Origin of the sequence: Methylobacterium sp. SyP6R (assembly GCF_019216885.1) — a bacterium.
Taxonomy (GTDB): Bacteria; Pseudomonadota; Alphaproteobacteria; order Rhizobiales; family Beijerinckiaceae; genus Methylobacterium.
In genome coordinates, this window is the sequence record NZ_JAAQRC020000001.1 from 5,927,423 (window position 1) to 6,040,777 (window position 113,355).

Annotated in this window: 106 protein-coding genes, 1 tRNA gene and 1 pseudogene (1 of these 108 running past the window's edge); 66 read left to right on the plus strand and 42 right to left on the minus strand. The window is 69.2% G+C overall.

Annotated elements, in window-relative coordinates; genetic code table 11:
* The first annotated feature begins 1,135 nt into the window (after positions 1 to 1,135).
* A complete protein-coding gene (locus tag HBB12_RS27230) occupies positions 1,136 to 1,336 on the plus strand; it encodes a hypothetical protein (RefSeq protein WP_236992223.1) in 201 nt (66 codons plus the stop codon).
* A gap of 113 nt (positions 1,337 to 1,449) precedes the next feature.
* Positions 1,450 to 1,716: a hypothetical protein gene (locus HBB12_RS27235; protein WP_236992224.1), complete on the plus strand. Its 267-nt coding sequence runs from the start codon at positions 1,450 to 1,452 to the stop codon at positions 1,714 to 1,716.
* A gap of 436 nt (positions 1,717 to 2,152) precedes the next feature.
* On the opposite strand, the gene HBB12_RS27240 is transcribed toward HBB12_RS27235, so the two are convergent.
* The 5 genes and pseudogenes from HBB12_RS27240 to HBB12_RS27260 all read right to left on the minus strand — a co-directional run bounded on the left by HBB12_RS27240 (position 2,153) and on the right by HBB12_RS27260 (position 8,915).
* Positions 2,153 to 3,865 (minus strand): AIPR family protein, encoded by a 1,713-nt coding sequence (locus tag HBB12_RS27240; protein WP_236992225.1) that lies wholly within the window; start codon positions 3,863 to 3,865, stop codon positions 2,153 to 2,155.
* A 210-nt stretch (positions 3,866 to 4,075) separates the two neighbouring features.
* Entirely contained in the window at positions 4,076 to 5,818 is a 1,743-nt protein-coding gene (locus HBB12_RS27245; RefSeq protein WP_236992226.1) for a recombinase family protein, read from the minus strand.
* Between the two features lie 60 nt (positions 5,819 to 5,878).
* Positions 5,879 to 6,169, minus strand: a pseudogene (locus HBB12_RS27250) (YjbQ family protein); the annotation flags it as partial.
* A complete protein-coding gene (locus tag HBB12_RS27255) occupies positions 6,166 to 7,860 on the minus strand; it encodes a cisplatin damage response ATP-dependent DNA ligase (RefSeq protein ID WP_236992227.1) in 1,695 nt (564 codons plus the stop codon). The gene HBB12_RS27255 and the pseudogene HBB12_RS27250, both read right to left, overlap by 4 nt.
* A complete protein-coding gene (locus HBB12_RS27260) occupies positions 7,857 to 8,915 on the minus strand; it encodes a ligase-associated DNA damage response exonuclease (protein WP_236992228.1) in 1,059 nt (352 codons plus the stop codon). The genes HBB12_RS27255 and HBB12_RS27260 overlap by 4 nt, the downstream gene beginning before the upstream one ends.
* Positions 8,916 to 9,022: 107 nt before the next feature.
* Here HBB12_RS27260 and HBB12_RS27265 point away from each other — a divergent pair, with 107 nt between their 5' ends.
* Both HBB12_RS27265 and HBB12_RS27270 read left to right on the plus strand, forming a co-directional pair.
* Positions 9,023 to 9,940, plus strand: a complete 918-nt coding sequence (locus HBB12_RS27265) for a class I SAM-dependent DNA methyltransferase (protein ID WP_236992229.1) — start codon at positions 9,023 to 9,025, stop codon at positions 9,938 to 9,940.
* 274 nt (positions 9,941 to 10,214) lie between these two features.
* Complete coding sequence (locus HBB12_RS27270) at positions 10,215 to 11,123, plus strand: LysR family transcriptional regulator (RefSeq protein WP_236992915.1); 909 nt, start codon at positions 10,215 to 10,217, stop codon at positions 11,121 to 11,123.
* Positions 11,124 to 11,176: 53 nt separating this feature from the next.
* Here HBB12_RS27270 and HBB12_RS27275 read toward each other — a convergent pair whose 3' ends face one another.
* Entirely contained in the window at positions 11,177 to 11,716 is a 540-nt protein-coding gene (locus HBB12_RS27275; RefSeq protein WP_236992230.1) for a carboxymuconolactone decarboxylase family protein, read from the minus strand.
* Positions 11,717 to 12,044: 328 nt separating this feature from the next.
* Here HBB12_RS27275 and HBB12_RS27280 point away from each other — a divergent pair, with 328 nt between their 5' ends.
* The 5 genes from HBB12_RS27280 (at position 12,045) to HBB12_RS27300 (ending at position 16,740) form a co-directional block, all read left to right on the plus strand.
* Positions 12,045 to 12,902, plus strand: coding sequence for a shikimate dehydrogenase (locus HBB12_RS27280; RefSeq protein ID WP_236992231.1), 858 nt, complete (start codon positions 12,045 to 12,047; stop codon positions 12,900 to 12,902).
* Positions 12,903 to 13,104: 202 nt separating this feature from the next.
* On the plus strand, positions 13,105 to 14,487 hold the full coding sequence (locus HBB12_RS27285; RefSeq protein WP_236992232.1) for an MFS transporter: 1,383 nt from the start codon (positions 13,105 to 13,107) through the stop codon (positions 14,485 to 14,487).
* Positions 14,488 to 14,676: 189 nt separating this feature from the next.
* Positions 14,677 to 15,315, plus strand: coding sequence for a Maf-like protein (locus HBB12_RS27290; protein ID WP_236992233.1), 639 nt, complete (start codon positions 14,677 to 14,679; stop codon positions 15,313 to 15,315).
* 262 nt (positions 15,316 to 15,577) lie between these two features.
* Positions 15,578 to 15,769: a DNA gyrase inhibitor YacG gene (locus HBB12_RS27295; protein WP_236992234.1), complete on the plus strand. Its 192-nt coding sequence runs from the start codon at positions 15,578 to 15,580 to the stop codon at positions 15,767 to 15,769.
* A gap of 86 nt (positions 15,770 to 15,855) precedes the next feature.
* Positions 15,856 to 16,740, plus strand: a complete 885-nt coding sequence (locus tag HBB12_RS27300; RefSeq protein ID WP_236992235.1) for an SDR family oxidoreductase — start codon at positions 15,856 to 15,858, stop codon at positions 16,738 to 16,740.
* A 228-nt stretch (positions 16,741 to 16,968) separates the two neighbouring features.
* Here the strand turns inward: HBB12_RS27300 and HBB12_RS27305 are convergent, their stop codons facing one another.
* Complete coding sequence (locus tag HBB12_RS27305) at positions 16,969 to 17,184, minus strand: hypothetical protein (protein WP_236992236.1); 216 nt, start codon at positions 17,182 to 17,184, stop codon at positions 16,969 to 16,971.
* 202 nt (positions 17,185 to 17,386) lie between these two features.
* On the opposite strand from HBB12_RS27305, the gene HBB12_RS27310 reads away from it, so the two are divergent.
* The gene (locus tag HBB12_RS27310; protein WP_236992237.1) at positions 17,387 to 18,361 is read left to right on the plus strand and encodes a glycine--tRNA ligase subunit alpha; all 975 of its coding nucleotides are present in this window, start codon (positions 17,387 to 17,389) and stop codon (positions 18,359 to 18,361) included.
* Positions 18,362 to 18,446: 85 nt separating this feature from the next.
* Positions 18,447 to 20,561 carry a glycine--tRNA ligase subunit beta gene (gene glyS, locus HBB12_RS27315; RefSeq protein WP_236992238.1) on the plus strand — a complete coding sequence of 705 codons (2,115 nt, stop codon included), beginning with the start codon at positions 18,447 to 18,449 and terminating at the stop codon, positions 20,559 to 20,561.
* A 427-nt stretch (positions 20,562 to 20,988) separates the two neighbouring features.
* On the opposite strand, the gene HBB12_RS27320 is transcribed toward glyS, so the two are convergent.
* Positions 20,989 to 21,207 carry a DUF6894 family protein gene (locus HBB12_RS27320; protein ID WP_236992239.1) on the minus strand — a complete coding sequence of 73 codons (219 nt, stop codon included), beginning with the start codon at positions 21,205 to 21,207 and terminating at the stop codon, positions 20,989 to 20,991.
* A gap of 263 nt (positions 21,208 to 21,470) precedes the next feature.
* Between HBB12_RS27320 and HBB12_RS27325 the strand changes: the two genes are divergently transcribed.
* On the plus strand, positions 21,471 to 21,707 hold the full coding sequence (locus HBB12_RS27325; RefSeq protein ID WP_236992240.1) for a hypothetical protein: 237 nt from the start codon (positions 21,471 to 21,473) through the stop codon (positions 21,705 to 21,707).
* A gap of 107 nt (positions 21,708 to 21,814) precedes the next feature.
* Positions 21,815 to 21,949: a hypothetical protein gene (locus tag HBB12_RS34325; protein ID WP_272913302.1), complete on the plus strand. Its 135-nt coding sequence runs from the start codon at positions 21,815 to 21,817 to the stop codon at positions 21,947 to 21,949.
* A 224-nt stretch (positions 21,950 to 22,173) separates the two neighbouring features.
* Here the strand turns inward: HBB12_RS34325 and HBB12_RS27330 are convergent, their stop codons facing one another.
* The gene (locus HBB12_RS27330) at positions 22,174 to 22,845 is read right to left on the minus strand and encodes a DUF2155 domain-containing protein (RefSeq protein ID WP_442919327.1); all 672 of its coding nucleotides are present in this window, start codon (positions 22,843 to 22,845) and stop codon (positions 22,174 to 22,176) included.
* Between the two features lie 221 nt (positions 22,846 to 23,066).
* On the minus strand, positions 23,067 to 23,483 hold the full coding sequence (locus tag HBB12_RS27335) for an NADH:ubiquinone oxidoreductase subunit NDUFA12 (protein ID WP_236992242.1): 417 nt from the start codon (positions 23,481 to 23,483) through the stop codon (positions 23,067 to 23,069).
* Positions 23,484 to 23,988: 505 nt separating this feature from the next.
* Between HBB12_RS27335 and HBB12_RS27340 the strand changes: the two genes are divergently transcribed.
* The 5 genes from HBB12_RS27340 (at position 23,989) to gbd (ending at position 31,816) form a co-directional block, all read left to right on the plus strand.
* The gene (locus HBB12_RS27340) at positions 23,989 to 27,711 is read left to right on the plus strand and encodes a vitamin B12-dependent ribonucleotide reductase (protein WP_236992243.1); all 3,723 of its coding nucleotides are present in this window, start codon (positions 23,989 to 23,991) and stop codon (positions 27,709 to 27,711) included.
* A 79-nt stretch (positions 27,712 to 27,790) separates the two neighbouring features.
* Positions 27,791 to 28,441 carry an ImmA/IrrE family metallo-endopeptidase gene (locus tag HBB12_RS27345; RefSeq protein WP_236992244.1) on the plus strand — a complete coding sequence of 217 codons (651 nt, stop codon included), beginning with the start codon at positions 27,791 to 27,793 and terminating at the stop codon, positions 28,439 to 28,441.
* Between the two features lie 582 nt (positions 28,442 to 29,023).
* Entirely contained in the window at positions 29,024 to 29,731 is a 708-nt protein-coding gene (locus HBB12_RS27350; RefSeq protein WP_236992245.1) for a GntR family transcriptional regulator, read from the plus strand.
* On the plus strand, positions 29,728 to 30,405 hold the full coding sequence (locus HBB12_RS27355; protein WP_236992246.1) for an Asp/Glu/hydantoin racemase: 678 nt from the start codon (positions 29,728 to 29,730) through the stop codon (positions 30,403 to 30,405). Before HBB12_RS27350 ends, HBB12_RS27355 begins: the two co-directional genes overlap by 4 nt.
* Before the next feature lie 265 nt (positions 30,406 to 30,670).
* Positions 30,671 to 31,816: a 4-hydroxybutyrate dehydrogenase gene (gbd, locus tag HBB12_RS27360; protein WP_236992247.1), complete on the plus strand. Its 1,146-nt coding sequence runs from the start codon at positions 30,671 to 30,673 to the stop codon at positions 31,814 to 31,816.
* 247 nt (positions 31,817 to 32,063) lie between these two features.
* On the opposite strand, the gene HBB12_RS27365 is transcribed toward gbd, so the two are convergent.
* Positions 32,064 to 32,972 carry a LysR family transcriptional regulator gene (locus tag HBB12_RS27365; protein ID WP_236992248.1) on the minus strand — a complete coding sequence of 303 codons (909 nt, stop codon included), beginning with the start codon at positions 32,970 to 32,972 and terminating at the stop codon, positions 32,064 to 32,066.
* A gap of 116 nt (positions 32,973 to 33,088) precedes the next feature.
* Here HBB12_RS27365 and HBB12_RS27370 point away from each other — a divergent pair, with 116 nt between their 5' ends.
* The 4 genes from HBB12_RS27370 (at position 33,089) to HBB12_RS27385 (ending at position 37,324) form a co-directional block, all read left to right on the plus strand.
* Complete coding sequence (locus tag HBB12_RS27370) at positions 33,089 to 34,399, plus strand: CitMHS family transporter (RefSeq protein ID WP_236992249.1); 1,311 nt, start codon at positions 33,089 to 33,091, stop codon at positions 34,397 to 34,399.
* A 224-nt stretch (positions 34,400 to 34,623) separates the two neighbouring features.
* On the plus strand, positions 34,624 to 35,961 hold the full coding sequence (locus tag HBB12_RS27375; protein ID WP_236992250.1) for an acyclic terpene utilization AtuA family protein: 1,338 nt from the start codon (positions 34,624 to 34,626) through the stop codon (positions 35,959 to 35,961).
* Between the two features lie 11 nt (positions 35,962 to 35,972).
* On the plus strand, positions 35,973 to 36,314 hold the full coding sequence (locus HBB12_RS27380; RefSeq protein ID WP_236992251.1) for an AtuA-related protein: 342 nt from the start codon (positions 35,973 to 35,975) through the stop codon (positions 36,312 to 36,314).
* Between the two features lie 182 nt (positions 36,315 to 36,496).
* Entirely contained in the window at positions 36,497 to 37,324 is an 828-nt protein-coding gene (locus HBB12_RS27385) for an SGNH/GDSL hydrolase family protein (protein ID WP_236992252.1), read from the plus strand.
* A 493-nt stretch (positions 37,325 to 37,817) separates the two neighbouring features.
* Here HBB12_RS27385 and HBB12_RS27390 read toward each other — a convergent pair whose 3' ends face one another.
* The 5 genes from HBB12_RS27390 to HBB12_RS27410 form a co-directional block, all read right to left on the minus strand.
* Complete coding sequence (locus HBB12_RS27390) at positions 37,818 to 39,203, minus strand: amidase (protein ID WP_236992253.1); 1,386 nt, start codon at positions 39,201 to 39,203, stop codon at positions 37,818 to 37,820.
* A 12-nt stretch (positions 39,204 to 39,215) separates the two neighbouring features.
* The gene (locus HBB12_RS27395) at positions 39,216 to 40,832 is read right to left on the minus strand and encodes an ABC transporter substrate-binding protein (protein WP_236992254.1); all 1,617 of its coding nucleotides are present in this window, start codon (positions 40,830 to 40,832) and stop codon (positions 39,216 to 39,218) included.
* A 73-nt stretch (positions 40,833 to 40,905) separates the two neighbouring features.
* Entirely contained in the window at positions 40,906 to 41,667 is a 762-nt protein-coding gene (locus HBB12_RS27400) for an ABC transporter permease (protein ID WP_236992255.1), read from the minus strand.
* Positions 41,664 to 42,590 (minus strand): ABC transporter ATP-binding protein, encoded by a 927-nt coding sequence (locus tag HBB12_RS27405; RefSeq protein WP_236992256.1) that lies wholly within the window; start codon positions 42,588 to 42,590, stop codon positions 41,664 to 41,666. Before HBB12_RS27405 ends, HBB12_RS27400 begins: the two co-directional genes overlap by 4 nt.
* 190 nt (positions 42,591 to 42,780) lie before the next feature.
* Positions 42,781 to 43,350: a hypothetical protein gene (locus HBB12_RS27410; protein ID WP_236992257.1), complete on the minus strand. Its 570-nt coding sequence runs from the start codon at positions 43,348 to 43,350 to the stop codon at positions 42,781 to 42,783.
* Positions 43,351 to 44,409: 1,059 nt separating this feature from the next.
* On the opposite strand from HBB12_RS27410, the gene HBB12_RS27415 reads away from it, so the two are divergent.
* Positions 44,410 to 44,805, plus strand: coding sequence for a hypothetical protein (locus HBB12_RS27415; RefSeq protein WP_236992258.1), 396 nt, complete (start codon positions 44,410 to 44,412; stop codon positions 44,803 to 44,805).
* A 62-nt stretch (positions 44,806 to 44,867) separates the two neighbouring features.
* Positions 44,868 to 45,248, plus strand: coding sequence for an LbetaH domain-containing protein (locus tag HBB12_RS27420; protein ID WP_236992259.1), 381 nt, complete (start codon positions 44,868 to 44,870; stop codon positions 45,246 to 45,248).
* Positions 45,249 to 45,951: 703 nt separating this feature from the next.
* Here the strand turns inward: HBB12_RS27420 and HBB12_RS27425 are convergent.
* A tRNA-Lys gene (locus HBB12_RS27425) sits at positions 45,952 to 46,027 on the minus strand.
* Between the two features lie 127 nt (positions 46,028 to 46,154).
* Between HBB12_RS27425 and HBB12_RS27430 the strand changes: the two genes are divergently transcribed.
* Positions 46,155 to 47,231, plus strand: a complete 1,077-nt coding sequence (locus HBB12_RS27430) for a hypothetical protein (RefSeq protein WP_236992260.1) — start codon at positions 46,155 to 46,157, stop codon at positions 47,229 to 47,231.
* Positions 47,232 to 47,307: 76 nt separating this feature from the next.
* Here the strand turns inward: HBB12_RS27430 and HBB12_RS27435 are convergent, their stop codons facing one another.
* On the minus strand, positions 47,308 to 48,336 hold the full coding sequence (locus HBB12_RS27435) for a polyprenyl synthetase family protein (RefSeq protein WP_236992261.1): 1,029 nt from the start codon (positions 48,334 to 48,336) through the stop codon (positions 47,308 to 47,310).
* A gap of 201 nt (positions 48,337 to 48,537) precedes the next feature.
* On the opposite strand from HBB12_RS27435, the gene HBB12_RS27440 reads away from it, so the two are divergent.
* Both HBB12_RS27440 and HBB12_RS27445 read left to right on the plus strand, forming a co-directional pair.
* Entirely contained in the window at positions 48,538 to 48,762 is a 225-nt protein-coding gene (locus HBB12_RS27440) for a putative signal transducing protein (protein WP_109975457.1), read from the plus strand.
* Positions 48,759 to 49,517: a tRNA1(Val) (adenine(37)-N6)-methyltransferase gene (locus tag HBB12_RS27445; RefSeq protein ID WP_236992262.1), complete on the plus strand. Its 759-nt coding sequence runs from the start codon at positions 48,759 to 48,761 to the stop codon at positions 49,515 to 49,517. The genes HBB12_RS27440 and HBB12_RS27445 overlap by 4 nt, the downstream gene beginning before the upstream one ends.
* A gap of 215 nt (positions 49,518 to 49,732) precedes the next feature.
* Here the strand turns inward: HBB12_RS27445 and dprA are convergent, their stop codons facing one another.
* From dprA to HBB12_RS27475, 6 genes are read right to left on the minus strand one after another with little or no spacing between them, the layout of a single operon-like run.
* Complete coding sequence (gene dprA, locus HBB12_RS27450; RefSeq protein WP_236992263.1) at positions 49,733 to 50,920, minus strand: DNA-processing protein DprA; 1,188 nt, start codon at positions 50,918 to 50,920, stop codon at positions 49,733 to 49,735.
* Positions 50,921 to 50,975: 55 nt separating this feature from the next.
* A complete protein-coding gene (gene plsY, locus HBB12_RS27455) occupies positions 50,976 to 51,575 on the minus strand; it encodes a glycerol-3-phosphate 1-O-acyltransferase PlsY (RefSeq protein ID WP_236992264.1) in 600 nt (199 codons plus the stop codon).
* The gene (locus HBB12_RS27460; protein WP_236992265.1) at positions 51,575 to 52,876 is read right to left on the minus strand and encodes a dihydroorotase; all 1,302 of its coding nucleotides are present in this window, start codon (positions 52,874 to 52,876) and stop codon (positions 51,575 to 51,577) included. Before HBB12_RS27460 ends, plsY begins: the two co-directional genes overlap by 1 nt.
* Before the next feature lie 44 nt (positions 52,877 to 52,920).
* Positions 52,921 to 53,307 (minus strand): type II toxin-antitoxin system HicB family antitoxin, encoded by a 387-nt coding sequence (locus HBB12_RS27465; RefSeq protein ID WP_236992266.1) that lies wholly within the window; start codon positions 53,305 to 53,307, stop codon positions 52,921 to 52,923.
* Positions 53,304 to 53,522, minus strand: a complete 219-nt coding sequence (locus HBB12_RS27470; protein ID WP_236992267.1) for a type II toxin-antitoxin system HicA family toxin — start codon at positions 53,520 to 53,522, stop codon at positions 53,304 to 53,306. The genes HBB12_RS27465 and HBB12_RS27470 overlap by 4 nt, the downstream gene beginning before the upstream one ends.
* Before the next feature lie 12 nt (positions 53,523 to 53,534).
* The gene (locus HBB12_RS27475; RefSeq protein ID WP_236992268.1) at positions 53,535 to 54,482 is read right to left on the minus strand and encodes an aspartate carbamoyltransferase catalytic subunit; all 948 of its coding nucleotides are present in this window, start codon (positions 54,480 to 54,482) and stop codon (positions 53,535 to 53,537) included.
* Positions 54,483 to 54,683: 201 nt separating this feature from the next.
* Between HBB12_RS27475 and topA the strand changes: the two genes are divergently transcribed.
* A complete protein-coding gene (gene topA / locus HBB12_RS27480; protein WP_236992269.1) occupies positions 54,684 to 57,452 on the plus strand; it encodes a type I DNA topoisomerase in 2,769 nt (922 codons plus the stop codon).
* A gap of 202 nt (positions 57,453 to 57,654) precedes the next feature.
* On the opposite strand, the gene ruvX is transcribed toward topA, so the two are convergent.
* Entirely contained in the window at positions 57,655 to 58,149 is a 495-nt protein-coding gene (gene ruvX, locus HBB12_RS27485) for a Holliday junction resolvase RuvX (RefSeq protein WP_236992270.1), read from the minus strand.
* 104 nt (positions 58,150 to 58,253) lie between these two features.
* On the opposite strand from ruvX, the gene HBB12_RS27490 reads away from it, so the two are divergent.
* The 12 genes from HBB12_RS27490 (at position 58,254) to HBB12_RS27545 (ending at position 66,307) form a co-directional block, all read left to right on the plus strand.
* Positions 58,254 to 58,952 carry a metal-dependent hydrolase gene (locus HBB12_RS27490; RefSeq protein WP_236992271.1) on the plus strand — a complete coding sequence of 233 codons (699 nt, stop codon included), beginning with the start codon at positions 58,254 to 58,256 and terminating at the stop codon, positions 58,950 to 58,952.
* Positions 58,953 to 59,098: 146 nt separating this feature from the next.
* Complete coding sequence (locus tag HBB12_RS27495; protein WP_236992272.1) at positions 59,099 to 59,539, plus strand: hypothetical protein; 441 nt, start codon at positions 59,099 to 59,101, stop codon at positions 59,537 to 59,539.
* Between the two features lie 112 nt (positions 59,540 to 59,651).
* Positions 59,652 to 59,939, plus strand: coding sequence for an Asp-tRNA(Asn)/Glu-tRNA(Gln) amidotransferase subunit GatC (gatC, locus tag HBB12_RS27500; protein ID WP_093568433.1), 288 nt, complete (start codon positions 59,652 to 59,654; stop codon positions 59,937 to 59,939).
* Between the two features lie 73 nt (positions 59,940 to 60,012).
* A complete protein-coding gene (gene gatA / locus HBB12_RS27505) occupies positions 60,013 to 61,506 on the plus strand; it encodes an Asp-tRNA(Asn)/Glu-tRNA(Gln) amidotransferase subunit GatA (protein WP_236992273.1) in 1,494 nt (497 codons plus the stop codon).
* 41 nt (positions 61,507 to 61,547) lie between these two features.
* Positions 61,548 to 61,811, plus strand: coding sequence for a hypothetical protein (locus tag HBB12_RS27510; protein ID WP_236992916.1), 264 nt, complete (start codon positions 61,548 to 61,550; stop codon positions 61,809 to 61,811).
* Between the two features lie 87 nt (positions 61,812 to 61,898).
* Positions 61,899 to 63,371: an Asp-tRNA(Asn)/Glu-tRNA(Gln) amidotransferase subunit GatB gene (gene gatB / locus HBB12_RS27515; RefSeq protein WP_236992274.1), complete on the plus strand. Its 1,473-nt coding sequence runs from the start codon at positions 61,899 to 61,901 to the stop codon at positions 63,369 to 63,371.
* 266 nt (positions 63,372 to 63,637) lie between these two features.
* Positions 63,638 to 64,801 (plus strand): oxidoreductase, encoded by a 1,164-nt coding sequence (locus HBB12_RS27520; protein ID WP_236992275.1) that lies wholly within the window; start codon positions 63,638 to 63,640, stop codon positions 64,799 to 64,801.
* Between the two features lie 67 nt (positions 64,802 to 64,868).
* The gene (locus tag HBB12_RS27525) at positions 64,869 to 65,096 is read left to right on the plus strand and encodes a hypothetical protein (protein ID WP_236992276.1); all 228 of its coding nucleotides are present in this window, start codon (positions 64,869 to 64,871) and stop codon (positions 65,094 to 65,096) included.
* A gap of 67 nt (positions 65,097 to 65,163) precedes the next feature.
* Positions 65,164 to 65,373 (plus strand): cold-shock protein, encoded by a 210-nt coding sequence (locus HBB12_RS27530; protein ID WP_236992277.1) that lies wholly within the window; start codon positions 65,164 to 65,166, stop codon positions 65,371 to 65,373.
* 89 nt (positions 65,374 to 65,462) lie between these two features.
* Positions 65,463 to 65,684: a hypothetical protein gene (locus tag HBB12_RS27535; protein WP_236992278.1), complete on the plus strand. Its 222-nt coding sequence runs from the start codon at positions 65,463 to 65,465 to the stop codon at positions 65,682 to 65,684.
* Between the two features lie 3 nt (positions 65,685 to 65,687).
* Positions 65,688 to 66,071, plus strand: coding sequence for a DUF6481 family protein (locus HBB12_RS27540; protein ID WP_236992279.1), 384 nt, complete (start codon positions 65,688 to 65,690; stop codon positions 66,069 to 66,071).
* Between the two features lie 38 nt (positions 66,072 to 66,109).
* A complete protein-coding gene (locus HBB12_RS27545) occupies positions 66,110 to 66,307 on the plus strand; it encodes a hypothetical protein (protein ID WP_236992280.1) in 198 nt (65 codons plus the stop codon).
* 479 nt (positions 66,308 to 66,786) lie between these two features.
* Here HBB12_RS27545 and HBB12_RS27550 read toward each other — a convergent pair whose 3' ends face one another.
* Entirely contained in the window at positions 66,787 to 67,221 is a 435-nt protein-coding gene (locus HBB12_RS27550; RefSeq protein ID WP_236992281.1) for a tellurite resistance TerB family protein, read from the minus strand.
* Between the two features lie 242 nt (positions 67,222 to 67,463).
* Here HBB12_RS27550 and HBB12_RS27555 point away from each other — a divergent pair, with 242 nt between their 5' ends.
* Entirely contained in the window at positions 67,464 to 68,720 is a 1,257-nt protein-coding gene (locus tag HBB12_RS27555; protein WP_236992282.1) for an alpha-hydroxy acid oxidase, read from the plus strand.
* Positions 68,721 to 69,162: 442 nt separating this feature from the next.
* Here HBB12_RS27555 and HBB12_RS27560 read toward each other — a convergent pair whose 3' ends face one another.
* The 3 genes from HBB12_RS27560 to HBB12_RS27570 form a co-directional block, all read right to left on the minus strand.
* A complete protein-coding gene (locus HBB12_RS27560; protein WP_272913303.1) occupies positions 69,163 to 70,878 on the minus strand; it encodes an AMP-binding protein in 1,716 nt (571 codons plus the stop codon).
* A 67-nt stretch (positions 70,879 to 70,945) separates the two neighbouring features.
* Positions 70,946 to 71,671: a hypothetical protein gene (locus HBB12_RS27565; protein WP_236992283.1), complete on the minus strand. Its 726-nt coding sequence runs from the start codon at positions 71,669 to 71,671 to the stop codon at positions 70,946 to 70,948.
* A complete protein-coding gene (locus HBB12_RS27570; protein WP_236992284.1) occupies positions 71,668 to 73,179 on the minus strand; it encodes a leucyl aminopeptidase in 1,512 nt (503 codons plus the stop codon). The genes HBB12_RS27565 and HBB12_RS27570 overlap by 4 nt, the downstream gene beginning before the upstream one ends.
* Before the next feature lie 246 nt (positions 73,180 to 73,425).
* Between HBB12_RS27570 and lptF the strand changes: the two genes are divergently transcribed.
* From lptF to rsmA, 5 genes are all read left to right on the plus strand, one after another.
* A complete protein-coding gene (lptF, locus tag HBB12_RS27575) occupies positions 73,426 to 74,592 on the plus strand; it encodes an LPS export ABC transporter permease LptF (RefSeq protein WP_236992285.1) in 1,167 nt (388 codons plus the stop codon).
* A 6-nt stretch (positions 74,593 to 74,598) separates the two neighbouring features.
* Complete coding sequence (gene lptG / locus HBB12_RS27580; protein WP_236992286.1) at positions 74,599 to 75,687, plus strand: LPS export ABC transporter permease LptG; 1,089 nt, start codon at positions 74,599 to 74,601, stop codon at positions 75,685 to 75,687.
* Positions 75,687 to 78,350, plus strand: coding sequence for an LPS-assembly protein LptD (gene lptD / locus HBB12_RS27585; RefSeq protein WP_236992287.1), 2,664 nt, complete (start codon positions 75,687 to 75,689; stop codon positions 78,348 to 78,350). Before lptG ends, lptD begins: the two co-directional genes overlap by 1 nt.
* Positions 78,351 to 78,448: 98 nt before the next feature.
* Positions 78,449 to 79,465, plus strand: a complete 1,017-nt coding sequence (pdxA, locus tag HBB12_RS27590; protein WP_236992288.1) for a 4-hydroxythreonine-4-phosphate dehydrogenase PdxA — start codon at positions 78,449 to 78,451, stop codon at positions 79,463 to 79,465.
* Positions 79,462 to 80,298 carry a 16S rRNA (adenine(1518)-N(6)/adenine(1519)-N(6))-dimethyltransferase RsmA gene (rsmA, locus tag HBB12_RS27595; protein WP_236992289.1) on the plus strand — a complete coding sequence of 279 codons (837 nt, stop codon included), beginning with the start codon at positions 79,462 to 79,464 and terminating at the stop codon, positions 80,296 to 80,298. Before pdxA ends, rsmA begins: the two co-directional genes overlap by 4 nt.
* 317 nt (positions 80,299 to 80,615) lie before the next feature.
* Here rsmA and HBB12_RS27600 read toward each other — a convergent pair whose 3' ends face one another.
* The gene (locus tag HBB12_RS27600) at positions 80,616 to 81,068 is read right to left on the minus strand and encodes a DUF4142 domain-containing protein (protein WP_236992290.1); all 453 of its coding nucleotides are present in this window, start codon (positions 81,066 to 81,068) and stop codon (positions 80,616 to 80,618) included.
* 296 nt (positions 81,069 to 81,364) lie between these two features.
* Here HBB12_RS27600 and HBB12_RS27605 point away from each other — a divergent pair, with 296 nt between their 5' ends.
* The 5 genes from HBB12_RS27605 (at position 81,365) to HBB12_RS27625 (ending at position 84,921) form a co-directional block, all read left to right on the plus strand.
* Entirely contained in the window at positions 81,365 to 81,517 is a 153-nt protein-coding gene (locus tag HBB12_RS27605; protein ID WP_236992291.1) for a hypothetical protein, read from the plus strand.
* Between the two features lie 84 nt (positions 81,518 to 81,601).
* A complete protein-coding gene (locus tag HBB12_RS27610; RefSeq protein ID WP_236992292.1) occupies positions 81,602 to 82,138 on the plus strand; it encodes a Spy/CpxP family protein refolding chaperone in 537 nt (178 codons plus the stop codon).
* Positions 82,139 to 82,455: 317 nt separating this feature from the next.
* Positions 82,456 to 82,782, plus strand: a complete 327-nt coding sequence (locus tag HBB12_RS27615; protein ID WP_236992293.1) for a hypothetical protein — start codon at positions 82,456 to 82,458, stop codon at positions 82,780 to 82,782.
* Positions 82,783 to 82,895: 113 nt separating this feature from the next.
* Positions 82,896 to 83,753 (plus strand): branched-chain amino acid aminotransferase, encoded by an 858-nt coding sequence (locus tag HBB12_RS27620; protein WP_236992294.1) that lies wholly within the window; start codon positions 82,896 to 82,898, stop codon positions 83,751 to 83,753.
* Positions 83,754 to 83,823: 70 nt separating this feature from the next.
* Positions 83,824 to 84,921 carry a calcium:cation antiporter gene (locus tag HBB12_RS27625; RefSeq protein ID WP_236992918.1) on the plus strand — a complete coding sequence of 366 codons (1,098 nt, stop codon included), beginning with the start codon at positions 83,824 to 83,826 and terminating at the stop codon, positions 84,919 to 84,921.
* A gap of 33 nt (positions 84,922 to 84,954) precedes the next feature.
* Here the strand turns inward: HBB12_RS27625 and HBB12_RS27630 are convergent, their stop codons facing one another.
* The 9 genes from HBB12_RS27630 to HBB12_RS27670 form a co-directional block, all read right to left on the minus strand.
* Positions 84,955 to 85,542 (minus strand): hypothetical protein, encoded by a 588-nt coding sequence (locus HBB12_RS27630; protein ID WP_236992295.1) that lies wholly within the window; start codon positions 85,540 to 85,542, stop codon positions 84,955 to 84,957.
* 401 nt (positions 85,543 to 85,943) lie between these two features.
* Positions 85,944 to 86,648 (minus strand): ABC transporter ATP-binding protein, encoded by a 705-nt coding sequence (locus HBB12_RS27635; RefSeq protein WP_236992919.1) that lies wholly within the window; start codon positions 86,646 to 86,648, stop codon positions 85,944 to 85,946.
* Complete coding sequence (locus HBB12_RS27640) at positions 86,641 to 87,372, minus strand: ABC transporter ATP-binding protein (RefSeq protein WP_236992296.1); 732 nt, start codon at positions 87,370 to 87,372, stop codon at positions 86,641 to 86,643. The genes HBB12_RS27635 and HBB12_RS27640 overlap by 8 nt, the downstream gene beginning before the upstream one ends.
* Positions 87,369 to 88,409, minus strand: a complete 1,041-nt coding sequence (locus tag HBB12_RS27645; protein WP_236992297.1) for a branched-chain amino acid ABC transporter permease — start codon at positions 88,407 to 88,409, stop codon at positions 87,369 to 87,371. The genes HBB12_RS27640 and HBB12_RS27645 overlap by 4 nt, the downstream gene beginning before the upstream one ends.
* Positions 88,409 to 89,287: a branched-chain amino acid ABC transporter permease gene (locus HBB12_RS27650; protein WP_236992298.1), complete on the minus strand. Its 879-nt coding sequence runs from the start codon at positions 89,285 to 89,287 to the stop codon at positions 88,409 to 88,411. Before HBB12_RS27650 ends, HBB12_RS27645 begins: the two co-directional genes overlap by 1 nt.
* Positions 89,288 to 89,615: 328 nt before the next feature.
* Complete coding sequence (locus tag HBB12_RS27655; RefSeq protein WP_236992299.1) at positions 89,616 to 90,866, minus strand: ABC transporter substrate-binding protein; 1,251 nt, start codon at positions 90,864 to 90,866, stop codon at positions 89,616 to 89,618.
* 140 nt (positions 90,867 to 91,006) lie between these two features.
* Positions 91,007 to 91,807, minus strand: a complete 801-nt coding sequence (locus tag HBB12_RS27660; RefSeq protein ID WP_236992300.1) for a putative hydro-lyase — start codon at positions 91,805 to 91,807, stop codon at positions 91,007 to 91,009.
* A gap of 109 nt (positions 91,808 to 91,916) precedes the next feature.
* Positions 91,917 to 92,810 (minus strand): LysR family transcriptional regulator, encoded by an 894-nt coding sequence (locus HBB12_RS27665; protein ID WP_236992301.1) that lies wholly within the window; start codon positions 92,808 to 92,810, stop codon positions 91,917 to 91,919.
* Between the two features lie 75 nt (positions 92,811 to 92,885).
* Positions 92,886 to 93,572 (minus strand): L,D-transpeptidase, encoded by a 687-nt coding sequence (locus HBB12_RS27670; RefSeq protein WP_236992302.1) that lies wholly within the window; start codon positions 93,570 to 93,572, stop codon positions 92,886 to 92,888.
* 171 nt (positions 93,573 to 93,743) lie between these two features.
* Between HBB12_RS27670 and HBB12_RS27675 the strand changes: the two genes are divergently transcribed.
* From HBB12_RS27675 to HBB12_RS27710, 8 genes are all read left to right on the plus strand, one after another.
* The gene (locus tag HBB12_RS27675; protein WP_236992303.1) at positions 93,744 to 95,255 is read left to right on the plus strand and encodes a sensor histidine kinase; all 1,512 of its coding nucleotides are present in this window, start codon (positions 93,744 to 93,746) and stop codon (positions 95,253 to 95,255) included.
* Complete coding sequence (locus HBB12_RS27680; RefSeq protein ID WP_236992304.1) at positions 95,213 to 96,625, plus strand: sigma-54-dependent transcriptional regulator; 1,413 nt, start codon at positions 95,213 to 95,215, stop codon at positions 96,623 to 96,625. The genes HBB12_RS27675 and HBB12_RS27680 overlap by 43 nt, the downstream gene beginning before the upstream one ends.
* 110 nt (positions 96,626 to 96,735) lie before the next feature.
* Positions 96,736 to 97,497 carry a hypothetical protein gene (locus HBB12_RS27685; protein WP_336886959.1) on the plus strand — a complete coding sequence of 254 codons (762 nt, stop codon included), beginning with the start codon at positions 96,736 to 96,738 and terminating at the stop codon, positions 97,495 to 97,497.
* Positions 97,498 to 97,633: 136 nt separating this feature from the next.
* Entirely contained in the window at positions 97,634 to 98,962 is a 1,329-nt protein-coding gene (locus HBB12_RS27690) for an MFS transporter (RefSeq protein WP_236992305.1), read from the plus strand.
* An 8-nt stretch (positions 98,963 to 98,970) separates the two neighbouring features.
* A complete protein-coding gene (locus HBB12_RS27695; protein WP_236992306.1) occupies positions 98,971 to 100,062 on the plus strand; it encodes a metallophosphoesterase family protein in 1,092 nt (363 codons plus the stop codon).
* 271 nt (positions 100,063 to 100,333) lie between these two features.
* On the plus strand, positions 100,334 to 101,605 hold the full coding sequence (locus tag HBB12_RS27700; RefSeq protein ID WP_236992307.1) for an arsenic transporter: 1,272 nt from the start codon (positions 100,334 to 100,336) through the stop codon (positions 101,603 to 101,605).
* Positions 101,606 to 101,651: 46 nt separating this feature from the next.
* Positions 101,652 to 102,578 carry a DMT family transporter gene (locus tag HBB12_RS27705; RefSeq protein ID WP_236992308.1) on the plus strand — a complete coding sequence of 309 codons (927 nt, stop codon included), beginning with the start codon at positions 101,652 to 101,654 and terminating at the stop codon, positions 102,576 to 102,578.
* A gap of 14 nt (positions 102,579 to 102,592) precedes the next feature.
* Positions 102,593 to 103,978 carry a TAXI family TRAP transporter solute-binding subunit gene (locus tag HBB12_RS27710; RefSeq protein WP_236992309.1) on the plus strand — a complete coding sequence of 462 codons (1,386 nt, stop codon included), beginning with the start codon at positions 102,593 to 102,595 and terminating at the stop codon, positions 103,976 to 103,978.
* Between the two features lie 124 nt (positions 103,979 to 104,102).
* On the opposite strand, the gene glcF is transcribed toward HBB12_RS27710, so the two are convergent.
* Together glcF and mbfA are read right to left on the minus strand one after the other, a co-directional pair.
* Positions 104,103 to 105,446, minus strand: a complete 1,344-nt coding sequence (gene glcF, locus HBB12_RS27715) for a glycolate oxidase subunit GlcF (RefSeq protein WP_236992310.1) — start codon at positions 105,444 to 105,446, stop codon at positions 104,103 to 104,105.
* Positions 105,447 to 105,577: 131 nt separating this feature from the next.
* Entirely contained in the window at positions 105,578 to 106,546 is a 969-nt protein-coding gene (gene mbfA, locus HBB12_RS27720; RefSeq protein WP_236992311.1) for an iron exporter MbfA, read from the minus strand.
* Between the two features lie 195 nt (positions 106,547 to 106,741).
* Between mbfA and HBB12_RS27725 the strand changes: the two genes are divergently transcribed.
* From HBB12_RS27725 to lpxK, 4 genes are all read left to right on the plus strand, one after another.
* On the plus strand, positions 106,742 to 106,966 hold the full coding sequence (locus HBB12_RS27725; protein WP_236992312.1) for a hypothetical protein: 225 nt from the start codon (positions 106,742 to 106,744) through the stop codon (positions 106,964 to 106,966).
* Between the two features lie 360 nt (positions 106,967 to 107,326).
* On the plus strand, positions 107,327 to 108,058 hold the full coding sequence (locus tag HBB12_RS27730; protein ID WP_236992313.1) for a lysophospholipid acyltransferase family protein: 732 nt from the start codon (positions 107,327 to 107,329) through the stop codon (positions 108,056 to 108,058).
* Positions 108,055 to 109,359, plus strand: coding sequence for a 3-deoxy-D-manno-octulosonic acid transferase (locus tag HBB12_RS27735; RefSeq protein ID WP_236992314.1), 1,305 nt, complete (start codon positions 108,055 to 108,057; stop codon positions 109,357 to 109,359). Before HBB12_RS27730 ends, HBB12_RS27735 begins: the two co-directional genes overlap by 4 nt.
* Positions 109,359 to 110,330, plus strand: coding sequence for a tetraacyldisaccharide 4'-kinase (gene lpxK, locus HBB12_RS27740; RefSeq protein ID WP_236992921.1), 972 nt, complete (start codon positions 109,359 to 109,361; stop codon positions 110,328 to 110,330). Before HBB12_RS27735 ends, lpxK begins: the two co-directional genes overlap by 1 nt.
* Here the strand turns inward: lpxK and HBB12_RS27745 are convergent.
* The gene (locus HBB12_RS27745; protein WP_236992315.1) at positions 110,316 to 110,537 is read right to left on the minus strand and encodes a DUF2093 domain-containing protein; all 222 of its coding nucleotides are present in this window, start codon (positions 110,535 to 110,537) and stop codon (positions 110,316 to 110,318) included. The genes lpxK and HBB12_RS27745 overlap by 15 nt on opposite strands.
* 127 nt (positions 110,538 to 110,664) lie before the next feature.
* Here HBB12_RS27745 and HBB12_RS27750 point away from each other — a divergent pair, with 127 nt between their 5' ends.
* The 3 genes from HBB12_RS27750 to deoA form a co-directional block, all read left to right on the plus strand.
* Positions 110,665 to 111,063, plus strand: coding sequence for a cytidine deaminase (locus tag HBB12_RS27750; protein WP_236992316.1), 399 nt, complete (start codon positions 110,665 to 110,667; stop codon positions 111,061 to 111,063).
* Complete coding sequence (locus tag HBB12_RS27755) at positions 111,060 to 111,896, plus strand: purine-nucleoside phosphorylase (RefSeq protein ID WP_236992317.1); 837 nt, start codon at positions 111,060 to 111,062, stop codon at positions 111,894 to 111,896. The genes HBB12_RS27750 and HBB12_RS27755 overlap by 4 nt, the downstream gene beginning before the upstream one ends.
* 231 nt (positions 111,897 to 112,127) lie before the next feature.
* Positions 112,128 to 113,355, plus strand: the 5' portion of a protein-coding gene (gene deoA / locus HBB12_RS27760) for a thymidine phosphorylase (RefSeq protein WP_236992318.1). 86 nt of this gene lie beyond the right edge of the window; 1,228 of the gene's 1,314 nt are visible here — the first part of the coding sequence; it begins with the start codon at positions 112,128 to 112,130; the stop codon falls past the right edge of the window.

Here is a 113,355-nt window from a genome sequence, read left to right on the forward strand (position 1 = left end):
TTGAACTGGCCACTCCAAGTTCAAGGGTATTTATCCCGCCAGAAATCCCGCTCCATTAATAAATAATACCATGTACGGTTATCAAATTATACGAACGTTTGAACGATTGCACGCTCTGGGGCTGACTAACTCCAGAACTTCGTTCTCTGTCTGCTGGTGCGAAAAATCACGCGATCTCCTGAGGGATTACGGTCGTCGGGATGGAGCCACTGCCCGGGTAAGCCCTCGGGTCGTGGCCCGACTCAGACAACGATTGGCAGAGGCCGCCATCCTCGTTCCCGAAGATTTAGCTGCCCAGCTTCGTGAGATCGACGCAGCGATCGTGCGTGACATCCACGTCGCCGATCTTCTCGGCCGGAGGGCAGTCGGATGATTATGTTCCGGGTTACAAAGCTGGTTGCGAACAAATATCTTGGTTCGTTCCTACAGGCGCTGAACGCAAACGGTGATGGGTTCATAGCGCGCGAAACGCGCGTCGATTCAGATCATTTGCTGTTATGTGTCGTCTGCGCTGATCGTGATCTTGTACGATGCGTGAGGTGCTGGGAGCCCCCATCTAGTGATTCGGGGATCGACGCTCAGCGCACCTGCGAGAGATCCTGATTTGGGCATCGCACGAATCCACCTCTCTCCCATCCTAAGCTCGATCCCGTAGTTGTGTTCAGGCCCGCGAATTTGGATGTCTCTCGCGAGAATTCTGCGCGGCCCTACTGGCCCATCTCGGACCCGACCTGCTCACCGGCGGCGAACCCTACGCTGCCGTCACCGCTGATCCTTTGGTCTCGGCTCCCGGATCGATCACCCAGGGCTTGCGCCAGCGACTCCGTGTGTCGCCCGCATCGAATGTCCGGCGTCGTGATGGCGTGTACGGCTGGGGGTATTGACGAGCCGAACGGATCGACCTTGATCGGCGGCGGCGGCGGCGGCGGCGGCGGCGGCGGCGGCGGCGGCGGCACGAGCGCGAGCTTCGTGGCTCTAGCAGTCGCCGGTAGCGGGAAGCGTCTGGCTCTGCCCTTCATTAGTTCGCTCTGGCGTTGGGCCGGACGGTTTCGGCCGGAGCTACCGGATCTTAAGCTGAGACGCTGGCTCAGTACGTAGATTCCACCATGGGGTTTTTGGTGCTGCCAACCTGAACGTGAGGCTCGTCTACCGCCTGACCGGCTACGGGGGCTTCCCGGGGTCGGTCTGGCGGGCGGCTGACCACAAGAGCCGCTTCGCCGTCCTGCTGCATCACCACACCCATGGCAGGATGTGGGAGTACGAGACTGGCCTCGCTACGCCGAAGCGGCCCCTCCCCCGCAGTTCGCCCTCACTCGCCGGGCTGCGCTCAGGGTGATTCTCCGCGAGGTGCATCTGCGAACGACGGGCCTGAACCGGAGCGTCCTGATCAAGCGGGCCATGAGGTGGTCCGCGAACCTCGACGTCCACACCTCAGCGACCATGATCTAGATGGGGCTCAAGCACCCCGAGCTACGCCGACGCTGGCAGGACATGCACCACCCGGTCTGCTTCACCCACTCCGAGAAGCTGGACGAGTTCGAGCTTCAGGAGTGGGCGGACGAGCGTGGCGTGATCGTCCACCGGGAGGTGAGCTACGCGCTCCGCCGAGAGCGTTGGTCCTCGGCGGGTCGCAATGGTCAGCGGGGCTGGTACGCCCTCACCGACGTGCTCGACTGCCCCGACGAGGCGAAGCAGTTCGAAGCGCGACTACGCTAGACGTGACGGGCGGGCGAGGCGGCTGAGGTCCGGGCTGCCACGTCCCCACGATCGGGAGAGATTCTTTCTCCTCGTCGCTGTCGCCAACCCGGCGGTGGAACGCCTTGAATGTCGCGCACTCGATGACGTCGCTCGCTTGATGAGTGATCGCGCGGTGCTCAAGTCGCTGAAGTCCGGCACCTTGCCCCGTTAGATCGAACCGATGCGGGACATCGGCCGGGTGCTGCCGATTCAGATCGCCCCTAGCAAGGAGCGGATGTTCGACACCCTTCAGTACACCGTAGGTAAGATCGGCGACCGGGTGTCCATTGCCCTGCCGTCTGCGGTCTGCGCGGCCATGAGGGCCAGATACGGGCCTCCTAGCGCGATCTTCGGTGCGATCCCTGAGCATCTGCGCGTCCGGACTAGCTTGATGAACAGATTCTTCGCGTCAAGATCATGAGTTTCCGGGGTTACGGGTGTGTTCTGCCGACACAGACGCCTTCTTCCATGCCTGCTCGACTGTTTCGGCTTTTCCTCGTGCGACATCCCTCTCGTAGGTTTCAATCAACTCTTGAGCTAATTCCCTGCTGCTGACCGCGGTTTTCAGTAGCGGTTTATAGTCAAAATTCTCTCCGCGTCTCTTCACTTCGTAGTTCAGATCGACGATCACACCGTTCAATATCCCACGTATGATCTCAAGGAATCTGAAACGTTCGGTAGTATCGCTTAATATTTTGCCAGGGTCTTTTGCGAATTTAGCTCCGATTGCATCTTTGCGAAGTATCTGTGCAACCACATCTAGCAAAAAGAACCGCGTAAGTGTATAATTCGCGAACGGCTGATTATCAATTTGTCCTAGCTGCCCCCTTATGGACTGCATGATCATATGCATGAATATGATGCGCTTTGCGCTTACTTCGGGTCTACCAAATATTCTTGTATAATATTCATCAAATACTTTGTAAATTTGATGGCAGTACCACGATTCGCCCAAATCAAACGCCAGTAATAAACGGCCGGCCTCTTCATTACTGATTACATTTTTTCCTCCGTTGTCCTCTCCTCTTTTCACCTCAAATACATAGTCTTCGAAACTCAGCTTTTCGAACTCACGTTTAAGACGAACTTGTATTTGATGGTTTGATCTTAGGTCTCTTGGCTTGATCGCATTTTGATTGTTGCTAATCAATGTAATTTGCTTAGAGAGATCCTCGTTCCCACTAACTTCAATCACGCGCAGTAGAAATCTAAGATCTGAGGTGATTTCATTCCGACTATGATATAAAGCAGTCAAGCTTTGCGCACCATTAACAACGACAAAATTTTCTACATCGATCTTGCCATCTCGATAATTCGCGCTATCACACAGGAGTGTAATTCCGTTATGGAATAACGGAAATTTCTTGTGTTCATCCTTCGAGCGTATCGTCTTCGAAATAGCCCTATTAACTTCCGTATTTCCAAGGCTGAGCCTAACGTTCTGTGAGAAAAGCTGGCCGTCAGAGATCCCGGGCAACTTCGAAAGTTCTACTGCTTGAGCCGCAAAAAGATAGAGCTTTGCAAGGTCTGTTACGGCCAACTCAAGAGGGGCTTGCTCGCAATCAAATGAGAATTTGCTTTTTACACCACTTGCTAGCGAAAGATCAATGAATTCAGACGAAATCTTCTGTTTATCATGAAGCCTTATATGTGGATGAACAGAAAGATATTGCAGTGCATTCTCGTCGGGGTTTTGGTTGCAGACAAAAACGCCACGTAGAGTGTAGCCCTTCGAAAGCTTATCACTAAGTTGTTTGGACGCAATCAATTTTTTCAGTTCTGAATTTGCATTTCCCGCCAGTATTGCGTCGATTTTTTCAACAGTATCAAACTGCGCTATAGAGCCGCTGAACTCTTTCAGAGCAGTGTCTCCAAGCGTAGCAATTGGATTTTGTTTTATTTTTGTCTGAAAGAATATAATTTCTTCTGAATAATCATCAACGTAAATCCCGTCGATGCCCTTGTCATTTGAAGTATCGCAGATCGAGTCTTGCGCTTCGACATCATCAAGTCGGAAGATGTGCTCAAGAAACCAGTCCAAAAATGCGGCTGACTCCGGCAGACCTTTGGCAACGTAGGGCGCTATGATCTTTGTAAGATTGTTGTATTCCAGATCAGCAGCGTTCATAACTTTTTTCTCCTGCCTGCCCAAGGCCGGTCAGAGCGATACATCATATGGTATAGGTAGCCGAAGGATCGCTGCAAGAGAATAGATGTGTCCGGGGCCAATTCGGCGAATCCAGCATCCACGGTGGCACGGGTGATCCTTATCCTCTCGCGGCTGGAATGGGTTGAATCGTCTGGCCTCGGCCCATGTGACGTTCACCTTTGCGATGACTCACGTAGCCCAAGTTGGAGCCCACGTAAGTTTATACATCACCGCTCCCTGGATACTGTCGATGCGGACTGAGTCTCCCATGCGCTGAACCTTCACCTGCGTTTGTTCGGACCAGTCACGCAGATCGGTCTCGGCGGTATCGTAGTGTGGCATGATCACACCTGCCACATCTCCAGCACCGGAGAAGATGAAGTGGGTGTTGCCGGTTTTCACCCGCACCTCGTGGCGGACCGGGTCACAGACCATCTCGGTGATTGCGTCCGCCAGCACTTGCGAGAGGCGAGCGCGCAGCCGGTAACGCTCTTCCCCGCTCGCCTTATCGAGCTTATCGCGCAGCCGCTGAAGGTCCGCGGCGAGATCCGGCGGAGTGCCATTCAGTCGGTCGAGATCATCCTTGAGCGTGCTCACCTCCGCCCTGAGCGCTACAATCTCAGATGAACGCGCGTTGATCAGGGCCATTAGACTATTGAAAGAATCAGGATTCGCCAAACCCAAGGCCGCCGTAAAGTTTTGGTGTGCTTTCTCGGCCTGCTCGATCTTGTATTCCACGTCACCGATTGCCTTTATCAGATGCATGACCTGCATCGAGTTTGCCTTATCGTGGACGATTCGCCCAAGATCTACATCAACGTGGCGAAGTACGGCGTCCTCAATGAGATCGCTGCGGAAATTTCGTGGGGCATCGCACGCTTTTAAGCGGGCCTTCTTCGAGCATACAAGATAACCGAACTTCTGCTTCCCCTTCTTCTGCGACGAGATTAGAGTCATTGACGAGCCACAAAGATCGCAGCGACAACGCCCGGTAAACAAGTTGGTAAAATGCTTGCCTTTCGGTCCGGGCGCATTCTTCGGCAGGATCTCCCGCTGCACCTTCAAGAAATCGGCCTTGTCGATCACGTTAGGGAAGTGCCCCTCGATTGGATCTCCGGCCGGTACTTCTTTGCCATCCACGAGCCGCATCGGCTGCCACGTGCCGACTACCGCCTCATTGCGCAGAATCTTGCTGACGTAGCTCGACTGCCACGCAGCCGATCCCCCGAAGGTTGCAACGCTCTCCTGATTGAGGTTGAGTGCGATCCGGTACGAGCCCATCCCGGCCAGTGCGAGGGAGAAGATGCGCTCGATGACCCGGCTCCGCTCCGTGTTCTTCTCCCACCCGGTTTCCGTCCACGTGAGCCACGCCGGTCCGGTCCGCGAGTACGGTGCACCGCCCTTCGCCCTCCGTCGCCGCTCTTCGCTCGCCTCCAACGAACGAACGGACTTGGTCGCCGAGTCGTTGTGGCTCCGTTGCATGTAGTTGATCAGATCCGAAATCCGCCCCGGATGCCGGATCAGGGTGTCCTCTGACAGGACCCAGCCGAGATCGAAGAGCACCACGAAGATGCGCAGCCGCAGCAACTCGCGGATCAGATCGTAGGCGAGGAACGGCGGCTCGCGCGATAATCTGTCTACGTTCTCGACGAACAGCACCGAGCAGGGTGGCAACTGACCCGATCGCACCCGTTCGATGTACCCGGCCAGCGCACCCCGTCTGCTGTTGGCCCCGCGATAAGCCGAAACGCCGATGTCCCGGATGGGGTCTTCGAGCCGTCCCCCGTACCGTTCTACCCAGGCTGTGGCTGCGGCTAACTGCCGCCGCAGCGAGCCGCCCTTCAACTGCTTCAGGGTGCTCATTCGAGCGTAATCGGAGACGATCCGATTCGGATCGTAGGGTAGTTCGAGGGCGTCGAGGTTCGGGGTCATGGGGCAGAAAACTCTATCACTGCCGTGGTTTATACCGATTCAGTCTTGTCTTTGCAAACGGTCAGGCCGCTCGATGCCGTGGACGTAAAGCCCATGGCGCGGCGCCAGCCCGTCGAGGGCGGTCATCAGGTCGGTGCGCACGTCCGGGTCGGCATTCTCCTGGATCGTCAGCGACGCCGAGGTGTGGCGGCAGAACACCGTGAGCAGACCGTGGCGCAAGCCCGCCTCGCGCACGAAGCCGGCCGCCGCCTCGGTGATCTCGGTGAAGCCCTGGCCCCTGGTGTCGATCACGAGGCGGCCGGTGGCCTGGCGGGTCACCGGACCCTCGGCGATGATCTCGACGCGTCTCATCCGGCGATCTCCCGTCCGGGGTGAACCTCTTTCTCGCCGCGGGCCAGGATGCGCTCCAGCGCCTCGATCCGGTCGGCCTCGGCCGGCGGCTTGTCCCAGCGGATCCGGCTGACGCGGGGAAACCGCATCGCCACGCCCGACTTGTGCCGGGTCGAGCGCTGCACGCCTTCGAAGGCGATCTCCAGCACCAGCCCCTTCCCCACCCCGTATTCCACCTCCCGCACCGGGCCGAAGCGCTTGGTGGTGTGGTTGCGGACGTAGCGGTCGAGCTTGGCCAGTTCCTCGTCGGTGAAGCCGTGATAGGCCTTGCCCACCGGCACCAGCTCCTCGGCCCCGTCCGGCGCCTCGCGCCAGACCCCGAACGTGTAGTCGGAATAGAACGACGAGCGCTTCCCGTGGCCGCGCTGGGCGTACATCATCACCGCATCGACGAGGTAGGGCTCGCGCTTCCACTTCCACCACGGCCCTTTGGGCCGGCCGGGCTGGTAGGGGCTGGTGAGGCGCTTCAGCATCACGCCCTCGATCGCGTCCGCATCCGGCCCGGCGCCGACGGAGGCCGGATCGGCCCGGGCCGCGGCCAGCGCCTCCCAGTCGGCGAAGGGTACGAGCGGCGAGAGATCGATGCGGGCGTGATCCAGCCCGGCGACGAAGGCCTCCAGCCGCGCCCGGCGCTCGGCGAAGGGCAGCGGCCGCAGGTCCTCCCCGTCCTCGGCCAGGAGGTCGTAGGCGCGGACATGAGCCGGGAAGTCCTGCAGGAGCTTGCCGGTCACCGCCTTCCGGTTGAGGCGCTGCTGGAGCACGTTGAAGCTCTGCACCCGTTCCTCGCGCAGGATCAGCAATTCGCCGTCGACGGCGCCCGAGAAGGTGATCGCCTCGGCGAGGTCCGGGAAGGCGCCGGAAATGTCCTCGCCGGTGCGTGAATAGATTTTCTGGACTTGCCTGCCGTCGCGGTCGCGCCCGCCGGCGAGCTGGACCCGGATGCCGTCCCATTTCCACTCGGCCGAGAACGCCTCCGGCTCGAGCTTTTCGAGATCCGCTTCCTCCTCGATCGGATGCGACAGCATGGCTGGGCGGAACGGCGCCGGGTTGACCGATTCCGGCGGGCCGGCCCGGCCCTCGACCCAGGCGAACAGCTCGGGGTACGGCGCCTCCAGCCCGTGCCAGACCTCCTCGACCGCATCGGCCTCGTGCCCGCCGAGGCTCGCCACCGCGGTCTTGGCGAGCCGGGCCGAGACGCCGACCCGCAATTCGCCGGTGATGAGCTTGAGGAGCGCCCAGCGCCCGGTCTCGTCGAGGGCGTCGAGCCAGGAAGCGAGCCGCGCCGGCAGTTCGCCCTTGCCGATGGTGCCCAACGCCTCCACCACCTCCGACAGGGTCGGCACCGGCGGGTTGTTGTGGCCTGGCCCCGGCGCATCGCCCCTCCCTGGCCAGATCAGCGCCGTCGATTCCGCGAGGTCGCCGACATAATTGTGCGACAGCCGGAACAGCACCGGATCGACCCGTTCCTCGACGAGGCCGCGGATCAAGCCGGGCTTGGCTTCGCGAAAACTCAAGGAGCCGGTCATGGCGGCGAGCGCGTAGCCGCGATCCGGATCGGCGGTATGGCGGAAGAACTCCTGGAGCAGGCGCAGCTTGGCATTGCGGCGCGGCTCGTAGGCCAGGCGGTCGAGGAGACGGGCGAAGTCGTTCACGCGGCCGTCTCCGCAGCTTGCGGCTTGGCGTCGGGTTCCGGCTCCGCCTCGCCCTCGTCGCCGTAGCCCAGCATGTGCAGGGGCTTGGCCCGGATCCCTTGCGTGCCGCACCAGTGCACCAGGGCATCCTCCTGGCCGTGGGTGACCCAGACCTCGCCGGCCCCCGTCTCCTTGATGGTGCGGCAGAGGTCGTCCCAGTCCGAATGGTCGGAGATGACGAGCGGCAGCTCGACGCCCTTCTGGCGGGCGCGCGCCCGCACCCGCATCCAGCCGGAGGCGAAGCCGGTGACCGGATCGGGGAACTTGCGCGACCACAGGTCCTGGATCGCGGAGGGCGGGCAGATCACGATCCTGCCGCCGAGCTTCGGCCGCTCCGCCGCCACGACCTTGACCGTCTCACCGAGCGGGATGCCCTCGCGCCGGTAGAGATCCGTCAGCTTCTCCATCGCACCGTGCAGATAGATCGGATCCGAGAAGCCTTCCTCCCGCAGCAGCGCCATCACCCTTTGCGCCTTGCCGAGCGCGTAGGCGCCGACGATGTGGGTGCGCTCGGGGAAGAGCCGCACCGAATCGAGCAGCTTGCGCACCTCGTCGCGGGCGACCGGATGGCGGAAGACCGGGAGGCCGAAGGTCGCCTCGGTGATGAACACGTCGCAGGGCACGACCTCGAACGCTGAGCAGGTCGGGTCGCGCGCCCGCTTGTAGTCGCCCGAAGCGACGATCCGGCAGCCGCCCTGCTCGATGGCGACCTGCGCCGAGCCCAGCACGTGGCCGGCGGGATGGAAGCGCACCGTGACGCCGCCCATCCGGATCGCCTCGCCGGGCCGCGCTTCCTGGCGGGTCGTGCAAAAATCCTCGCCATAGCGCACCGCCATGATGCGCAGGGTCTCCGGGGTCGCCAGCACCGCACCGTGCCCGGCCCGCGCATGGTCGGCATGGCCGTGGGTGATGAGCGCGCGCGGCACCGGGCGGACCGGATCGACGTGGAAGTCGCCGGGCGGGCAATACAGCCCCTCGCGGGTCAGGGTGAGGAGATCGGTGGGGCGCGGCGCCATTCGTCCTCGTTGCGCGGTGAGGCCTCTTCCCGGGACCGGGGCCGGGTATATAGGCGGCCCGGACGGTTCGTCCCTCCCCCGCCGCTTCGCCCGAAGGCCCCTCAGCGATGCCCGCCCCCGCCCGCTCCTCCGGCGACCTCCTCGCCGACCGCCGCTATGCCTGGGCCGAAGCCGCCCTGGCCGAGGGCGATGCGCAGGCCGCCGCCGACCTCGCGGGCCAGGTGCTGGAACGGGTGCCCGGCTACGGCCCGGCCTGGCTGCTCATCGGCCGCGCCCGCGCCGCCGATCCGGCTCTGCGGGCAGGGGCCGCGGAAGCGTTCCGGGCCGCCCTCGCCCTCGATCCGGAGGATGCGTTGGGCGCCCGCCTGCATCTGGCGGAACTCGGCGAGACGGCCGAGGACGCGATCTCGCCGGCCTATATCCGCGCCCTGTTCGACGGCTATGCCGGCCGCTTCGAGCGCCATCTGGTCGAGGGGCTCGGCTATTGCGGCCCGGCGCTGATCCGCACGGCCCTGGAGCGCCTGCGGGGCCCCGACCTGTTCTTCTCGCGCGTCCTCGATCTCGGCTGCGGCACTGGCCTGATGGCGCGCGCGCTGGAGGGAATCGCCGGGTCGCTCGCCGGCATCGATCTCTCGCCCCGGATGCTGGCCGAGGCCCGGCGCACCGGCCTCTATGCCCGCCTGCACGAGGGCGACCTGCGGGATTTCTTAGGGGCAGAGCCGCCCGCGAGCGCCGACCTCGCGGTGGCGGCCGACGTGTTCATCTACCTGCGCGAGATCGGCCCGGTCCTCACGGAGGCGGCCCGGGTGCTGGCGGCCGGCGGGCTGTTCGCCTTCACGGTGCAGGGGCATCCGGGCGAGCGCGGCGCCGTGCTCGGGGCCGATGGGCGCTACGCCCACGGCGTCGCGACCCTGCGCGAGGCGGCGGAGACGGCCGGGCTCGCCGTCGCGCTGCTGGAGCCGGCGGAGATCCGGCGCCAGAACGGCGCCGGGGTGCCGGGATGGCTCGCGGTGCTGGCGCGCTGAGCCGGAGCCAAGGAGCGGGAGAGCCAAGAGCCCGGCACGGGCGTGGGCCAGCCGATGCCCCGATGCAGCACTGCCTCAGAGCATTTTCCGACGGGGTGGATACCGGCTAGTCGTAGAAAATGCTGCGAAATCAAGAATCCTAGAGAGATTCGCGATGGCAACGCCATCGCGAGGCGCTCTGGCCCCTTGGCGGAACGAATCCCGGCCGCATTTGCCTCGCGCCGGCATTTCCGCCCATCCGGGGCGAGACCGGACCATGCGCGAAGGACCAAGGATGCTGACCCTGCGCCAGATCGAGGTCGCCCGCGCCGTGATGGTGACCGGGACCATCGCGGGTGCGGCGAGGCTCCTCAATGTCTCCGCGCCGGGCATCAGCCGGCTGATGAAGTACACCGAGGCCTCGCTCGGCTTCCGCCTGTTCGACCGGCGGGGCGGACGCCTGGTGCCGTCCGAGCAGGCGCGCCACGTCTTCGCGCAGATCAACGCCGTCTTCGACAAGATCGAGGACCTGCGCTTCGTCCTGGAGCGCACGCAAGGCGGCGCGGGCCAGGAATTGTCGATCGGCTCGGTGCCGTCGATCTCGCACGTGATGGTGCCCCGCGCGATCGAGCGGGTGCGGGCGGCCTATCCGCACCTCGTCATCGACATCAACATCCTCAAGCTCGAGGAGGCGATCGACTACCTGCTGCTGGGCAAGGGCGAGGTGGTGGCGATGAGCTACCGCCTCGATCACCCGGCCCTGACCTTCGAGCCGCTCGCCCGCGGCGGCCTGTTCTGCATCGTGCCGCTCGACCATCCGCTCGCGGGCCGCTCCTCGATCTCGGCCGAGGAGATCGTGCGCCATCCCCTGATCGGCATCGACCCGAACGACCCCTACGGCCGGATCATGTCCGACATTTTTCGCGCCCGCGGCCTGTCATACGGGATCACCATCCGGGCCCGGTTCGGCTCGACGGTGTGCTCGCTGGTGCGGGCGGGCCTCGGCATCGCGGTGATCGACCAGTTCACCATCGCGTACGACGCCGTCCCGGGCATCCGCGTGCTGCCGATCGAGGAGGGGCCGGTCTTCGAGACCTGGATCGCCATGAAGGCCGGCACCGCCCTCAGCATGTTTGCCGGAAGCTTCGTGCGCTTCCTGCGGGAGGAGATGGCGCGACCGGGACAGGTGCGGCCCGGACCGTGACGTGCGGCCCGGAGCATCCGGCTCGCCCCAGGCGACGATGATTGCTGCGGATTTCAGGCGCATCGGCGCCGCGCCTGCTTGCGCAATATCTCCAGATCGCAGGCGACGGCGAACCCCATCGCACGCTTGATCCAGGGCAACAGTGCAGTGCCGTTCATGGCAAACGCGACTTCGACCAGCCCGGTATCGCCGTAGGCTCGCCTGACGGCGTCGCGCACCTCCGGCGCATCGTCGCGCCGCCCGTCGACCGCGTCCGCCAAGGTCGCGACGGCGGCAATGTCCTCGGGAAGATCCTGATAATTTCCGGAAACGATTCGATCGACGATGGCGCCGTCGATTCCTGCGCCGAGGGCAAGGTTGATCTCGGCCGCGACGCACGTGCCGCAATCCGCCGCGATCGCACCGCGGAGACGAGCGGCGTGATACGCCCGAGCCGGCACCTTCGTGTTGGGATCGAGAAATCCAAAAATCTTGTTGTAACGCCTGAGCAGGCCAAGATCGATTTGCGCAATTCTGCGGACGTAATCGAAACCGACACCAACGCGCCGTTCCGCCCGACCGATGAGGCAGATGGCGATCTTGGTAAGCAGCATGGGAGTGCGGCTTCTGCAAGAGATGACCGAGTGCCGCCTGTCGCGGCACTCAATCGTCGAGTGGCACGACTCCCCATGGACTTTTGTGACAAGGACGCCGGAAGGTGGGAGTCGGCATTCTCGGCGATGCGCACACCGCAGTGTCGCGCCCATCGTCCCGGAAAGGCAGCCCCCGCATCGTTGATCCGATCGAGTTCCGAGGCCTCACCGTAACATGATGTTATGATCGGCATGCAACTTGGTACTCAGGATGCGAGCGCCATGGAGATATTGTGCAGCCCAGGGAGAGCTCGCCACGGGCGGGCGCACCATTGAGGGGCCGCACACCATGGCTCACGGACACGCCAGACCCATCCTGCTCGGCCTGATCGGCTCGCCGATCGCCCATTCGGCCTCGCCGGCGATGCACGAGGCCGCCGCCGAGGCGGTCGGCCTGCGGGCCCATTACCAGCTCATCGACGTTGCGAACGCCGACGACGCGCAGTTGCGCACCCTGCTCTCCGCCCTCGCCCCGATCGGATTTTCGGGCGTCAACGTCACCTTCCCCTACAAGGAACGGGTCCTGCCCGTCCTCGACGCCCTGTCGCCGGGGGCGCGTGCCGTCGGTGCCGTCAACACGATCGTGGTCCGGGACGGGCGGCTCATCGGCCACAACACCGACACGACCGGTTTCGCCCGCGCCCTCACCCAGGCCTTCGGGCCTGCACCCGAAGGCCCGGTGGCGCTGATCGGCGCCGGCGGCGTCGGCAAGGCGGTCGCGGTGGCGCTCGCCGGCCTGCCCGGCGTCGAGGTCCGGCTGGTCGATGCCGACCCGGCCAAGGCCGAGGCGGTGGCCGGCGCCCTCGCAGGACAGGCACCGGTGCGGGTCTGCCGCCGGGTCGAGGAGGCGGTCGAGGGCGCAAGCGGCATCGTCAACGGCACGCCGATCGGCATGCTGCCGGATCGCGGCACGCCGGTGCCCCTCGGCCTGCTCCATCCCGGCCTCTGGGTGGCCGATGCGGTCTACTCACCGCTCTGGACGCCCCTCCTGACCGAGGCGGCCCGGATCGGCGCCCGCACCATGACGGGACGCGAACTCGCCATTCATCAGGCCCTCGACGCCTTCGCGCTGTTCACCGGCCGCGAGGCGCCGGCCTCCGCCATGGAGCGGGCCTTCGACCGGGCGGTGGCACCGCTCGCCGCCTGAACCTTCGCCGCCCGATCCCTGGGAGCAAGCCCGGGGGCGCCCTTGCATTTCGGGGCCGGATATGGAAATGCGCAAACAGGCCTTGATTGATCTTTACTTTACGCCATTCGGCTCGCTACCCTCTAAGAAAAACCAAGCTGACCCAATGCCGCCCGGCTTGCGAAGGCGGCACCAATCCTGTCGAACACCGGAGGAACAACCGATGAGTGCGATACCAGGCGACCACGTCCACGACCGAGCACAATCGAAGAAGGCTGCGGCGAGCGGCTGGATCGGCTCGGCGCTCGAGTATTACGACTTCTTCATCTACGCGACGGCGGCCTCGCTGATCTTCCCGCAGCTGTTCTTCCCGTCCAACAACCCGACCGTGGCGATCGTGGCCTCGCTCGCCACCTACGGCGTCGGCTACGTCAGCCGGCCGATCGGCGCCTTCGTGCTCGGCCATTGGGGCGACACCCACGGCCGCAAGCACGTGCTCATCGTATGCATGTTCCTGATGGGCTTCTCGACCATCGCGGTCGGCCTCCTGCCCACCTACAGCCAGGTCGGCATCCTCGCCCCGATCCTGCTCGTCATCCTGCGGCTGATCCAGGGCTTCGCCGTCGCCGGCGAGATCTCGGGCGCGAGCTCGATGACCATGGAGCACGCGCCGTTCGGCCGCCGCGGCTTCTTCGCCAGCTTCACCCTGCAGGGCGTGCAGGCCGGCCAGATCCTGGCCGCCGCGGTCTTTCTGCCGCTCGCCCACTACATGCCGACCGAGGCGTTCAACTCCTGGGGCTGGCGCATCCCGTTCCTCCTGAGCTTCCTCGTCATCATCGCCGGCTACATCATCCGCCGCGAGGTCGACGAGACCCCGGCCTTCGCCGCCGAGGAGACCCAGGGCGCGGTCGCCCGCGCGCCGGTCGTCGAGGCCTTCGCCACCTCCTGGGCCGACATGCTGCGGGTGGTGTGCATGGCGCTGATGAACGTGATCCCGGTGGTCACCACCATCTTCGGCGCGGCCTACGCGGTCCAGGCGGCCTACGGCGTCGGCTTCCACAAGGACGTGTATCTCTGGATCCCGGTGCTCGGGAACATCCTGGCGGTGATCGTGATCCCGTATGTCGGCAACCTGTCGGACAAGATCGGCCGCCGCCTGCCGATCATCGTCGGCGCGCTCGGCTCCGGCCTGCTGTCCTTCGGCTACCTGTATGCCATCAGCATCGCCAACGTGCCGCTGGCGATCGTGATGTCGCTGCTGATGTGGGGCGTGGTCTACCAGGGCTACAACGCGGTCTTCCCGAGCTTCTACCCCGAGCTGTTCCCGACCCGCACCCGCGTCTCCGCGATGGCGATCTCGCAGAATGTCGGCACCGCCATCACGGCGATGCTGCCGGCCCTGTTCGCCACCGTGGCGCCTCCCGGCTCGACCAACATCCCGCTCACCATCGGCGCCATCACGCTGGCGATCACCGCGGTGGCGGCGGCGGCGGCCTTCAGCGCCCGGGAGACCTACCGCATCCCGATGAAGGAGCTCGGCCAGCCCCGCGCAGTGCCGCTGGCGAAGTCGGATTACGAACGGCTGCGCAACGAGGCGATGGCCTGACGAGATCGGCCCGGGCGCGTCCCGGGCCGACCGGCAGGGAGATGGGTGGGCCGGGCGCGGACAGCGTCCGGCCCGCCTCCGTTCCGGCCGGCGGTGCGGGCCCCGCGCGTAAACCTCGACCCGCGATGCTGGATTTCGCCGGCCAGATAGGGCATCGGGCATGGCATCCCCTTCGAGACACGGCGCCTCATGACCGAGACCTCCCCGATCCCGCAGGCCGCGCGCCCGAAGCTCGTCCTCGCCTCGGCCTCGCCCCGACGCCTCGCGCTGCTGCAGCAGGCGGGGCTGGAGCCGGACGCCCTGCTGCCGGCCGACCTCGACGAGGCGCCGCTGAAGGCCGAGAAGCCCCGCGACCTGGTGCGCCGGCTCGCCCGGGCCAAGCTCGACGTGGCGGTGGCGGCGGCGCGCGGCACCGAGGAGCTGCGCCAGGGCTACGTGGTGGCGGCCGACACCGTGGTGGCGGTGGGCCGGCGCATCCTGCCGAAGGCCGAGGTGACCGACGAGGCGGCGGAGTGCATGCGGCTCCTCTCCGGCCGGGCCCACCGGGTCTATACGGCGGTCTGCGTCATCGGCCCGAAGGACAAGCCGCGGGAGCGGTTGGTCGAGACCCGGGTGCGGTTCAAGCGCCTCTCGGCCAAGGAGATCGAGGCCTATCTCGCCAGCGGCGAGTGGCGCGGCAAGGCCGGCGGCTACGCGATCCAGGGCCTCGCCGGCTCCTTCGTGGTCAAGCTCGTCGGCTCCTACAGCGCGGTGGTCGGCCTGCCGCTCTACGAGACGGTCGGGCTGCTCGAAGGCGAGGGCTATCCGGTCCGCGGCGCTTGGGCGTGACGCGGCCTGAGCACCAAGAGGCTCCGGTCGATTGCCGAGGCGCTGAGGCGGTTTTCCCCATCCTCAACCTCATCCTGAGGTGTTGGTCGATCGAAGATCGACTGGCCTCGAAGGAGGGCTCCAGAGATCGCTGAGACTTCTGGGAGCCCTCCTTCGAGGCTCACTTCGTTCGCACCTCAGGATGAGGTCGCGAGGAGGGTGAATTCGATTTTACGATTTCTTCGATTGTTCGTCGGAAAAGCTTCAAGAGGAGTCGCGATCGATGACGCGCGATAACGACAGTGCTTCGCCCGCCTGCCCGATCTGCGGCAAGCCGGCGACCCCGGCCTCCAAGCCGTTCTGTTCCACGCGCTGCGCCGACGTGGACCTGCAGCGCTGGCTCAGCGGGCGCTACGCGATCCCCGGCCGCGACGAGGACGCCCTCGGTCAGGACGACGGCTCCCGAGAAGAGTGAGAGGATACTGAGGGAGAGCAGGGAACGGCCGGAGGCCTGCCCGGTTGACGGCGGCCTCACGCAACCGACAGCCGGAGCCGTCCCTCATGTCGTCCGACTTCCCCAACCCCCTCACAAAGCATCCCCGTCCGCCCTTCGAGGGCCAGCCGCAGAGCTTTCCCGGCCTGACCGGGCGGATGAAGCCGGAGCCCGACCACGGCGAGGCGAGCTACAAGGGATCGGCTAAGCTCGCCGGCCGGGCGGCCCTGATCACCGGAGGCGATTCCGGCATCGGCCGGGCGGTTGCCATCGCGTATGCCCGCGAGGGCGCCGACGTGGCGATCTCCTACCTGCCCTCCGAGCAGGGAGACGCCGAGGCGGTGGCCGGATGGGTCGAGAAGGCCGGGCGCCGGGCGCTGCTGCTGCCGGGCGACCTCAAGGACAGGGCCTATTGCCGCGAGATCGTCGCCCGCACCGCCGAGACCTTCGGCCGTCTCGACGTGGTGGTCAACAACGGCGCCTTCCAGCAGCCGAACCAGGACCTGGCATCGATCGACGACCAGGTCTTCGAGGACCATTTCCGCACCAACGTCTTCGGATCGTTCACCGTCACCAAGGCGGCGATGGCGCATCTCAAGCCCGGCGCCTCGGTGATCTTCACCTCGTCAGTGAATTCCAAGCACCCGATGCCGTCCCTGCTCGCCTACAGCGCCACCAAGGGGGCGCTCAGCAACCTGGTGCTGAGCCTGGCGCAGCTCTTGGCCGAGAAGGGCGTGCGGGTGAACGGCGTGCTGCCGGGCCCGATCTGGACGCCGTTCATCCCGTCCGGGATGGAGGAGGATTCCGTCAAGTCCTTCGGCAGCCAGGTGCCGTTCGGCCGCCCCGGCCAGCCGGCGGAACTGGCCTCGGCCTACGTCATGCTGGCCTCGGACGAAAGCAGCTACACGTCGGGGGCGCTGGTGACGGTGGCGGGGGCGATGCCGGTGCTGTGAGAGGATGAGACGAACGTCGCCGAGTGATTGACACACCGAGCATGTCACGACGTGATCCCCGGGGCCCGTCGAAGACGAGAACCCGGGATCCATCACCGCCAGCGTAGAAGAAAAAAAGCGGAAACGACTCCGCTTCATCCTGTCTTGTCAGCGTTTATTGATCCCGGGTTCCGCTTCGCGGCCCCGGGATGACGACGGATGCCTTCGTCTTGAGTCGAGACGAGCTTTTCACCGCGCGCAGGCCGGCGCCCCATAGCCGGCATAGACCACCCGCACCGTCCGGCAGGCCGGAGCCGGCGCCTCGGGTGCGACCGTGGCTTCGGCGGCAACGGCGACGGCGACGGGCTCGCTCTTCGGCGCATCCGCACCCGCCCGCACCACCAGCGGGGTCGCGATCAGGGAGAGGAGAGCGGCGGTGGCAACCAAGGTCAGGCGGTTCGTCACGGACAGTCTCCCCGAGTTTCGCGCCAAGTCTCCGGACGCATCCGGCGGCGTCATCGTCTGATCTGTACTGTCAACGAGCTTGACCGTGCCACGGTTCCGCCACACCGGCGAACGGGTGCGGCGGCGCACGCCTGCTTGACTCGGGGGCTGCCGGTTCTAAGGCTCCCCGCCACGATAGCGCCCGAGCCGAACCCGCGAGACCATGACCGCCACCGACGCCGACCTCCAGCCGACCCGCTCGTTCCAGGGGCTGATCCTGACGCTCCAGCGGTTCTGGGCCGCGCAGGGCTGCGTGATCCTCCAGCCCTACGACATGGAGGTCGGGGCAGGCACGTTCCATCCGGCCACCACCCTGCGGGCGCTCGGCCCCAAGCCCTGGAAGGCGGCCTACGTGCAGCCCTCGCGCCGGCCGAAGGACGGCCGCTACGGCGAGAACCCGAACCGGCTCCAGCACTATTACCAGTTCCAGGTGATCCTGAAGCCGAACCCGCCGAACCTCCAGGACCTCTACCTCGATTCGCTGAAGGCGATCGGCGTCGATCTCGGGCTGCACGACATCCGCTTCGTCGAGGACGACTGGGAGAGCCCGACGCTCGGCGCCTGGGGGCTCGGCTGGGAATGCTGGTGCGACGGGATGGAGGTGAGCCAGTTCACCTACTTCCAGCAGGTCGCCGGCTTCGAATGCGCGCCGGTCGCCGGCGAGCTGACCTACGGACTCGAGCGCCTGGCGATGTACGTCCAGGGCGTTGAGAACGTCTACGACCTCAACTTCAATGGCCGCGAGGGCGACGAGAAGGTCACGTATGGCGACGTGTTCCTGCAAGCCGAGCAGGAATATTCGCGCCACAACTTCGAGGCCACCGATACCGAGATGCTCTTCCGGCAGTTCCGCGACGCGGAAGCCGCCTGCCGGGCCTACCTCAAGGCCGGCGAGCCCGGGCCCAACGGCAACGATCCGCGCCACCGCATGGCGCAGCCGGCCTACGACCAGTGCATCAAGGCCAGTCACGTCTTCAACCTGCTCGACGCGCGCGGGGTGATCTCGGTGACCGAGCGCCAGAGCTACATCCTGCGGGTGCGCGAGCTGGCCAAGGCCTGCGGCGAAGCCTGGCGGCGCACCGATGCGGGCGGGCTTGCCGGTGCGGGCGTCCTTGCCGGCGAATCACCCGTCGCCTGACAGCCGCGCCGCCCGGCTTTACACCGCCCGTCATACCCTTCTCTCGATTTCGGGCTCTCCTTGGTGAGAGCCTTGAGGCCGCCCGATGCCCGACCTGCTGCTCGAACTCTTCTCCGAGGAAATCCCCGCCCGCATGCAGCGGCGCGCGGCCGAGGACCTGCGCAAGCTCGTCACCGACGCGCTGGTCGAGCGCGGCTTCCTGTACGAGGGCGCCAAGGCCTTCGCGACGCCCCGCCGCCTCGCCCTCCACGTCGCCGGCCTGCCGGCCCGCGGCCAGGACGTGCGTGAGGAGCGCAAAGGCCCCCGCGTCGGCGCCCCCGAGGGCGCGGTGCAGGGCTTCCTGAAGAGCGCCGGCCTCGCCAGCCTCGACGAGGCGAAGATCGTCTCCGATCCGAAGAAGGGCGAGTTCTACGTCGCGGTGATCGAGCGGCCCGGCCGCGAAACGATTGAGGTGCTGGCCGAGATCATCCCGGCCATCATCAAGAGCTTCCCCTGGCCGAAATCGATGCGCTGGGGCACCGCCTCGCGCGAGCCCGGCTCCTTACGCTGGGTGCGGCCGCTGCACTCGATCGTCGCGAGCTTCGGCCCCGAGACCGAGACGCCCGAGGTGGTGCCGTTCACCATCGACGGGGTCGAGGTCGGGCTGACCACGCGGGGGCACCGCTTCCTGGCGCCGCAACCGATCGAGGTGCGCCGCTTCGCCGATTACCTGCCGGCCCTGGAGCGGGCCTTCGTGGTGCTCGATGCGGACCGGCGCAAGGACATCATCCTGCACGATGCCCGCGACCTCGCCTTCGCCCGCGGCCTCGACCTCGTCGAGGACGAGGGCCTGCTGGAAGAGGTGGCGGGCCTCGTCGAGTGGCCGGTGACCCTGATGGGCGCCTTCGACGAGCGCTTCCTGACGATTCCCCCGGAGGTGATCCGCGCCACGATCCGGGCGAACCAGAAGTGCTTCGTGCTGCGCAGGCCTCCCGGCCCGGACGGGCGCGAGCGCCTGGCCAATGCCTTCATCCTGGTCTCGAACCTCGTCGCCTCCGACGGCGGCGCGGCGATCGTCGCCGGCAACGAGCGGGTGGTGCGGGCGCGCCTCTCGGACGCGGCGTTCTTCTGGGAGACCGACCGCAAGGTGCGGCTGGAAGACCGGCTCGTTAAGCTCGACAACATCGTCTTCCACGAGAAGCTCGGCACGCAAGCCGCGCGGGTGGAGCGCATTGCCAGCCTCGCCCGGGCGCTGGCGCCGTCGGTCGGGGCAGATCCCGATCTCGCCGAGCGGGCCGCGCGGCTCGCCAAGGCCGACCTCGTCACCGAGATGGTCGGCGAGTTCCCCGAGTTGCAGGGCCTGATGGGCCGCTACTACGCCGCCGAGCAGGGCGAGGACCCGGCGGTCGCCGCGGCGATCGAGGACCATTACAAGCCCCTCGGCCCCAGCGACCGGGTGCCGTCCGAGCCGGTCTCGGCGGCGGTGGCGCTCGCCGACAAGCTCGACACCCTGGTCGGCTTCTGGGCGATCGACGAGAAGCCGACGGGGAGCAAGGACCCCTATGCGCTACGCCGCGCGGCGCTCGGCGTCATCCGTCTCATCCTGGCGAGCGAGGCCCGGCTGCCCCTGCGGGCGCAGATCGCCACCGCCGCCACCGGACACGGCCAGGCCTCGGAGGCTTTCGCGGGTGATCTCCTCGCCTTCTTCGCCGACCGGCTGAAGGTCTACCTGCGCGACCAGGGCGCCCGCCACGACCTCATCGACGCCGTCTTCGCCCTGCCGGGCCAGGACGACCTCCTGATGGTGGTGCGCCGCGTCGAGGCGCTCGGTCGCTTCCTCGACACCGAGGACGGCAAGAACCTGCTCGCCGGCTCCCGCCGCGCCGCCAACATCCTGCGCATCGAGGAGAAGAAGGACGGCCGCGCCTACGACGCGGTGCCGGACCAAGGCCTCCTGAACCTGCCCGAGGAAGCGGCCCTCGCCGACGCCCTGCGAACAGCCGGCGCCGAAGCCGGCCGGGCGGTCGCGGTCGAGGATTTCGAGGGCGCGATGCGGGCGCTCTCGAGCTTACGCGCGCCCGTCGACGCCTTCTTCGACAAGGTGACGGTGAACGCCGACGACGCGCAGTTGCGCGCCAATCGTCTCGCTCTGCTCCATGCGCTCAGGGCGGCGACCCGGGAGGTGGCGGATTTCTCCCGCATCGGCGGCGAAGGTCGCTGAGTTCGAAAACTAACATAAGATGCGTTGCACAAGAGCCTCAGCACTTCACCAGGGAACGGTTTAACGACTTTTTCATTGTTTGTCGGCGCCGGGAACCGGTACAACCTCAACCGGTTCGATTCTCATCAACAGGACACGTCGGCGCCGCGCTCCGGCGGAAGGGAATGCCCTGTGCCGTAGCGCACCGCGAGGTGACGCGGCCGGTGGTTCCCTGCGCGCAGGTTCTGAGAGTCGGACCGGTGATGGAAGGCAGGAGATAGCCACGATGTCGCTCGGCGGGAAGGCTCGACCCACGGAGCAGAACGCTCCCCGGACGCCGGACGCATCCGCACCGCATGCGGGCGGCCGGGACGACGCAGGCGCCCAGGCGAGCGCCCGCATCCGCTCCCATGTGCGTCAGGTGCTGCTGCAGACGGGATCCGGCCCCTCAACCCAGGGGAATTGAGCGCACCAGCCGTCCGGCCCCGTCGCGGATCTCCAGCTGCCAGCCCTCCCCGAGGAGCGGCAGGTCGCCGCTCACCCGCATCTCGGCGATGACCGCCCGCGCTTCGGTCTCAGCCTGGTCGGCCGTGTCGGCCTCGACGCCCGTCGGGTCCTCGATCGCACGCGCGGGGCCGACCAGGTTGAAGAAATAGCGCTGCGGCATGAGGTCTGACCACGGTCGGTGATCGGGACGCAGCCCGGTTCGGGTCTCTCCGCCCGGCCCGCGTCCGATCGATTGCGAGTGCGACGCCCTGACGTTACCAGCCCGGTTCCGGGCTGGCATGTCAGGGAAAAGGCGAGTTGCACGCTCAAGCGTGAGCGATTCCGCGCCTGCCGCGTTCCTCCGAAGGGAGAGGGCGGCCGCCCCCCTTCTCCCACCGCCTGCGGGCGGCCGACGGACCACGGCGCGGCGAAGGCAGGCCGACCATGCAGCACGATTCCGCCCGAGCGCATCCCGAGAAGCGGAGACATCCGGACAAGCCGGGGGCCTCGGCCCGCAGCATCGTGCTCACCCTGCTCGGCGTCGTGATCGGCAGCGCCGGCTACTATGCCTCCTGGCGCTTCCAGACCCCGATCGGCACCCTTGCGGGCATCGCCGGCCTGGCGCTCTGCGTGATCGGCACCAGCCACGGGCATGACGGGGGCACGCGTCAGGTCGGATGATCGGCCCATGCGGCGAAACGCGGCCCGGGCGTGACCGATCCGGCGAGCCTCGGGAGACGTTGGTGCGGGAATCCTCGGTCGCGAGGATCGTCGATCAGGAGAATCCCGTGAACGCCAATTCCCCCGAGCACCGCATCGGCCACGACGTCGATTCCGTCGATCAGGTCAGCAGCGTCACGCTCTTCGGCTTCGCCGTCGTCGGTGCGGCCCTGACGGTGGCGCTGAACGCGATGCTGGTCTGATAGCCTGTTTGATCGATCTCTCTCGATCCAGAACCTTCCTCGTCATTCCAGGGCCGCGCAGCGGAGCCCGGGATGACGAGGAAGGCATGAATACTGTCGATCAGGTCAAGCAGGCTTGAGGATCTTTCGGCCTCGGAACGAGCCCGCAGAGGTCGGAGCCGCGCAGCCCTGCGCAGCGGCTTCAGGCGCGGTCGGCGGCGATTGTTGCCAAATCCGCCGAGCGTTCAGCGCGGGTTCGGATCCATCGGGTCGACGCCGCCCGGCTTCGGCCCGTCATTGGTCGGGAAGAAGCGCCGCGACGGCGACTGACGTGGCTGCACCGGCGTGCCGCGCAGGGGCTCGACGTCGACCTGGCCCTGGCGGTTGACCTGGCGGCTGCGCGGCGCCTCGTCGCCGCCCCGCGCCTGCTCGCGGCGCTTGCGGCCCTCGGGCTTGGCGGCGGCCACCGGCGCGTCCTCCTGCTCCTTCGGCTCGGCCACGAGGTCGGTACCGCCTTTGCAGTCGACCAGCCACACGTCGTAGATCGGATGCTCGATCGCGTGCAGGCCCGGACTCGAGGCGAACATCCAGCCGGTGAAGATCCGCCGGTACTTGTTCTCCAGCGTGACCTCGTCGACCTCCAGGAAGGCCGTGGTCTTGGCGCTCTCGGTCGGGGGACGGGTGTAACAGACCCGCGGGGTGAGCTGGAGCGCGCCGAACTGCACCGTCTCGTCCACCGCCACCTCGAAGGAGACGGTGCGGCCGGTGATCTTGTCGAGGCCGGCAAAGACCGCGGTCGGGTTGCGGATCTTGTCGGCCCGGGCCGGCGCAGAGGCGAACGAGCCTCCCAGGACGGCGCCGCCCAGAACGATACCGCGGAGGAGCAGGAAGGCGCCCGCGGCGCGGCGTGCGGTCATGCGGCTCAAACCCAATCGCTCCCGGCTCGGTAGTCGGCGGCCATCTTGAAGGCCTCTCGCGCCCGGATCGACGGGGCGCGCGGGCAGGATCGGCCCGCCCGCGATAGACACAAGGAGGATGGTGGAAAAAGGGCGGCTTAGTGCACCTCACGAAACTCCCGCTGCGCCGATGCCGCCAGAAGCAGGCACCGGGCAGCGGGCGGGAGTTTCATGAGAGACACTTACTCGCCCGGGACCCACGGCACGTAGTCGCCGGTCGCCGCCGGCCGCTGGCCGTAGGAGAGCTGCGAGCCCCGCGGCCGGTAGGCCGCCACGGTACCGGTCAGGTTCTCCTCGTGCGGCTTCTGCCACTCGCGCGGCACGTAGGTCTCCTCGGAGGGCGCGACATCGGTGGCGTGGCAGAGCCAGCCGCGCCAGCCCGGCGGCACCTTCGAGGCGTCGGCATAGCCGTTATAGATCACCCAGCGCCGCTCCGGGCCGACCGAGCGGTCGATCAGCGGGCCTTGCGCGCGGTGGTAGCGGTTGCCGAACTCGTCCTCGCCGACGAACTGGCCGTGGCGCTTGGTGTAGAATTCCAGGCTGACGGTCGAGCCGCTCCACCAGGTGAAGATCCGAAGCAGGGTGTCTTTCAGCGCCATCGCGACCGTCTCTGGGCTAACGCCCCCGGGGATTGGGAGGGAGGCCCCCCGTCGTCGCGCGGGACTATGGTGAGATGCCCCCCGGATGTCCAGCCTGTCCCGCGCCGCAGCATGGCGATCCTGCGCCGGGCGCGATCACGGCCGGGTTCGGGGCACGATTTGCTAACGATCTGTGAACAAGTCGGGGACCCGAGCTTGCGCCGGCTGTGGGCGGCGCGCAGCCCCGCCGCGATTCTTCCAAGCCCGTCCTGGGCTTAAGCCGGGCCTCGGCGCTATCCACAGGAATCAGGCCCTTAACACTATATGTAGGGAGGAACGGAGTCCGTCGACACTAGTTGTTGACGTGTGGCCGCCAGCGTCGGTAGTTTCCGGGGCATCGGACGGGGGATCCCGGATCGGGTTCGCCCGCATCCGCCGAACCTCCCGCGCCCCGCCCATCCCCTGTAACCGGCGGACCCCGCATGCCTGCGGGCGGCCCCGGCTGTTCGTGACCGGAGAGTATCCCATGCGGTTCGAGCGTCGCATCACCACCGCGGGGCAGTCGCCCTACGCCAGCATCCCGTTCCGCAAGGCCGTGAGCGAGATCCGCAATCCGGACGGGTCGGTGGTGTTCCGCCTCGACGGCATCGACGTGCCGGAGGCCTGGAGCCAGGTCGCCTGCGACGTGCTGGCCCAGAAGTACTTCCGCAAGGCCGGCGTCCCGAAGGCGCTGAAGAAGGTCGAGGAGAACGGCGTTCCCTCCTTCCTGTGGCGCTCGGTTCCCGACGAGGCGGCCCTGGCCCACCTCCCCGAGGGTGAGCGCACCGGCTCCGAGGTCTCGGCGACGCAGGTCTTCGATCGGCTGGCCGGCTGCTGGACCTACTGGGGCTGGAAGGGCGGCTACTTCACCAGCGAGGAGGATGCGAGCGCCTTCCACGACGAGCTGCGCGCCATGCTCGCCCGCCAGATGGTGGCGCCGAACTCGCCGCAATGGTTCAACACCGGCCTGCACTGGGCCTACGGCATCGACGGCCCGGCGCAAGGGCACTTCTACGTCGACTACAAGACCGGCGAGCTGACCCAGTCGGCGACCGCCTACGAGCACCCGCAGCCCCACGCCTGTTTCATCCAGTCCGTCGCCGACGACCTCGTCAACGAGGGCGGCATCATGGACCTGTGGGTGCGGGAAGCCCGCCTGTTCAAGTACGGCTCGGGCACCGGCTCGAATTTTTCGCGCCTGCGCGGCGAGAACGAGAAGCTCGCCGGCGGCGGCAAGTCCTCGGGCCTGATGAGCTTCCTCAAGATCGGCGACCGGGCGGCCGGGGCGATCAAGTCCGGCGGCACGACGCGCCGCGCCGCCAAGATGGTGATCGTCGACATCGACCATCCGGACGTCGAGGCCTTCATCGACTGGAAGGTCAAGGAGGAGCAGAAGGTCGCGGCGCTCGTCACCGGGTCCAAGGTGGTGTCCAAGCACCTCAAGGCGGTGATGAAGGCCTGCGTCAACTGCGAGGCCGCCGGTGACGCCTGCTTCGATCCCGAGCGCAACCCGGCGCTGAAGCGCGAGGTCAAGGCCGCCCGCAAGGCGATGGTGCCGGATGCCGCGATCAAGCGGGTGATCCAGTATGCCCGCCAGGGCTACACCGACATCTCCTTCCCGATCTACGACACCGACTGGGATTCGGAAGCCTACCTCACCGTCGCCGGCCAGAACTCGAACAACTCGGTCTCGCTCACCGACGATTTTTTGCGCGCGGTTGACGCTGACGCCGACTGGACCCTGAGCCAGCGCACCACCGGCAAGCCGGCCAAGACCGTCAAGGCGGCGGAGCTGTGGGACAAGATCGCGGAGGCCGCCTGGGCCTCGGCCGATCCGGGCCTGCACTTCAACACCACGATGAACGACTGGCATACCTGCCCGGTGGGCGGGCGGATCCGGGCCTCGAACCCGTGCTCCGAGTACATGTTCCTCGACGACACCGCCTGCAACCTCGCCTCCGCGAACCTGCTGGCGCTCTACGACCGCGGGGCGAAGCGCTTCGACGTCGAGGGCTACGAGCACCTGTGCCGGCTCTGGACCGTGGTCCTCGAGATCTCGGTGCTGATGGCGCAGTTCCCGAGCCGCGAGATCGCCGATCTCTCCTACAAGTACCGCACGCTCGGCCTCGGCTACGCCAATATCGGCGGACTGCTCATGACCATGGGCCTGTCCTACGATTCCCGTGAGGGCCGGGCTCTCGCCGGTGCGCTCACCGCCATCATGACCGGCGTGTCCTACGCCACCTCGGCCGAGATGGCGCGCGAGCTCGGGCCGTTCCCGGCCTACGAGGAGAATGCCGACGCGATGCTGCGGGTGATCCGCAACCATCGCCGCGCCGCCCACGGCGAGGCCACCGGCTACGAGTTCCTCAACACCAACCCGGTGCCGCTCGACCATGCCGGCTGCCCGCAGGGCGAGCTGGTGGAGCATGCGCGTGCCGCCTGGGACCGGGCGCTCGCGCTCGGCGAGGAGCACGGCTACCGCAACGCGCAATCCACCGTCATCGCGCCGACCGGCACGATCGGCCTCGTCATGGATTGCGACACCACCGGCATCGAGCCCGACTTCGCCCTGGTGAAGTTCAAGAAGCTGGCCGGCGGCGGCTACTTCAAGATCATCAACCGGGCGGTGCCGGATGCCCTGCGCAGCCTCGGCTACCGCGAGGCCGAGATCGCCGAGATCGAGGCCTACGCCGTCGGCCACGGCTCGCTCGGCCAGGCCCCGGCGATCAACCCGGGCAGCTTGCGCGCCAAGGGCTTCACCGACGACAAGATCGCGGCGGTGGAAGCGGGCCTGAAGTCGGCTTTCGACATCAAGTTCGTGTTCAACCGCTGGACGCTCGGCGAGGACTTCCTCACCCAGACCCTGAAGGTGCCGGCCGACAAGCTCGCCGACCCGTCCTTCGACCTGCTCTCGTTCCTGGGCTTCAGCCGCAAGGACATCGAGGCCGCCAACGTCCACGTGTGCGGGGCGATGACGCTCGAGGGCGCGCCGCACCTCAAGGTGGAGCATTACCCGGTCTTCGACTGCGCCAATCCGTGCGGCCGGATCGGCAAGCGCTACCTCTCGGTCGAGAGCCACATCCGCATGATGGCGGCGGCGCAGCCCTTCATCTCGGGGGCGATCTCCAAGACCATCAACATGCCGAACGACGCCACGGTCGAGGATTGCAAGAACGCCTACCGGCTGTCCTGGACCCTGGCGCTGAAGGCCAACGCCCTCTACCGCGACGGCTCGAAGCTGTCGCAGCCGCTCAACGCCGCCCTCATCAGCGACGAGTCGGAGGACGAGGACGAGACGGTCGAGGCCATCCTGGCGCAGCCGGCGGTGGCGAAGACCGTGGCGGTGACGGAGAAGATCGTCGAGCGGATCGTCGAGCGCGTCGAGCGCCTGCGCTCCCAGGAGAAGCTCCCGAGCCGCCGCAAGGGCTACACCCAGAAGGCCAAGATCGGCGGCCACACCATCTTCCTGCGCACCGGCGAGTACGACGACGGGCGTCTGGGGGAGATCTTCCTCGACATGAACAAGGAGGGCTCGGCGCTCCGGGCCTTCATCAACAACTTCGCGATCTCGGTCTCGCTCGGCCTGCAATACGGCGTGCCGCTGGAGGAGTACGTCGACGCCTTCACCTTCACCCGGTTCGAGCCGGCCGGCTTCGTCCAGGGCAACGACGCGATCAAGAATGCCACCTCGGTCCTCGACTACGTGTTCCGCGAGCTGGCGATCTCGTATCTCGGCCGCAACGACCTCGCCCATGTCGACCTCTCGGAGATCGGCAACGCGGCGACCGGCGTGAGCCCGGCCAAGCCCTCGGCCTCGGATTCGGTGCCGGCCCACAACGTCGTGTCGCGCGGCCTGCTGCGCGGCTCCGGCGACCGTCTGACCCTGATCCATGGCGGTCCCGGCGGCGCGACGGCCGGTGTTGCGGCCCCGAGCACGGGCCAGTCGGCTCCTGCGGGCGGGACGGTCGTGGCGGTGCGCGGTGCGGTGGCGCTCAAGACAGAACCAAACTCCGATATGGACAGTGTGAAGTTAGGGTTCTCGAGCCCTGACAGTGACAACAAGACGATGCTAGCCGCCAAACGCGTCGAGGCTCGCCTGAAAGGTTACGTTGGTGAGGCATGCCCCGAGTGCGCAAACTTCACATTGGTAAGAAATGGAACGTGCTTGAAGTGCGACACATGCGGGAGCACAACAGGCTGCTCATAAAATGAGTCTTAAATAAATACGTTGGGTGCAGCCTGTTGTATCAGACTGCACCCAAAATGATTCAAATTCGGGGCATGACGTGTTTAGCGACAGGCCAGCAAAATTCCGCAGTTATGATACTGTTGTAGGCATAGCGGAGAAGGCGCGCCAGAAGGCTGGCCTATCAACTGAGATAAATGTAAACTTACCTGATTATATAAATGGCTTTTTGCGATTGAGGGTTGGCTTGCCTATAGAGGTCCGTATATTTTTAAAGGGCGAGCACAATGCGCGAGCATTTGTTGAATTCAAGAAGGACGAAAACATAGTTTTAAATGTAGAAGATGCTACATGGTTTCAAGCCGAGAGAAATTTTCCCGACGCAAAATTTGTGATGGCGCATGAAGTAGGCCACATCATTATGCACAGACATGACGCGCTTGCATACTCAGATGCTCCCTACTTTTTTATCAGGTCACTTACCGACGAGGAGCGGGTTGAGCCACAGGCGAACTGGTTCGCGGATGCCTTCATTGCGCCTATCAGCATGCTCGAAGGAATTCGAAACGTGTATGACGTAGCGGATCTTCTGAACGTTCCTGAGACATGTGCGCGTAGGCAATTGGAGCGCATGCTTGATGATCAAAGGCGCCGGGGATTGATCACCGGCTTTGATGACATGTGCTCGCAATGCGGCGGACTAACGGTTGATGGTAGCGGACAATGCATGAGCTGCCGCGGCTGCAAATAGATAAATCATAATAATTAAAATTTTCCGACTAATCAATAACCGATCAGATCAAAAATCTCCATGTCATACTAGCGCCGCGCAGAGGAACCAGAGATAACGAGGAGAGTTACAACTGTCGCTCCGACCCCCCTGGAAAGCGCCGCCCCAATCGGCGATGATCCTGCCCGTCGGCCGCCCCGCCCCATCCGGGGGTATCGGTTCCGCGGGTGGTATGGCTGTGCGGGGAAAGAAGAGGCGTAGGATTTCTCCTCTCCCCGCGGGCGGGGAGAGGGCCGTGTCGCCGTTCAGGGGACACGGCAAGCGGAGGCGAAGCCGGAGCGAGGGTGAGGGGGTGTCGCCGGAAGAGGCTCCTCCGGAGACACCCCCTCACCCTCGCCCTTCGGGCTACCTTCGCCCCCGACAAGGGGGGCGAAGGCCTCTCCCCGCCCGCGGGGAGAGGGGTTTCCTGCGTCACTTCTTTTCCAGACAGCTCTGCACGGGCGGAGACAGGAAAAATTCCGCGCTGAGCCCAGTCCCGGACGGTCTCTCCCCGAGAAAGTCGATACGAAACCCTGCGATGTGGTGGCGTTCCAGAGCGTATCGATGATCGAAGCCCCCGTCGAAGCCTCCTCGGCAGGCTCGCTCCCGGCCTCCCCCGATGCCCAGCCCCGCCCCTCCCTCACCGAGCAGGCCGCCGCCGCCCTGCGCCGGCTGATCCTGCTCAACCTGCTTCCCCCCGGCGAGGTCCTGAACGAGCCCGACCTGGTGGCCCGGCTCGGCGTCTCGCGGACGCCGGTGCGCGAGGCCCTGAAGCTGCTCGCCGGCGAGGGCCTGGTCACGCTCCGGCGCAACCGGGCGGCCCTGGTGGCGCGGCTCGATCCCGCCGACCTCGTGCCGCTGTTCGAGCTGGAAATGGCGCTGGAGAGCTTTTGCGCCGGGCTCGCGGCCGATCGGATGACCACCGCCGAGATCGACCGGCTCGACCGGCTCCAGGCCGCCCTGGAGGCGGCGCGGGACGACCGCGACGCCTATACCCGCCTCAACCGCCAGGCCCACCGGCTGATCGTGACCGCCGCCCGCAGCCCGGCCATCGCCGAGGCCCATGGCCGGGCCTTCGCCCGGCTGGAGCGGGCGCGTAACTTCGCCCTCGCGGCCGACGGACGGGTGGCGGAATCTTTGGCCGAGCACCGGGCGATCCTGGAGGCCTTGCGGGCCCGGGAGCCGGAGCGCGCCCGCACCCTGATGCAGGCCCATGTCGCCCGTACCCAATCCCTGCTGGTGGTGCGCCTGACCGAGGGACCGCGCCGATGACCGATACGACGGACGCTGCCCCCCTGGCCCTCGGGGTGATCCTGCCCTCGTCGAACCGGGTGGTGGAGCGGGCGACGGAAGCGCGGCTCGCCGGCCGGCCCGTCGCCGCCTGCTACGCCCGGGTGCCCTACGGGGCGATGCTCAGGGGCGAGGGTTACGACGAATCGGTCTTCCTCACCGCCGCCGATCTCCTGACGGATGCCGGCGTGGCGGCCCTGTGCTGGAACGCCACCCGCGGCGCCGCCCTCGGCTTCACGCCCGACGAGCGCCTGTGCGCGACCGTGACCCGCCGCACCGGCCTGCCGATGGTGACGACGGCGCTCGCGGCCCGCGATCGGATCCGCGACGGCGGCTATCGCCGCCTCGGCCTCGTGGTGCAGGGCGGGACGGAGGAGGCCGAATTGGTCGGCGCCCGCTTCGCGCAAGCCGGCATCGCGATCGGCGCCGCCCGCACCCTCGGCATCACCGAGAACCGCCTGGCTGCCGCGGTGAGCCCGTCGCGCCTCGAAGCGGCGGCGCGGGAAGCGGCCCAAGGGTCCGACGCGGTGCTGATCTGGAGCACCAACCTCCCCGGCTGGCGCCTGCCGGCCGTGCTCGACGGCGTACCGCTCCTCGATGCGACGAGCCTCGGCACCGAGGCGCTGCTGAGGGCCGCCGGGCTGTCGGTCACCTGACGCAAATCCGTCATGGCATCCCTGCGGTGCGCCGCGCGGATCGCCCGTTCTGAGCAGGTTTCGCATAAGTGGCTGCCGGCTTTGCGATGGAAACCTGCGACGAAACAGGAATCTCAGCGGGCGAAGCGTTGGCGTACCAACGCAAGTCCGCTTAGGGTCGACCTACGCCCGGCAAGAGGCGCGCGGGAGGAGACGGGACGGGCGCCGCGGCACCGGCCCGCATCCGCGCGCCGCCTCTCGGGCTCCGGTCACAGCAGGCAGCCCCATGAGCCTCATCACCTATCTCACCCGGATCCAGTTCGAGCGCGGCGCCGTCCGGCTGATCGGCGAGGAGCTGGCGCTTCTCGGCGCACGCCGGCCGCTCGTCGTCACCGATCGAGGCGTCGTGGCGGCCGGCCTGATCGCCCGCGTCCTCGACGCCGCCGGCCTGCCCGCCACCACCCCGGTCTTCGACGGCACGCCAGAGAACCCGACCGAGGAGGCGACGCTGGAGGCCCGCGACCGCTTCAAGGTGGAAGGGTGCGATTCGGTGATCGCGGTCGGCGGCGGCTCGCCGCTGGACCTCGCCAAGGGCGTGGCCCTGCTCGCCACCCACGACGAGCCGCTGGCCACCTACGCCGCCATCCTCGGCGGCATCCCGCGCATCCGGGCCGACCAGCCTCCGGTGATCGCCGTGCCGACCACCGCCGGCACCGGGAGCGAGGTCGGCCGGGCGGCGCTGATCACGCTGGCCGACGGGCGCAAGCTCGGCTTCATCTCGCCCCACCTGATCCCGAACGTGGCGATCTGCGACCCCGAGCTGACGCTGGGCCTGCCCCCCGGCCTCACCGCCGCCACCGGCATGGACGCACTGACCCACTGCATCGAGACTTACCTGAGCCCCCGCCACAACCCGCCGGCCGAGGCGATCGCCCTCGACGGGCTCGCCCGCGCCACCCGCTCGCTCGCCCGCGCGGTCCGCAACGGCGCCGACATCGAGGCGCGCGAGGACATGATGATGGCCGCGCTCGAAGGCGGCATGACCTTCCAGAAGGGTTTGGGCGCCGTCCACTCGATGTCGCACGCGCTCGGCGGCCTGAAGGCCAAGCGCCTGCATCACGGCACCCTCAACGCGGTGATCCTGCCCCACCTGCTGCGCTTCAACGCGCCGGCCTGCGAGGCGAAGTATGGTGCGCTGCGCCGGGCGATGGGTCTGCCCGAGGGCGCCGACCTCGCCGCCGCGATCGAGTCCCTAAACCGCGACCTCGGCCTGCCGACGGATCTTGCCGCCATGGGCGTGACGGAGGCCGATTGCGAGGCGCTGATCACGCGTGCGGTCGAGGACCACTCGACGGCGACCAACGGCCGGCCGGTCGGGGCGGAGGAGTTTCGGGCGTTGTTCCGGGCGTCGCTGCACGGGCGGGGGGTGTGAGCGGCCTGCTTCGATAGAAGTCCGATCTTGAGAACGGCATCCTGACACACGTGTCGCGGAAAATTTTTCAACCCCACCCGCGACCTCATGCTGAGGTGCGGGCGATCGAAGATCGCTGAGCCTCGAAGGAGGGCTCCAGGGATCGCAGAGATTTCTGGAGCCCTCCTTCGAGGTCAGTCGATCTTTGATCGACTAACGCCTCAGGATGAGGTGGAGGATGGGATCGACAGGTGAGCCGCCCCATTTCTTACGCCGTCATCGAAAACTCCGCCGCCAGCGCCGGCACCAGCTCGCCCAAAAAATCCTCGGCCGCTGCCGGCAGCGTGCGGCCCGCCTTGGCGATGAGGCAGACGGGCCGGGAAAAGCTCGCCTCGGCGATCGGGCGCGAGCGCAAGGCGGGCTCGGCCCGGATCTCGCGGACAGAGCCCGGCAGGATGGTGAGGCCGAGCCCGGCCCGCACCATGCCCAAAGCCGTCATCATGTAGGTGGCCTCGCAGGCCGTCACCGGCAGGCGGCCGGCGGCCACGAAGGCGGCGTCGACCACCGCGCGCACGCTGGTCTCGGCATCCATCAGCACCAGCGGGTACTCGGCCAGGGCTTCCAGCGTCACGATCTCGATGTCGCCGATCGGGTGGCCCTCGGGATGGACCACGTGCAGGGCATCCGCCGCGCGGGCCAGCACCGTCACGTCGGGATCGCGCACCTCGCCGCCGGTCACCCCGAGATCGACCTCCTCGCGCCGCACCAGAGCCAGCACCCGCTCGGCGATGGCGTCCTTGACGACGAAGCCCATCCTCGGGTGCGCCGCCCGGAAGGCCGCGATCGCGTCCGGCAGCAGGCCCGCCGCCACCGAGGGCAGGGCCGCGATCCGCACCGTGCCGTGGCGGCGCGCGGCGAGGTCGCGGGTGTCGACGACGACGCTGTCGAGTTCGCGCAGCACCCGCTGGAATACCGGCAGCAACTCGCGCCCGACCCGGGTCGGCGCGACGCTGCGGCTGTTGCGGTCGAGGAGCCGCACCGCCAGCGCCTCTTCCAGCCGGCGGATCTGCACGGTGAGGGCCGGCTGCGACAGGTTCAGGAGGGCGGCGGCCCGGGTGAAGCTGCGCAAGTGGGCCACCGACACGAAGGCGCGGACCTGGCGAAGGTTGAGATCCATAATGGATCGTTATCCGGGCGATCCGATCTTTTCAATTGCCGGATTGCCGGCCACTTGGTGTGATTTGGCGACACTGAACGGCGCCACATCCGAGCGCCGCAATCTGGGAGGAAGCGATGCTGGCCCTGCTCGGCCTGTGCACCATCGCGCTGCTGCTCGCCTGTATTCTGACGAAGCGCCTGTCGCCCCTGGTGGCGCTGATCGTGATCCCGGTCGCCGCCGCGCTCGTCGGCGGATTCGGGCTCGAGACCGGCAAGTTCGTGCTCGCCGGCCTCCAGAGCCTGGCGCCGGTCGTCGGCATGTTCGTGTTCGCGATCCTGTTCTTCGGCATCGTCAGCGATGCCGGGCTCCTCGACCCGATCATCGACCGGATCCTCGCCACCGTCGGCACAAGGCCGAGCCGGATCGTGCCCGGCACGACCTTGCTCGCGCTCCTGATCCATCTCGATGGCTCGGGCGCTGTGACCTTCCTCATCACCATTCCGGCCATGCTGCCGCTCTACGACAGGGTCGGGATCGACCGGCGTATCCTGGCCTGCGCGGCCTCGCTGGCGGCGGGCGTGAACTTCCTGCCCTGGACCGGACCGATGATCCGGGCCTCCGCCGCGCTCAAGCTGCCGATCCCCGAGATCTTCTCGCCGCTGGTGCCGGTGCAGGCGGTCGGCCTCGTCTTCATCTTTGCGGTCTCGTACGGGCTCGGCCTGCGCGAGGAGCGCCGCCTGAAGCGGGCCGGGGCCGGCGCCGGGGAGGCCATCACGGCAGGCGGACGGACCTTGAGCGACGCGGAGCGCTCCTTGCGCCGGCCGGACCGGTTCTGGCTGAACCTCGTCCTGACCGTCGCGGTGCTCGGCACGATGGTGCTGATGGCGGAGAAGATACCCCCGGCGCTGATGTTCATGCTCGGCACGGCGCTCGCGCTCGTCATCAACTATCCGAGCGTCGACGCGCAGCGCCAGCGCATCGATGCGCACGCCAAGGCGGCGGTGCTGATGGCCTCGATCCTGCTGGCGGCGGGCGTCTTCACCGGCATCATGCAGGGCACCGGCATGCTGAAGGCGATGGCGCAAGGCGCGGTGGCCTTCGTGCCGCCCGGCCTCGCCCCGCACATCCCCTTCGCGCTGGGCCTCGTCTCGATGCCGCTCAGCATGCTGTTCGACCCCGACTCGTTCTATTTCGGGGTGCTGCCGGTGGTGGCCGAGGTCGCCCACCAGCTCGGCGTGCCGCCGTTGCAGGTGGCGCAAGGAGCCCTGCTCGGGCAGATGACCACCGGCTTCCCGGTGAGCCCGCTGACGCCGGCGACCTTCCTGGTCTGCGGCCTCACCGGCATCGACCTCGCCGACCACCAGAAATTCACCTTCCCGTTCCTGCTCGCGGCCTCCGTGGTGATGACCTTCGCGGCCGTCGCCTTCGGGGTGTTCCCACTGTGATACCAACGGCCCAAGATGCTGACGCATCGGGCCGTTGAGCCATCTCGAATTTTCGACACCAAGCCAAAGGCTTGGCGAAAATTCGAGAACGGAACCAAAGGTCGTTTTCAACGACCGTTGGTCTGAGTCCGCAGCACCCGCAGGGTGCTGTGCAAGCCCGAACGGGCGTCGGCGCCCATGCGCCGGACGCCTTCGCCGGAGGCGAAGGCACAAGGAGGAGAATGATGAAGTCCATCCGCCTGGGCGCCGGGGCCGGCTATGCCGGCGACCGGATCGAGCCCGCCATCGAGCTCGCCGAGCACGGCGCCCTCGATTACCTCGTCTTCGAGTGCCTGGCCGAGCGCACCATCGCGCTTGCCCAGCAGGCCCGCCTGCGCGATCCCGCCGCCGGCTACGATCCGCTGCTGGAGGCCCGGATGCGGGCGGTGCTCGCGCCGTGCCGGAAGAACGGCACCCGCATCGTCACCAACATGGGCGCCGCCAACCCGCTGGCCGCGGCGGAGAAGACCCGGGCCATCGCCCGCGACCTCGGGCTCACCGGCCTCAAGGTGGCGGCGGTGATCGGCGACGACGTGCTTGAGGCGGTCGGCGCCGACGATTACGAGGTTCTGGAGACCGGCGGCCGGGTGCGCGACCTCGGGAACCGGGTGATCTCGGCCAATGCCTATCTCGGCGCCGGGCCGATCGCCGCGGCTCTGGACCAGGGCGCCGATGTCGTCATCACCGGCCGGGTCGGCGATCCGGCGCTCTTCCTCGCCCCGCTCATCCACGCCTTCGGCTGGGTCATGGACGATTGGGACCGGCTCGGGCGCGGCACGCTCGCCGGCCACCTCCTCGAATGCGCCGGCCAGGTCACCGGCGGCTACTTCGCCGATCCGGGGGTGAAGGACGTGGCGGGGCTCGCCCGCCTCGGCTTTCCGATCGGCATCGTGACCGAGGACGGCGACATCGAGATCACCAAGGTGCCGGGGTCGGGCGGACGGGTGACGCTCGCCACCTGCAAGGAGCAATTGCTCTACGAGGTGCACGACCCCGCCCGTTACCTCCAGCCCGACGTGGTGGCGGATTTTTCCGAGGTCGCCATGGAGGCGATCGGCCCCGACCGGGTGCGGGTGACCGGCGGGCGCGGCGCACCGGCGACCGGGCTCCTCAAGGTCTCGGTCGGGCTGATCGATTCGTATATCGGCGAGGGCCAGATCTCCTATGCGGGCCTGGGGGCCGTCGGGCGCGGGCGCCTCGCCCTCGACATCGTGCGCGAGCGCTTGCGCCTCACCGGGGTCCGGGCGAGCGAATTGCGCTTCGACCTGATCGGCGTCGATTCCCTGCACGGCTCGCATCTCGCCGGAGACACCGAGCCCTACGAGGTCCGCATCCGCGTCGCCGGACGCTGCGACAGCCTCGAGGAGGCGGCGCGGATCGGCAACGAGGTCGAGACGCTCTACACCAACGGCCCGGCCGGCGGCGGCGGCGCCTGGAAATCGGCCCGCGAGGTGGTCGGCGTGCTCTCGGTGCTGGTGCCGGCAAGTCTCGCCCGGCCGAGCGTGCGGATGTTCGAGGCGTGAAGGAGACGACGATGAAGCTGCGCTCGCTCGCCCATTCCCGCACCGGCGACAAGGGCAACACCGCCAACATCTCGCTGATCGCCCACGATCCGGCGGATTATCCGCGCCTGGAGCGCGTTGTCACGGCCGAGCGGGTGCGGGCCCATTTCGCCGGCCTCGTCCGAGGCGAGGTGACGCGCTACGCCCTGCCCCGCCTCGGTGCCCTCAACTTCGTGATGACGGAGGCCTTGGGCGGCGGCGTCACCCGCTCGCTGGCGCTCGACGCCCACGGCAAGGGGTTGAGTGCGGCGTTGCTCGACATGGAGGTTCCCGACGAGGCGGAGCCCTCCCCGGCAACCGGCTCTCAAGCTTAAGCTCGGGTGAGTCGAACCGGCGCAGTTTTCGGAGAACCCCTTCGCCTTCGCTGACCAGCCGAGCAGAGCTCTGGGGCTGGACTTGGCTCAGCTTCGTTTTCGGCTGGATCGGCGCTCACGCGCATGTTACCCGACAGATACGGAACCGATCTGGTTCGCCTCCCTCCTTGTCCGGAACTGCCATGCTTCGCCGGTCTCACCTGGGCCGGATGGCCTGCCTCTCGGCGACCATCCTCGCCGGTCACCTCGTTGCGGTCCTCCCCGCCGCGGCGTGCCCGGCCTCGCTGCCGCCGGCGGCGGAGCGGATGAGCCTCGACGTGACCGAGGCCCATGTGGCGCGGCGCGAGGCGGTGCGGGTGCTCGCCATCGGCTCGTCCTCCACGGAGGGCATCGGCGCTTCCGCGCCGGACCGGACCTATCCCCATCTGCTGGAGCAGTCCCTGCGGACCGCCTGGCGCGGCACCCCGGTCGCGGTCACTAATGCGGGCATCGGCGGCGAGACCGCGGACCAGACGCTGGCGCGCCTCTCCGAGGCTCTCAAGCAGCCGGTCAAGCCCGACCTGGTGATCTGGCAGGTCGGCACCAACGACGCGATCACCGGCGGCAGCGAGGCGGCGTTCCGCGGCCGGCTGGAACAGGGCATCGCCCTCGTCCGCGCCGCCGGCAGCGACCTGATCATCCTCGACCAGCAATATTACCCGGCCATCCCCGACCACGCCCGTTACGAGCGCTTCGTCGGCCTGGTGGCCTCGGTGGCGACGGGGGCCGAGGTGCCGGTCTTCTCGCGCTACGCCCTGATGAAGGATTGGAACCGCCAGGATCCGGGCCTGCTCGACGGCATGCTGTCCTCCGACAAGTTCCACATGGGCGACCAGGGCTATGCCTGCCTCGCCCAGGCGCTCGGCCGCGACATCCTGAACGCCGTGACCCCGCGGCCCGACCCGTTCCAGGCGGTCGCCCGCGCCAAGCGCGAGAAGCTGCCGGACCAGGTGACCCTGAAGCGGGGTTGACCGGAATAGAGCGTCAGGTTCGCACCCTCGAACGGAGATCGTTCGGGGGCGCATGACTTCTCGACGTCCCGAATACTAGAGTATTTTCCGACGAAGTGGACGCCGGTTCGTCGCAGAAAATGCGGCAAAATCAAAGATCTAGAGAGCTTCGCGATTGCAATGCGATCGTGAAGTGCTCTAGGACCAGCCCATCCCACCCACAGCCTCATCCTGAGGTGTCATACGCTTTCCGATTGATCGCTTCGCGATGCGGAAAGCGGCTTCGCTCAGGCGCCGCGCGGGCTGATGATACGAAATCCGGAAGTCATCTTCCGGATTTCGTATCACTCCATCGGAGATGGACTGACCTCGAAGGAGAGCTCCAGGGATCGCAGCGACATCTGGAGCCCTCCTTCGACGTCAGCCGATCTCGGATCGGCTAACACCTCAGGATGAGGTCGTGGGAGGGATCGAAGCGGCATTTACGACGCTATACTCTTCGCTCCGCAAACACTCATAATGTCGGCGCCCGCAGGTGCCACTCCGTCCCCCCCTGATATGCCTGCCCGATGCGGAGCGCCGTCGCCTCGTCGTAGCCGCGGCAGACGATCTGGAGCGAGAGCGGCAGGCCTTCCGGCGTGAATCCGTTCGGCAGCGCCAGGGCGCAGAGCTCCAGCAGGTTGCCGAAGCGGGTGAAGCGCGAGGGCAGCGCCGCCTGGTCGACCGCGTCGAGGGGAATCGCGGCGGTCTCGGTGGTCGGAGTCAGGAGCGCGTCGATCCCCTCCATCGCCCGGGCGAAGGCGGCCTTCATCTCCTGCTGCATCCGGCGCGTGCGCAGGTAGTCCTGCGCGCTCACCCCGGCCCCGGCAAGGATGCGCAGGCGGACATCCTCGTCGAGGAGCGAGGCCCGGTCCTCGGACAGCGCCCCATTGAAGAAGTAGCACTCGGCCATCACGATCGCCGAGGTCGTCAGCAGGTCGGCGAAGCGGAACGGCAGGTCGATCTCGACGATCTCGGCACCGAGTCTCGCCAGCACCTCCAGGGAGGCGTCGTAGGCATCGAGCATCTCGGGCGAGACGCCCGCCCGCTCGATGGCGGGCGTCCGGGCGAGCCGCATTCCCCGGACCCCGCGATGCAGCACCGGCATCGGGTCCTCAGGCTGGATGCCCCGCGTGTTCGGGTCGCGGGGATCGGGGCCCGACAGCAACGTGTAGAGGAGCGCCACGTCCTCGACGCTGCGGGCCATGGGCCCCGGCGTGTCGAGGGTGGTGCTCAGGGGCACGATGCCGGCGGTGCTGACCCGGCCGACCGTGACCTTGAGACCGGTCAGCCCGCAGAACGAGGCCGGCAGCCGCACCGAGCCGCCGGTATCGGTGCCGATCGCCCAGGGCGCCATCCGGGCCGCCACCGCGACGCCCGAGCCGCTCGACGAGCCGCCGGGCGTGCGCGGCGTCTCCCGGTCCCAGGGGTTCCAGGGCGTGCCCATGCGCTGGTTGGTGCCCCAGCCGCCATAGGCGAACTCGACCGTGTGGGTCTTGCCGAGCACGATCATGCCCTGCGCCAGCAGGCGCCGGGCGATGGTGGCGGTCTCGCTCGCGCGGCGCTCGCGGAAATGCGCCGAGCCGCCGGTGGTGATTCGGCCTTCGAGATCGATCAGGTCCTTGAGCGCCACCGGCACGCCGTGCAGCGGCCCGACGGCGTGGCCGGCGCGGATCATCCGGTCGGCGCCCTCGGCGGCGAGCCGCGCATCGTCGCCGTAGACGTCGACGAAGGCCCGGAGCTTCGGCTCGAGCCGGGCGATGCGGTCGAGATGCGCCTCCACGACCTCGACCGGCGAGATCTCGCGCGCCGCGATGGCGCGGGCGAGGAGGTGGGCGGGACGCTCGGTCGGGTCGGTCACGATGGCTGTCCTCTACTGTACGCTGATCCGGGTCATGTCGACGAACCACGACTGGGGCGAGACGAAGCCCTTCACCCGCGGCGACATCGCCCTGGGGTTGAGATCATGCACGATGTACAGCCAGGGCGGATCATCGACCAGGCGCTCATGCGCGGCCCGCGTCGCCCGGGCGGCGGAATCGGGGTCGGTCGCGGCAGCAAGCTCACCCATCGCCGCATCGAACCGGGCATCCTGCCATTGCGGGAAGTTGAAGCCCTTCGGCGAGACGTTGGCCGAGGAGAAGTAGCGCGCCATCACGGCGACGTCCGAGGAGGGCGAGGACACGTTGAGCGCGTTCGCCCCTTGCAGGGCCGGCGCATCCGGCGCCGCCCGCCCGGCATTGAGCAGCACCTGCCACTCGACGACATTGAACGTGACGTCGACGTTGCAGGTCTGCTTCAGGTTCTCCTGCAGGAACTCGTTCATCGGCAGCGGCTGCATCTGGCCCGAGCCGGAGGTCGAGATCATCACCTTGAGCGACAGCGGAGCCTTGTCGGTGAAGCCGGCTTCCGCGAGCAGCGCCCTGCCCTTCTGGGGATCGAGGCGGTAGCGGTTCTGCGGCGCGCCGAAATTCGGATCGGACACTTTCAGCCAGCCGACGGCCGGCTCGGCGGTGCCGTTCAGGAAGGTCACCAGCCCGTCCCGGTCGATGCAGTAGTTGAGCGCCTGGCGCACCCGCACGTCCCTCACGGGGCTGTTCGCGGCGCCGATATTGTAGAACCACGGCCAGACATGCGGGTAGGAACCGGTGGTGATGGTGAACCCCGCCTGCCGCAGGGAGGCGAGACCGTCGGGTGCCGGCGCCTCGATCCAGTCGACCTGGCCCGCGCGGAGCGCCGCGATGCGGGCATTGGCCTCCGGGATCGGCATCAGCCGTACCTTGTCGACCTGGGCGAGGTGATCGCGGTCCCAGTAATCCGGGTTGCGGGCGAGTTCGACCGCCTCGCGCGGCCGCACCTGCGTGATGCGGAACGGTCCCGTCCCGGCGGCCGGCAGCATCGCGACCTTGGCCCAGTCCCGTCCCGCCCGCTCGAACGAGGCCGGCGAGGTGAACAGCAGGTAGACCACCATGTAGGGGAAGTACGAGGCCGGAGCCGCGCTGGTGATGGCGACCGTCCGGTCGTCGATCTTGCGGTAGCGCGCCATGAGCGGCGCCCGCGCCCGGGTGATGCCGGCGGCCGGAAGCTCGTAATGCGGGCTGTCCGGCTTGAAGTAGCGGTCGAGATTCCAGATCACCGCATCGGCATCGAAGGCGGTACCGTCATGGAAGCGCACGCCCTGGCGCAGGTGGAAAATCCAGGTCTTGGCGTCGTCCGGCGCCTGCTCCCAGCGTTCGGCGAGTCCCGGCCGCAACCCCGCCAGCCGGTCGGTGCGCGAGAGATCCCACAGCACCAACCCCTCGAAGACCGGGTAGCCGAGGAAGCGCATCCCCTCGAAGCCGTTATTCGGCATGCCGGTGGTGGTCGGCACGTCGGCGGCGGTCATGCCGATGCGCAGGATCGAGTCGGCCGAGACCGGTTGGGCGAAGACCGGCGCGAGCCCGAGGAGGAGAACAGAGAGGGCGACGGAGGAACAGAGCGGGCGGGACATGACGGCGGGCTCCGTGAAAGCCCCTCCGCCGCCGCAAGAGCCGGGCCAATCCGGCTCTTGCGACATCGAATTGTCAGCTCTTGAGCCGGTACCCCGTGCGGAAGATCCACGCCACCGCCGCCAGGCAGGCGACCAGGAACACCAGGGCCATGCCGAGGCTCACCGCCGGGTTGACGTCGGAATGGCCGTAGAAGCTCCAGCGGAAGCCACTGATCAGGTAGACCACCGGGTTGATCAGGCTCACATTCCGCCACAGCGGCGGCAGCATGTCGATCGAGTAGAAGCTGCCGCCGAGGAATGTCAGCGGCGTGACGATGAGGAGCGGCACCAGCTGCAGCTTCTCGAACCCGTCCGCCCACAGGCCGATCACGAAGCCGAACAGGCTGAAGGTGACGGCGGTAAGGACCAGGAACAGCACCATCACGAAAGGGTGCTCGATGCGCAAGGGCACGAACAGCGCCGAGGTCGCCAGGATGATCAGCCCGAGCATGATCGACTTGGTCGCCGCCGCCCCGACATAGCCGGCGACGATCTCGACCGCCGAGATCGGCGCCGACAGGATCTCGTAGATCGTGCCGGAGAAGCGCGGGAAGTAGATGCCGAACGACGCGTTGGCGATGCTTTGCGTCAACAGCGTCAGCATGATCAGCCCCGGCACGATGAAGGCGCCGTAGGGCACGCCGTCGACCGAGGTGATCCGCCCGCCGATCGCGGCGCCGAACACCACGAAGTAGAGCGAGGTCGAGATCACCGGGGCGACGATGCTCTGGAGCAGCGTGCGGAAGGCGCGGTGCATCTCGAAGCCGTAGATGGCGCGGATGGCGGGCCAGTTCATGCGCGGTCCCTCACGAGATCGACGAAGATGTCCTCGAGCGAGCTCTGCCGGGTCTGGAGATCGCGGAAGCGGATGCCGGCGGCGGACAGATCGGTCAGCAGCGTGGTGATGCCGGTGCGTTCCGCCTTCGTATCGTAGGTGTAGGTCAGGGCGGTCCCGTCCTGCGACAGGCTCAGCGGATGACCGGCGAGCGTCGGCGGCAGGCCCTCCAAGGGATCGTGAAGCTGGAGCGTCAGTTCCTTGCGGCCGAGCTTGCGCATCAGCTCTGCCTTCTCCTCGACCAGCACGATCTCGCCCTTGGCGATCACGCCCACCCGGTCGGCCATCTCCTCGGCCTCCTCGATGTAGTGGGTGGTGAGGATGACGGTGACGCCCTGGTCGCGCAGGCGGCGCACCAGGCGCCACATGTCCTGGCGGAGCGCCACGTCGACCCCGGCGGTGGGCTCGTCGAGGAAGAGGATGCGCGGCTCGTGCGCCAGCGCCTTGGCGATCAGCACCCGCCGCTTCATGCCCCCCGACAGGGTCATGATCTTGGCGTCGCGCTTCTCCCACAGGGAGAGGTCGCGCAAGGTCCGCTCGATATGGGCGGGATCGGGTTTGAGCCCGAACAGCCCGCGGCTGAAGCTCACCGTCGCCCACACGGTCTCGAAGGCGTCCGCCGTGAGCTCCTGCGGCACCAGGCCGATGAGGCGCCGGGCGGAGCGGGGCTCGGCCAGGATGTCGTGGCCGCCGACCGTCACCGTGCCGGTGCTCGGCGTGACGATGCCGCAGACGATGCTGATGAGGGTCGTCTTGCCGGCGCCGTTCGGTCCGAGCAGGGCGAAGATCTCGCCCTGGCGGACCGTCAGGTCGACGCGCTTGAGCGCGGCGTGACCCGAGGCGTAGGTCTTCGACAGGTTGTCGATCGCGATGATGGGCGTCATCCGGTCCCGGGGCGTGTCAGGGCTGGCGGGGTGGCCGATCACCTAGGCCGCGGGAGGCCGGACCGCCACCATCCCGCGCCGGCAAGTCGTCGCGCCAGGCAGCGCGCGACGAGAAACCAGCCGGGTGTGGCCCGGATGTGCGCTCCTTCCCGCGTCCGGCCGGTGCGGCAGCGCACATGGCCGCGCGCGTTCAGGCGATCTTCTGGGAGCCGCCGCGGTCCCGGTCGTCCTCGTCGGCGACATCGTCGCCGTCATAGACGTCGTCCTCGGCGTCGCCCTGATCGTCCTCGTCTTCCTCCGCCCGCTCTACCTCGTCGTCCCGGGTGCGGATCTTGGTGTAGAAGTTGCCGACGAGCAGCGCCTCGCCGGCCGTCACCATGGAGCTGAGATAGGCGTTGATGGTCGTCGGGGCGGCATCGGGCAGCGCGCGCAGGATCTGCGGCTGCGACAGGCCCTGCGGCCCGGCGCCGTCGATCAGGGCCTTGAGGCGGCCCTTGGTCGAGTTCGCCCGCGGGCCGCGCGGGCCGCGCCGGCCGCTCGCGCGGGGCTCGCCCCTTTCCGGACCGGCCACCGCCCCCCCGGAGGGCCGCGACAGGCCGAGATCCTCGATCGGCGTATCCTCGATGATGGCGCGCAACGCGTTCTCGGCCAGCCGGAGCTTGGCCAGCTCCGCCCCGATCCGCTCGTACTCCGCCTCCAGCGCCGCTCGGCGTTCGCTCACATCAGCCAAGGCCTTCATGAGCGCATCATTCCCCGACATCGCCCCTCCGGTGAAACTGGGCACCGGGTCCTTGCATAGGTGAGGTGCAGCGTCAACGAGGAAGCGCACAGGACCAGTGCCATCACCAATGGATATCATCACGCAGCGGATATCGGCGCCACAGTCTTGAATTCCCGTTCGCGCCCCTCCTTATGCCCGCACCATATCGAGGAGATTCTACGATATGCACATCGGATAGCGAGACATGAAGACCGTTCTCAAATAGATTCTCGGCATGAAAATGGGCAAGTTGGCGATCCCCATCGTCACAGGCAGCATTACCAAACCGGTGCGCCGATCGCGACATTGGATCTGCCATTCAGCAGACCGGCCGCGAAGGCAGAACTCCGGCGCGGCCTCGTAGAAAATCAGCCTGACTTGATGGCCAGAGCGCCGCTTCCCCGGCACTCCGCCGGACGAACGCTTCCATCAAGCCTGCTTCTTGGTGATCGCTCGCCTGAGGCGAGGAGACGGTATGCGGGGTCCGGTCCGGCGGCCGGCGCGTCCGACCATTCGGCCCTTGCCCGGGCATGCCGGACCGCCGCGGCTCATCACACGGGGGATTGACGACCATCGATCCGGTCCCGGCCGTGTCACCAGCCCGCGCGGCGCCTGAGCGAAGCCGGTTTCCGCATCGCGAAGCGATCAATCGGAACCCGTATCACAGTCTTCATGCCGAAACACAGTCAGACCTAGAGCATTTTCCGACGAAGTGGATGCCGGTTCGTTGCAGAAAATGCGGCAAAATCAAAAACCTAGAGAGCTTCGCGATTGCAACGAGATCGTGAAGTGCTCTAGCCCGATGGATAACGACGAGAAGGCTGTCATCCGCCTTGCCTGCCCGGCCTCCATCCTCAACCGAAACGAGTGGAGACAATTCTTCATTGGCCGTGCGCCTGTCCCACCGCCATCGAATCGTGTTGGCGGCATTCCGCAGCGTCCTTACCGCTGCGAGACGCGGTGATGTAATGCAAAATTTCACTGCCGCAGCGATTGAAGCTGGGTCGGTCGCCCCGTCGATTTCGACGCTTTTTTGTTCTCATGAACAGAGAGCACGCCATGAAAGAGGCAACAGCTGCGGAAGCCAAGCTCGCGGCAACGGATTTGATAAGTGAGCTAGAAAAAAGCGCAGACGGGGGCGTCGTCTTCGCCCTAACTCCAGAAAATTCGCGCAAACTGTCGGTAATAATAAATTTATATTTCGGAGATTCGAAGATATTTATCCTGTATTCGAATAATATAACTTGCAAAAATCTCTCGATGATGCCGCGGTTCCCGTCCGGCTCCACCACTGAACGGGTGTTTTTATTTCGATTTATAAATCTCCGAACCGCACATAAGAGCGATGCGAGCGATCCGCATCACGAAAAAAATGACGGACATCCTTGCCCTTGCGCCATCAGGGCAAAAAGCTCGACTACCGGCACGAACCGCGACGTCGCTCGCTCATCATGAGCAAATCCCATTTTTCCGCGACTGTCGTTCGGCCGCTGCCATCATACACGGAACCATCCACCATGAGCGATGACAGAAAACAGCGGCTGGTCGAATTATGGTGTAAATTTCATAAACATAAGCACAGTCTGCCGCATGAGGCCCGTATCAAGCGGCATGTGAGATTAATTTCTGTAATCAACAACTTATCTCAAGCATCGATTGGCGCTTCAACCTATAGTTGTTCGCACATCGACACCGCGATCAAGCGGATCAGCCGCTATTGTTCCATCGCACACAGCGCCTCTCTCGGCGAGTTCGAACATCCAGCGGACCGCCTCACGACATCCGCAATCACATTCGGCTACGGAATGTTCGGAGAGGCCGCCATCGGCACGGACTATCAAACACAAGACTTCTCCAAAGACAGCCGGTTCTTTAAAAGAAATCGAGATCGAACATGATGTCTGGACCAGATCGGGACCTTATGTCCGAGCGGGGGTCAAGCTCGGGTCTGGCTGCATCATCGGCGGGCGAAGCTTCGTCACGAACGACATTTCACCTTATGCCGTCGTTGTCGGCAATCCCGGGCGCATAGTCCGCTATATGTTCGACGACAAGACCATCGAACGACTTCTGGGGACCGAATGATGGCGCTATAAATTTACGGAATTTGCGGGGATCGATTTCAGAAACATCAATCAGATCATCGATCTCGTGGACTCGGGCAAGCTTGCCCCCTTCGATGAAGTATTTTTTTGAGCACCACGCTTTGAACCCCCCTGCACTGAGACCGGTCCAACGTCGACGCGACCGATGACGTCACCCGGGCAATGTCTTGCCGCCCTTCCTGTAACCGACTCGCACCTCCGGGACGGGTCGACGGCCTGACGCGTCAGCGTCCCAGGCCGTCGGCACGAGGCTGGTGCGTCATCGACGCCCACTCCATCCGATCGACCAAGCCGCGGCCATTCAGGCTCCCGAGGCACAGGCGAGGAGGACGGTGATCGGCCCCATGCCAGGGATCGCGCGCCTGAGCGGGCAAAGTCGGGAATGATGCCTGTGGTCTCTCTCGGGCAGACCGATCAAGATTTAATGCAGGACGCCAAGTCGATCGCCCCGACATCAGCGCGCAGCTGGATCGGCATCGGCGGTTCTCATGATATGTGGTGAGCGCGCTGGGACTCGAACCCAGGACCTACAGATTAAAAGTCCGTTGCTCTACCAGCTGAGCTACGCGCCCGCGTCCCGGACGATGGCGCGGCGCTGGTGGGCCGGCCCGATCCTGCTTGGGACAAGGGCGGACATAGGGGGTTGACGCGGCCGGGTCAACCGGGAGACCAGGGCCGCCCACATCAACCGGCGTCCCGATGCTACGAGATACCGCAACGCCCGCCGCTCCCGCCCCCTGGCGGCGTTTCGCCGGCCTCCTCCTCGGCGCGGCCGGAGCCCTGGGGCTGGGCGTGCTCGCCTTCGTGACGATCCTCGACCCCTACGGCCTGCGCGCCGCCCCGGGGCGGGCACCGGGACCGATCCTGGATCTCAACCAGCGCTTCATGTACCCGCAGGTGGTGCGGAGCGGCGCCTATGACGCGGCGGTGTTCGGGACCTCGACCGCTCGCCTCCTCGACCCGCAGGCCCTCGACCGGGCCTTCGGCGGCCGCTTCGCCAACCTCGCCATGAACGCGGCGACGCCCTGGGAACAGACGCAGCTCGCGCGGCTCTTCCTCGCGCGGGCGCCCGCGAAAGCGGTGCTGTTCGGCCTCGACGCACCGTGGTGCGAGGCGGATGCCGACACGAAGCGCCTGACCTTCCGGGCCTTCCCGCCCTGGCTGTACCGGGAGCCGCTCGGTTGGGATGCGCCGTTCCGCCAGTGGAACCAGCAGAGCGCCGAGATCGCCGGCCGGGCGCTGCTCCACGCCCTCGGACGGATGCCGGCGCGCATCCGCGGCGACGGCTACGAGGTCTTCACGCCGCCGGAATCCCGCTACGACGCCGCGCGGGCCGCCGCCCACATCCATGGCGACGGTTCCCCCCCCGGGACGACGGGCGATGCGAATGCCCCCGGGCAGGCCGTTTCCTTGCCGGCCCTGCCCTGGCTCGACGCACTCCTCGGCCTCGTCCCGGCGGACGGGCTCAAGCTCGTCGCCTTCATGCCGGTCAACGTGGCGGCGCAGCCAGAGCCCGGCAGCGCCGCCGCGGCGCGCGAGGCGACGTGCAAGGCGCAGGTCACCGCGATCGCCCGGCGGCACGGCGCGACCGTGGTCGATTTCCGCATCCCGTCGGCGGTGACGCGGGACGACACGAATTACTGGGACGCCCTGCATTACCGCCTGCCGGTCGCCGCCCGCATCGTCGCGGACTTGAAGCGGGCGGTGGCGGAGCCCCGCGACGATCCGGACGGCGTCTACCGCGTGCTCGCGGCGCCGCCCGGCGCGACGAAGTAGGAGACCCGTCCGGGCGACGGGCGCGTCACGGGCGGACCAGAGGCCTCGCCGGCCCGCGCCGGCTGCCGCGCCCGGTCTACCGGGCCCGCGCGATGCAGAAATCCACCGCCTCGATCAGCGCCTGCTTGATCGGCGAGGGCGGGAACAGCGCCAGCGCGTCCTTGGCCCGGTCGCCGTACTGACGCGCGCGCGCGATCGTGTCCTCGAGGGCGTGGTGGCGGCGCATGATCGCGATCGCCGTCTCGAGGTCGGCGGGCTCCGCGATCTCCTGGCGCTCCAGGGTGCGGCGCCAGAAGTCCTGCTCCTCGTCGCTGCCGCGGCGGAACGACAGCACCACCGGCAGGGTGATCTTGCCCTCGCGAAAGTCGTCGCCGACGTTCTTGCCGAGATCGGCGCTGGTGCCGCCGTAATCGAGGGCGTCGTCGACGAGCTGGAAGGCGATGCCGAGATTCATGCCGTAGCTGCGGCAGGCGGCGATCTCAGGCATCGGGCGCGCGGCGATGACCGGGCCGACCTCGCAGGCGGCGGCGAACAATTCGGCGGTCTTCGCGCGGATCACCGCCAGGTACTCGTCCTCGGTGGTCTCGGTCGAGCGGGCGGCGGTGAGCTGCATCACCTCGCCCTCGGCGATCACCGAGGCGGCCGACGAGAGAATGTCGAGGGCGCGCAGCGAGCCGACCTCGACCATCATCTTGAAGGCCTGACCGAGCAGAAAATCGCCGACGAGGACGCTGGCCTCGTTGCCCCACTTGATCCGAGCCGCGACCTTGCCGCGGCGCATGTCGCTCTCGTCGACGACATCGTCGTGCAAAAGCGTCGCCGTGTGCATGAACTCGACGCTGGCGGCGAGCTTGACGTCGCCGTCGCTCGCCGGGTCGTAGCCCGACAGCGAGGCCGTGGCGAGGGTCAGGATCGGGCGCAGGCGCTTGCCGCCCGAGGAGATCAGGTGGTTGGCGACCTCCGGGATCATCGTCACGTCGGAGCCGGTGCGCGACAGGATCATCGCGTTGACGCGCTCCATCCCGCCGGCCACGAGCCCCACCAGGGCATCGAGGCTGGCCTCCGGATCGGAGGGTCTGTCCTGAAGGGAAAGTACGACGCCCACGCCCGCGCGATCTCCTCAGCGCCGCCCCGAACCCCGGGGCCTCGGTCTACTCCCGCCCCCTTTGGCACGCGAGCGCCCCCGGCGGCAACACGCAAGCTGCCGCAAGCCCTGGCGGCAGTGCCGCGGCCTGGGGATGCGCAGCAACCGGCGCGACACTGTGGTATGGCCGCCGCGATCCGAGCAGGAACCCGCGCAAACCCCATGATCGAGCTGATCCGCACCAACGATCTCGTCCTGATCGGCTTCGCGGAATCCCTTCTCACCGGCGCCGAGATCCCGGTTCTGGTGGCCGACAACCACATCAGCGTGATGGAGGGCATGATCGGCGCCTTCCCGCGCCGGCTGCTGGTACCGGAGGACCATGCCCGCCAGGCCCGGCGCATCCTCACCGATGCGGGCCTCGCGCACGAGCTGCGGCACCCGTGAGCGAGGCCCCTCCCCCCGCTGAATCCTGGCTCGGCGGACGGCTCACCTTGCGCCAGCCGCCGCGGGGCGCCCACCGGGCCGGGACCGACGCGGTGCTGCTCGCCGCGAGCGCCGGTGCCCGACCCGGCGAGACGGTGTGCGACCTCGGGGCCGGCACCGGCGCGGTCGGGCTCGCGGTCGCGCTGGCCTGCCCGGCGGCGCAGGTGATGCTGATCGAGCGCGACCCGGAGGCTGCGAATCTCGCGCGCGTCAACGTGCAGGAAAACGGGCTCGCCTCCCGCGTCCGGGTGATCGAGGCCGACGTGACCGCGCCGGGCCGCGAGCGCCGCGCCGCCGGTCTCCTGCCCGATTCGGTCGACCTGCTTCTCACCAACCCACCCTTCTTCGAGGCCGGGCGGCACCGCGCCTCGCCGGTCGCAGTCCGGGCCGCGGCGCACGGCTTCACGGAACCCGGCGGCCTGGAGGCGTGGCTTCGCACCTGCGCCGACCTGCTGCGCCCCGGCGGCCGGCTGGTGCTGATCCACCGGGCCGATGCCCTGCCGGCCTGCCTCGACGCCATGGCGGGCCGGTTCGGCTCGATCGAGGTCACGCCGATTCAGCCGCGGGCGGAGTCTCCGGCGATCCGCGTGCTCGTGGCGGGGGTGCGCGGCAGCCGGGCGCCCTTCGCTCTGGCGCCGGCCCTGGTGCTGCATGGGCCGGACGGACGATTTACGGAGCCGGTCGAGGCGATGCACCGGGGCGAGAGAATGTCATAGAGTTTCCGCGAAACCAGGAAGTCGCGGGATCCCGTCTCCCGCACGGGAGAGGGGAAGCGCGCTCTTCTGGAGCGCCGATGCAAATCATACGCTTTCCGATTGATCGCTTCGCGATGCGGAAAGCGGCTTCGCTCAGGCGCCGCGCGGGCTGATGATACGAAATCCGGAAGTGATCTTCCGGATTTCGTATCACAGCGCGATTTCGCGCGCGCCTCTCATCGCAGCGACACCGCCCCACCCGGATGCCGCCAGATCTTCCCGTCGAGTTCCAGTTCCATCAACAAACCCTGGACCACCCGGGCCGACAGCCCGGCCTGCCGCGCCAGGGCATCGACCGGCACCGGCGACGGGCCGAGGAGTTCGAGGAGGATCGTCCGCTCGTCCTGGCGCAGCGAAACCGGCGGGGTCTCGTCGAGGAGGCGTTGCGCCGGCTCGGCCGCCATGGCGGTGACCGGCTCGGCGGAGAAATCAATCTCGTCCCAGTAGAGCGCCGGCTCCGGCCGGTCCGCCGCGTCCTCGGCTCCCGTGTCCGGCGCCGGCCCGCCGATCAGGGGGCCGAGCACCGCCATGACGTGCTCGGGGGCGGCGCAGAGGGTGGCGCCGTCGCGGATCAGGTCGTTGGTGCCCTCCGCCCGGGGATCGAGGGGCGAGCCCGGCACGGCGAAGACCTCGCGGCCCTGCTCCAGGGCGAAGCGGGCGGTGATGAGCGAGCCGGAGCGCCGCGCCGCCTCGACCACGATCGTGCCGAGGGACAGCCCCGAGATGATGCGGTTGCGGCGCGGGAAGTCGCGGCCGCGGGGCTCCCAGCCCATCGGCATCTCGGCGACGATCGCACCACCATTGTCGAGGATGCGCGCGACCAGCTCCTCGTGCTCGGAGGGATAGATCCGGTCGTGCCCGCCGGCCAGAACCGCGACGGTGCCGGTCTGGAGCGCCGCCTTGTGCGCCCTCGCATCGACGCCGCGGGCCAATCCTGAGACGATCACCAGCCCTTCGCCGCCGAGCGCATGCGACAGGCGCTCGGTGAAGGTGAGACCGGCCGCGGACGCATTGCGCGAGCCGACGATGGCGACGGAGGGCCGCTTCAGGCAGGCGGAATCGCCGCGTAAGGAGAGCAGCGGCGGCGCATCGGCGGTGGCCTGGAGCGGCAGGGGATAATCGGGCTCGCCCATCGCCACGAAGCGGGCGCCGATCCGGGCCGCCGCCGCGATCTCGCGCTCGGCTTCCGCCTTGGTGATGACCCGGATCGGCTTGCCGCGGGACTTGGCGAGGCCGGGCAAGGCCTTCAACGCCGGCCCCGCCCCGCCGAACTTGTTCACCAGGCCCCGGAAGGTGCGCGGCCCGACGCCCTCGGAGCGGATCAGCCGGAGCCAGTCGAGGCGCTGCGCGTCGCTTAACTGCAAGACCCTCTCCCCTCGGCGATCCGCCGAACCTTGGGTGAGGGTCGTTGTCAGACCTTCAGCCCTTCTGCCCGATGCGCCCCTCCGTCCCCGCCACGAGGCGGCGGATATTGGGGGTGTGCTTCCACCATAGCAGCAGGGCGAGCACGCAGAACAGCACCGCGAGGCGCCCCTGACCGAGGGCCCACAGGGCGACGGGGGTGGCGGCCGATGCGGCGAGCGCGGACGCCGAGGAGTAGCGCAGCAGGAATGCGAGGCCGATCCAGATCACGGCGAAGACCAGCACGCCGAGGGGAAACAGGCCGAGCAGCACGCCGATGAAGGTGGCGACGCCCTTGCCGCCCTTGAAGCCGAGCCAGACCGGGAAGAGGTGGCCGAGGAAGGAGCCGAGTCCCGCCGCCATGGCCGCTTCCTGCCCGCCGAGGCGGGATGCGAGCACCACCGCGGCGGTGCCCTTCAGCGCGTCGCCCAGCAGCGTCGCGGCGGCGAGCCCTTTGCGGCCGGTGCGCAGCACGTTGGTGGCGCCGATATTGCCCGAGCCGATCGCCCGTACGTCGCCGAGGCCGGCAAAGCGCGTGAGGATGAGGCCGAAGGGAATCGCGCCGAAGAGGTAGCCGACGGCGAGCCAGAGGGCGATGAGCGTCCAGTCCGGCGCCATCAGCGCGTCTCCTCGCTGCGGTGGACGATGCGGCCGGCGACCATGGTCAGCGAGGCCAGCCCCTGCAGCCGCGCCTCGTCGAAGGGCGAGTTCTTCGAGCGCGACTTCAGCTGGCGCTTGTCGAGGACGTAAGGAGCATCCGGGTCGATCAGCACGAGGTCGGCCGGAGCGCCGGGGCTAAGGCGTCCGGTCTCGCGGCCGAGCACCCGCGACGGGGCGGCGGAGAGGGCGGCAAGCAGCCGCGGCAGCGAGACGTCGCCGGCATGGACCAGGCGCAAAGCGGCGGCGAGCAGCGTCTCGATCCCGAGCGCCCCGTCGGCGGCCTCGGCGAAGGGCAGGCGCTTGGTCTCGACGTCCTGCGGGTTGTGATCGGAGACGATCACGTCGATCACGCCCTCGTTGAGCGCCGCGACCACCGCCTGCCGGTCGGCCTCGGTGCGGAGCGGCGGCGAGAGCTTGCAGAAGGTGCGGTAGTGGCCGATGTCGTTCTCGTTCAGCACCAGGTTGTTGACCGAGACGCCGCAGGTGACGGGAAGCCCGGCTTCCTTGGCGCGGCGCACGATCTCGACCGAGTCGGCGCACGAGATCATCGCCGCGTGGTAGCGCCCGCCGGTCAGGCGCACGAGGCGGATGTCGCGCTCGAGAAGGATCGTCTCGGCCTCCCGCGGGATGCCGTGGAGCCCCAGCCGCGAGGCCATCTCGCCCTCGTTCATCACCCCGTCGCCGACGAGCGTCGGCTCCTCGACGTGCTGCATCAGCAGGACGCCGAAATCGCGGGCATAGGTCAGGGCGCGGCGCATCACCTGGGCGTTGGTGACGGCCTTGAGCCCATCGGTGAAGGCGACGGCGCCGGCCTCGGTGAGCAGGCCGAACTCGGTCATCACCTGGCCGGCGAGGCCCTTGGTGATCGCGGCGGCGGGCAAGACGTGGGTGCTGGCGGTGTCGCGGGCGCGCCGCAGCACGAAATCGACGATGGCCGGCTCGTCGATCGGCGGGTTGGTCTCGGGCATGCACACGAGCGTGGTCACGCCGCCGGCCGCGGCCGCCGCGCTGGCGCTCGCCAGGGTCTCGCGGTGCTCGGCGCCCGGCTCGCCCACGAAGGCGCGGAGATCCACGAGGCCGGCGGTGAGCACCTGGCCGCCGCACTCGATCACCTCGGCGCCCTCGGGCAGGGCGGCGGGTGTGCCCCAATGGACCTCGGCGATCGATTGATCGCGGACGAGCACCGCGCCCGGGCCTTCGCGGCCGGTGGCGGGGTCGATCAGGTGGGCGTTGGTGAGGAGAAGGCAGGAGGGTGACATCGGCCTACGAAGCGGGAAGTAAGGAAGGAGAGACGCGGGCGGGATCAGCCGGCGATCTCGTCGAGCACCAGCGCCCGCACGAGGCCGCTGCGCGTCAGGCCCCGCCGCTCGGCGGCCCGATCGACAGCGTGGAGCTGCGCGTCGTCGAGGCCGAGATCGTCGGCCGGCGGCCTGACGGCGACCGCGACGTGGCCCGCCGCGAGAGCACCGGCGACGTCCGGATCCGACCGCAGGACCTCGATGGAACGGGGCGCCGGCAGGACGGCGCCGTCCTCCCGCGCCAGGGCCGACCATTGCGCCAGCGCCTCGGCTCCTTGCGCCAGGGTCTCGTCGGCCGAATCACCGGCGGCGATGCAGCCCGGCAGGTCGGGGAACCAGAGGCCCCACAGGGTGCCGGGCTCCTTCTCCAGTATGCCGATATACGCGGTCACGGCTCCTCGCTCCCGTCCAGCCACCCGGCGTGCCGCGCGATCGACCGGGCGGTCCCGGACGGCAGGCTGCCGCGGCCCCGGGGCACCGCGACGTGCGGGCGTCCCGGCATGGTGTAGATGTCGTGCGTGCCCTTCGAGGGCCGGATCCGCCAGCCCTCCCGCTCGAGGCGCCGCCGGATCGCCTGGATGTCAAGGTCGAAGGCCCGCGGCGGCATGTCAAGCGGCGGTCACGCGTTCGGCAGGTGGGTCGCCAGCGCCTCCAGCACGGCCATCCGCACCGCGACCCCCATCTCGACCTGCTCCCGGATCAGCGACTGCGCGCCATCCGCGACCTCGGACGAGATCTCGACGCCGCGGTTCATCGGGCCAGGATGCATCACCAGCGCGTCGGGCTTGGCGTGGCGCAGCTTGTCGCCATCGAGGCCGAAATAGCGAAAATACTCCTTCACCGAGGGCACGAAGGAGCCGTTCATCCGCTCGCGCTGGAGCCGCAGCATCATGACGATGTCGACGTCTGTCAGCCCCTTGCGCATGTCGGTGAACACCTCGACGCCGAAGCGGGCGAGGCCCGGCGGCAGCAGGGTCGAGGGGCCGATCACCCGCACCCGGGCGCCGAGCGCCATGAGCAGGATGATGTTCGAGCGCGCCACCCGCGAATGCAGGACGTCGCCGCAGATCGCCACCGTCAGCCCCTCGACCCGGCCCTTGTTGCGGCGGATGGTCAGCGCGTCGAGGAGCGCCTGGGTCGGGTGCTCGTGGGCGCCGTCGCCGGCATTGACCACGGAGCAATCGACCTTGCGGGCGAGCAGATGCACCGCGCCGGCCTGGTGGTGGCGCACCACGATGATGTCGGGGCGCATCGCGTTCAGGGTCGCGGCGGTGTCGATCAGGGTCTCGCCCTTTTTCACCGACGAGGAGGCGACCGACATGTTCATCACGTCGGCGCCGAGGCGCTTGCCGGCCAGCTCGAACGAGGATTGGGTCCGCGTCGAAGGCTCGAAGAACAGGTTGATCTGGGTGCGTCCGCGCAACGTCGTGCGCTTCTTCTCGACCTGGCGGCTGATCTCGACGGCCTCGTCGGCACGGTCGAGGAGCGCCACGATGTCGAGGGGCGACAGACCCTCGATGCCGAGGAGGTGGCGGTGCGGGAAGCCGGGGGGTGCCTGGGTGCTCATCCTGAGACCAGGGCTATAGGAGGGCTCGGCGTCACCCGCAAGGACGGGCTTGCGGGAACGCTTCGGACCATCGGCGGTATTTGACAAGCGCCGCGTCATCACCCACTTGTCCGCTTCGCCGCGCGAAAATTCGCGCCAGCCGCCCCGCACAAGTTGAAGCCCGATCTGCCGCGGTGTGCTCTTCGAAGAGGCAACCCGTCCATGAAAGTCGTCGTCGTCGAGTCGCCCGCGAAAGCCAAGACGATCAATAAATACCTCGGCAGCGACTACGAGGTGCTGGCCTCGTTCGGGCATATCCGGGATCTTCCGGCGAAAGACGGCTCGGTCGATCCCGAGCAGGACTTCCATATGCTGTGGGAGCTGGAGGATCGCGGGGCCAAGCGCGTCGCCGAGATCGCGAAAGCCGTGAAGGGCGCCGACAAGCTGATCCTGGCGACCGACCCGGATCGCGAGGGCGAGGCGATCTCCTGGCACGTCCTGGAGGCGCTCCAGGCCAAGAAGGTGCTCAAGGACGTGCCCGTCGAGCGCGTCACCTTCAACGCCATCACCAAGGACGCGGTCGCGACCGCGATGGCCCAGCCGCGGGCGATCGACCAGGCGCTCGTCGACGCCTACCTGGCGCGCCGGGCGCTGGATTACCTCGTCGGCTTCAACCTCTCGCCGGTCCTGTGGCGCAAGCTCCCGGGCGCCCGCTCGGCGGGGCGCGTGCAGTCGGTGGCGCTCCGCCTCGTCTGCGACCGCGAGCGCGAGATCGAGACCTTCAAGCCGCGGGAATACTGGTCGATCGTCGCGACGCTCAAGACCGAGAGCGGCGCGGTGTTCGAGGCGCGGCTGGTGGGCGCCGACGGCAAGCGCATACAGCGCCTCGACGTCGGCACGGCAGACGAGGCCGAGGCCTTCCGGCGCGACCTGGAGCTTGCCACCTTCACGGTCGCGTCGGTCGAGGCCAAGCCCGCCAAGCGCCATCCTCAGCCGCCCTTCACCACCTCGACCTTGCAGCAGGAGGCCTCGCGCAAGCTCGGCCTCGCGCCGGCCCAGACCATGCGGGTGGCGCAGCGCCTCTACGAGGGCACCGAGATCGGCGGCGAGACCGTCGGCCTCATCACCTACATGCGGACCGACGGCGTCGACATGGCGCCGGAGGCGGTGGCCCAGGCGCGCCAGGTGATCGGCGCGGAGTATGGCGACGCCTACGTGCCGGGGGCGCCCCGCAAGTACAGCGTCAAGGCCAAGAACGCCCAGGAAGCCCACGAGGCGGTGCGCCCGACCGATCTCGCCCGGCTGCCGAAGGACGTCGCCCGCTTCCTCGAGCCGGAACAGGCCAAGCTCTACGAGCTGATCTGGATCCGCACCGTGGCGAGCCAGATGGAATCGGCGGAGCTGGAGCGCACCACGGTCGAGATCGCGGCGAATGTCGGTCCGCGCCGCATCGAGCTGCGCGCCACCGGCCAGGTGGTGAAGTTCGACGGCTTCCTCACCCTCTACCAGGAGGGCAAGGACGACGAGGAGGACGAGGAATCGCGCCGCCTGCCGCCGATGAAGGCCGGCGACGGGCTTACCCGCGAGCGCATCGCCGCGACCCAGCACTTCACCGAGCCGCCGCCGCGCTATTCCGAGGCGAGCTTGGTCAAGCGGATGGAGGAGCTCGGCATCGGCCGGCCCTCGACCTACGCCGCTGTGCTCCAGGTCCTGCGCGACCGCGAATACGTCAAGATCGACAAGAAGCGCCTGGTGCCCGAGGACAAGGGCCGGATCGTCACCGGCTTCCTCGAGAGCTTCTTCCGCCGCTACGTCGAGTACGACTTCACCGCCGACCTAGAGAGCCAGCTCGACCGGGTCTCGAACGCCGAGATCGATTGGCGTGCGGTGCTGCGCGACTTCTGGCGCGACTTCTCCGCGGCGATCGCCGGCACCAAGGAACTGCGCACCACCGAGGTGCTGGAGGCGCTGAACGGGCTTCTGGCCGAGCACATCTTCCCGGCCAAGGCCGACGGCTCGAACCCGCGCGCTTGCCCGACCTGCGGCAGCGGCCAGCTCTCGCTCAAGCTCGGCAAGTTCGGCGCCTTCGTCGGTTGCTCGAACTATCCCGAGTGCAAGTACACCCGCCAGCTCAACGCCACCGGCCTCGACGGCGACGGCGAAGGGTCCGGCGAAGGCGGCCAGCCCGGCGTGCGGGTGCTCGGCGACGATCCCGAGACCGGCCTGCCGGTGACCCTGCGCGACGGCCGCTTCGGCCCGTTCCTGCAGCTCGGCGAGGCTTCCGCCGAGAAGGGGGCGGAGAAGCCGAAGCGCTCCTCCCTGCCCAAGGGTCTGTCGCCGTCGGCGGTCGACCTGGAAAAGGCGCTCAAGCTCCTGTCGCTGCCGCGCGAGGTGGCGCGTCACCCGGAGACCGGCGAGCCGATCCTGGCCAATATCGGCCGCTACGGTCCTTACGTGCAGCACGGCAAGACCTACGCCAATCTCGGCAAGGACGACGACGTGCTGGAGGTCGGCGCCAACCGCGCCATCGACCTGATCGTCCAGAAGGAGCAGGGCGGCGGGCGGCGCCCGGCACAGGATCCCGGCCGCGTGATCGGCACCGCGCCGGGCAGCGACACCCCGATCACCGTGAAGGCCGGCCGCTACGGCGCCTACGTCACCGACGGCGAGATCAACGCCACCCTGCCGAAGGGGGCGGACGCCGAGGCCGTGACGCTCGACGAGGCGTTGCGCCTGATCGCGGCGCGGCGCGAGGCCGGCGGCGGGACGAAGAAGAAGGCGGGCGCGCGCAAGGCGCCTGCCAAGGCGGCGACCAAGACCGCGAAGGCCAAGACCGCGAAGGCGGAGGCGGCCGACGGGACCGAGGGCGAGGCGGCGACGCCCAAGCCGGTGGCCCGGAAGGCGGCGGCCAAGGCACCCGCGACGAAGAGCACGACCGCCAAGAAGGCTCCGGCGAAGAAGTCGGCGGCGAAGAGCGCGGCCGGCGAGTAGAACGCGACGCGCGAACCCTTCCCCCCTCTGCGGGGGAGGGTGGACCCTGCGTCAGCAGGGGCCGGGAGAGGGGCAGCGCGACGGTGATCCAGAGGGCGCCCGTCATCACGGTCGCGACCTCTCCGGAAGCGTTGTCCCCTCTCCCGCCCCACTCCGTGGGGCACCCTCCCCCGCAGAGGGGGGAGGGTTGAAGTGGTGCGCCCTACTCCAGAAAATCCTCCTCCCCGTCCTCGCGCAGCCCGTCGAGCACATCCAGGCAGCCCTGCAGGATGTAGGCCGCCGCGAGCTTGTCGACGAGTTCGCCGCGCCGGGCCCGGGACGCGTCGGCCTCCAGCAGGGTGCGGGTGACGGCGGCCGTGGACAGGCGCTCGTCCCAGAACAGCACCGGCAGCGGCAGGATCGGTTTCAGGTTGCGCACGAAGGCGCGGGTCGATTGCACCCGCGGGCCCTCGCTGCCGTCCATGTTGAGGGGCAGCCCGACCACCAGCCCGCCGACCGCGTGTTTCGTCGCGATCGCCGCCAAGGCCGCGGCATCGGGCGTGAACTTGACCCGCCGGATCGTCTCCAGCGGCGAGGCGATCCGGCGCTGCACGTCCGAGAGGGCGAGCCCGATGGTCTTGGTGCCGAGGTCGAGCCCGAGCAGGCGGGCGCCGCCGCGCGACCCGGCGGCAAAAGCCGCGATGGTCTCCCGGTTCACGGCCGGCCTCCGCGCGTTAGGTAGGCTGTGCCGGCCCCGCCCCGCCGCAGCGTCCGGGCGGTCGGCCGCCGATTCCGAAAAATCCTTCGCCCGGAGATCATCCGATGCGCATCACCTGGTTCGGCCATTCCACCTTCCGCCTCGATTTCGGGTCCGCTCACGTGTTGATCGATCCGTTCTTCAGCGGCAACCCGGCCTTCGAGGGCGACCGCCAGGCGGCGACCGCGGGCGCGACCCATATCCTCATCACCCACGGCCACGGCGACCATGTCGGCGACACGGTCGAGATCGCCGCCGAGACCGGCGCCAAGGTCGTCACCAACTACGACCTGTGCATGTGGCTGTCCTCGAAGGGCGTGACGAAACTGGAGCCGATGAATACCGGCGGCACGGTCGATGTCGGGGGGTTCCGGGTCAGCCTGGTGCGGGCCGACCACTCGGCCGGCATGAGCGAGGCCGGGGTGACGGTGCCGCTGGGACTGCCGAACGGCGTGATCGTGCGCGCCGAGGGCGAGCCGACGGTCTACCACATGGGCGACACCGACATCTTCGGCGACATGGCGCTGATCCAGGAGATCTACCGGCCCGACGTGCTGATGGTGCCGATCGGCGACCGCTTCACCATGGGGGCGGAGACCGCGGCGCTGGCGGTCAAGCGCTTCTTCAAGCCGAAGGCCGTGATTCCCTGCCACTACGGCTCCTTCCCGATCGTCGACCAGAGCGCGGAGCGCTTCGTGTCCGCGCTCGACGGCAGCGGCGTGCAGGTGATCGTGCCGCACAAGGGCACCGCCGTCACGGTGTAGGACGAGGCGCGGCCGCCCTCCCCCGGGGGCGGCCGGCGCGGTCGAACGGCCGGCACCGTTAAGGTTAACGGAAGGTTGACGTGGCGGGGTGGCTCTGGCGGGATTAACGAAACGTTAACCTGTCGTGTCCCCGCATCGAGGTCGCCGTGGCTGCCGTCATCCTTCCCTTCTCGTCCGGCGCCGGCCGGCAGGATCGCTCCCCCGCGACGGAGCTTTCCCCGCCGATGCAGGGCCGGATGACCCTCGACCTCGACGGGGGTTTGAGCCCGCTGCGGGGCAAGCTGCCCGCCGCCGGCGGGAGCTTCGCCCCGGCCGTCTCCCGCCGGGTGCCGGCCGACGCGATCCTGGCCATCGGCCGCCGGATCTGCCGGGCCGCTTCGCTCCCCGCCGAGCCGGCGCCGCAGGACGGCGCCCCCCGGCGGATGCCGCGCAAGCACAAGCTGATGCTGCTGACCGCGGCGGCCGTGCTCTATACGGGCGGCATGGAGGCGCGCCGGAACTTCAAGCCGCGCGCGGTGATGATCGAGGCGCCGGCGAGCCGGGCCCACGCCATCGCGGCGCTCCCGCTCCAGCGGCCGGCGGCCTGACCCACCCCGCCCGTTGCGGCAGCGCGAAAGCCGGTGTTATAGCGCCTCGCGGCCGTGAACCGGCCGCCGGGCTCGTCGAGCCCGGTTCCTCGCTTGTCCGAACGGAGTGCCCATGTCGGTCGACGCCAAGACGGTCCGGCGCATCGCGCATCTGGCGCGGATCGCGGTCACCGACGACGAGGTGGCGCCGCTCCAGGACGAGTTGAACGCCATCCTGTCCTTCGTCGAGCAGCTCGACGCGGTCGACGTGTCGGGTGTCGAGCCGATGACCTCGGTGACCCCGATGGCGATGAAGAGCCGCGAGGACGTGATCACCGATGGCGGCCACGCCCGCGAGATCGTGTTCAACGCGCCGCTGACCGAGGACAACTACTTCGTGGTGCCGAAGGTCGTCGAGTAATCTCGTTCGAGACCGCCGAGACCGCCGACAGCGCACCCAAGACGGCCGATGGCCGCGACAGGACGAGACGATCGTGAGCACCAAGCCGGCAGAGCTGACCGACCTCACCCTGGCGCAGGCCCGCGACGGGCTGCGGGCCAAGGATTTCTCCGCCCGGGAGCTGACGCAGGCCCATCTCTCGGCGATCGAGAAGGCGCGCGTGCTGAACGCCTACCTGCTCGAGACGTCCGACCGGGCGCTCGCCATGGCCGAGGTCGCCGACCAGAAGCTCGCCGCCGGCGAGGCCCGGCCGCTCGAGGGCCTGCCGCTCGGCATCAAGGACCTGTTCTGCACCCACGGGGTCACCACCACGGCGGGCTCGAAGATCCTCGAGGGCTTCCAGCCGCATTACGAATCCACCGTCACCCACAATCTGTGGCGTGACGGCGCGGTGATGCTCGGCAAGCTCAACCTCGACGAGTTCGCCATGGGCTCGTCGAACGAGACCAGCGCCTACGGCCCGGTGATCTCGCCCTGGCGCAGGCCCGGCGACGAGACCAGGCTGGTGCCCGGCGGCTCGTCGGGCGGCTCGGCCGCCGCGGTCGCGGCCCGCCTGTGCCTCGGCGCCACCGCCACCGATACCGGCGGCTCGATCCGCCAGCCGGCGGCCTTCACCGGCACGGTCGGGATCAAGCCCACTTACGGCCGCTGCTCGCGCTGGGGCACGGTCGCCTTCGCGTCGTCCCTCGACCAGGCCGGGCCGATCGCCCGCACGGTGCGCGACACCGCGATCCTGCTGACCTCGATGTCCGGCCACGACGACAAGGACACCACGTCCGTCAACCTGCCGGTGCCGGACTTCGAGGCGGCGGTGAACCGCGGCGTCAAGGGCCTGACCATCGGCATCCCGAAGGAGTACCGGGTCGACGGCATGCCGGCCGAGATCGAGCGGCTGTGGCAGCAGGGCGCCGACTGGCTGCGCGAGGCCGGCGCCAAGGTGGTCGAGGTCTCGCTGCCGCACACGAAGTACGCGCTGCCGGCCTACTACATCGTGGCGCCGGCCGAGGCGTCCTCGAACCTCGCCCGCTACGACGGCGTCCGCTACGGCCTGCGCGTTCCGGCGCGCGACATCGTCGGGATGTACGAGGGCACCCGCGCCGCCGGCTTCGGCCGCGAGGTCAAGCGCCGGATCATGATCGGCACCTACGTGCTCTCGGCCGGCTATTACGACGCCTATTACGTCCGGGCGCAGCAGATCCGCACGCTGATCAAGCGCGACTTCGAGCAGGTCTACGCCTCGGGCGTCGACGCGATCCTCACCCCCACCACCCCGTCGGCCGCCTTCGGCTTCGGCGAGAAGGCCAAGGCCGACCCGGTCGAGATGTACCTCCTCGACGTGTTCACCGTGACGGTGAACATGGCCGGTCTCCCGGGTCTCGCCGTTCCGGCGGGCCTCGACGCGCAGGGGCTGCCGCTCGGCCTCCAGCTGATCGGCCGGCCCTTCGACGAGGAGACGCTGTTTGCCGCCGGCCAGGTGATCGAGGAGGCGGCGGGCCGCATCGCCCTGCCGCAGGCGTGGTGGGCGTGAACCACCCCACCGTCCCGTATTACCCGCCCGAAGTCTGGATCATGGCGGCGTTCGATCCCGTCCTGATCGGGCTCGCGCTGTTTCTCGGCTGGAAGGCGGACCAGTTCGGCAAGGTGGTGCTCGTCGCCATCATGGCGCTCGTCGCCTCTGTGCTGGTGTCGTGGGTGCTGACCGGGATCGGCGTGCCGTGGCCGGCGCCGATCGGGCGGGAATTGCCCACCTTCTTTCCGGTGCGGACGGGTGCGGCGCTGATCTACGCGATCGTCGGCTACTCCGCCCGCCGGGTGATCGCGCCGCGCGCTTGACGGCTTCGCGCCGCCCTTCCTACTAGGCGCAATCGCTCCCCTCGCCCCACGGGAGAGGGGGGAAATCGCTTGAGAGACCTGACCCTCATGAACGCTCCCGTGAACCCCAAGAAGCTGATCAAGGGCGCGCTGGGCGACTGGGAGGTGGTGATCGGCATGGAGATCCATGCCCAGGTCACCAGCCGCTCGAAGCTGTTTTCCGGCGCGCCGACCGCCTTCGGGGCCGAGCCGAACGACAACGTCTCGCTGGTCGACGCCGCGATGCCCGGCATGCTGCCGGTGATCAACCGCGAATGCGTCGCGCAAGCCGTGCGCACCGGCCTCGGCCTCAAGGCGCAGATCAACCACCGCTCGGTGTTCGACCGGAAGAACTACTTCTACCCGGACCTGCCCCAGGGCTACCAGATCAGCCAGTACAAGAGCCCGATCGTCGGCGAGGGCGAGGTGCTGGTCGATCTCCCCGACGGCGAGAGCATCACGGTCGGGATCGAGCGCCTGCACCTCGAGCAGGATGCCGGCAAGTCGCTGCACGACCAGTCCCCGACGATGAGCTTCGTCGACCTCAACCGGTCGGGCGTGGCGCTGATGGAGATCGTCTCGAAGCCGGACCTGCGCTCCTCGGAGGAGGCCAAGGCCTACGTGACGAAGCTGCGCACCATCCTGCGCTACCTCGGCACCTGCGACGGCGACATGGAGAAGGGCTCCTTACGCGCCGACGTGAACGTGTCGGTGCGCAAGGTCGGCGACCCCTTCGGCACCCGCTGCGAGATCAAGAACGTCAACTCGATCCGCTTCATCGGCCAGGCGATCGAGGTCGAGGCGCGGCGCCAGATCGCCATCATCGAGGATGGCGGCACGATCGATCAGGAGACCCGCCTGTTCGACCCGACCAAGGGCGAGACACGCTCGATGCGCTCGAAGGAAGAGGCGCACGATTACCGCTACTTCCCCGATCCGGACCTGCTGCCGCTCGAATTCGACCAGGCCTTCGTCGATCGCCTGGCCGCCGGCCTGCCGGAACTGCCCGACGCCAAGAAGGCCCGCTTCATCGAGGCTTACGGCCTGTCGCCCTATGACGCGACGGTGCTGGTGGCCGAGCGCGCCTCCGCCGACTATTTCGAGGCGGTGGCCAAGGGCCGCGACGGCAAGATCGCGGCGAACTGGGTCATCAACGAGCTGTTCGGCCGCCTGAACAAGGAGGGCAAGAGCATCGAGGACAGCCCGGTCTCGGCGGCTCAGCTCGGCGCGATCGTCGATCTGATCGGCGACAACACCATCTCGGGCAAGATCGCCAAGGACGTGTTCGAGATCGTCTGGAGCGAAGGCGGCGAGCCGCGCCAGATCGTCGAGAGCCGGGGCTTGCGCCAGGTCACCGATACCGGGGCGATCGAGGCGGCGATCGACCAGATCATCGCGGCCAACCCCGACAAGGTCGAGCAGGCCAAGGCCAAGCCCACCCTGCTCGGCTGGTTCGTCGGCCAGACCATGAAGGCGACCGGCGGCAAGGCCAACCCGGCGGCGGTGAACGCGCTGCTCAAGGCGAAGCTCGGCATCGAGTAGCCAAACCTCGACGGCGCCGCCGCTGAACCCTCCCCCCTCTGCGGGCGAGGGTGGCGAACGAAGTGAGCCGGGAGAGGGGACGCCGCTTCCGGAGAGGTCGCGCCCGTGATGACGGGCGACCCACCCGGTAACGTCGCGCCTCATTCGGCGGCGACGGCCGCGCGACAAACTGGCATGGGCGCTCCCGCGCCCTTGCCGGCTCATGCCGCGGCTCCCTACCCTCGCGGGTGGCCTCCCGGCGGGGCGGCCCGCCCCCGCGAGGCCGCATGCCTGACCTGTTCAGCCCCTTCACCCTGAAGGACGTCACGCTCCGCAACCGGATCGCGATGTCGCCGATGACCATGCATCGCTCGGTCGACGGGGCGATGGGCGACTACCACGTGATGCTCTACGGCTCGCGGGCGGCGGGCGGGTTCGGGCTCGTCTTCCCAGAACAGATCGCCATCACCCCGGAGGGGCGCACCACCAGCGCCTGCGCGGGCATCTGGGACGACCGTCACGTCGAGGGGCTCGCTCGGGTCACCCGCATCATCCGGGAGATGGGCGGGGTGCCGGCGATCCAGCTCGGCCATACCGGGCGCAAGGGCAGCGAGCAGAAACCCTGGGAGGGCAAGCTCCAGCTCCCGCCGGACCATCCCGACGGCTGGCAGCTCAAGGCCCCCTCCCCGATCTCCTATGGCGGCCGCTACACCTACCCGGTCGAGGAACTGACGGTCGAGGAGATCGCCGGCATCCACCGAGCCTACGCGGACGCGGCGCGCCGGGCGCTCGACGCCGGGTTCGAGTGGCTGGAGATGCATTTCGCCCACGGCTATCTCGGCGCCAGCTTCTTCTCTCCGCTCGCCAACCAGCGCACCGACCGCTACGGCGGGAGCCTCGACAACCGCTTGCGGTTCCACCTCGAAGCCCTCGACGCCGTGCGGGCGGTATGGCCCGAGCGCCTGCCCCTGACCATGCGGCTCGGCTCCGACGACCTCCACCCCGACGGCGTACAGTTCGACGAGGCTGTGGTGGCGGTCGCCAAGATGAAGGAGCACGGCCTCGACCTCGCCGACCTGTCGATCGGCTTCAATACCGACGCGATGACCGATCCGCCCTTCGCCCGGATGTCGTTCATGGTCGAGCGCGGCACGCGGGTGCGGCGCGAGGTCGGGATCCCGGTGGGCGTCAGCTGGAATCTCGGCCTGCCGGCTTTGGCCGACCGGGTGATCCGCGACGAGTTGATCGACCTCGTCTTCCTCGGCCGGCCCGCCCTGTCGAACCCGCACTGGCCGGTCTGGGCGGCGCGGGAACTCGCGCATCCCGACCCGTTCTCCCTGGTGCCGGAGGATTGGGGCTGGTGGCTGCGCAACTTCCGCGCCCATGAAGCCTGCATCGGCTGGCCTGCATCGGCTGGCCCGGCCCCGGGAGAGCGCCCCGACGCCGCCTGACGGGTTTCGGACCGGAACGCGCAGCGGCGGATCAGGGTCGCGCCACCCCCGGGCGAGGTTTGGATTCGTGAGCCTCGGCAGCGCCTTGACGTCTCGATTTACGGTGATGACAGGTGGTTTTTCGAGAGCTTTTTCAATCGTTCCGGCGATCTCCATAAATATTTTCGCGGTCGCCTTGCGCTCTGGCAAATTCTCGTTTAGAGATGATGAATCGATTGTTGGCCTGATTACCGAGCCTCTCCGCCGCGTTTCCGCTGGCGCACGCTCTGCCACTCGCTCCAAATCCGTCGATTGATTCGAGCCTTGGCGCCGCTGACAGCGTGCCGAGCTCCATCCTACGCTTGCAGATCATGGATACGACAATGACTATCGGCACCGTGAAGTGGTTCAACGTCCAGAAGGGTTTCGGCTTCATCCAACCGGATGACGGCGGCAAGGACGTGTTCGTGCACATCTCTGCCGTCGAGCGGTCGGGCATGCAGACCCTCAACGAGGGCCAGAAGATCTCCTACGAGATGGAGACCGACCGGCGCAGCGGCAAGCAATCCGCCGGCAACCTGCGCGCCGCGTAACGGCTCGACGATCCGGGATGCGGAGGATTTCGTCCGCATCCCTCGCCCTGCGCCGCGGCGCGGGCCCGACCTCCAACGGATACTCTTGAGTGAATTTTACCTTCAGTTCGCAGTCCACGTCCCCGACCCCGGCGATCGAGCCCCCCACTTTCCAGGTGCGGCAGATCTGGCAGCAGGTCGATCATGAGAGCCGCGAGGTCAGCCACCTGATCGACCGGACCTATCGGTATCACTCGGTCCGGGAGCTGCATTGGCACCTCGCCGACCGGTTCTCCCGCCCGATCCACTCCCTCGCCCTGCACAGGGTTTGAGCGATGGGCAAGTTCAAGGAAGCGCCGCTCGGCGACCGGCTGGGTTCGGCCGATGCCGCCCGCCGGGCCACGCTCGCCCGGTTCCAGGCGCGGGCCACCGACACCGACCCGACCCTCGCGGCACGCCGCGCCGCACGGCAGGCGATCACCGCAGCGCGGACCATCCGTCTCGCCGAGCGCGAGACCGAACGGGCTGCGCAGGAGGCCGCGCGGCTCGCGCGGGAAGCCGAGGCGGAGGCCGAAGCCACCCGTCTGCGTGAGATCGCCGCCGCCGAGGAGACGGAGCGCGCCGCCGAGGCAGAGCGGAATGCCGAGACGCTGCAAGCCGAGCAGAAAGCCGCGCGCGACGCCCGCTACGCCGCCCGCAAGGCACGCAAGCGGGGCTGAACGCCCCGCCGGCACCGATTGTCGAAAGGATCTGCGCGATGACCTACAAGTTCAAGCTGAACCAGCGCGTGCGGATGGTGCGGTCCGGATCGTCCGACGCCCAGGCCAGCGACATGGATTCCTTCGAGGTCGTCCGCCTGATGCCGGAGGATCGCAGCGGCGAAGCCGCCTATCGCATCCGGTCGCGGATGGGCGAACGCGCGGTTCGGGAGAGCGAGATCGTCGCCCTACCGTAATGCCCGGATGTTCGACCACGATGCCGGGCGCCCGGTCGCGATGGATCACTGTGGTCTCCTCGGCCATCGCCGAGGCCGAGAAGCCGGCCAGGATGATCGCAGTCGCGCTGGCAGTAAAGACTGTCTGAATTGATGTTATTCTCAGTTCATCTGGGGATAACAACGTCGGTGCGGAAGATGAGTTTCAGATTTTCTGACTAGTCTGGCCCATCGGATAGCCTGATAGGATTATCATCTTCGCCGGGCAGCGCGGCGGGTACCGATGCGTCCATGCATGGCGTTGAGATAGATTGCGGGCGCCGCGGAAGACCGCCTCGTCGCTCTGCAGATCGCCTGCAACGATCTGGAAATAGTGCCAGCTCATCCGGAACGATGCGCCGTGACCCGAGGCCGGCTCCCTGAACCGGACCAGCGCCACGCCGGCCGCCTGGGCGGCGGTGGATCACATCATTTGCGTGAACCTGTCCGCAGGCCGGTGATCAGGAGAGTAACGCGTCCCGGTCGAGCCCGAGCGCCGAGGCCACCTCGGTCAGGGCCCGGTGCTCGGAGGGGCTGATGCCCTCGAAATCCGCGACGTCGGCGGCGATCAGGAAGACGCTCTGGCGCTGCTCCGCCGGGCGCTCGGCCAGGGCTTCGATGAAGTGGATGTTCTGCATCCGCCCGGCGCGGGTACGGGCGCGGCCGATCGCGTCGTAGAGCTCTTCCTCCAGCATCAGGCTGTCATAGCCCTTCTCGAGGATCGGATCGGCGAGCATGCCCTTCAGCGCCGCCTCGAACTCCGCTCCGGCGACCTCGCCATCGGCCACGATCACGTTGGCACAGGCCGACACCGCGGCCTTCATCAGCGGAGCGTCACCCGCATAGGCGGTCACCGTCTGCTTGAACCGGCCGAAGGCCGCCTGGACGAGGCTCATGGGACTCCCTTACGCGCATGCACGATACCCTCCTTAGCAAGCGCGGCGGTAAGAGAAAATCGGCAGGCTGCCGCAGCGCAGCATGTCGGCGTCGTCAGGGTTCCGGCCGCAGTTCCTAGCGGATTTGGGCATGCGCCGGGCGCGCGAACAGCCCGGCACCTCCGGTCACGTTGCCAACCGGTTGCAGGCCGCCGCGCGCCGATGCTAACCCGTCGTTCAAGAACAGGACGGGGGAGGCAAGCGTGGATGCAGACGAGCGCCACACGGGGCGAGCCCTCGCCCCACGGCCCTCCTCCGCCCTGGCGAAGCCGCCGGCCCCGGCGATCCCCGCCGCCCCGACCCGCCTGACCGCCCGGCTGCAGCGCGCTTACACGATCGCCGACCTGCGCGCCCAGGCGGCCCGGCGGCTGCCGCAGGCGGTGTTCGACTTCATCGACGGCGGCGCCGAGGACGAGCGCACCTTGCGCGACAACGTCGAGGCCTTCGACGGCTGGATGCTGATGCCGCGGGTCGGCGTCGATGTCGGCACCCGCGACCTGTCCCGGTCGATCCTCGGATATCGCGCGTCCCTGCCGATCATGATGGCGCCGACCGGGCTCGCCGGTTTCTTCTGGCCCGACGGCGAGGTGGCGGGCGCGCGGGCGGCGGCGCGCGCCGGCATCCCCTACTGCCTGTCGACCAATTCCGTCGCCTCGATCGAGCAGGTGGCGGAGGGCGCGCCCGAGGGCGAGCGCTGGTTCCAGCTCTACTTCCTGCGCGACCGGGACTGGATGCAGGCGCTCCTGCGCCGCGCCGCCGCGTCGCGCTACCGGGTGCTCTGCCTCACCGTCGACCTCGCGGTGCAGGGCCGGCGCGAGCGCGACCTGCGCAACGCCTTCACCATGCCGCTCAAGCCCCGCCTCTCCACCGCCCTCGATCTCGCCCGACGGCCGGCCTGGCTCGCCGGTGCCGCCCGGTCGCGGCTCGGCTTCGGCAACTTCCAGATGGCAGGGACCGGCTTCACCAGCGTGGCGCAGCACGTCGCCTCGCTGTTCGACCCCTCGGCCAGTTGGGACGACATCGCGCGCATCCGCGACCTTTGGCGCGGCCCGATGGCGCTGAAGGGCCTGCTGCATCCGGGCGACGCCGAGACGGCGGTGGCGCTCGGCATCGAGGCGGTGATCGTCTCCAACCATGGCGGCCGCCAGCTCGACGACGTGCCGGCGGCGATCACCGCCCTGCCGGACGTGGCCGAGGCGGTGGCGGGCCGAGCCGAGATCATCCTCGACGGCGGCGTGCGCCGCGGCACCGACGTGATCAAGGCACTGGCGCTCGGCGCCACCGCCTGCAGCCTGGGGCGGCCGTTCCTGTGGGGCCTCTCGGCCGGCGGGACCGCGGGCGTCTCCCGGGCGATCGAGATTTTCGGGAGTGAACTCGACAACGCGATGACGTTGCTGGGAACCCCGACGCTCGACGCCATCACACGGGACCATGTGCGGATGCGGCGGGGCGGGTGGTGAGGGGCCCCGATCACCTGCTGACTCGCACACCCTTCGCCGTCATCCCTCGACTCTCCCCCCTACCCCACTTGCAGCCACATACTTCGGCCCTGAAGGTCAAGCGCTTGTAAAATTGGGTCTTTTTATCCCCATAGGGGCAGGACTGCACACGGAATCGTCGAGACAGGAATGGCGCGGGTTTCCTCCTCTCCCCGCGGGCGGGGAGAGGGCCGACGACACCTTGTCGTGTCGTCGGCAAGCGGAGGCGAAAGCCGTAGCGAGGGTGAGGGGGTCTCGACGGATGAGACTCCTCCGGACACACCCCCTCACCCTCGCCCTGCGGGCTTGCTGCATCTCCTGAACGGAGACGCAGCCCTCTCCCCGCCCGCGGGGAGAGGGGGAACCCGCGCCTATTCTTGTCCCTGGACGACCCCATCCTCGGGAGCGAGCGCTGGCGCGCCGCTCACCCCACCGCCTCCCCGTCCCGCAAGGCCCGCCGCAGCACCTTGCCGACATTGGTCTTCGGCAGGCTGTCGCGGAAGACGATGCGGCGCGGCACCTTGTAGGCCGTGAGGCCTTCCCGGGCATAGGCGCGAAGCGCCTCCGCCGTCAGGTCGGGGTCGCGCCGGACCACGTGGGCGACGACGCTCTCGCCGGTCTCCGCCGCGGGCTCGCCCACCACCGCCACTTCGAGCACGCCCGGATGGGCGGCGAGCACGTCCTCGACCTCGTTCGGATAGACGTTGAAGCCGGAGACCAGGATCATGTCCTTCATCCGGTCGACGATGCGGACCTGGCCGTCGGGCTCGATCACCGCGATGTCGCCGGTGCGGAAGAAGCCGTCCGGGGTCATCGCCCGGGCGGTCTCGTCGGGCCGGCCCCAGTAGCCGGCCATCACCTGCGGGCCGCGGACGCAGAGCTCGCCGGGCTGGCCCATCGGCAGGGTCGTGCCGGCGTCGTTGCGGATGCAGACCTCGGTCGAGGAGACCGGGTAGCCGATGGTGCCCGACCAGTCGTGCAGGTCCGGCGGGTTGATCGAGACCACCGGCGAGGTCTCCGACAGGCCGTAGCCCTCGATCACCGTCTTGCCGGTCGCCGCCTTCCAGCGCTTTGCGACGGGTCCCTGCATCGCCATCCCACCGGCGATGGAATATTCGAGCCGCGACCAGTCGACCTTGGCAAGGTCGGGATGGTTGAGGAGCGCGTTGAACAGGGTGTTGACGCCCGACAGGTTGGTGAACCGGCTCTTGCGCAGCAACGTCACGAAGCCGCCGATGTCGCGCGGGTTCGGCACCAGCAGGCAGCAGGCCCCGAGCCGCATCATGAAGAAGAAGCAGCAGGTCAGCGCGAAGATGTGGTAGAGCGGCAGGGCCGTCACCATCACCCGGCCGGGCCCCTCGTCGTCGCGCATGCGGAACCACACCCGGCTCTGCTCGACATTGGCGGCGACGTTGCGATGGGTCAGCATCGCCCCCTTCGACACGCCGGTGGTGCCGCCGGTATATTGCAGGAAGGCGAGGTCGTCGGAACCGACCGCGACCGGCCGGAACGTCGCCTTGCGCCCCGCGGCGAGCGCCGCCTTGAAGTGCGTGCGGCGTGCGGCCGGCAGGCTGAAGGCCGGCACCGCCTTCTTCAGGTGGCGCGCCGCGAGCGTGATCAGCGAGCCCTTGAGCCCGAGCCCGTCGCCGGCGCCGGCCACCACCACCCGTTCGAGACCGGGCAGGTCGGGCAGCGCCTCGGCGACGGTGTGGCAAAAGTTCTCCAGCACGAAGAGCGCCCGGGCGCCGGCATCGCGCAGCTGGTGGGTGAGTTCGCGGGGGGTGTAGAGCGGGTTGACGTTGACCACCGTGGCGCCGGCGAGCAGCACCCCGACGAGCGCGATGGGAAAGGCCGGCACGTTCGGCATCATGATGGCGACCCGGTCGCCCTTGCCGATGCCGTGCGCCTGGAGCCAGGCCGCCACCGCCCCGCCCTCGCGCCGCAGGGCCGCATAGGTCAGCGAGGCCCCGAAACAGCTGATCGCCGGCCGGTCGGCGAAGCGTTGCGCACACGATTCGATCAGCTCGACCAGCGTGCCGAGGCCGTTCACGTCGATCTCCGCCGGGACGCCGGCCGGGTAGGCGGCGAGCCAGGGCCGCGGCGGGGTGTTCGGTTCCATCGCGCTCGACCCCTTGCCCATGAACTCCTGCCCTCCCGGTGCCGGATGCCTCCTTGGATGCCACGCGGGGCTCCGGCTTACCTCTGGGTTAGCGCCTAGCCGAGGCCGTTTCAACCGACCCGCGAGGACCGGCGAGGCCGAGGATCGCATGGGGCAGGAACGCCGCGAGCACGATTCCCAGGGACACCATCGTTTGCGTACCGGCGAGCGGACGGCGTGGAAAACCCGAGAGGCCGAGATCCCGTGCCGCCGCCAGGAGGCCGAGGGCCCAGGCGAGCGCGACGAAGCGCAGAAGCCCCCGGACGAGGGCCCGGCGCCAGGTGCCGCGACGCGGCAGGCCGCGGGCGATCAGGGCGGCAAAGCCCAAGGCTCCGCCGAACACGGACGCCGCCACAACCGCGCCGAGCCCCTGCGCCAGGGCCATCGGCTGGCCGGACAGGAAGGCGACGCCTCCGACCGAGAAGCCGGCCCGCAGCACCAGCCCACCATAGGTCGGGTGCAGCGACAGGGCGACGACGAGGGCGACGCCGAAAACCGCCCCGAGCCAGCCCCGCCAGCCCGGCGCGGAGAGCGGCAGCAGGGCCGCCCGCACGACGCCGTACACGATGGCCGCGAAGAACAGCGGGTAGCGGTCGGCGAAGAAGCCGTAGACCCACGCGTCGAGGCCGGCCGAAGCCAGGCTGCCCTGCGTCGCGCCGGTCGCGGCGGCGAGCGCCACCGCGGCGAGGGCCGCCCCGAGCGGGATCAGGGCGGCGAGGTGCCCCGTCCGGGAGGATGTCCGGGCCCCCGGACGGTCTCCGGCCGCGGCGCTCACGCCTCGTAGTGGTCGCGCACGAGCCGGTCGAGGAGGCGCACGCCCCAGCCCGAGCCCCAGGAGCGGTTGGTCTCGGTGGCCGGCGAGCCCATCCCGACGCCGGCGATGTCGAGGTGGATCCACGGCACGTCGTTGACGTAGCGCTTGAGGAACTGGGCCGCCGTGGCCGAGCCGCCGTGCCGGCCGCCGGTGTTCTTCATGTCGGCGAATTTCGACTCGATCAGCTTGTCGAAGCCCGGCGCCAGCGGCATCCGCCAGACCTTCTCGCCGGTGGCCTCGCCCGCCGCCGAGAGGCGCTGCGCCAGCTCGTCGTTGTTCGAGAACATGCCGGCGAATTCCTGGCCGAGCGCCACCAGGATCGCGCCCGTCAGGGTCGCGAGATCGATCATGAACCGGGGCTTGTAGGTCTGCTGGACGTGCCAGAGCACGTCGGCGAGCACCAGGCGGCCTTCCGCGTCGGTGTTGATGATCTCGATCGTCTGGCCCGACATCGAGGTGACGATGTCGCCGGGGCGCTGGGCCTTGCCGTCGGGCATGTTCTCGACGAGACCGATGGCGCCGAGCGCGTTGACCTTGGCCTTGCGGCTGGCGAGCGCGTGCATCAGGCCGACGACGCAAGCCGCGCCCGCCATGTCGCCCTTCATGTCCTCCATGCCGCCGCTCCCCTTGATGGAGACGCCGCCGGAATCGAAGGTCACGCCCTTGCCGATGAAGGCCACCGGCGCCTCGGAGGCGTCCTCGCCGCCGTTCCAGCGCATGATGACGACCCGGGCCTCCTTGGCCGAGCCCTGCGCGACGGCGAGGAGCGCCCGCATGCCGAGCTTCTTCATGTCCTTCTCGTCGAGGATCTCGATCTCGACGCCGAGCTTCTCCAGGGCGGAGGCCCGCCGGGCGAACTCCTCCGGGTCGAGGACGTTCGGCGGCTCGTTGACGAGTTCGCGGGCGAGGATCACGCCCTCGGCCAGCCCCTCGGCGCCGCGCATGGCCTTCTTCAGCCCGGCATTCTCCGGCACCAGCAGGGTCAGGCGACCGTTGCCGCCCGTCTCCTCGCCGTCGGGCGACTTCTTGCTCTTGTAGCGGTCGAACTTGTAGGCGCGTAGCCGCGCCCCCGTCGAGAAGGCCGCGACCTCGTCGGTGCCGGGCGCGGTGCCGGGCCATTCGAGCACCAGGGTGGCCGAGCGGCTGCCGAGCTTGCCGGCGGTGTAGCCGCCCAGGCTCGCCCAGTCGCGCGCGGCCGCCTCGTCGGAGCCGGTGCCGATCACCACCAGCCGCTCGGCCGACAGGCCGGCCGGGGCGGTGAGCACCATCGCGCTCGACGCCTTGCCCTTGAACCGCTCGACGCCGGCCGCCCGTGCCACCAGCTCGGCCGCGCCGGGCCCGGCGATCTCGGCCGCCCGCGGCGACAGCGCGAGGTCCTCGCCCACGAACAGCACGAGGTCGCCGCCGGGCTTGAGCGACGCCCCGGACGCGGCGAGGGATTCGATCTCGATGCTGATGCCGTCCGCCATGGCGCTGCTTTCGTCCCGTTCTTTTCGGTTTCGCGCGCGTCCCTTACGGCGCCGCGTCGGACCTGTGTAGCGGCCGGACGCCCGCGAGCGCAACGCGGCCGGGTGTGGCGAGAGGGGCGCGCCCGCCCGCAAAAGGCCGCACTTGCCGTGCTTCTTGCCGCGCTTGAGGGCACCCGGTGCTTGTGCGGCCGGCGGGGGGCGCCTAACCATCATCCACGCGGAAGGGGGCCCGACCGCAGCCGGCCGATGAAGCAGATCGAGCGATACATCTTCCGCATCGCCCTCGGGGCCTTCCTGTCGTGCCTGATCGGCCTCACCGGCGTGATCTGGGTGACGCAGGCCCTGCGCGAGCTGGACCTCATCACGGCCAAGGGCCAGACCCTGCTGATCTTCTTCCTGATCACCGGGCTGTCGCTGCCGACCCTGATCACCGTGATCGCGCCGGTCGCGCTGTTCATCGCGGTGGTCTACGCGCTGAACAAGCTCAACGGCGATTCCGAGCTGATCGTGATGAGCGCGGCCGGCATGTCGCCGCGCCACCTGATGCGGCCGTTCCTGACGCTGGCGCTGATCGTCAGCGCGGCGATCGGCTTCCTCACCATCCAGGTGATGCCGTCGAGCTTCCAGGAATTGCGCGACGTGCTGACCCGGGTGCGGGGCGACTTCATCGCCAACGTGGTCAAGGAAGGACAGTTCACCAGCCTCGACAGCGGCATCACCTTCCATTTCCGCGAGCGGGCGCCGAACGGGGCCTTGCTCGGCATCTTCATGCAGGATCGGCGCGAAGCCGGGAAGACCGTGGTCTACCTCGCCGAGCGCGGCCAAGCGGTCGATCTCGACGGCCAGACCTACCTGGTGCTCGAGAAGGGCAGCATCCACCGCCAGCAGCCGGGCAGCCGCGATTCCTCGATCATCACCTTCCAGCGCTACGCCGTCGATCTGGCGGCGTTCACGCCGCCCGATGCCGACACGATCTACAAGCCGCGCGAGCGCTCGACCGTGCAGCTGATGTTCCCGGACTCGAACGAGACCTACTACAAGCTGACCAAGGGCCGGTTCCGGGCCGAACTGCACGACCGGCTCTCGTCCTGGCTCTATCCCCTGGCGCTCGGGCTGATCGCCTTCGCGGCGCTCGGCGATCCCCGCACCACCCGCCAGGGCCGCGGGCTCGCCGTGGCGGGCGCCATCGCCGCCGTGGTGGGGTTGCGGATCGCGGGCTTTGCCGCATCGAGCGCGGCGGTGCGCAGTCAAGGAGCGGTGATCGCGGTCTATGCCGTGCCGCTCGTCGCGATCGCCCTGTCCCTCCTCGTCGCCACTCAGGGCAACCGGGTGCGGGCCTTCAATGCCGGGATCGCCGCGCGACTGCGCCGGCTCTCGGGGGCGGTCCCGGTCCTGCGGACCCGGACGAGCTGAACCGCGATGCTGATCGGCTTCACCCTCGGCCGCTATCTGGCGGCCCGCTTCCTGCGCATGATCCTGGGGGTCTTCCTCACGGTCTTCGCCCTCGTCTACACCCTCGACTTCGTCGAGCTGATGCGCCGGGCCGGCGACGCCGAGGGGGCGTCCGCCACCGTGATGGCGCGGCTGGCTTTGTTTCGCACGCCCGCCGTAGCCGAGCAGGTGCTGCCCTTCGCGATCCTGTTCGGCGCCATGGCGGCTCTGCTCCAGCTCAGCCGCAAGCTCGAGCTGGTGGTGGCCCGCGCCGCCGGCATCTCGGCCTGGCAATTCCTCCAGCCCGGCGTTCTGGTGGCGCTCGGCATCGGCGCCTTCACGGTCGGGGTCTACAACCCGGTCTCGGCGGAGCTGAAGCAGCGCTCGACCGAGATCGAGGCCAAGATCTTCGCCAAATCCTCGAAGGCCGGCTCCGGCAAGGACCTGTGGATCCGCCAGCGCAGCCTCGACGGCCAGGCGATCATCCGGGCCGAGACCGCGATCGAGGGCACCACGACGCTCGCCGGCGTCGCGGTCTTCACCTTCGACGATGCGGGCGCCTTCACCCAGCAGATGCAGGCGGCCCGCGCCACCCTGCATGACGGCTACTGGGAATTGCAGGACGTGCGCGTGCAAGGCCTCGACCAGGAGCCGCAGAGCTACGACACCTATCTGATCGCCTCGACGCTCGACCCCTCGCAGGTGCGCCAGCGCTTCACCCCACCCGAATCCGTGCCTTTCTGGCAACTGCGCCAGACGATCGCCCGGACCGAGCGGGCGGGACTCGACGCCACGCGTTACCGTCTCCAGTACGACGTTCTGATGGCCCGGCCGGTGCTGTTCCTGGCGATGGTGCTGGTGGCGGCGTCGGTTTCGTTAAGGTTCTTCCGCTTTGGTGGCATCGGCAAGATGGTTCTCGGCGGCGTCGCGGCGGGCTTCGTGCTCTACGTGGCACGCCAGGTGATGGAGGGCCTCGGCGCCTCTGGATTGGTCGCGGCACCGGTGGCGGCGTGGTTCCCGGCCGTGGTAGGGAGTCTTCTCGGAACGCTCGCGCTTCTGCACCTGGAGGACGGCTGATGCCTGACCTCCGGAGGATGGGCGCGGGGCTAGCGGGTGCAGGGATGGGTCGAGTCGTGCGTAAGGCCGCGGGTGCCGCGGTCACGGGATCCCTGACGGTCATGCTGGCCGCTGCCGTGACGGCAGGCGTGGGCGGCCTTGCGCATGCGCAAGGCACGCTCAACGACCGCCTGGCGGCCGGATCGGCCAAGAACGCGGCCAAGGGCAACAACGAGCGGCTCCTCGTCGAGGCGAAGGAACTCGTCTACGACAACGACCGCAACACGGTCTCGGCGGTCGGCAACGCCGAGCTGCATTACGGCCCGCGCACCCTCCTGGCCGACCGCGTCCGCTACGACCGCAACACCGGCCGGGTCTTCGCCGAGGGCAATGTCCGCCTCACCGACGAGACCGGCGCGGTCGTGACCGGCGACCGGATGGAGCTGACCGACGACTTCAAGTCCGGCTTCATCGATTCGCTGCGCATCCAGCAGACGATCGAGCAGCGCGGCCGCCCGGCCCGGGTGCGCTTCTCCGCCCCGCGGGCGGAGCGCGTCGAGGGCCAGACCACGACCTTCGAATACGGCACCTACACGGCCTGCGAGCCGTGCAAGGACCATCCCGAGCGGCCGCCCCTGTGGCAGGTCAAGGCGGCGCGGATCATCCACAACAACGAGGAACGCCGGATCTACTACGAGGATTCCTACCTCGAAGTGGCCGGCATCCCGGTCGCTTACCTGCCCTATTTCTACTCGCCCGACCCGACGGTGCGGCGCGATACCGGCTTCCTGGCGCCGCACTTCGTGTCCTCGAACGTGCTCGGCTACGGCATCGGCACGCCGTTCTTCTGGAACATCGCGCCCGATTACGACCTCACCGTCGAGCCGACCTTCCTGTCGAAGCAGGGCGTGCTCGGCCAGGCCGAGTGGCGCCAGCGGCTGGCCAACGGCTTCTACAACCTTCGCGTCAGCGGCATCTTCCAGTCGACGCCGAGCGCCTTCCTGCCCGGCCCCCTCGGCTCGGGCGACCGCGACTTTCGCGGATCGATCGAATCGGCCGGCCAGTTCTACCTCGCCCCGAACTGGCGCGCCGGCTGGGACGTCGTCGGCGTCACCGACAAGTGGTTCCTCGACAATTACCGCATCCGCAACCAGACGATCAGCACGGATTACTTCCGTGAGGCCGTCTCCACCGCCTACCTGATCGGCCAGGGCGACCGCTCGTGGTTCGAGGCGCGGGGCTACTACTTCAAGGGCCTGTCGACGTTCGACTGGCAGAAGCAGCAGCCGGTCGTCGCCCCGGTGATCGACTACGACAAGCGCCGCGACGGGCCCGACCCGATCGGCGGCGAGGTGCGGTTCCAGGCGAACTTCACCCACCTGACCCGGGACGCGACCCAGTACACCCAGATCCCGCGCACCGGCACCTACCTGCTCAGCCCGAGCGTCAACGGCATCACCTTCCCGCTCTACAGCACCTGCTCGGTGTTCGAGCGCGGGCAGTGCCTGGTGAGCGGGCTGGCCGGCGACACCACCCGGGCCACCGCCCAGGTGTCGTGGCGGCGCACCTTCACGGACGAGTTCGGCCAGCGCTGGCAGCCCTTCGCCTATCTGCGCGGCGACGCGTTCTTCGTGAACCCGAACACGACCGGCTACCAGAACAACGAAGTCACCAACCTGTTCTCGCCGGACTCGAACTTTTCCGGCCGGGTGATGCCGGCGGTCGGCCTCGAATACCGCTATCCCTTCGTCGCCGACTTAGGGCCGCTCGGGGTCCACACGGTCTCGCCGATCGCCCAGGTGATCGCGCGGCCGAGCGAGACCCATATCGGCCGCCTGCCGAACGAGGACGCGCAGAGCCTCGTCTTCGACGACACCTCGCTGTTCGAGTGGGACAAGTTCTCGGGCTACGACCGGGTCGAGGGCGGCGTGCGCGCCAATCTCGGCGCCGAGTACTCGATCACCGGCCGCAACGGCTTCTACATGAACGCGATGTTCGGCGAGTCGATCGCGCTCGCCGGCGTCAACTCGTTCCGCCGCGGCGACATCGACAATGTCGGCCGCGATTCGGGCCTCGAGACCACGCGTTCGGACTTCGTCTCGCGCTTCCAGGTCTCGCCGAACCAGAACATCAGCTTCATCACCCGGGCCCGGTTCGACAACGCCACCTTCGCGCTCAAGCGCTTCGAGAGCGGCATCACGGCGAAGTTCGCGCCGTTCCTGCCGCTCGAGACCTCGCTCATCTACGCCCGCTACGAAGCGCAGCCCGAGCTCGGTTACGACCGCCGCCGCGAGGGCCTGCAGGCCTCGGCCCTCTACAACATCACGCCGAACTGGTTCGTCACCGGCTCGGTGCTGTTCGACCTCTCGCACTACCTCCAGGTACGCGAGTTCTACGCCTCGGCGGCGCAGGCCTATTTCCTCAACCCGGTCGGCACCGCACCGGTCTACGAGCGGGCCGACAAGTTCTACGTCTCGTCGTCGGGCTTCGGCTTCGGCTATCGCGACGAGTGCACGACGATCTCGCTCAACTACCTGTCCTCTCCGATCGAGACCGCCTCGGGCCTGCGGGAGCGCAACCGCACCTTCCTGCTGCGGATCGAGCTACGCACCCTCGGCGAGGCGAATTTCCGCCAGAACCTCAGCACCACCACGACGGCGGACGGCATCGCCACCGCCCGGTGACGGGCCGGTCGGGCCCTTCCCGCCGCCGGGGTGCTTGCCCACCGGAAGCCGGGATGCCATGGCGCGGGGACGCGCCACGACGGACGGGGATCCCCGCAATGACCACAGCCCTCGCGCTGACACAGGGCGATCCGGCGGGGATCGGCCCGGAGATCACCCTGCGGGCCTGGCTCGCCCGGGAGGAGCACGGGCTCGCCCCGTTCTTCGTCATCGGCGACCCGGATTTCTTGAGCAAAATCGCGGCCCGGCTCGGCCTCGCGGTGCCCTTGTGCGAGGTCACGCCAGAGAGTGCGGCGCAGGCCTTTGCCCGGGCCTTGCCGGTGGTGCGGCTGCCCGGCGGCCTCACCGTCGCGGCGGAGCCCGGCGCCCCCGATCCGGCGAGCGCCGCCGGCACGCTCGCCTCGATCGACGAGGCGGTGCGGCTGGTGCAGGCGGGTCGCGCGCCGGCCCTCGTCACCAATCCGATCGCCAAGCACGTGCTCTACGAGGCGGGCTTCCGCCATCCCGGCCATACCGAGTATCTGGCGGCCCTCGCGGCCGAGCCCGGCGCGACCCCGCCGATGCCCGTGATGCTGCTGTGGTCCGAGGACCTGGCGGTGGTGCCGGTGACGATCCACGTGGCGTTGCGCCGGGTGCCGGAGCTCTTGACCGTAGACCTCGTGGTCGAGACCGCCCGCATCGTCGACCGCGACATGCGGGCCCGCTTCGGCCTGTCCGCCCCGCGCCTCGTGCTCGCCGGGCTCAACCCGCATGCGGGCGAGGCCGGCACGATGGGCCTGGAGGATCGCGACGTGCTGGCGCCCGCGATCGAGGCCTTGCGGGCGGAGGGCATCCGGATCACCGGCCCGCACCCGGCCGACACGCTGTTCCACGCCCGCGCCCGGGCCACCTACGACGTGGCGCTCGCCCCGACCCACGACCAGGCCCTGATCCCGATCAAGACACTCGCCTTCGACGAGGGCGTGAACGTGACCCTCGGGCTGCCGTTCCTGCGCACCTCGCCCGACCACGGCACCGCCTTCGATATCGCCGGCAAGGGCTTGGCCAAGCCCGACAGCCTGATCGCGGCCCTCAAGCTCGCCGGGCGGCTGACCCGGACGGGAGTGTCGGCATGAGCGCGCCGGACGGTCTGCCGCCGCTGCGGGAGGTGGTGCAGGCGCACGACCTGATGCCCCGCCGCTCGCTCGGCCAGAATTTCCTGTTCGACCTGAACCTCACCGGCCGGATCGCCCGCTCCTCGGGACCGCTCGACGGGGTGACGGTGGTCGAGGTCGGCCCCGGCCCCGGCGGCCTGACCCGGGCGCTGCTGATGCACGGCGCGGCGCGTGTGATCGCGGTCGAGCGCGATCCCCGCGCCCTGCCGGCGCTCGCCGAAATCGCCGCCCATTATCCCGGCCGCCTGGAGGTGGTGGAGGCCGATGCGCTCGAATTCGACCCGCGGCCGCTGATCGGCGAGGGCCCGGCCCGGATCGTCGCCAACCTCCCCTACAATGTCGGCACGCAGCTCCTCACCGGCTGGCTCACGGCGGAGGCCTGGCCGCCCTGGTGGGAGTCGCTGACCCTGATGTTCCAGCGCGAGGTGGCCGAGCGCATCGTCGCCGACGAGGGCGACCGGGCGAATTACGGCCGGCTCGGCGTGCTCTGCGGCTGGCGCACCAAGGCCCAGATCCTGTTCGACGTGCCGCCCGCGGCCTTCGTGCCGCCGCCCAAGGTGACGTCGAGCGTGGTGCGGCTGGTGCCGCGGCCCGAGCCCCTGCCGTGCCGGGTCCGGGCGCTCGAAACCGTGACCGGCGCCGCCTTCGGCCAGCGCCGCAAGATGCTGCGCCAGAGCCTCAAAGCCGCGACCCCCGACCCCGCCCGCCTGCTCGCCGCCGCCGGCATCCCCGAGACGGCAAGGGCCGAGGAGGTGCCGGTGGCAGGCTTCGTTGCGATGGCGCAGGTGCTCTGAGCCGAATTACGGACACGGGACACGACAGACCGATTTGGCCGCCTCGCCGGCCTCTCCCACCCGCGACCTCATCCTGAGGTGCCGCGTAGCGGCCTCGAAGGAGGGCTCCAAAGATCGCAGAGATTTCTGGAGCCCTCCTTCGAGGTCAGTCGATCTTTGGTCGACTAACACCTCAGGATGAGGTGGCAGGTGGGATGTTCGAATCTGTGGATGAACAGCACTGTCGTGGGCCGGGCATGCAGATTTGCTGAGATCTTCAGCCGTTCTGCATGGACGGGACGCCCCTCGGTCGCTTCGGTCGCAGGCGTATCGCCGCGTTATAAAAACGGTCGTTGAAAACGACCTTTGGTTCCGTTCTCGAATCTTCGCCAAGCCTCTGGCTTGGCGTCGAAAATTCGAGATGGGTCGACGGCCCCGTCGACCTCGGGCTCGGCCGGCGGCTTCACCTGGCCGCTCGCGGCCTGGGACGGGTCGCGCATCGCCCTGAGCACGTCGGCGATGGTCTCCTGCTCGGCGGCCTCGAAGCGCGCGAGCTGCTTCACGTCGTCGTCGGAGGCCTTCCGCAGCGCGACGCGGCTCGCCGCCAGGGAGGCGGAGCCGGCCGCCAGGGTGTCGGCGGCGTGCTCGGCCTCGGCCTCGCCCATCCGGGCGCCGGTATTGCCCGTCGCCGCCGCGGTCGGGCCGCCCTGCGGCTGCGCGATGGCCACTGTGACGAGGGAGGGTGTCGCCACGGCCGAGGCGATGGCGGTCGGTACGAGACGACGATGCATGGGACACCTTGCTCTTCGCGGTGAGACGCTCCCGCAGGATCCCGGGCGCGGGACTCCGAACCGGGCCCCCTGAGAGCAAGCGCTAACGAAACGACGAAAGAGGGGGTTTCAGCCTCGTCTTTCGGAAATCGCTCCAGCGCCTGCGAAGGGTGCGGTCCCGCTCCGTTCGCGCCCGCGGGCTACGCCCATCGGTGAGGTTACGCCGCCCGTCGCGAACGTGTCGTCTCGTGAGGACAAGGCCCGGGATCGATAAACCCCACGACCGGCGGGACGATCGCGGGATACGGAGGCTGAGGGTGACCACGATCTTCTTCGGACCGCCCGTCGCGGCGCAGGAGGCCCAGCAGGAAACCGCCAGGCAAGGGGGTGCCAGGCCGGTCGCGCCCATCTGCTGCTCGGCGATCGTCGTCTGCCACCTCGTCGACCGGCGCCGGGTGACGAAACCGTAATCTCCCGGCGAGGTCCGGGCCATAAGGCCACGCTTACTCTTTCTCCTCGGCGGCCCGACGGGCGGCCGCGCGAGGATCCGTGTCATGCGACGCACTCTCACTACCGGGGTTTTCGCCACCGTGACCCTGGCCGGGATCTTGAGCGCCGGGCTGCTCGGCACCGCCCTGGCGCAGGCGCCGCGGCCGGTGCAGGTCGCACATGCGGGCGACCATGCGGCCGATGGGGCGGGCCGGCACCGCCTCAGCGCCGAGGACGTCCAGGCCTTCACCGATGCGCGGGTCGCCGCCCTGCATGCCGGCCTGAAGCTCACGCCCGACCAGGAGAAGCTGTGGCCGCCGGTCGAGGACGCGATGCGCAACCTCGCCAAGGTCCGGCGCGACCAGCGCGAGGCCCGGCGCGGCGAGGATCACGATCCCGTGGCGGAGACGGCGCCGGACGCGATCCGGGCCCGGGCCGATGCCCTCGCGGCGCGCTCAGACGCCCTGCGCAAGCTCGCCGACGCCTCGCAGCCGCTCTACGCCACCCTCGACCAGGCGCAGAAGCAGCGCGCCGCGATGCTGGGCCGGCCGATGGGGCGGCATCACCACCCGGGTATGCACCGGCACCACCGCGACGACTGACCGCGTCCATCGACCGCCCGGACATCAAGGCCTCTCTCCTCGCCGCCCCGGCTCCTGCCGCGGGCGGCGCTGCCGCATGGCGCGCCCGCATGATGGAGCGCGCGCAACAATCCGCGCAATCCGCACGCAATCCGGCCATGCGATACCGGACGGCGCGGCGAAGCTCGGCAGAACCGAAACATCGGCCGGGACACCGCGAGGAAACGCGCCACGGCGGGCCATCGCGGCCGGTCGGACCCTCACGGGCCCGGACGGCACGATCGACCCAACCGACGAGCAGCCATGACAAACTGAGCGGCAACCAGCGGGAGAGGCAGATGGACAACGTCATCCGTCCGGATTTCCAGCGCGCAGCCAAGGCCCGGGCCGACGAAAACACGACACCCCGTGCCGGCGGTCCCGTGCAATACGTCAAGACCTACGGCGAGGTCGGGCCGCACGCCGTGTCGCTGGTGCGCGCCCGTTCGGGCCTGAAAGGCGACGTCTACCACGTCGTGATCGACACGCCCCGGGGCCAGGTCGGCCCGGTCGGCGTCGAGCCGGCGACCGAGGACGGCAAGTTCGATGCCGACCGCGTCGGCATGGCGGTGATGCGCACCCTCGAGTTGCTGGCCGGACGCCCGGGCGATTTCGACGTCGCCTGAGGCCAGGACCCGCCTCCCTCGCAACCCTCTCCCCCGTCCGCCGAAGGCCGCCCCGCGTGGACAGCCGGGGTGAGGCCGCGCCATCATGCGGGGCAGACGAGCGGGAGCGGGCGATGGCCGCGACAGAAGACACCTGGACCTATTTCGAGGGCGCCTGGCACCCGGGCAACGTGCGGATGATGGGGCCGCGCACCCATGCCGCCTGGCTCGCCTCGACGGTGTTCGACGGCGCCAGGGCCTTCGAGGGCGTGACCCCGGACCTCGACCTGCATCTCTCCCGGATCAACCGCTCGGCCGCCAATTTCGGCCTCGAACCGGTTGTCGCGGAGGGCACCTGGGCCGAATTGGTGCGGGACGGTCTGACGCGGTTCGCGCCCGACGCCGCGCTCTACATCCGGCCGATGTACTGGGCGGAAGGGGGGCTGGGCGGTGCGGTGCGGCTCGACCCCGCCTCGACCAATTGGTGCCTGTGCCTCTACGAGGCGCCGATGCCGCCGCCGACCGGGTTCACCGCCACCCTGTCGCCGTTCCGGCGCCCGACGCCGGACATGGCCCCCCTCGACGCCAAGGCCGGCTGCCTCTACCCGAACAGCTCGCGGGCGATCGCCGAGGCCGCCTCGCGCGGCTTCGGCAACGCCCTGATGCGCGATGCGCTGGGCAACGTCGCGGAATTCGCCACCGCCAACGTGCTGATGGCCCGTGACGGCGTGGTCTACACCCCGGTGCCGAACGGCACGTTCCTCGCCGGCATCACCCGGGGCCGGGTGATCGCGCTCCTGCGCGAGGCCGGGGTCACGGTGGTGGAGAAGACCCTCACCGTCGACGACCTGATGGCGGCCGACGAGGTGTTTTCGGTCGGCAACTACGCCAAGGTCGTGCCGGTGACCGCCCTCGACGAGCGGACCTTCGCGCCCGGCCCGCTGTTCGACAAGGCCCGCGAGCTGTACTGGACCTTCGCCCACCGGGGCTGATTCGCCTTTACGCCCCCGCTTCCTTCGCTACGGTTGCGGCAACGCAAGCGAAGGGAGTCGCGTGGGACAGATGATGGTCGTGCGGTTGGCGGTGGCGTGGGCGACGGTGGCGGCCTTCGCGGTGTTCGGCGGGGGCTGGCTCGGGGGGTTGGAGGCGCCGCTGGTGGCGGCGGGTATGTTCGCCTGGCTGTTCGCCGTCATCCTGTGGTCGGCCTTCGGGGTGGTGCACGAGGCCGAGGAACTGGCCGACCGCCTCGGCGAGCCCTACGGCACCCTGATCCTGACCTTGTCGATCGTCATCATCGAGGTGGCGCTGGTCGCCGCCGTGATGCTCGGGGCCAAGGCCGCCCCGACGCTCGGGCGCGACACGATGTTCGCCGTCATCATGATCGTGATGAACGGTCTCGTCGGGCTCGGGCTGATCCTCGGCGGCCTGCGCCACCACCGCCAGAACTACAACCTCGACGGGGCCGGCGCCTATCTGGCGGCGATCATCCCGCTCACCACCATCGCGCTCATCATCCCGAACTTCACCACCTCGACCCCGGACGGCTCGCTGACGGCGTTCCAGGCGGTGGCGTTCTCGGTGCTGACGGTGGTGCTCTACGGCATCTTCCTCCTGCTCCAGACCGGCCGGCACAGCGACTTCTTCACCGATTTCGTCCAGCCGGGCACGGTCGTGGAGAAGAAGGCGCCCCACCCCGATGCCGGCCGCGGGGCGATCCTGCGCCATGCCGGGCTGCTCCTCGTCAGCCTTTTGCCGATCGTGCTCCTGTCGAAGAGCCTCGCGGCGATCCTCGACCACGGCATCAAGGCGCTCGGCGCGCCCTCGGCGCTCGGCGGCGTCATCATCGCGGCCATCGTGTTCACTCCGGAGGGGATCAGCGCCGTCAAGGCGATCCGGCGCGACCAGCTCCAGCGGGCGATCAACCTCTGCCTCGGCGCCGTGACCTCGACGGTCGGCCTCACGGTGCCGGCGGTGCTGGTCATCGGCCTCGTCTCGGGCCAGCGGGTGGTGCTCGGCCTGGCACCGGCCGAGATGGCGGTGCTCGCCATGACGCTGCTGCTCAGCGTCATCACCTTCTCGCGCCAGGGCACGACGGTGCTGGAGGGCGCCGTCCACCTGGTGGTCTTCCTCACCTACCTGACGCTGATCTTCAGCCCGTGACGCGTGGGTGCCGGGGGCATGCCCCCGGCATTGTCAGACGTCGTAATCGCCCGGGGCGATGTCGGCGCTGCGCAGGAAGATCTGGAGGGCCGGCTGCATCGAGCGGTGCAGCCGGGCCGGATCCTCCACCGGGGCGCCGCCGAGCGCCCGGGCCATCGCTTCCTCCAGGGAGCCCGGCCCGTAGGGCGCCGGCAACGCCACTGCCGGGACGCCCCTGGCCTCGTCCCAGCCCATGGCGAGGCGGCGGATCAGGGCGATATGCTCCGGTCCCACCTCGAACACGATCTGCTCGGGCGAGGTGCCGGCCGCCTCGTCGCGAAACACGTCGGAGACGTGGGACAGGTCGAGCTTGGTCAGCGGGTTGTGGTAGCTGTAGCGGCCGGGCTTGAGGTCGGCGTGGTGCAGGAAGGCGACCAGCGCCTCGCCCACCGCCCGGTGCTCCTCCGCCGCGCCCTCGTCGTCGCCGGTGACGTTGGCGATGTCGCCGTCGCGGTCGAGGCTGCCATAGGGCGCGTCCGGATGGATCACCGGAGCGCCCTGCCCCGCCGGGTCCCAGGCCACGACCAGCCGCCGGATCAGGGCGATGCGCTCAAGCGTGATCTCGGTGGTGCGGCTGGTCATCGATGGGTCTCCGTGCGGAGCCCTCTGTAGAGCATCGGGGGGATGGGCGGGAGTCTCCGGCGTCCGACATCCTTCTCGTCTCCCTGCCTGAGCAGGACTGTTCGGGGAAAGAAGAGGCGCGGGTTTCCCCTCTCCCCGCGGGCGGGGAGAGGACTTCATCGACCTTGTCGTCGATGAAGTGAGCGGAGGCGGAAGCCGAAGCGAGGGTGAGGGGGTCTCGACGCGTGAGGCTCCTCTGGAAACACCCCCTCACCCTCGCCCTACGGGCTTCCTGAGCCCCTTCGGAGCTCAGGCCTCTCCCCGCCCGCGGGGAGAGGGGATTTCTCCGCGCCTCTTCCTTTAAGCAACAATTGATGAAGCGGCCTCGACTGTCCGGGCTCACCCGCCTTCAGTAACTTCGATCAAATCCCCAGATACACCCGCCTCACCTCCGGATCGTCCCGCAACGTCGCCGCCGGGCCCGAGAGCATCAGCCGCCCAGTCTGGAGCACGTAGGCCCGGTCGGCGATACTCAGCGATTCGGCCAGGCGCTGCTCGACCAGGAGGATCGTGGTGCCCGAGGCGCGGATCGCCTCGACGGCGGAAAAGATCTCGTCGACGAGCTTGGGCATGATGCCCTGCGAGGGCTCGTCGAGCATCAGCAGGCGCGGCCGGGTCATCAGGGCGCGGCCGATGGCGAGCATCTGCTGCTCGCCGCCCGAGAGAGTGCCGGCCCGCTGCGGCAGGCGCTCCTTCAGGCGCGGGAAGAGGGAGAAGACGCGCTCCAGCGGCGCCTCGCGGTCGGCTTCCTTGCGGTGGAGGTAGCTGCCGAGCCGCAGGTTGTCGGCGACGGAGAGGCGCGGAAACAGCCGCTTGTTCTCCGGCACGTAGGCGATGCCCTTCGCCGTGATGGCGTGGCCCGGCAACCCGTCGATCCGGGCGCCGTCGAACACCACCTCGCCGGATTTCGGCCGCTCCATGCCGGCGATCGACTTGAGCAAGGTCGACTTGCCGGCGCCGTTGGCGCCCGCCACGACGACGATCTCGCCGGTCTCGACCTCGATCGAGACGCCCTGGATGGCCAGGAGGCCCTGGTAGGCGGTGGAGAGCCCGCGGACCTCAAGCAGCACGGTGACGCTCCCCCAGATAGGCGGTGATGACGCCCTCATCGCGCACCACCTCGGTCGGGTGGCCTTCCGCCAGCACGCGGCCGAGATGCAGCACGACCGCGCGGTCGACCAGCGGCATCACCACCTCCATCACGTGCTCGACCATGATGACGGTGACGCCGCGGGCGGCGACCTTGCGGATCAGCTCGACCCCGGCCTTGGCCTCGCTTGGGGTGAGCCCCGTCAGCACCTCGTCGAGGAGAAGGAGCTTCGGCTCGGTGGCGAGCGCCCGGGCGACTTCGAGGCGCCGCTTCTCCGGCGGGGTCAGCTCCCCCGCCACCGCCTCGGCCCGATGGCTGAGGCCGGCGAAATCGAGGGTTTCCAGCGCCACGCGGCGGGCCGCGGCGGCGTTGGCGTGGCGGGAAAAGCCCCCGACGACGACGTTCTCGAGCACGTTCATCGAATCGAACGAGCGCGGCACCTGGAAGGTGCGGGCGATGCCGCGGCGGCAGCGCTCGGGGGCGGAGAGATCGGTGATGTCCTCGCCCCGGAAGACGATTCGTCCCTCGCTCGGCCGGTAGGTGCCGGAGATCAGGTTGAACAGGGTCGACTTGCCGGCGCCGTTCGGCCCGAGGAGCCCGAGGATCTGGCCCTCCGGCACGTCGAGACTGACATCCGCATTGGCGACGAGGCCGCCGAAGCGCAACGTGACGTGGTCGATGTGCAGCAAAGGTTCGCTCACGGCGTGGCCTCCTCGTTGCGGGCCTTGCGGGTGCGGCGAAACAGGCTGAGCACGCCTTCGGGCCGGGCAAGCGCCACCACCATCACCAGCACGCCGTAGAGCATCAGGTCGAGGCCGTTGCCGCTGCCGCCGAGATAGGAGCGGCTGATCTCGGTGAGCGGGATCAGGATTGCCGCCCCCACCAGCGGCCCCCACAGGGTGCCGATGCCGCCGAGCACCGCCGGGAGCGCGAAGAGCAGCGAGAAGCGGAAGCTCATCACGCTCTCGGGATCGATGTAGGAGACGTAGGCCGCGTAGAAGCCGCCGCCGATCGCGGTGAAGAAGGCGGAGACCGCGGCCGCCGCCATCTTGGAGCGGAAGACCTCGACGCCGAGGCTCTCGGCAGCCTGGGCGTCGTCCTTGACCGCGCGCCACCAATAGCCCCAGCGCGAGCCTTCGATCAGCCAGGTCACGAACCACACCAGAGCCAGCATGCCGACGGCGAAATGGACGTAGGGGATCTTGTCGCGGGCGAACTGGAGCGTCCACCACGAATCGGGGTTGAACGGCCACTGGATGCCCATCGCGCCGCCGACGAAGTCCCAGTTATGGACGAGCAGCAGGCCGATCTCCGCAATCACGATGGTGGCGATCGAGAAGTAGTGGCCGGCAAGCCGAAAGCACGGATAGCCGAGGATCAGCGCCACCGCCGCCGAGAGCAGGCCGCCCGCCAGCATGCCGAACCACGGCAACACGCCGTAATTGACGAACAGCACCGAGGTCGCGTAGGCGCCGAAGCCGAAATACAACGCATGGCCGAGCGAGACCTGGCCGCAATAGCCCCCTAGGATGTTCCAGCTCTGCGAGAGCGCGGCATACATCAGGGTCAGGATCAGGACATTCTGAAGGTAGACGTCGGTGATGCCGTAGGGAAGGGCTGCAAGCGCGGCGAAGACCAGGGCGGCGACGACCAGCTTGCGCCGGCGCTTGGCCGCATGGCTCGCCTCGGCCCGGACGAGGCTCGATCCCGGCGCGAGGGCGGTGGTCAGCGTGGTCATCAGAGCCTCCCGAACAGGCCTTGCGGCCGCACGAACACCACCGCGAGGTAGAGGGCGTAGACGCCGATGGATTTCAGGGCCGGCGGCAGGATCACCGCCGTGAGGGCCTCGACGAGGCCGACGATGATCCCGGCGACGAGCGCACCGGCCACGCTGCCGAAGCCGCCGAGCGCCACCGTGACGTAGGCGATCAGCGCGAAGCTCGCCCCGACCTGGGGGTGGATGTAGTAGAAGATCGCCAGCACGGCGCCGGCGAGGCCGACCAGCGCCGCGCCCAGGCCCCAGCCGAGGGCGAAGACCCGGTTGCGGTCGATGCCGACCAGCGCCACCGCGCCCTGGTCCTCACGGGTGGCCTCCAGCGCCCGGCCGAAATCGGTGCGGCTCATCAGCAGGTGCAGGCCGCCGAAGGCGGCGAGCGAGACGAAGGCGCCGAAGATCTGCGGCCAGGGCAGGAAGATGCCGCCGAGTTCGAGGGTGCGCCCGCCGAGCCAGGTGTTCTGGACGTTGCGGTAATCGGGCGTGAACAGGTACTGCGCGGCGCCCTGGAGCAGGATTGCGAGCCCGAAGGTCGCGAAGATCTGCACCATGCCCTGGTTGGCCTTGGCCCGCATGGCGAAGCGGACCACGCCGAGATAGGCGGCGGCCCCGAGCACGAAGAGCAGGGCGGCGACCAGCGGCATCAGCACCACCGGATCGAGATGGGTGACCAGCACCAGCCCGAAGGTCGCGTACATGGCCAGCATCAGGAACTCGCCATGGGCGAAGTTCACCACGTCCATCAGGCCGAAGATCAGCGAGAGGCCGACCGCGATCAGGGCATAGATCAAGCCCATCAGGAGGCCGCTCGCCAGCACCTGCACCAGGGCTTGCGTCGTCATGGGGGTGGGGGCTCCGGTGAGGTCGCGAAATGTTGGATCGACGGGCGCCAGGAATGGCGCAGGTTCCTCCTCTCCCCGCGGGCGGGGAGAGGGCTGCGTCTCCGTTCAGGAGATGCAGCGAGCCCGCAGGGCGAGGGTGAGGGGGTGTCTCCGGATGCGGCTCCTCCGGCACCACCCCCTCACCCTCGCTCCGGCTTCGCCTCCGCTTGCTGCTGCCCCGACAAGGGGCCAGCAGCCCTCTCCCCGCCCGCGGGGAGAGGGGAAACCTGCGCCATTTTCTCCCCCAGAAGGCCCTGCCGCCCGCGGGGAGAGAGGAAAGCGCGTCACCTCACACGTTCATCGGCCACTTGGCCGGCGCCACCGCGGCGGCTTCGGGGAACACGGTGACGAACTTGTCGCCGATCCATTGCAGCAGCACCGGGTCGGCATGGGTGTTCTGGCCGTCGGGCCCGAAGGCGACCTTGGTCCAGGGCATCACCGTGCGGGTGCCCGGGATGTCGGTGGCGGCGAGCGCGGCGCGGATCTTCTGGCCATCGGTCGAGCCGGCGCGGTCGAGGGCGTCGGCGAGCACGATCATCGCCATGAACTGGCGCGAGGAATTGTCGTTGAAGTCGCGGCCGGCCCGGGCCTTGTACATGTTGTTCACGGTCGCGACCATCGGACGCTTGGCGGCCAGGTCGAGGGAGAAGCTGCCCCGCGAGATCACGCCCTGGAGCTTGTCGCCGACGGCGTCGTAGGTGACCTTCTCGGAGAAGCCGGCGGCCTGGGCGATGATGCTCTTCGGCTTGTAGCCGAGTTCGGCCATCGTCTTGGTCAGGAGGATCGCGTCGGTGGTGTAGCTCGTCGGCAAGAGCACGTCGGCGTTGGCAGTCTTGAGCTGCTGCACCTCGGCGGTGAGCGAGGGCGAGTTGCTCTTGTACTTCACGTCGGCCACGAGCTTGTAGCCGCGCTCGGCGGCGAGCTTGCGCTGCACGGTCGAGGAATCGACGCCGTAGATCGTGTCCTCGAAGAACAGGGCGACCGAGTCGATCTTCTGGCCCCGCTTGCGCTGGGCATCCAGGAAGTCGAACATCGCGGTCGAGAACATCTCGTCGTGGGCGGCCGGGCGGAAGAAGAACTTCAGGCCCTTGCGGTGCAGGCTCGGCGACGAGGAATCGGCGCAGACGAAGGGCACGCCGTAGCGCTCGGCGGTGGCGCTCACGGTCGCCGAGACCGCCGACTGGTAGCAGCCGACGAGCGCCGCGACCTTGTCCTGGGTGATCAGGCGCTCGGCCTCGGCGCGGCCCTTCTGCGGGTCGGCCTGGTGGTCGGCGAAGACGAGGCGGATCTTGGCGCCGCCCATGCCGGCGAGGCCTGCGCCCTTGGCGCCCGGCAGGTCGAGGTCGTGGTCGTTGTTGATGAGGTCGAGCGCCGTCTCGATGGCGTGGCGGGCATCCACCCCGACCTGCGCGCTCGGGCCCGACATGGCGTAGAGCACGCCGACCACCACCTCGGGTGCCGCCGCGCGGGCGGGAGCGCCGCGCAAGCCCGCGAGCGACAGGGCGCCGGCCCCCACCAAGAGTTCTCGACGACGGATCATGCGCTGGCCTCCAAGAGGTGGGGATTTCATCCAAGCCTCATTCCGCCGGCTTTGAAAAGCCCGTGTCGAGGCTGTCACCAGCCCGAATGCGGAAACGATGCGCGAACGAGAGATCAAGACGAAAGAGCCGGGGACATCGTTCAGAGCACGGCGTATTCGCTGTTGCGCCGGTCGGTGATCAGCATGCAGCCCGGCGCGTGGGTGATGGCGAAGGCCGGCCGCACGGCGGCGATCACCGATTGCGGGGTGACGCCGCAGGCCCAGAAGACCGGGATCTCGTCGTCGCGGATCGCGACCGGGTCGCCGTAATCGGGCGCGCCGATATCGGAAATGCCGATCAGGTCCGGCCGGCCGAGATGGACCGGCGCGCCGTGGACGGAGGGAAACCGCGAGGTGATCTGCACCGCCCGGATGGCTTGTGCGGGCGTGAGCGGGCGCATCGACACCACCATCGGCCCGGAGAAGCGGCCGGCCGGGGCGCACGGGATGCTGGTGCGGTACATCGGCACCCGTACCCCCATCTCGACATGGCGCAACGGCAACCCGTCCTCGGCCAGGGCCGCCTCGAACGAGTAGGAGCAGCCGATCACGAAGGCCACGAGGTCGTCGCGCCAGAATTCCGCGACGGAGGCGCATTCCGCCGCCACCTCGCCGTCGCGCCAGACCCGGTAGGCGGGAATGTCGGTGGCGATGTCGAGGTCGAGGCCGAGTTCCGGGATGCTGCGCTCGCCCTTGGCCGAGACGCCGATGATCGGGCACGATTTCGGGTTGCGCTGGGCAAACAGCAGGAACTCGTCGGCGAGGTCGGCGGGCAGCACCGCGAGGTTGCCCTGGACGTAGCCGTCGGCGATGCCGGCGGTGCAGCCGGTGATGGCGCCGCTGCGGCAGGCCAGCCGCGCCGCCTCGCCGCTCATCCGCGCCCGATCGAAGGGAAGGGTCATCGCCGCTCCTTTACCCGGATGGGTCCGTGCTCACCGATGCGCCATGATCACCGGTTAGGCAGGTAAGCGCCAATCGTCATTTCGCATCGGTTCCGATAAGGTGAGCTTATCATCGCCAGTCAGGCTCGGCCGCCACCTCGCAGGCCAGCCGCGCCGCCGTCGCGGCGAGCCCGCAATCGGGCGCGTTCGGGTAGGTGGCGGTGAAGCCGATGTCGGGCAGGGCCGGCGCCGGGGCGATGATCCGCAGCGCGCCCTCGTCGAGGTCGCGCCGCACGACCTCGGGCGGGATCACCCCGATGCCGATCCCCTCCCGCGCCATCCGGACGATGGTGGAGAGCGAGGCGTTGCTGTGCAGGCGCGGCGGCGGCAGGTTCGACTGCGCCAGCATCTCGCGTAAGCACACGTAGGGGTTGGTGTTCTTCGGATAGGTGATGAGCGGATGCCGCAAGAGGGCCGCCAGGCTGACTTCGCCGGGGCCTAGGTCGAGGGACGGCGCGGCGATCCAGGCGAGCGACACGCTGCAGAGCGGCAGGTTGACCAAGCTCGGCATGGTGATCGGCCCGACCAGGAAGGCGAGGTCGAGGTCCCGGTTCAGGAGCGCGTCGCGCATGGTGGGCGAGATGTCGACCGCGATGTCGACGGTGACGCCCGGATAGGCCTCGTTCATCCGGGCGATGAAGCGCATCAGCCAGGTATGGACGATGGTCTCCGAGACGCCGAGCCGCAGCACGCCGCGCAGCGAGCCGGGCCCGGCCACCGCCTGCATCATCTCGGTGCGCAGGCGCAGGAAGCGCTCGGCGTAAGGAAGGAGGTCGCGGCCCTTGGCCGTCAGCACCACCGAGCGGGCGCGCCGCTCGAACAGCCGCACGCCGAATTCCTCCTCCAGGGCCGCGATCCGCTGCGACACCGCCGGCTGCGAGGTGTTCATCCGTTCCGCCGCCTTGCGGAAGCTGCACAGCGAGGCCGTCCAGTAGAAGATTTCGAGGCTTCTCAGGTCCGCCATGCTCCGTCCCGGTTCGCGACGGGACAGTGTGGAGCAAGGTTCGGACCATGCCAAATTCCGGCGGCGGCCCGGTCCTCAAGCCGGAAGCACCACCACCTTCGTCTTCACCGGCGTCTGCGCGTAGAGGTGGATCATGTCCTGGCTCAGCAGGCCGACGCAGCCGCTGGTGATCCCTGAGCCGATCGATTCCGGGTCGCTGCTGGCGTAGATCGTGTAGAGCGTGTAGGCGCCGTTCTGGTAGAGGTGCAGGGTCCGGGCGCCGAGCGGGTTGTCGAGACCGCCCGGCATGCCGCGAGCCCATTTGGCGGCTTCCGGCTGGCGCTTGATCATCTCCCGGGGCGGGGTCCAGGTCGCCCATTCGCTCTTGCGCCCGACATAGGCGTCGCCGCTCCAGCGGAACCCGTCGCGGCCGACATTGGCGCCGTAGCGGGTGGCGGTCCCGCCTTCCTCGATTCGGTAGACGTAGTAATTGGCCGGATCGACGATGATCGTCCCGGGCGCTTCCTTCGAGGCGTATTGTACCGTGCGGCGATAGTATTTCGGATTGACCTTGCTGACGTCGACCGCGGGAATCGGAAATTTTTCGGTCGGCACCGGCCCGTAGAGCGCCGAGGCCTCGGCGAGGCTCATCCCGTCGGTGGTCGCGCAGCCGGCGAGCCCGAGCCCGCCGAGGCTCGCCGCGCCGAGCAGGAAGGAACGGCGGTGAAGCAGGCTCCTCTGGCCGGCGCCGTCGGTCCCGGCATGTCCGCTCTCGACAATCATGGTTCGAAGTCCCGTGCCGTATCGTCCGACGAGAGATGTCTCGGGCATCCACCCGCGGAGCGCCTATATCGGGCGGAACCTGCCGTCTTACGGCCCAGCTGGCAAGCCTCGACCGTCCGGCGCACGGACGCGAGGTTTGCACCATCCCCTGCGCCCGCCCACACTCGTCCCATGCTGCCGACCTTGCCGCCCCGCTCGCTCCGCGCCCACCTCCTCGCCCTCTGGGTCCTGATCCTCGCCTCGGCGGCGGCCACCGCCTACCTGCTCTACGAGTTCTATACCCAGTCGGCCGCCGTGCAGGTCGCCCAGTCCGAGCTTCAGGTCGCCCGCGCCTGCCGCGAGATCGGCGACCGGTTCGCCTTCTTCGGCACCGGCTGGAGCGGCGGCGTCGCCGATCCCGACGAGACCCTGAAGCACCAGCTCACCGACGTGGTGGTGACGGCGCTCGCCAGCCATCCGGGGGTGGAGGGCGGGATCTGGACCGCCGCCGGCGGGTCGGCGGCCTACGCCTTCCCGACCTACGAGGGCACCGGGCCGAAAACCGACCTGCCCTCGGCCGAGATCGAGACGATCCGGCGCATCAACGCCGAGTCCCTGAGCGCCGAGCGGCCGGTGGCAGCGCGGCGGGCCTCCCGCACCCAGACCCTGGTGGTGCAGGGCTGCCCGTTGCGCGGTCCGATCCAGGGGGCGACGGCCTGGACCATGGCGCGGGTCCATACCGACGAGGGCCGAGCCTACGGCCAGCTGCTGGCCGGGTTCGGCTTCCTGGCCGCCACCGTGCTCGGCTCGGCCCTGCTCCTCGGGCGGCTGCTCCTGGTGCTCGGCCGGCGCATCGCCCGGCTCGAAGGACAACTCGGGCACGAAGCGGACGAAGGCGAGCTGCCCCGCCTGGAATCGACGGGCCTGCGCGAGCTCGACCGGCTGGTGGAAGCACTGAACGCCGCCGGCACCCGCCTCGCCGCCGCCCGCCACCGTGCCGCGGAGGCCGAGCGGCTCGCCGCCGTCGGGCAGCTCGCGGCCGGCATCGCCCACGAGATCCGCAATCCCCTGGCGGCGATCCGGCTCAAGGCCGAGAACGCGCTCGCGAGCGCCGATCCGGCGCGGGCCCGGGCCGCCCTCGACCTCGTGCTCGATCAGGTCGCCCGCCTGGACCGCCTGTTGCGCGACCTCCTGAGCCTGACCCAGCCGCGCCGGCCGGCCACAGGCCCCACCGATCTCGGCCTCGTGCTGCGCGACTGCATCCACCTCCATGACGATCTCGCCCGGGCGCACGGCGTGCGGATTACGGTGGAGGCGGCGCCCCCTGAGCCCGTGCCCCTCGACGAGGGGCAAATCCGCCGCGCCCTCGACAACCTCGTGCTCAACGCGATCCAGCACAGCCCGGCCGGCGGCACGGTGCGGCTCTCCGGGACGCGGGAGGGCGAGAGGCTGCGGATCCGGGTGACGGACGAGGGTCCGGGCGTGCCGGAGGCTTTGCGGGGCCGGCTGTTCGAGCCCTTCGTCACCGGCCGCCCGGACGGGACCGGGCTCGGGCTGGCGATCGTGCGCGAGATCGCCCGCGCCCATGGTGGACAGGCGCGGCTCGCCGCCCCACCTCCCGATGGTCCGGGTCCCGGCGCGACCTTCGAGCTCGATCTGCCATGGCCCGCCCCTCCCCCGGCACCGTACCCGCCCGCATCCTGATCGTCGACGACGAGCCGGCCCTGCGCGAGGGCCTGGCCGAGACGGTGAGCGATCTCGGCCACCATCCCGTCCTCGCCGCCTCCGGCGCGGAGGCGCTGGCGCGGGTCGCGGCCGATCCGGCGATCGCCGCGGTGCTGCTCGATCTGCGCATGCCGGGCGGGCTCGACGGGATGGCGGTGCTCCAGCGCCTGCGGGCCGGGCCCCGGCCGCCGCCGGTGGCGGTGCTGACCGCCTATGCCAGCGCCGAGAACACCATCGAGGCGATGCGGCTCGGCGCCTACGACCACCTGACGAAGCCGGTCGGCCGGGCGGACCTCGCCGGGCTCCTCGGCGGCATGCTGGCCCTGTCGGCCTGCACGGCGTCGCAAGGGCCCGCTCCGGCACCCGCCTCCGCATTGATAGGCTCCAGCGAGGCGATGCGGCGGGTGCAGAAGACTGTCGGCCTCGCCGCCGACAGCGACGCGACGGTCTTGCTCCAGGGCGAGACCGGCACCGGCAAGGAAGTGGCGGCCCGCGCCCTCCACGCCTTCGGCCGCCGGCAGGGCGGGCCCTTCGTGCCGGTGAATTGCGCGGCGATTCCCGCCGACCTCCTCGAGAGCGAGCTGTTCGGGCACCTGCGCGGCGCCTTCACGGGGGCGACGGGCGACCGGCCCGGGGCCTTCCGGGAGGCGGAGGGCGGCACGCTCTTCCTCGACGAGATCGGCGACATGCCGCCCGCGATGCAGGCCAAGATCCTGCGGGTGCTCCAGGAGCGGGTGGTGACGCCGGTCGGCGGCCGGCCCGTCCCGGTCACCGTCCGGGTGGTGGCCGCCACGCACCGCGACCTGCCGCGCCTCGTGGCGGAGGGCGGCTTCCGCCAGGACCTGTTCTACCGCCTCAACGTGGTGCCGATCACCCTGCCGCCCCTGCGCGAGCGCCTGGCCGACATCCTGCCGCTGGCCGAGCATTTCCTGGGCCTCTGTGATGCGGGGCAGAAACGCCTCGGGCCAGAGGCCGCAGCCGCGCTGATGCGCCATCCCTGGCCCGGCAACGTGCGCGAGTTGCGCAACGTGATCGAGCGGGCGGCGGTGCTGGCCCGCGGCGCGGTGATCGGCGCGGACGACCTCGGTCTCGCGGAGACCGGCCCTCCGGGCGAAGCGCCGGACGTCCTGCCGGCCTGGCTCGACGGCGACTTGCCGGGGGCGGTGGCGCGGCTCGAGGAGGCGATGATCCGCCGGGCCCTGCGCGCGAGCGGCGGCAACCGCGCCCGGGCGGCAAAGCACCTCGGCATCCAGCGCCAGCTCCTCTACGCCAAGATCGAGCGCTACGGCCTGCGCGATCCCGAGATGTCGGGAAACCCGACGGACGATGTCGCGAATCCCGACGCCTGACCCCGCACCCGCACGGCATTTCCGAGTTTCTTCAATTGCTTAGCGTCTGGCACGGGAGTTGACAGGGGCTGTCCGAGCCGGCCGCCCGCCGGCGCAGACGAGCGACACCCATGACGACAGGCAATCCCCGCCTCCGGGCGGCGGGCCTCGCGGCCATGCTGCTGGCGGCCGGCCCGGCCGCGGCGCAGGACAATTCGGTCTGGGATCCCGGCACCCTGCCGGAGACCAAGGGAACGGTGAAGCAGTACACGCTCACCCCCCGCGGCGACGTCGACGGCCTGATCCTCACCGACGGCACCGAGGTGAAGCTGCCGCCGCGGCTCTCCGGCGCCGTGGTGTTCACGGTGAAGCCGGGCGACGCGGTCTCGGTGCGCGGCATGCGCGCCCGGGCCCTGCCCCTCGTCGACGGCGCCTCGATCCGCAACGAGGCGACCGGCGCCACCCTCACCACCCTCGGGCCGCCGGAGCCCGCCGCCGACGAGACGGTGCTGAGCGGGCGCATCGCCGCCCTGCTGCACGGCCGCCGGGGCGAGGTGAACGGAGCCCTCCTCGACGACGGCACCACCCTGCGGCTGCCCCCGCACGAGGCCGCGCGCCTGAGCGCGACCCTGCGGGCCGGCCAGAGCGTCAGCCTCCGCGGCAGCGTGGCGAAGAGCCCGCTCGGCACGGTGGTGGAGGTGCGGGCGCTCGGGACCGGCCCGGACACCCTGGTCGAGGTCGGCGGGCCGCCGCCCCGTCCGCGTGGTCCGCGTGCCGAGGCCGGTCCTCCGGGCGGCCCCGACGCACCGCCCCCGCCGCCGCCCGGCCCCGGTGCGGCTCCTCCGCCGCCCCCACCCGGCGCGGCCCCGCCGCCGCCGCCCCGTCGGTTCTAAGCCGCGATCGACCAAGATGGCCTGCGCGGCGGGAACGCGCCGCGCAGGTGATTAATCCCGATGGCATCGCAACTTTTCGCGATCCCGCCGGTTCTCGGCTCCGGATCGGTCGGTCCTTCCTCAAGGAGACATCACGGTGAGCACGGCAACCTCCGTTCCTGCCTCTGCGTCCACGTCACCCGACCGACAGCCGTCGACCCGGGCCCTCCGCGGGCTCGACGCGCTCAACTTCACCCTGGCGGACGTGCGCGACGGCCTCGGGCCCTATCTGGCGATCTACCTCATCGCCGTGCGCGGGCCGGACCAGGGCTGGAACGAGGCGACCACCGGCATGGTGATGACCATCGCCGGCATCGCCGGACTGATCGCCCAGACGCCGGCCGGCGCCCTCATCGATCGCTCGCGCCACAAGCGCATGATCGTGATCGCCGCGGCGCTCGCCGTGACCCTGAGCTGCCTGGCCCTGCCCTTCATCTCGAACTTCTACGCGGTCGCCGCCACCCAGTCGCTCGCCGGCATCGCCGGGGCGATCTTCCCGCCGGCGCTCGCCGCCATCACCCTCGGGGTGGTGGGCCCGAAGCTGTTTTCCAAGCGCATCGGCCGCAACGAGGGCTTCAACCATGCCGGCAACGCCGTCTCGGCGGCGCTGGCGGGGGGCTTGGCCTACCTGTTCGGGCCGATCGTGGTGTTCTGGCTGATGGGCGTGCTCGCCGCGCTCTCGATCGGCGCGATGCTGATGGTGCCCGATGACGCCATCGACAACGACCTCGCCCGCGGCCTCGACTGCGCCGAGGACAAGGCGTGCGAGGAGCAGCCCTCCGGCCTCACCGTGCTGCTCCAGAACAAGTACCTGATGCTGTTCGCGCTGCTCGCCGCGATCTTCCACCTGTCCAACGCCGCGATGCTGACCTCGGTCGGCCAGCTCCTCACCCACCTGTCGGGCAAGGACAACGCCACCTCGCTCATCGCGATCTGCATCGTGGCGGCGCAGTGCGTGATGGTGCCGGTGGCGATGTTCGTCGGCCACAAGGCCGATGCGATCGGCCGCAAGCCCATCTTCCTCGCCGCCTTCGGCGTGCTGGCCCTGCGCGGCGTGCTCTACACCTTCTCGAACAACCCGTTCTACCTCGTGGCGGTGCAGCTCCTCGACGGCATCGGCGCCGGCGTCTACGGCGCGCTGTTCCCGATCGTGGTCGCGGACCTGACCCGCGGCACCGGCCGGTTCAACGTCAGCCAGGGCGCGGTCGCGACGGCGCAGGGGCTCGGCGCCTCGCTGAGCGCAACCCTCGCCGGCCTCATCATCGTCTCGGCCGGCTACTCGGCGGCCTTCCTGACGCTGGCCGGCATCGCCGGCCTGGGTTTCGCCCTCTACCTGATGGTGATGCCCGAGACCCGCGGCTTCGAGCCGGCGCAGGCCGACACGCCCTCCGACCCGTCCGGTCGGCCCGTCCTCGCGGGAGTTTGAGGCCAGCCGTGACCCTTCCCCTCGCCTTCGCGCATATCGGCGACCTGCACCTGACCATTGGTGAGGCCGACAACGCCCGCGACTTCGCGGCGATCGTCGCCCAGTTGAACGAGACCGACGGGCTCGACTTCGTCTTCGTGCCCGGGGACAACGCCGATAACGGCACCCCAGAGCAATACGCCCTGGTGCGGGCCGGCCTGGATCGTCTCCGCCTGCCGGTCCACGTCATCACCGGCGACCACGACATGGAGGGCGGCAGCCTCGACGCCTTCTATGCCGGATTGAACGCGCCGCGCCTGCCCCACGCCGTCGATGTCCGGGGCGTGCGCTGCCTGTTCCTCGACATGTGCGGGCCGGGCTCGGGCGGGCCGGATTTCCGCCTCGGGCCCGATCAGGTCGACTGGCTGGCGGCGGAACTCGAGGCCGCGAAAGGACGGGACTGCGCCCTGTTCCTGCACAGCTACCCCGCCGACCTGAAGGGCGAGGGCGAGGCCGCCCGCGTCGCCGACCTCGTCCATCGCGGACCGGTGCGCCTCGTCGAGATGGGCCACACCCACTACAACGAACTCGCCAATGACGGCCGCACGGTCTACGCGGCGACCCGCTCCACCGGCCAGATCGAGGAGGGCCCAGTCGGCTACGCGGTCGCGGCCATCGACGGCGGGGTGGTGAGCTGGCGCTTCAAGGAACTGGCCCGGCCCTGGCCCTTCGTGCTGATCACCGCGCCGGCGGACCGGCGCCTCGCCCATGATGCCGGCCATGCGATCGACGGAAGATTCACCTTGCGCGCCCTGGTGCTCGGGCCGGCGGAGCGGGTCGAGTTCCGTATCGATGACGGGTCCTGGCAGGCGATGGCGCGGGAGGACGGCGCGCGCTGTCACGCGGCGGAAGTGGCTTGGCCGGCGGGGGCGAAGACGATCGCCGTGCGGGCGACGGGCGCCGGGGCCGAGGATACCGACGCGATCGAGCCGGCGACGGATCCCGACGGGCTGCCGACCTCCCGCGGCATCGGCAGCGACGCCGATGCGCTCGGGGCCTGGGAGGCGCGGGGGTTGCTGGGGACGCAGCTCGGCCCGAACAGGAACGGGCGGCAATGGTGAAAGAAGGCCTCACCGGACCGGCCGATCTCAGACCGAACTCTCATCCTCCGCGTCATTCCGGGGACGCACAGCGGAGCCCGGAATCCAGAACCGCAGATGTAAAAGAATAAGTCGGCACGCGATCCGCTCTGTTCTCGACCCTCCGCGGTTCTGGATTCCGGGCTCCGCTGTCGCGGCCCCGGAATGACGCGGAGGGTTAAAAGCCCACCGACTTGATCGACCAGCTTTGCAATACCTCCATCCCGACCGTGACGACAGGACTTCTCTCCCCATGGCCGCGCTGACGCTCAGCCCCAATCTCGCGACCTGGGCGATCGCCGCCCTCGCCACCCTCGGCGTGATCGTGCGCCCGTTCTCCTGGCCGGAGGCGATCTGGGCGGTGACCGGCGCCCTCGCCCTGGTGCTGCTCGGCCTGCTCCCGGCCGGCACCGCCTGGGAGGGCGTGCTCAAGGGCACCGACGTCTACCTGTTCCTCGTCGGCATGATGCTGATGTCGGAAGTGGCCCGGAAGGAGGGCCTGTTCGACTGGCTCGCCGGCATCGCCGTGCGCACCGCCAAGGGCTCGGCGACGCGGCTCTTCACCCTGGTCTACCTCGTCGGCACGGTGGTCACGGTCTTCCTGTCGAACGATGCCTGCGCGGTGGTGCTGACGCCAGCGGTCTACGCCGCCACCCGGGCCGCCAAGGTCGAGAACCCGCTGCCCTACCTGTTCATCTGCGCCTTCATCGCCAACGCCGCCTCGTTCGTGCTGCCGATCTCGAACCCGGCGAACCTCGTGGTGTTCGCGGAAGCCATGCCGCCGCTGACCCGCTGGCTCGCCCTGTTCGGCCTGCCCTCGCTCCTGGCGATTGGGACGACCTACCTCGTCCTGCGGCTGACCCAGAACGGGACCCTCAAGCAGCAATCGGTCGCCACCGACGTCGAGGCGAAGGCGCTGTCCCGCACGGGCATCGTCGCGGGGCTGGGCATCGTGGCGACGGGCGCGGTGCTGATCGGCGCCTCGGCGCTCGGGCGCGACCTCGGCCTGCCGACCTTCGTCGCGGGGCTCGCCACCACCCTCATCGTGCTGGCGCTCCGCAAGGGGAGCGGCGCGGTCGAGGTCGTCAAGGACGTGTCCTGGAGCGTGCTGCCGCTGGTCGCCGGCCTGTTCGTGCTGGTCGAGGCGCTGGAGAAGACCGGCGTTCTGGCGATGATCGCCGACGCCCTGAAGCGGGCCGCGAGCGCCGCCCCCGGCGAGACCGCCTGGGGCGCCGGCGCGCTGATCGCCGTCGCCTGCAACCTCGTCAACAACCTGCCGGCCGGCCTGATCGCGGGCGCCGCGGTGCAGACCGCCCATGTCCCCGAGAAGGTCGCGGGCGCGGTGCTGATCGGCGTCGATCTCGGGCCGAACCTGTCGGTCACCGGCTCGCTCGCCACCATCCTGTGGCTCACCGCCATCCGCCGCGAGGGCCAGGACGTGAGCTTCTGGAGCTTCCTCAAGCTCGGCGCCCTGGTGATGCCGCCGGCCCTCGCGCTGGCGCTGGCCGGCCTCCTCCTCGTCTGACCCCGTCTCGTCCGACCTCTCGGCCCCGCACAGGAAGGCTCTCCCCTTGTCGATCGCCGCGCTCCTCTATCCCTTCATCCTGGTGGCCGGCGCGTTGCAGGCGCTCGGCAACGCGATGAACGCGCAGCTGCGCGGGCACATGGTCAATCCGTGGCTCGCCGCCACGGTGTCGTTCCTCCCGATCGTGTTCGTCTTCACCACCCTGTTCCTGGTGATGCCGACGCCGCTGCCGAGCCTCGAGACCCTGGAGAAGATGCCCTGGTACGCCCCCCTCGGGGGGCTGGCCGGCGCGGTCGCGGTGTTCGGCGGGCTCGCCTTCATCGACAAGGTCGGGGCCGGGCCGTTCAACGGCCTGACCTTGACCGCCAACATCATCACCTCGCTCGCCCTCGATGCCTTCGGGCTGTTCGGGCTCCAGGCCGCCGGCTTCAAGCCGCTGCCCTGGCTCGGCGGCCTCATGATGGCGGCCGGCGTGGTGTTCATCGCCAAGACCGCGGGCAAGAAGGACGAGGGCGAGAGCCACGGCATGAGCGGCAAGCTGCTCTACCCGTTCATCCTGGCGGCCGGCGCCCTGATGGCGATCGGCGTGGTGTGGAACTCGCAGCTGCGCGGGGCACTGGTGAACCCGTGGCTCGCCGCCACGGTGTCGTTCGTGCCGGTGGTCTTCGCCTTCGCGCTGATGTTCCTGCTGAGACCCACGCCTCTGCCGACCCGCAAGGATCTGGCGGGCGTGCGCTGGTGGATGCCGCTCGCCGGCATCACCGGGGCGGTCGCGGTGTTCGCCGGTCTCCTCTTCGTCGACAAGGTCGGGGCCGGGGCGCTGAACGGGCTCCTCATCACCGCCAACCTCCTGACCTCGGTGGCGCTCGACCATTTCGGCTGGCTCGGCATGCGCCAGGTCAAGGCCGGGCCGCCGCGGCTTCTCGGCGCCGCCCTGATGGTCGGCGGGATCGTGCTGATCTCGGTGTTCTGACCGGAACCGCGCCGATGCCCACCCTCCCGGACTGGGTCCTGCGGCGCGAGACCCTCGCGGCCCTGATCGTGGCGGCGCTCGCCGCGGGCATCGGGGTCGCGCTCTACCTCAGCCAGGCGACGACGCTCACCATCGCGGTCGCCCCGCGGGACGGGACCGAGCCGGCCCTGATCAAGGCCTATGCCGACGCTCTCGCTGCGGACCGTGCCAATATCCGGCTCAAGGTCCTGTCCTTCGACGACGTCCGCGAGAGCGCGGCGGCGCTTCAGGACGGCCGGGCCGACCTCGCGGTGGTGCGGCCCGACGTGCTCCTGCCGAAGAACGGCCTGACGCTCGCCATCCTGCGCGACCAGGCGATGCTGATCGTCTCGCCGGATGCCTCCGGCATCACGGGCTTCCCGAAGCTCGCGGGGAAACGCCTCGGCATCGCGGCCCACAAGAGCGCCGATTTCTGGCTGCTCAAGAACATCCTCGCCTATTACAACCTGCTGCTCGAGACCGAGACCGTCCCGGCGACCGTGCCTGTCCCGGGGAACGCGGTCCGCCTCGTCGCCATCGACGGGACGGAGGCGGCGGCGGCGATCCGCGACAAGCGCATCGATGCCTATGTCAGCATCATCGCGGCCTCCGCCCCGAAGGCGCGGGCGATGATCGAGGCGGTGCGGGGCATAAGCCGCAACGGCAAGCTCGACTTCGTCGACGTGCCGGACAGCGACGCGGTGATCGAGCGCTTTCCCCGCCTCCAGGCGGTCACCGTGCCGGCCGGCCTGTTCGGCGGCCGGCCCAAGCTGCCGGAGGAAGACGTGAAGACCGTCGGCGCCTCCTACCGGCTGATGGCCCGCGCCTCGATGAGCCGCGCCGTCGCGGCGGACGTGACCCAGCACCTGTTCGAGAGGCGCACCGCCGCCGCCGAGGAGACCGACGCGGCGGAATACGTCCAGGCGCCGTCCTACGAGACCACGGTGGCGGCGACGAGCGCCCGCATCCCGATCCATCCCGGCGCGATCGACTATTTCGAGCGCGAGCAGCACGGCTTCGTCGAGCGCTACGGCGACACGCTCTACCTGCTCGCGGCTTTGGGCGGCGGCCTCGCCTCGGCGGTCGCCTGGCTGCGCCAGCGCCTCGCGAGCCTGCGGCGCGAGCGGATCGACGAGGTGACCGACCGGCTCCTCGACATCACCGACCAAGCCCGCTCCCTGCGCGACCCGGACGCGATCGCCCGCCTCGCGGTCGAGATCGACAAGCTCGCCATCGAGGTCGTTCGCGACATCCGCCGGCGGGATCTGGATGCCCGGACGCTCGCCGCGGTGTCGATCGCCATCGAGACGGCGCGGGCGACAGTGGCGGATTGCCGGGGCGTGGCGGAGGAGAAGGAGGATGCGACGCCGTCAGCATCCTGAGTGCGGATGACCGCCGCAGGGCTGTTTGCGTCAGCGTTCGGCAAGATGATGAGGCGCGGGCCTCCCCTCTCCCCGCTCGCGGGGAGGCCCGCGCCTCATCCTGTTTCGGACAGTCCCCGTCGCCCTACTCCGCCGCCGCCAAGGCCGGCCGCTTGTCCGCCAGCCCGTCGAGTGCCGCCGGGCGCGGTCCCCCCGTCGCCCAGTCGAGGAGTTCGACCGTGTGGACGATCGGAATCTCCGTGCCTTTCCCGATCTGGGTGGCGCAGCCGATATTGCCGGTGGCGATCACGTCGGGCCGGACCCGCTCGATATTGGCGACCTTGCGGGTGCGCAGGTGCGCGGCCAGCTCCGGTTGCAGGATGTTGTAGGTGCCGGCCGAGCCGCAGCAGATATGGCCCTCCGGCACGTCCTTCACGGTGAAGCCGGCCCGCGCCAGCAGCGCCTTCGGCTCGGTGCGCAATCCTTGCCCGTGCTGCATCGAGCAGGCGGAATGGTAGGCGACGACGAGGTCGGTCTCGACCACCGGCTCCGACAGGCCGAGGCTCGTCACGTATTCGGTGACGTCGCGGGCGATCCCCGCCACCCGGGCGGCCTTCGCCGCATAGGCCGGGTCGTCGCGGAACATGAAGCCGTAATCCTTGATCGTGGTCCCGCAGCCCGAGGCCGTGACCACGATGGCATCCAGCCCCTCGCCGTCCATCTCGGCGATCCAGGCGTCGATCGTGCGCTTGGCGAGCGCGTGCGACGAGTCCTCGTGGCCCATATGGTGGGTGAGCGCGCCGCAGCAGCCCTCTCCCTTCGCCTGCACCACCTCCACGCCGTGGCGGTTCAGGAGCCGGATCGCCGCCTCGTTAAAATCCGGGCGCAGCACGCTCTGGGCGCAGCCGCGCAGGAGCGCCACCCGGCCCCGGCGCGGGCCGGCGGCCGGGAAGCGGCCGGGCCTGTCGTGGGCCGAGCGGGTCGGCAGCGCATCGGGGGCGAGGTCGAGCATCGCGGCGAGCCGGTTGCCGACCTTCGGCATCTTCGCGGCGATTCCCCGGAACGGCCGGCCGAGCGTGGCGCCGAGCAGCGCCAGGCGGAAGCGGTTCGGATAGGGGAGCACCCGGGCCAGTACCGCCCGGAGGAACCGGTCCTCCGCCGGGCGGGAATAGGTTCTTTCGATATGCGCGCGGGCATGGTCGACGAGGTGCATGTAATGCACGCCCGACGGGCAGGTGGTCATGCAGGACAGGCAGGACAGGCAGCGATCGACGTGCTTGACCACCTCGGGGCTCGCCGGTTTGCCCCCTTCCAGCATGTCCTTGATCAGGTAGATGCGCCCGCGCGGCGAATCGAGCTCGTCGCCGAGCAGCAGGTAGGTCGGGCAGGTGGCGGTGCAGAAGCCGCAATGCACGCAGGTGCGCAGGATCTTCTCCGAGGCCGCCATGGCCGGGTCGGCGAGCTGCGCGGGGGTGAAGCTGGTCTGCACGGCGGTTCCTCGGGACGATTTTTTGGAGGGCGTTTCTGCGGTGCCTCCGCATCCCGTTTCTAGACCATTTTCAAGGTGGCGGGAGCGGCTTTCGGGGCCGCCCCCCGCGCACGGTGCCGCACGAGGACCCGTCAGGCGCTCCCGATCGCGACGCCGGCGAGCAGCACCAGCACGCCGCCGAGCACCACCTGGAGGGCGGCGCGCCAGAACGGCGTCTCCATGTAGCGGGTGCGGATGGCCGAGATGGCGCAGAGTTCCACGATCACCACCAGGGCCGCCAGCACCGTCGCGATGGTAAACGCATTCGCCCAGGAATCCGGTACCAGGTAGGGCAGCGTATGGCCCAGGCCCCCCACCGTCGTCATCACCCCGCAGACGAGGCCGCGCAGCCAGGGCGAGCCCCGCCCGGTGATGCTGCCGTCATCCGACAGGGCCTCGGTGAAGCCCATGCTGATCCCGGCGCCGATCGAGGCGGCGAGGCCGACCAGAAAGGTCTGCCAGTTGTTGTGGGTGGCGAAGGCGGCGGCAAAGAGCGGCGCGAGCGTCGAGACCGAGCCGTCGATCAACCCGGCGAGGCCCGGCTGCACGTAGCGCAGCACGAACAGCCGGTGGGCGGCCCGGGCCTCCTCGGCGGCGGCGTCGCCGCTCTCCTGCTCGGCCGACAGCGCCTCGGCCCGGCGGCCGTGGCCGCGCTCGATCTCGGCCAGCCGAACGAAGAGCTGGCGTACCCCGAGGTCGCGGGTGAGCGTGGCCGCCTGCTCGTAGAAGCCGGCGGCCTGCGCCTCCATCGCCTCCGCCTCCCTGCGCATCCGCCCGGCATCGAGACCCTGCCACCAGAAGGCGCGGCGGCGGGGAAAGCCGCGCATGTCCTCCCGCCGCAGCGGCGGCAGGTGCTCGCCGAAGCGCTCGCGATAGGCCGCATAGAGGTCGTCGCGATGGCCCCTCTCCTCGTCGGCCATCGCCTCGAACAGGCCGGCGGAACCCGGCAGGTCGGCCCGCAGACTCTCGGCGAAGCTGCGGTAGATGCGGGAATCCTCCTCCTCGCTGGCGATGGCGAGCGCCAGCACCTCGCGCTCGGTGAGATCGGTCAGGGCTTTCATGGACGCGCTCCTGTTTGGAATGGCTCCAATCTATATAGATTGGAGCCATTCCAAACAAGTCGGTTTGCAACCAGGATGAGGCGCCCGCCACATCGCGCGGGAGGCGGTCGGCAACCCTTGACCATCGCCCCAGCCGTCTGCACCTTGCGGAGGTGACCGCGGGTAGCCCCAAGCCCGGATCGAGGGACATTCCCGATGGCCGACGCCTCTCTCGACATTGCCGAGCAGGTCGCACGGGTCATCCGCTCGAACGAAGAAACGCAGAAGTTCATTGCCGAGCAGCGCAAGCTGATGGCCGAGGCGGCGAAGCTGGAACGTGACCGGGTGCTTGCTCCCTGGCAGATCGTTGCCGCTACCGCCGCGGCAACAGCGGCGCTCATCGGCGGTACCGTTGCGGTGGCTAAGCTCTTCCTTCCTTGAGATGCACCGAATTCGGGAGAACATCGCCCGCTCCACTGGCGTCGACATGGAAAGACACGACCCTGTACCGTACCGTCGGCGGTCGGTTCGTGATCCATGTGCATCGCGGCTCCCTCGCCTGAATGGCGATCGACTCGGCACATAGCGATCGGATTGAAGGCGACGCCACCCCACCATGCTGGGATCAACGCCCAACCCGTCGCAGGTGCGGTGCCGCACCCAACGTCAGGCCCCGCCCTGCGGCCGCCGGTTGCCTCGCCGCCCCGAACGGAGCATGACGGCGCCCGGATTCGCGCGCGGGCCCGGCCCGCGCCCGAGTCGCCGCGTCCTCCCGAAGCGTCCCCCTTCAGAAGTGCCCGCATGAGCGTCGTCACCCGCATCGCCCGCAGCCGGGCGGCCCAGGAGAGCCTCGGCTTCCTCGGCGCGAGCTACCTGAAGCTGGTGCGGCGCACGAACCGCTTCAGCCTCGATCCGCCCGACGCCTACGAGTGGCTGACGCCGCTGCGGCCCTTCATCGCCGCCATGTGGCACGGCCAGCACCTCATGGTGCCGTTCGTCCGCCGGCCGCAGGACCGGGTCGCCACCATGGTGTCGCGCTCCGTCGATGGCGGTGTGAACACCGCGGTGCTCGAGCGCTTCGGGGTCAGGGTCATGCGCGGCTCGGGCGCGCGACGCGCCAGCGACGTTTGGGCGAAGGGCGGGGTCCAGGCCCTGCGCGGCTGCCTCAAGGCGCTGGAAGACGGTGAATCGGTCGCCTTCAGCGCCGACGTGCCGAAGGTGTCGCGGCGCTGCGGCGAGGGCATCGTGATGCTGGCGCGGCTCTCCGGCCGCCCCGTCGTGCCGACCGCCGTGGTGACGAGCCGCTACCTGCAGTTCGACAGTTGGGACCGGGCGAGCCTCGGCCTGCCCTTCGGCCGCGGCGTGATGGCCTTCGGCGAGCCGATCGCGATCGCCCGCGACCTCGACGCGGACGGCGTCGAGGCGGCGCGCCTGCGCATCGAGACCGACCTCAACGCCGTCCATGCCCGCGCCTTCGCGCAGGTCGGCCGGGTCGACCCGGTGCATACCCGAAAAGGGGCGCCGGCCCGATGAGGCGCGAGGACGTGCCGGCGCTGCTGCGCGCCTACCATTACGGGTTGATCGCCGGGGAGCCGGCGCTCGCGGGCCTGCTCGCCTGGCGCCGCCGGCGCGGCAAGGAGGACCCGGTGCGCCTGCCCGAGCGCACCGGGCGGCCCGGCAAGCCGCGGCCCGCCGGCCCGCTGGTCTGGGCCCACGGCGCCAGCATCGGCGAGGCGTTGTCGCTCATCGGCCTCGTCGAGCGCCTGACCCGGCGCGGCTTCACGGTGCTGGTCACCTCCGGCACCCGGACCTCGGCGGCCCTGCTGGCGCGGCGGCTGCCCCGCGGCGCCCTCCACCAGTTCGCCCCCCTCGACGCGCCGCGCTACCTCGCCCGCTTCCTCGACCATTGGCGGCCGGACCTGGCGCTCGTCGCCGAATCTGAACTCTGGCCCAACACCATCCTGGCCCTGCACGAGCGCGAGGTGCCGCTGATCCTGGTCAACGGGCGGATGTCCGAGCGCTCGGCCCGCGGGTGGTCGCGCACCCCGGGCATCGCCCGGGCGCTCCTGTCGCGCATCGCGCTCTGCCTCGCGCAGACGCAAGACGAAGCCGAGCGCTTCGCGCGGCTCGGCGCCCCCCGGGTCGAGCTCGGCGGCAACCTGAAATTCGATGCCGCCGCGCCGCCCGCCGATCCCGAACTGCTGCGCCAGCTCGCCGGGGTGATGGCCGGGCGGCCGGTCTGGCTTGCCGCCTCGACCCATCCGGGCGAGGAGGCCGCCGCCACCGCGGCCCACCGGGCGCTCAAGCGCCGCTATCCCGACCTCCTCACCATCGTGGTGCCGCGCCATCCCGAGCGCGGCCCGGCCATCGCCGCCGACGCGGTGGCGGCGGGCCTCAAGGTCGGGCGCCGCGCGACCGGCGGGCAGCCGCACGACAAGGTCGATCTCTACGTCGCCGACACGGTGGGCGAGCTCGGCCTGTTCTATCGGCTCTGCCCGCTGGTCTTCGTCGGCGGATCCCTCGCCCGCCACGGCGGCCAGAACCCGATCGAGCCGGCCCGGCTCGGCGCCGCGGTCCTGTATGGGCCGCATGTGCGCAACTTCGCCCAGGTCTACGGCGCGCTCGACCGGGCCGGCGGCGCCCGGATCGTGCGCGACGGGCAGGAGCTGACGGCGGCCATCGGCCAGCTCCTCGCCGACGCGAACGCCCGCCGGGCCATGGCCCGGGCGGGGGCTGCCGCGATCGAGGCGGCCGGGGGCGCCACCGACCGGGCGATGGCGGCGATCGAGCCCTTCATCTGCCAGTTGAAGATCGCCGGCCGGTTCGCCTCGTGATCCGGGCGCCGGGCTTCTGGTGGCGGGAGGAGCCGGCGCCGGCGGCCCGGCTGCTCGCGCCGGTCGGCGCCGTCTACGGCGCGCTCGCCGCCCGCCGGATGGCGCGGGTGGGTGAGGCGGCGCCCTGCCCGGTGGTCTGCATCGGCAACTTCACCCTCGGCGGCGCCGGCAAGACGCCGACGGCGCTCGCGGTGGCGGCCTGCTTACGCGATCTCGGCCGGCATCCGGTCTTCCTGAGCCGGGGCTATGGCGGGCGCCTGCCAGGCCCGGTGCGGGTCGATCCCGCACGGCACGAAGCGGCCGAGATCGGCGACGAACCGTTGCTGCTCGCCCGCGCCGCCCCGGCGATCGTCGCCCGCGACCGGGTCGCGGGGGCGCGGGCCTGTGCGGCGGCCGGCGCCGACACGATCGTGATGGATGACGGGTTGCAGAACCCGAGCCTCGCCAAGGACCTGGCGATCGCGGTGTTCGACGGCGCCGTCGGCCTCGGTAACGGGCGGGTGTTTCCGGCGGGCCCGCTGCGGGCGCCGGCCGCGATGCAGTGGGGCCACGTCCACGCCGCCCTGGTGATCGGCGAGGGCGAACCCGGCGCGCGGGTGCGGGCCGCGGCGCGGGAGCGCGGCCTGCCGGCCCTGCGCTGCCGGCTCGTCGCGGACCCCGCCGCGGCCGAGGCTCTGCGCGGGCGCCGGGTCCTGGCCTTCGCGGGCATCGGCCGGCCCGAAAAGTTCTTCGCGACCCTGCGGGAGATCGGGGCCGACCTGCGCGAGACCCGCGCCTTCCCGGACCACCACGCCTTCACCGCAGCGGAGGCCGAGGCCCTGGCGGCGGAGGCCGCGGCGAAGAACCTCCTGCTGGTCACCACCGAGAAGGACCGGATGCGCTGGCCGGCCGCGCGGCCGGTGACGACGCTGCCGGTGGTCCTGGCCTTGGACGAACCCGAGGCCTTCCGCGACCTGCTACGCGGTCTTTGAGGTCTGGCGCAGGCGCACCATCACGGCGTCGGGATCGGCATAGGCCTCCTGGCGCTCGACGCTCCAGTAGCGCAGGGCATCGAGGGGGATCTCGACCCCGGTCACCGCGCAGCGCACGAACCGGCCGGGCTTCACCACCCGCAGGTTGCTGTCGCCATACTCCACGACGGCCTCGCCGGACCCGCCGCGCTCGAACCGTCCGAGCATCGAAACTTCCTTTCCGCGTCAGAGAATGCGGGTGTAGGGCGCGCCGTGCGGCTTGTCGACGGGCTCGACGGAGGGCGCTCGGGCAGCCATGATCCGGCCCCGACGTCATGCGGCCACCGGGACGAGGATGGAACCGACCGACACCCTTTTCTCCGCAGCCTGCGCGGCCCAGGCCCGCGCCCACGCGCCCTATTCGCGCTTCCGCGTCGGTGCGGCGATCCGCGACGAGGCCGGCGCGGTCCATGCCGGCTGCAACGTCGAGAACGCCGCCTATCCGGTCGGCACCTGCGCCGAGGCCGGCGCCATCGCGGCGATGATCGCGGGCGGCGGCCGGCGCATCGCGGCGATCCTGGTGCTGGGCGACGGCGAGGCGCTGGTCACCCCCTGCGGCGCCTGCCGCCAGCGCATCCGCGAATTCGCCGCCCCCGACACGCCGGTCCACGTCGCCGGGCCGCAAGGCGTGAGGCGAACCTTCACCCTCGACGAGTTGCTGCCCGCCTCGTTCGGGCCGGACAACCTCGCGTGAGCGCCCCGCCCGACGATCCCCGGGTCACTGACGCCGCCGCCTTCCTGCGGGCGCGCGGGTTCGACGGTCCCTTCGCGCTCGCCCTCGTCACCGGCACCGGGCTCGGGCCCCTGGCGGACAGGGTCGAGGACCCGGTCGCGATTCCCTACGGCGAGATCCCGCATTTCCCGGCCTCCGGCGTCTCGGGCCATGCCGGGCGGCTGGTGGCGGGGTGCCTCGGCGGGCGGCGCGTGCTGCTGTTCCAGGGCCGTGCCCACCCCTACGAGCACGGCGATGCCGCGGTCATGCGGGTGCCGGTCGGCGTGGTGGCGGCGCTCGGTGCGCCGCCGCTCCTCCTCACCAACGCGGCCGGCTCGCTCCTGTCCGAAGCCGGTCCCGGCCGCCTCGCGCTCATCACCGACCACATCAACCTGTCGGGGATGAACCCGCTCACCGGCGAGCCCTCCGACGCCCGCTTCGTGCCGATGGTCGATGCCTACGATCCCGGGCTTCGGGCGGCGCTCGCCCGCGCCGCTGCGGCGAGCGGGGTGCCCCTGCACGAGGGCGTCTATGCATGGTTCTCGGGGCCGAGCTTCGAGACCCCGGCGGAGATCCGGATGGCCAAAACCCTCGGCGCCGACCTCGTCGGCATGTCGACGGTGCCGGAGGTGATCCTCGCCCGGTTCTACGGCCTGCGGGTCGCGGCACTCTCGCTCGTCACGAACTACGCCGCGGGTTTCGAAGCCGGCGCCCCGCATCACGCCGAGACCAAGCGGGTGGCGGCGCAAGCCGCGGAGGATGTCGGGCGGCTGGTGACGGCGCTGCTCTCCGGCGACTTCCAGATGTCGTCCTGACGTCGATGAGAAATCCCTTCCCGCCCACGACCTCATCCTGAGGTGTCAGTCCATCGGAGATGGACTGACCTCGAAGGAGGGCTCCAGGAACCGCCGAGACTTCTGGAGCCCTCCTTCGAGGCTCCCGTTGGTCGCACCTCAGGATGAGGTCGTGGGCGGGACAGGACAGGGACCCGCGCCACTGTCTCCGCCGACCGGACACGCTCTGCTCTCTCTCCCCGGGACCGCCTCATGACGCTGCTGCCGCAGGAACTGATCCGCCTCAAGCGCGACGGCCACGCACTGCCGCCGGACGCCATCGAGGCCTTCATCGCCGGCCTGACCGCGAATCGCGTCACCGAGGGGCAGGCGGCGGCCTTCGCCATGGCGGTGTTCTTCCGCGGCCTGTCGCTGCCGGAGCGGGTGGCGCTGACCCGGGCGATGATGCGCTCGGGCACGGTGCTGACCTGGGACCTGCCCGGTCCGGTGGTCGACAAGCATTCGACCGGCGGCGTCGGCGACACGGTGAGCCTCCCCCTCGCCCCGATGGTGGCTTCCTGCGGCGGCTTCGTGCCGATGATCGCGGGCCGCGGCCTCGGCCATACCGGCGGCACCCTCGACAAGCTCGACAGCATCCCGGGCTACGTCTCGCAGCCGGAGGTGGACCTGTTCCGGCGCGTCACCCGCGAGGTCGGCTGCGCGGTGATCGGCCAGACCCCGGACCTCGCCCCCGCCGACCGGCGGCTATACGCCATCCGCGACGTCACCGGCACGGTCGAATCCCTCGACCTGATCACCGCCTCGATCCTGGCCAAGAAGCTCGCCGCCGGTCTCCAGGGACTCGTGATGGACGTCAAGGCGGGGTCCGGCGCATTCATGGCGAGCACCGAGGCGGCGCGGGAGCTCGCCGAGAGCCTGGTCACGGTGGCGAACGGCGCCGGCCTGCCGACCCGCGCCCTCCTCACCGACATGGACCAGCCGCTCGCCTCCGTCGCCGGCAATGCCGCCGAGGTGGCTTATGCCATCGACTATCTGACGGGCCGCCGGCGCGAGCCGCGCTTCCACGCCGTGACCCTGGCGCTCGGCGCCGAGATGCTGGTCCTCGGGGGCCTGAGCCCCGACACGGCCGAGGCGACGGCGCGCCTGGAGGAGGCCCTGGCGTCGGGCCGCGCCGCCGAGACCTTTTCGCGGATGGTGGCGGCGCTCGGCGGCCCTGCCGACCTCGTGGCGCACCCGGAGCGCCACCTGCCGGCCGCCCCCGTGATCCGCCCGGTCGTGCCGCCCCAGGGAGGCCGGGTCGCCGCCATCGCCACCCGGGCGATCGGCGTCGCGGTGATCGGGCTGGGCGGCGGCCGCACCCGCCCGGAGGACCGGATCGACCACGCGGTGGGCGTCACCGATCTCGCCCCGGTCGGTGCCGAGGTCGGGCCGGACCGGCCGCTGGCGATGGTGCAGGCCCGCAGCGAGGCGGAGGCCGAGC

Coding starts and splice junctions, on each gene's coding strand:
- HBB12_RS27235 (WP_236992224.1), top strand. CDS start 1,450: ATGGGGCTCAAGCACCCCGAGCTACGCCGACGCTGGCAGGACATGCAC.
- HBB12_RS27240 (WP_236992225.1), bottom strand. CDS start 3,865: ATGAACGCTGCTGATCTGGAATACAACAATCTTACAAAGATCATAGCG.
- HBB12_RS27245 (WP_236992226.1), bottom strand. CDS start 5,818: ATGACCCCGAACCTCGACGCCCTCGAACTACCCTACGATCCGAATCGG.
- HBB12_RS27260 (WP_236992228.1), bottom strand. CDS start 8,915: ATGGCGCCGCGCCCCACCGATCTCCTCACCCTGACCCGCGAGGGGCTG.
- HBB12_RS27265 (WP_236992229.1), top strand. CDS start 9,023: ATGCCCGCCCCCGCCCGCTCCTCCGGCGACCTCCTCGCCGACCGCCGC.
- HBB12_RS27270 (WP_236992915.1), top strand. CDS start 10,215: ATGCTGACCCTGCGCCAGATCGAGGTCGCCCGCGCCGTGATGGTGACC.
- HBB12_RS27275 (WP_236992230.1), bottom strand. CDS start 11,716: ATGCTGCTTACCAAGATCGCCATCTGCCTCATCGGTCGGGCGGAACGG.
- HBB12_RS27280 (WP_236992231.1), top strand. CDS start 12,045: ATGGCTCACGGACACGCCAGACCCATCCTGCTCGGCCTGATCGGCTCG.
- HBB12_RS27285 (WP_236992232.1), top strand. CDS start 13,105: ATGAGTGCGATACCAGGCGACCACGTCCACGACCGAGCACAATCGAAG.
- HBB12_RS27290 (WP_236992233.1), top strand. CDS start 14,677: ATGACCGAGACCTCCCCGATCCCGCAGGCCGCGCGCCCGAAGCTCGTC.
- HBB12_RS27295 (WP_236992234.1), top strand. CDS start 15,578: ATGACGCGCGATAACGACAGTGCTTCGCCCGCCTGCCCGATCTGCGGC.
- HBB12_RS27300 (WP_236992235.1), top strand. CDS start 15,856: ATGTCGTCCGACTTCCCCAACCCCCTCACAAAGCATCCCCGTCCGCCC.
- HBB12_RS27310 (WP_236992237.1), top strand. CDS start 17,387: ATGACCGCCACCGACGCCGACCTCCAGCCGACCCGCTCGTTCCAGGGG.
- glyS (WP_236992238.1), top strand. CDS start 18,447: ATGCCCGACCTGCTGCTCGAACTCTTCTCCGAGGAAATCCCCGCCCGC.
- HBB12_RS27320 (WP_236992239.1), bottom strand. CDS start 21,207: ATGCCGCAGCGCTATTTCTTCAACCTGGTCGGCCCCGCGCGTGCGATC.
- HBB12_RS27325 (WP_236992240.1), top strand. CDS start 21,471: ATGCAGCACGATTCCGCCCGAGCGCATCCCGAGAAGCGGAGACATCCG.
- HBB12_RS27330 (WP_442919327.1), bottom strand. CDS start 22,845: ATGACCGCACGCCGCGCCGCGGGCGCCTTCCTGCTCCTCCGCGGTATC.
- HBB12_RS27335 (WP_236992242.1), bottom strand. CDS start 23,483: ATGGCGCTGAAAGACACCCTGCTTCGGATCTTCACCTGGTGGAGCGGC.
- HBB12_RS27340 (WP_236992243.1), top strand. CDS start 23,989: ATGCGGTTCGAGCGTCGCATCACCACCGCGGGGCAGTCGCCCTACGCC.
- HBB12_RS27350 (WP_236992245.1), top strand. CDS start 29,024: ATGATCGAAGCCCCCGTCGAAGCCTCCTCGGCAGGCTCGCTCCCGGCC.
- HBB12_RS27355 (WP_236992246.1), top strand. CDS start 29,728: ATGACCGATACGACGGACGCTGCCCCCCTGGCCCTCGGGGTGATCCTG.
- gbd (WP_236992247.1), top strand. CDS start 30,671: ATGAGCCTCATCACCTATCTCACCCGGATCCAGTTCGAGCGCGGCGCC.
- HBB12_RS27365 (WP_236992248.1), bottom strand. CDS start 32,972: ATGGATCTCAACCTTCGCCAGGTCCGCGCCTTCGTGTCGGTGGCCCAC.
- HBB12_RS27370 (WP_236992249.1), top strand. CDS start 33,089: ATGCTGGCCCTGCTCGGCCTGTGCACCATCGCGCTGCTGCTCGCCTGT.
- HBB12_RS27375 (WP_236992250.1), top strand. CDS start 34,624: ATGAAGTCCATCCGCCTGGGCGCCGGGGCCGGCTATGCCGGCGACCGG.
- HBB12_RS27380 (WP_236992251.1), top strand. CDS start 35,973: ATGAAGCTGCGCTCGCTCGCCCATTCCCGCACCGGCGACAAGGGCAAC.
- HBB12_RS27385 (WP_236992252.1), top strand. CDS start 36,497: ATGCTTCGCCGGTCTCACCTGGGCCGGATGGCCTGCCTCTCGGCGACC.
- HBB12_RS27395 (WP_236992254.1), bottom strand. CDS start 40,832: ATGTCCCGCCCGCTCTGTTCCTCCGTCGCCCTCTCTGTTCTCCTCCTC.
- HBB12_RS27400 (WP_236992255.1), bottom strand. CDS start 41,667: ATGAACTGGCCCGCCATCCGCGCCATCTACGGCTTCGAGATGCACCGC.
- HBB12_RS27405 (WP_236992256.1), bottom strand. CDS start 42,590: ATGACGCCCATCATCGCGATCGACAACCTGTCGAAGACCTACGCCTCG.
- HBB12_RS27410 (WP_236992257.1), bottom strand. CDS start 43,350: ATGTCGGGGAATGATGCGCTCATGAAGGCCTTGGCTGATGTGAGCGAA.
- HBB12_RS27415 (WP_236992258.1), top strand. CDS start 44,410: ATGAAAGAGGCAACAGCTGCGGAAGCCAAGCTCGCGGCAACGGATTTG.
- HBB12_RS27420 (WP_236992259.1), top strand. CDS start 44,868: ATGAGCGATGACAGAAAACAGCGGCTGGTCGAATTATGGTGTAAATTT.
- HBB12_RS27430 (WP_236992260.1), top strand. CDS start 46,155: ATGCTACGAGATACCGCAACGCCCGCCGCTCCCGCCCCCTGGCGGCGT.
- HBB12_RS27440 (WP_109975457.1), top strand. CDS start 48,538: ATGATCGAGCTGATCCGCACCAACGATCTCGTCCTGATCGGCTTCGCG.
- plsY (WP_236992264.1), bottom strand. CDS start 51,575: ATGGCGCCGGACTGGACGCTCATCGCCCTCTGGCTCGCCGTCGGCTAC.
- HBB12_RS27460 (WP_236992265.1), bottom strand. CDS start 52,876: ATGTCACCCTCCTGCCTTCTCCTCACCAACGCCCACCTGATCGACCCC.
- HBB12_RS27470 (WP_236992267.1), bottom strand. CDS start 53,522: ATGCCGCCGCGGGCCTTCGACCTTGACATCCAGGCGATCCGGCGGCGC.
- HBB12_RS27475 (WP_236992268.1), bottom strand. CDS start 54,482: ATGAGCACCCAGGCACCCCCCGGCTTCCCGCACCGCCACCTCCTCGGC.
- topA (WP_236992269.1), top strand. CDS start 54,684: ATGAAAGTCGTCGTCGTCGAGTCGCCCGCGAAAGCCAAGACGATCAAT.
- HBB12_RS27490 (WP_236992271.1), top strand. CDS start 58,254: ATGCGCATCACCTGGTTCGGCCATTCCACCTTCCGCCTCGATTTCGGG.
- gatC (WP_093568433.1), top strand. CDS start 59,652: ATGTCGGTCGACGCCAAGACGGTCCGGCGCATCGCGCATCTGGCGCGG.
- HBB12_RS27510 (WP_236992916.1), top strand. CDS start 61,548: ATGGCGGCGTTCGATCCCGTCCTGATCGGGCTCGCGCTGTTTCTCGGC.
- gatB (WP_236992274.1), top strand. CDS start 61,899: ATGAACGCTCCCGTGAACCCCAAGAAGCTGATCAAGGGCGCGCTGGGC.
- HBB12_RS27520 (WP_236992275.1), top strand. CDS start 63,638: ATGCCTGACCTGTTCAGCCCCTTCACCCTGAAGGACGTCACGCTCCGC.
- HBB12_RS27530 (WP_236992277.1), top strand. CDS start 65,164: ATGACTATCGGCACCGTGAAGTGGTTCAACGTCCAGAAGGGTTTCGGC.
- HBB12_RS27540 (WP_236992279.1), top strand. CDS start 65,688: ATGGGCAAGTTCAAGGAAGCGCCGCTCGGCGACCGGCTGGGTTCGGCC.
- HBB12_RS27545 (WP_236992280.1), top strand. CDS start 66,110: ATGACCTACAAGTTCAAGCTGAACCAGCGCGTGCGGATGGTGCGGTCC.
- HBB12_RS27550 (WP_236992281.1), bottom strand. CDS start 67,221: ATGAGCCTCGTCCAGGCGGCCTTCGGCCGGTTCAAGCAGACGGTGACC.
- HBB12_RS27560 (WP_272913303.1), bottom strand. CDS start 70,878: ATGGGCAAGGGGTCGAGCGCGATGGAACCGAACACCCCGCCGCGGCCC.
- HBB12_RS27570 (WP_236992284.1), bottom strand. CDS start 73,179: ATGGCGGACGGCATCAGCATCGAGATCGAATCCCTCGCCGCGTCCGGG.
- lptF (WP_236992285.1), top strand. CDS start 73,426: ATGAAGCAGATCGAGCGATACATCTTCCGCATCGCCCTCGGGGCCTTC.
- lptG (WP_236992286.1), top strand. CDS start 74,599: ATGCTGATCGGCTTCACCCTCGGCCGCTATCTGGCGGCCCGCTTCCTG.
- lptD (WP_236992287.1), top strand. CDS start 75,687: ATGCCTGACCTCCGGAGGATGGGCGCGGGGCTAGCGGGTGCAGGGATG.
- pdxA (WP_236992288.1), top strand. CDS start 78,449: ATGACCACAGCCCTCGCGCTGACACAGGGCGATCCGGCGGGGATCGGC.
- rsmA (WP_236992289.1), top strand. CDS start 79,462: ATGAGCGCGCCGGACGGTCTGCCGCCGCTGCGGGAGGTGGTGCAGGCG.
- HBB12_RS27600 (WP_236992290.1), bottom strand. CDS start 81,068: ATGCATCGTCGTCTCGTACCGACCGCCATCGCCTCGGCCGTGGCGACA.
- HBB12_RS27610 (WP_236992292.1), top strand. CDS start 81,602: ATGCGACGCACTCTCACTACCGGGGTTTTCGCCACCGTGACCCTGGCC.
- HBB12_RS27615 (WP_236992293.1), top strand. CDS start 82,456: ATGGACAACGTCATCCGTCCGGATTTCCAGCGCGCAGCCAAGGCCCGG.
- HBB12_RS27620 (WP_236992294.1), top strand. CDS start 82,896: ATGGCCGCGACAGAAGACACCTGGACCTATTTCGAGGGCGCCTGGCAC.
- HBB12_RS27625 (WP_236992918.1), top strand. CDS start 83,824: ATGATGGTCGTGCGGTTGGCGGTGGCGTGGGCGACGGTGGCGGCCTTC.
- HBB12_RS27630 (WP_236992295.1), bottom strand. CDS start 85,542: ATGACCAGCCGCACCACCGAGATCACGCTTGAGCGCATCGCCCTGATC.
- HBB12_RS27645 (WP_236992297.1), bottom strand. CDS start 88,409: ATGACCACGCTGACCACCGCCCTCGCGCCGGGATCGAGCCTCGTCCGG.
- HBB12_RS27650 (WP_236992298.1), bottom strand. CDS start 89,287: ATGACGACGCAAGCCCTGGTGCAGGTGCTGGCGAGCGGCCTCCTGATG.
- HBB12_RS27655 (WP_236992299.1), bottom strand. CDS start 90,866: ATGATCCGTCGTCGAGAACTCTTGGTGGGGGCCGGCGCCCTGTCGCTC.
- HBB12_RS27660 (WP_236992300.1), bottom strand. CDS start 91,807: ATGACCCTTCCCTTCGATCGGGCGCGGATGAGCGGCGAGGCGGCGCGG.
- HBB12_RS27665 (WP_236992301.1), bottom strand. CDS start 92,810: ATGGCGGACCTGAGAAGCCTCGAAATCTTCTACTGGACGGCCTCGCTG.
- HBB12_RS27670 (WP_236992302.1), bottom strand. CDS start 93,572: ATGATTGTCGAGAGCGGACATGCCGGGACCGACGGCGCCGGCCAGAGG.
- HBB12_RS27675 (WP_236992303.1), top strand. CDS start 93,744: ATGCTGCCGACCTTGCCGCCCCGCTCGCTCCGCGCCCACCTCCTCGCC.
- HBB12_RS27680 (WP_236992304.1), top strand. CDS start 95,213: ATGGCCCGCCCCTCCCCCGGCACCGTACCCGCCCGCATCCTGATCGTC.
- HBB12_RS27685 (WP_336886959.1), top strand. CDS start 96,736: ATGACGACAGGCAATCCCCGCCTCCGGGCGGCGGGCCTCGCGGCCATG.
- HBB12_RS27700 (WP_236992307.1), top strand. CDS start 100,334: ATGGCCGCGCTGACGCTCAGCCCCAATCTCGCGACCTGGGCGATCGCC.
- HBB12_RS27710 (WP_236992309.1), top strand. CDS start 102,593: ATGCCCACCCTCCCGGACTGGGTCCTGCGGCGCGAGACCCTCGCGGCC.
- mbfA (WP_236992311.1), bottom strand. CDS start 106,546: ATGAAAGCCCTGACCGATCTCACCGAGCGCGAGGTGCTGGCGCTCGCC.
- HBB12_RS27725 (WP_236992312.1), top strand. CDS start 106,742: ATGGCCGACGCCTCTCTCGACATTGCCGAGCAGGTCGCACGGGTCATC.
- HBB12_RS27730 (WP_236992313.1), top strand. CDS start 107,327: ATGAGCGTCGTCACCCGCATCGCCCGCAGCCGGGCGGCCCAGGAGAGC.
- HBB12_RS27735 (WP_236992314.1), top strand. CDS start 108,055: ATGAGGCGCGAGGACGTGCCGGCGCTGCTGCGCGCCTACCATTACGGG.
- HBB12_RS27745 (WP_236992315.1), bottom strand. CDS start 110,537: ATGCTCGGACGGTTCGAGCGCGGCGGGTCCGGCGAGGCCGTCGTGGAG.
- HBB12_RS27750 (WP_236992316.1), top strand. CDS start 110,665: ATGGAACCGACCGACACCCTTTTCTCCGCAGCCTGCGCGGCCCAGGCC.